General features: G+C 36.4%; 77 protein-coding genes and 1 pseudogene (1 of these 78 running past the window's edge). 39 read left to right on the plus strand and 39 right to left on the minus strand.

The features are described 5' to 3' along the window. The 6 genes and pseudogenes from ACHRV5_RS16655 to ACHRV5_RS16680 form a co-directional block, all read right to left on the minus strand. Positions 1–1,006 (minus strand): annotated as a pseudogene (locus tag ACHRV5_RS16655) (hypothetical protein); the annotation flags it as partial. Between the two features lie 126 nt (positions 1,007–1,132). Beyond that, a complete protein-coding gene (locus tag ACHRV5_RS16660; RefSeq protein ID WP_395427486.1) occupies positions 1,133–2,314 on the minus strand; it encodes a hypothetical protein in 1,182 nt (393 codons plus the stop codon). Positions 2,315–3,419: 1,105 nt separating this feature from the next. Continuing rightward, entirely contained in the window at positions 3,420–4,124 is a 705-nt protein-coding gene (locus ACHRV5_RS16665) for a LytTR family DNA-binding domain-containing protein (protein ID WP_230002238.1), read from the minus strand. Further along, positions 4,117–5,973, minus strand: a complete 1,857-nt coding sequence (locus ACHRV5_RS16670; protein WP_395427487.1) for a histidine kinase — start codon at positions 5,971–5,973, stop codon at positions 4,117–4,119. Before ACHRV5_RS16670 ends, ACHRV5_RS16665 begins: the two co-directional genes overlap by 8 nt. Positions 5,974–6,272: 299 nt before the next feature. Beyond that, on the minus strand, positions 6,273–7,196 hold the full coding sequence (locus tag ACHRV5_RS16675) for a type IX secretion system membrane protein PorP/SprF (RefSeq protein ID WP_395427609.1): 924 nt from the start codon (positions 7,194–7,196) through the stop codon (positions 6,273–6,275). Positions 7,197–8,702: 1,506 nt separating this feature from the next. Beyond that, positions 8,703–10,010, minus strand: a complete 1,308-nt coding sequence (locus ACHRV5_RS16680; protein WP_395427488.1) for a gliding motility-associated C-terminal domain-containing protein — start codon at positions 10,008–10,010, stop codon at positions 8,703–8,705. A gap of 762 nt (positions 10,011–10,772) precedes the next feature. On the opposite strand from ACHRV5_RS16680, the gene ACHRV5_RS16685 reads away from it, so the two are divergent. Together ACHRV5_RS16685 and ACHRV5_RS16690 are read left to right on the plus strand one after the other, a co-directional pair. Beyond that, the gene (locus ACHRV5_RS16685; RefSeq protein ID WP_395427489.1) at positions 10,773–11,369 is read left to right on the plus strand and encodes a hypothetical protein; all 597 of its coding nucleotides are present in this window, start codon (positions 10,773–10,775) and stop codon (positions 11,367–11,369) included. A gap of 172 nt (positions 11,370–11,541) precedes the next feature. Continuing rightward, positions 11,542–12,528, plus strand: coding sequence for a hypothetical protein (locus tag ACHRV5_RS16690; RefSeq protein WP_395427490.1), 987 nt, complete (start codon positions 11,542–11,544; stop codon positions 12,526–12,528). A 187-nt stretch (positions 12,529–12,715) separates the two neighbouring features. Here the strand turns inward: ACHRV5_RS16690 and ACHRV5_RS16695 are convergent, their stop codons facing one another. The 7 genes from ACHRV5_RS16695 to ACHRV5_RS16725 form a co-directional block, all read right to left on the minus strand. Continuing rightward, positions 12,716–13,150: an META domain-containing protein gene (locus ACHRV5_RS16695; RefSeq protein WP_395427491.1), complete on the minus strand. Its 435-nt coding sequence runs from the start codon at positions 13,148–13,150 to the stop codon at positions 12,716–12,718. 1,233 nt (positions 13,151–14,383) lie between these two features. Beyond that, positions 14,384–16,357, minus strand: a complete 1,974-nt coding sequence (locus ACHRV5_RS16700; RefSeq protein ID WP_395427492.1) for a protein-disulfide reductase DsbD family protein — start codon at positions 16,355–16,357, stop codon at positions 14,384–14,386. Between the two features lie 175 nt (positions 16,358–16,532). Then, complete coding sequence (locus ACHRV5_RS16705) at positions 16,533–17,339, minus strand: hypothetical protein (RefSeq protein ID WP_047777331.1); 807 nt, start codon at positions 17,337–17,339, stop codon at positions 16,533–16,535. A gap of 2 nt (positions 17,340–17,341) precedes the next feature. After that, entirely contained in the window at positions 17,342–17,866 is a 525-nt protein-coding gene (locus ACHRV5_RS16710; RefSeq protein WP_395427493.1) for a heavy-metal-associated domain-containing protein, read from the minus strand. A 1-nt stretch (position 17,867) separates the two neighbouring features. Continuing rightward, on the minus strand, positions 17,868–18,353 hold the full coding sequence (locus ACHRV5_RS16715; RefSeq protein ID WP_395427494.1) for a TlpA family protein disulfide reductase: 486 nt from the start codon (positions 18,351–18,353) through the stop codon (positions 17,868–17,870). Positions 18,354–18,382: 29 nt separating this feature from the next. Further along, complete coding sequence (locus tag ACHRV5_RS16720; protein WP_395427495.1) at positions 18,383–18,751, minus strand: heavy-metal-associated domain-containing protein; 369 nt, start codon at positions 18,749–18,751, stop codon at positions 18,383–18,385. 153 nt (positions 18,752–18,904) lie between these two features. Further along, complete coding sequence (locus tag ACHRV5_RS16725) at positions 18,905–19,279, minus strand: hypothetical protein (protein ID WP_395427496.1); 375 nt, start codon at positions 19,277–19,279, stop codon at positions 18,905–18,907. Positions 19,280–19,803: 524 nt separating this feature from the next. On the opposite strand from ACHRV5_RS16725, the gene ACHRV5_RS16730 reads away from it, so the two are divergent. After that, on the plus strand, positions 19,804–20,358 hold the full coding sequence (locus tag ACHRV5_RS16730; RefSeq protein WP_395427497.1) for a phage tail protein: 555 nt from the start codon (positions 19,804–19,806) through the stop codon (positions 20,356–20,358). Positions 20,359–20,367: 9 nt separating this feature from the next. Here the strand turns inward: ACHRV5_RS16730 and ACHRV5_RS16735 are convergent, their stop codons facing one another. Next, on the minus strand, positions 20,368–21,378 hold the full coding sequence (locus tag ACHRV5_RS16735) for a hypothetical protein (protein ID WP_395427498.1): 1,011 nt from the start codon (positions 21,376–21,378) through the stop codon (positions 20,368–20,370). A 97-nt stretch (positions 21,379–21,475) separates the two neighbouring features. On the opposite strand from ACHRV5_RS16735, the gene ACHRV5_RS16740 reads away from it, so the two are divergent. Together ACHRV5_RS16740 and ACHRV5_RS16745 are read left to right on the plus strand one after the other, a co-directional pair. After that, positions 21,476–30,814 carry a T9SS type A sorting domain-containing protein gene (locus tag ACHRV5_RS16740; RefSeq protein WP_395427499.1) on the plus strand — a complete coding sequence of 3,113 codons (9,339 nt, stop codon included), beginning with the start codon at positions 21,476–21,478 and terminating at the stop codon, positions 30,812–30,814. Between the two features lie 50 nt (positions 30,815–30,864). Beyond that, entirely contained in the window at positions 30,865–31,716 is an 852-nt protein-coding gene (locus ACHRV5_RS16745; RefSeq protein ID WP_047777320.1) for an outer membrane beta-barrel protein, read from the plus strand. An 890-nt stretch (positions 31,717–32,606) separates the two neighbouring features. Here ACHRV5_RS16745 and ACHRV5_RS16750 read toward each other — a convergent pair. Next, positions 32,607–34,181: a Na+/H+ antiporter gene (locus ACHRV5_RS16750; protein WP_395427500.1), complete on the minus strand. Its 1,575-nt coding sequence runs from the start codon at positions 34,179–34,181 to the stop codon at positions 32,607–32,609. A gap of 80 nt (positions 34,182–34,261) precedes the next feature. Beyond that, positions 34,262–35,230, minus strand: a complete 969-nt coding sequence (locus tag ACHRV5_RS16755; RefSeq protein WP_395427501.1) for a LysR substrate-binding domain-containing protein — start codon at positions 35,228–35,230, stop codon at positions 34,262–34,264. A 137-nt stretch (positions 35,231–35,367) separates the two neighbouring features. On the opposite strand from ACHRV5_RS16755, the gene ACHRV5_RS16760 reads away from it, so the two are divergent. The 13 genes from ACHRV5_RS16760 to ACHRV5_RS16820 all read left to right on the plus strand — a co-directional run bounded on the left by ACHRV5_RS16760 (position 35,368) and on the right by ACHRV5_RS16820 (position 49,148). Further along, a complete protein-coding gene (locus tag ACHRV5_RS16760) occupies positions 35,368–35,787 on the plus strand; it encodes an OsmC family protein (RefSeq protein ID WP_047777315.1) in 420 nt (139 codons plus the stop codon). 40 nt (positions 35,788–35,827) lie between these two features. Next, on the plus strand, positions 35,828–36,625 hold the full coding sequence (locus ACHRV5_RS16765) for an alpha/beta hydrolase (RefSeq protein ID WP_395427502.1): 798 nt from the start codon (positions 35,828–35,830) through the stop codon (positions 36,623–36,625). Between the two features lie 167 nt (positions 36,626–36,792). Next, positions 36,793–36,942, plus strand: coding sequence for a hypothetical protein (locus tag ACHRV5_RS16770; RefSeq protein WP_395427503.1), 150 nt, complete (start codon positions 36,793–36,795; stop codon positions 36,940–36,942). Then, positions 36,926–37,420, plus strand: a complete 495-nt coding sequence (locus ACHRV5_RS16775) for a DUF6169 family protein (protein WP_395427504.1) — start codon at positions 36,926–36,928, stop codon at positions 37,418–37,420. Before ACHRV5_RS16770 ends, ACHRV5_RS16775 begins: the two co-directional genes overlap by 17 nt. A gap of 38 nt (positions 37,421–37,458) precedes the next feature. Beyond that, positions 37,459–38,106, plus strand: a complete 648-nt coding sequence (locus ACHRV5_RS16780) for an NAD-dependent epimerase/dehydratase family protein (RefSeq protein WP_395427505.1) — start codon at positions 37,459–37,461, stop codon at positions 38,104–38,106. Positions 38,107–38,209: 103 nt separating this feature from the next. Continuing rightward, complete coding sequence (locus ACHRV5_RS16785; protein WP_395427610.1) at positions 38,210–39,226, plus strand: LLM class flavin-dependent oxidoreductase; 1,017 nt, start codon at positions 38,210–38,212, stop codon at positions 39,224–39,226. Between the two features lie 228 nt (positions 39,227–39,454). Beyond that, complete coding sequence (locus ACHRV5_RS16790) at positions 39,455–40,867, plus strand: PLP-dependent aminotransferase family protein (RefSeq protein ID WP_395427506.1); 1,413 nt, start codon at positions 39,455–39,457, stop codon at positions 40,865–40,867. Between the two features lie 696 nt (positions 40,868–41,563). Beyond that, entirely contained in the window at positions 41,564–41,914 is a 351-nt protein-coding gene (locus ACHRV5_RS16795; RefSeq protein ID WP_082210637.1) for a hypothetical protein, read from the plus strand. Between the two features lie 286 nt (positions 41,915–42,200). Next, positions 42,201–42,896, plus strand: a complete 696-nt coding sequence (locus tag ACHRV5_RS16800) for an ABC transporter ATP-binding protein (protein WP_395427507.1) — start codon at positions 42,201–42,203, stop codon at positions 42,894–42,896. A gap of 29 nt (positions 42,897–42,925) precedes the next feature. Beyond that, complete coding sequence (locus tag ACHRV5_RS16805) at positions 42,926–45,379, plus strand: TonB-dependent receptor domain-containing protein (protein WP_395427508.1); 2,454 nt, start codon at positions 42,926–42,928, stop codon at positions 45,377–45,379. A 5-nt stretch (positions 45,380–45,384) separates the two neighbouring features. Beyond that, on the plus strand, positions 45,385–46,836 hold the full coding sequence (locus tag ACHRV5_RS16810; RefSeq protein ID WP_395427509.1) for an ABC transporter permease: 1,452 nt from the start codon (positions 45,385–45,387) through the stop codon (positions 46,834–46,836). 1 nt (position 46,837) lies between these two features. Continuing rightward, positions 46,838–48,193 carry a DUF3526 domain-containing protein gene (locus ACHRV5_RS16815; protein ID WP_395427510.1) on the plus strand — a complete coding sequence of 452 codons (1,356 nt, stop codon included), beginning with the start codon at positions 46,838–46,840 and terminating at the stop codon, positions 48,191–48,193. Between the two features lie 304 nt (positions 48,194–48,497). After that, on the plus strand, positions 48,498–49,148 hold the full coding sequence (locus ACHRV5_RS16820; protein ID WP_395427511.1) for a VOC family protein: 651 nt from the start codon (positions 48,498–48,500) through the stop codon (positions 49,146–49,148). A gap of 54 nt (positions 49,149–49,202) precedes the next feature. On the opposite strand, the gene ACHRV5_RS16825 is transcribed toward ACHRV5_RS16820, so the two are convergent. The 4 genes from ACHRV5_RS16825 to ACHRV5_RS16840 all read right to left on the minus strand — a co-directional run bounded on the left by ACHRV5_RS16825 (position 49,203) and on the right by ACHRV5_RS16840 (position 61,201). After that, the gene (locus ACHRV5_RS16825) at positions 49,203–50,825 is read right to left on the minus strand and encodes a glycosyl hydrolase family 18 protein (protein ID WP_395427512.1); all 1,623 of its coding nucleotides are present in this window, start codon (positions 50,823–50,825) and stop codon (positions 49,203–49,205) included. Between the two features lie 442 nt (positions 50,826–51,267). After that, the gene (locus ACHRV5_RS16830; protein ID WP_395427513.1) at positions 51,268–53,934 is read right to left on the minus strand and encodes a beta-1,3-glucanase family protein; all 2,667 of its coding nucleotides are present in this window, start codon (positions 53,932–53,934) and stop codon (positions 51,268–51,270) included. Between the two features lie 169 nt (positions 53,935–54,103). Then, positions 54,104–57,997 carry a family 16 glycosylhydrolase gene (locus ACHRV5_RS16835; protein WP_395427514.1) on the minus strand — a complete coding sequence of 1,298 codons (3,894 nt, stop codon included), beginning with the start codon at positions 57,995–57,997 and terminating at the stop codon, positions 54,104–54,106. Between the two features lie 279 nt (positions 57,998–58,276). Beyond that, positions 58,277–61,201, minus strand: a complete 2,925-nt coding sequence (locus ACHRV5_RS16840) for a triple tyrosine motif-containing protein (RefSeq protein WP_395427515.1) — start codon at positions 61,199–61,201, stop codon at positions 58,277–58,279. A gap of 537 nt (positions 61,202–61,738) precedes the next feature. Here ACHRV5_RS16840 and ACHRV5_RS16845 point away from each other — a divergent pair. Next, a complete protein-coding gene (locus tag ACHRV5_RS16845; RefSeq protein ID WP_395427516.1) occupies positions 61,739–62,908 on the plus strand; it encodes a DUF4861 family protein in 1,170 nt (389 codons plus the stop codon). A 49-nt stretch (positions 62,909–62,957) separates the two neighbouring features. Here ACHRV5_RS16845 and ACHRV5_RS16850 read toward each other — a convergent pair whose 3' ends face one another. Next, the gene (locus tag ACHRV5_RS16850; protein WP_395427517.1) at positions 62,958–64,043 is read right to left on the minus strand and encodes a LacI family DNA-binding transcriptional regulator; all 1,086 of its coding nucleotides are present in this window, start codon (positions 64,041–64,043) and stop codon (positions 62,958–62,960) included. Positions 64,044–64,204: 161 nt separating this feature from the next. Here ACHRV5_RS16850 and ACHRV5_RS16855 point away from each other — a divergent pair, with 161 nt between their 5' ends. The 14 genes from ACHRV5_RS16855 (at position 64,205) to ACHRV5_RS16920 (ending at position 87,182) form a co-directional block, all read left to right on the plus strand. After that, positions 64,205–64,654, plus strand: coding sequence for a YhcH/YjgK/YiaL family protein (locus ACHRV5_RS16855; RefSeq protein ID WP_395427518.1), 450 nt, complete (start codon positions 64,205–64,207; stop codon positions 64,652–64,654). Between the two features lie 3 nt (positions 64,655–64,657). Then, on the plus strand, positions 64,658–65,323 hold the full coding sequence (locus ACHRV5_RS16860) for a bifunctional 4-hydroxy-2-oxoglutarate aldolase/2-dehydro-3-deoxy-phosphogluconate aldolase (protein WP_395427519.1): 666 nt from the start codon (positions 64,658–64,660) through the stop codon (positions 65,321–65,323). A gap of 12 nt (positions 65,324–65,335) precedes the next feature. After that, positions 65,336–66,148 carry an SDR family oxidoreductase gene (locus tag ACHRV5_RS16865; protein WP_230002274.1) on the plus strand — a complete coding sequence of 271 codons (813 nt, stop codon included), beginning with the start codon at positions 65,336–65,338 and terminating at the stop codon, positions 66,146–66,148. Positions 66,149–66,173: 25 nt separating this feature from the next. Continuing rightward, positions 66,174–67,361: a mannonate dehydratase gene (uxuA, locus tag ACHRV5_RS16870; protein WP_395427520.1), complete on the plus strand. Its 1,188-nt coding sequence runs from the start codon at positions 66,174–66,176 to the stop codon at positions 67,359–67,361. 812 nt (positions 67,362–68,173) lie between these two features. Then, complete coding sequence (locus tag ACHRV5_RS16875; RefSeq protein ID WP_395427521.1) at positions 68,174–69,853, plus strand: hypothetical protein; 1,680 nt, start codon at positions 68,174–68,176, stop codon at positions 69,851–69,853. A gap of 165 nt (positions 69,854–70,018) precedes the next feature. Beyond that, positions 70,019–74,113: a two-component regulator propeller domain-containing protein gene (locus ACHRV5_RS16880; protein ID WP_395427522.1), complete on the plus strand. Its 4,095-nt coding sequence runs from the start codon at positions 70,019–70,021 to the stop codon at positions 74,111–74,113. Positions 74,114–74,327: 214 nt separating this feature from the next. Further along, entirely contained in the window at positions 74,328–77,330 is a 3,003-nt protein-coding gene (locus tag ACHRV5_RS16885) for a TonB-dependent receptor (protein ID WP_047777287.1), read from the plus strand. Between the two features lie 18 nt (positions 77,331–77,348). Next, positions 77,349–78,866, plus strand: coding sequence for a RagB/SusD family nutrient uptake outer membrane protein (locus ACHRV5_RS16890; protein WP_395427523.1), 1,518 nt, complete (start codon positions 77,349–77,351; stop codon positions 78,864–78,866). A gap of 21 nt (positions 78,867–78,887) precedes the next feature. Next, a complete protein-coding gene (locus ACHRV5_RS16895; RefSeq protein WP_395427524.1) occupies positions 78,888–80,069 on the plus strand; it encodes a glycoside hydrolase family 88 protein in 1,182 nt (393 codons plus the stop codon). A gap of 3 nt (positions 80,070–80,072) precedes the next feature. Next, the gene (locus tag ACHRV5_RS16900; protein ID WP_395427525.1) at positions 80,073–82,499 is read left to right on the plus strand and encodes a glycoside hydrolase family 2 TIM barrel-domain containing protein; all 2,427 of its coding nucleotides are present in this window, start codon (positions 80,073–80,075) and stop codon (positions 82,497–82,499) included. 308 nt (positions 82,500–82,807) lie between these two features. Then, positions 82,808–84,616, plus strand: coding sequence for a glycoside hydrolase family 2 protein (locus tag ACHRV5_RS16905; RefSeq protein ID WP_395427526.1), 1,809 nt, complete (start codon positions 82,808–82,810; stop codon positions 84,614–84,616). Between the two features lie 64 nt (positions 84,617–84,680). Then, positions 84,681–85,241 (plus strand): DUF2911 domain-containing protein, encoded by a 561-nt coding sequence (locus ACHRV5_RS16910; protein WP_395427527.1) that lies wholly within the window; start codon positions 84,681–84,683, stop codon positions 85,239–85,241. Positions 85,242–85,353: 112 nt separating this feature from the next. Beyond that, positions 85,354–86,748: a serine hydrolase domain-containing protein gene (locus ACHRV5_RS16915; RefSeq protein ID WP_395427528.1), complete on the plus strand. Its 1,395-nt coding sequence runs from the start codon at positions 85,354–85,356 to the stop codon at positions 86,746–86,748. 101 nt (positions 86,749–86,849) lie between these two features. Continuing rightward, entirely contained in the window at positions 86,850–87,182 is a 333-nt protein-coding gene (locus ACHRV5_RS16920; protein ID WP_047777358.1) for a YegP family protein, read from the plus strand. Between the two features lie 121 nt (positions 87,183–87,303). On the opposite strand, the gene ACHRV5_RS16925 is transcribed toward ACHRV5_RS16920, so the two are convergent. From ACHRV5_RS16925 to ACHRV5_RS16955, 7 genes are all read right to left on the minus strand, one after another. Then, positions 87,304–87,519, minus strand: coding sequence for a hypothetical protein (locus ACHRV5_RS16925; protein ID WP_395427529.1), 216 nt, complete (start codon positions 87,517–87,519; stop codon positions 87,304–87,306). A gap of 103 nt (positions 87,520–87,622) precedes the next feature. Beyond that, positions 87,623–87,940 carry a DUF3817 domain-containing protein gene (locus ACHRV5_RS16930; protein ID WP_395427530.1) on the minus strand — a complete coding sequence of 106 codons (318 nt, stop codon included), beginning with the start codon at positions 87,938–87,940 and terminating at the stop codon, positions 87,623–87,625. A 2-nt stretch (positions 87,941–87,942) separates the two neighbouring features. Next, entirely contained in the window at positions 87,943–88,401 is a 459-nt protein-coding gene (locus ACHRV5_RS16935; protein ID WP_395427531.1) for a hypothetical protein, read from the minus strand. A 67-nt stretch (positions 88,402–88,468) separates the two neighbouring features. Further along, on the minus strand, positions 88,469–89,065 hold the full coding sequence (locus ACHRV5_RS16940; RefSeq protein WP_395427532.1) for a TetR/AcrR family transcriptional regulator: 597 nt from the start codon (positions 89,063–89,065) through the stop codon (positions 88,469–88,471). A 297-nt stretch (positions 89,066–89,362) separates the two neighbouring features. Then, complete coding sequence (locus ACHRV5_RS16945; protein WP_047777269.1) at positions 89,363–89,539, minus strand: histone H1; 177 nt, start codon at positions 89,537–89,539, stop codon at positions 89,363–89,365. A gap of 705 nt (positions 89,540–90,244) precedes the next feature. Beyond that, positions 90,245–90,697: a hypothetical protein gene (locus tag ACHRV5_RS16950; RefSeq protein ID WP_230002286.1), complete on the minus strand. Its 453-nt coding sequence runs from the start codon at positions 90,695–90,697 to the stop codon at positions 90,245–90,247. Positions 90,698–90,801: 104 nt separating this feature from the next. Further along, positions 90,802–91,344, minus strand: coding sequence for a YcxB family protein (locus tag ACHRV5_RS16955; RefSeq protein WP_395427533.1), 543 nt, complete (start codon positions 91,342–91,344; stop codon positions 90,802–90,804). A 444-nt stretch (positions 91,345–91,788) separates the two neighbouring features. Here ACHRV5_RS16955 and ACHRV5_RS16960 point away from each other — a divergent pair, with 444 nt between their 5' ends. Next, positions 91,789–92,769: a helix-turn-helix transcriptional regulator gene (locus ACHRV5_RS16960; RefSeq protein ID WP_053004259.1), complete on the plus strand. Its 981-nt coding sequence runs from the start codon at positions 91,789–91,791 to the stop codon at positions 92,767–92,769. Positions 92,770–92,787: 18 nt separating this feature from the next. After that, a complete protein-coding gene (locus ACHRV5_RS16965; protein WP_395427534.1) occupies positions 92,788–93,807 on the plus strand; it encodes a helix-turn-helix domain-containing protein in 1,020 nt (339 codons plus the stop codon). A gap of 36 nt (positions 93,808–93,843) precedes the next feature. Here the strand turns inward: ACHRV5_RS16965 and ACHRV5_RS16970 are convergent, their stop codons facing one another. The 10 genes from ACHRV5_RS16970 to ACHRV5_RS17015 all read right to left on the minus strand — a co-directional run bounded on the left by ACHRV5_RS16970 (position 93,844) and on the right by ACHRV5_RS17015 (position 109,471). After that, the gene (locus tag ACHRV5_RS16970) at positions 93,844–94,587 is read right to left on the minus strand and encodes a rhamnogalacturonan acetylesterase (RefSeq protein ID WP_395427535.1); all 744 of its coding nucleotides are present in this window, start codon (positions 94,585–94,587) and stop codon (positions 93,844–93,846) included. Between the two features lie 161 nt (positions 94,588–94,748). Continuing rightward, complete coding sequence (locus ACHRV5_RS16975; protein ID WP_395427536.1) at positions 94,749–96,098, minus strand: glycoside hydrolase family 28 protein; 1,350 nt, start codon at positions 96,096–96,098, stop codon at positions 94,749–94,751. A gap of 27 nt (positions 96,099–96,125) precedes the next feature. Further along, the gene (gene pelA / locus ACHRV5_RS16980; protein ID WP_395427537.1) at positions 96,126–98,135 is read right to left on the minus strand and encodes a pectate lyase; all 2,010 of its coding nucleotides are present in this window, start codon (positions 98,133–98,135) and stop codon (positions 96,126–96,128) included. Positions 98,136–98,204: 69 nt separating this feature from the next. Continuing rightward, positions 98,205–99,422: a glycoside hydrolase family 105 protein gene (locus tag ACHRV5_RS16985; protein WP_395427538.1), complete on the minus strand. Its 1,218-nt coding sequence runs from the start codon at positions 99,420–99,422 to the stop codon at positions 98,205–98,207. A 22-nt stretch (positions 99,423–99,444) separates the two neighbouring features. Next, positions 99,445–100,668, minus strand: a complete 1,224-nt coding sequence (locus ACHRV5_RS16990) for a glycoside hydrolase family 105 protein (protein ID WP_395427539.1) — start codon at positions 100,666–100,668, stop codon at positions 99,445–99,447. Between the two features lie 4 nt (positions 100,669–100,672). Continuing rightward, positions 100,673–101,638 (minus strand): DUF4861 family protein, encoded by a 966-nt coding sequence (locus ACHRV5_RS16995; RefSeq protein ID WP_395427541.1) that lies wholly within the window; start codon positions 101,636–101,638, stop codon positions 100,673–100,675. 12 nt (positions 101,639–101,650) lie between these two features. After that, positions 101,651–102,592, minus strand: a complete 942-nt coding sequence (locus ACHRV5_RS17000; RefSeq protein WP_395427542.1) for an alpha/beta hydrolase fold domain-containing protein — start codon at positions 102,590–102,592, stop codon at positions 101,651–101,653. A gap of 666 nt (positions 102,593–103,258) precedes the next feature. Further along, positions 103,259–104,878: a RagB/SusD family nutrient uptake outer membrane protein gene (locus ACHRV5_RS17005; RefSeq protein WP_395427543.1), complete on the minus strand. Its 1,620-nt coding sequence runs from the start codon at positions 104,876–104,878 to the stop codon at positions 103,259–103,261. 11 nt (positions 104,879–104,889) lie between these two features. Beyond that, complete coding sequence (locus tag ACHRV5_RS17010) at positions 104,890–107,991, minus strand: SusC/RagA family TonB-linked outer membrane protein (protein WP_395427544.1); 3,102 nt, start codon at positions 107,989–107,991, stop codon at positions 104,890–104,892. 40 nt (positions 107,992–108,031) lie between these two features. Then, the gene (locus ACHRV5_RS17015) at positions 108,032–109,471 is read right to left on the minus strand and encodes a glycoside hydrolase family 28 protein (protein ID WP_395427546.1); all 1,440 of its coding nucleotides are present in this window, start codon (positions 109,469–109,471) and stop codon (positions 108,032–108,034) included. 285 nt (positions 109,472–109,756) lie between these two features. On the opposite strand from ACHRV5_RS17015, the gene ACHRV5_RS17020 reads away from it, so the two are divergent. The 4 genes from ACHRV5_RS17020 to ACHRV5_RS17035 all read left to right on the plus strand — a co-directional run bounded on the left by ACHRV5_RS17020 (position 109,757) and on the right by ACHRV5_RS17035 (position 114,361). After that, positions 109,757–110,785: a LacI family DNA-binding transcriptional regulator gene (locus ACHRV5_RS17020; protein WP_395427547.1), complete on the plus strand. Its 1,029-nt coding sequence runs from the start codon at positions 109,757–109,759 to the stop codon at positions 110,783–110,785. Positions 110,786–111,227: 442 nt separating this feature from the next. Continuing rightward, complete coding sequence (locus tag ACHRV5_RS17025; RefSeq protein ID WP_395427548.1) at positions 111,228–112,322, plus strand: helix-turn-helix domain-containing protein; 1,095 nt, start codon at positions 111,228–111,230, stop codon at positions 112,320–112,322. Between the two features lie 297 nt (positions 112,323–112,619). Next, positions 112,620–113,399, plus strand: coding sequence for an SDR family NAD(P)-dependent oxidoreductase (locus ACHRV5_RS17030; RefSeq protein WP_395427549.1), 780 nt, complete (start codon positions 112,620–112,622; stop codon positions 113,397–113,399). After that, positions 113,396–114,361, plus strand: coding sequence for an NAD-dependent epimerase/dehydratase family protein (locus ACHRV5_RS17035; RefSeq protein ID WP_395427550.1), 966 nt, complete (start codon positions 113,396–113,398; stop codon positions 114,359–114,361). The genes ACHRV5_RS17030 and ACHRV5_RS17035 overlap by 4 nt, the downstream gene beginning before the upstream one ends. 432 nt (positions 114,362–114,793) lie before the next feature. On the opposite strand, the gene ACHRV5_RS17040 is transcribed toward ACHRV5_RS17035, so the two are convergent. Then, on the minus strand, positions 114,794–115,343 hold the end of the coding sequence (locus ACHRV5_RS17040; protein WP_395427551.1) for a UxaA family hydrolase. It continues 1,073 nt past the right edge of the window; the window shows 550 of its 1,623 coding nt (coding positions 1,074–1,623); the start codon falls outside the window, past its right edge; its stop codon occupies positions 114,794–114,796.

Consider the following 115,343-nt stretch of genomic DNA (forward strand, 5'->3'; position numbering starts at 1 on the left):
TTGGATGAACTGCTTTTGTTTCTAATGTTCCAGCTTTAGTTTCTGCAGCATTAGCCAACTGAACTTTACCCGCTTTCGATTCTGTTGAAGCAACAACACTAGGAGAATCCGCTGAACCTAATAAATCACCTGCTAATTGAATCTTTCCTTTTACTAAAGTTGTTGCATCGGGTGTCGCATTACTCACTGCTGTACTTACAAAAGCTGTTGTGGCTATAGAAGTGTCATTATCAGCTGCTGCTGCTGTCTCTGCTTTTGCGTCTCCTGTAAATTTTGGATCCGCTATAGGTGCTTTTAGATCTAATGCTTCTTTCAAACCTTTTGGATGAACTGCTTTTGTATCTAATGTTCCAGCTTTAGTTTCTGCAGCATTAGCCAACTGAACTTTACCCGCTTTCGATTCTGTTGAAGCAACAACACTAGGAGAATCCGCTGAACCTAATAAATCACCCGCTAATTGAATCTTTCCTTTTACTAAAGTTGTTGCGTCGGGTGTCGCATTACTCACTGCTGTACTTACAAAAGCTGTTGTGGCTATAGAAGTGTCATTATCAGCTGCTGCTGCTGTCTCTGCTTTTGCATCTCCTGTAAATGTTGGGTCTGCTATAGGTGCTTTCGTATCGACATATTGTTTAGTAGCTGCACCTAAATTCGCAGTCGGATCTGCTGATAAGGTCAACAATCCTGTCATGGTAGCTCCGGAAAGCGGTATATATTGACCACTGGCCGAAGTACTGTACCAAGCTGTTCCATTCCATACTTCCAACGTATTTGTTGTAGTATTATAAATAATCAAACCAACGGCACGCGAAACAATAGCATCTCGCTGAATCGTTGTCATTCGTGGAGCTAAAAAACCCTTTGATGTTGATTCTAATTCCAAAACAGCGCTTGGACTCAATGTAAAAGGATTATCTCCAATCTTTTGGACTATCTGACTGCTAACAGACTCCGTAGCCAAGGCAAGTAATACTACACTTCCTATTTTTAATAAATTTTTATTCATAATAAAATATTTTTTAATTTTTTTTTCTAAAATGATTTAGGATTCTGATCGGTTTACACCTAAAAAATCAAATCATTTTTTATTTATTTTGTCAATTCAATTTGAGTCATTTAAATTATGTGAGTACTACCACTCTCCCACATTCCAAACCCCATTATTAGCCCATACAATTACTGATTTAGGATAGTTTATGGTTGTGAAAAATTGGTTAGAAGTATATTTAATTGGGGTACTAAAAGTTAAAGTTGTACCTTGATCTACTTTGTAAATCACCATTCTTTTGCCATTATTGCTCACGGGATCAGGTAATGTTATGGTTACATCTCCGACACATGATAAAAATTCATCTGTACTCATAGCTGTATAATTGGCCGTTACATCTTTCAATACGGGAAGGCCCGCTTTTTTATCTAATTCTACTTTCAAACCTGCGGGATGAACTGCTCTTGTGTCTACTATTCCTGCTGTAGTTTCAGCAACCGTAGCCAACTGAACTTTACCCGCTCTCGATTCTGTTGAAGCAACAACACTAGGTGAATCTGCTGTACCCGATAAGTCACCTGCAAGTTGTATTTTCCCCATAATCAAGTTCGTAGCTTCTGGGAGTAATGTTCCATCAGCCCCAGCAGGTCCCTGGTCTCCTTGAATTCCTTGTATACCCTGTAAACCAGTATCTCCTTTTTCTCCTTGAATTCCTTGTATACCCTGTAAGCCAGTATCTCCTTTTTCTCCCTGAATTCCTTGTATACCCTGTAAACCAGTATCTCCTTTTTCTCCCTGAATTCCTTGTATACCCTGTATTCCAGTATCTCCTTTTTCTCCCTTTAACCCATTTTGTAATGGAATCCAGTTTTTAGGATTTGATCCCGGTTCTAAAACATAAAAAATTTTGGTTGTAGTATCCAAATAGAAGTTTGTTCCTGCAGGGATACTCACTCCCGGAGTACCCGGAGCTCCAGCAGCACCTGCAAGGTCATTTGAGCGTGATAAACTATTTAGTTCATCAGAAATTACGATCCTATTCCATTTATTATTAAACCAGTAATAGTATCCTGGCATAACATCTAAAATACTTGAAGTATTAAAAACTAAAAGGCTTTCAACATTCCCATTATCAATAGTTTTAATATCTGTTGTACCAGTAAGGGAAATTCTAGGAATTAACATCCCTTTATTTACACCCTTAGCAGTTGTAACATCTAATTGAGCTGATGGATTTGGGACAAGAGTTCCAATTCCCACCTGAGCATAACTAACATAACCCCCTATTAGAAACAATGAGAAGAAACTAAGTACATCTTTTTTCATATTTAAATCAATTTATTTCTATGCAAATAAAAAAAAGTACAACTATTATTAGCCAATATGTTTTATTAGTGCGTAAATCGAATTGATATTTGATATATCTAGTTTTACTTTCAAAACATTATTGCGGGATATCCGTAATAGTAATTTTATCTACTAATGTTTTATTATTTGCATTTTGCAGTCATACAAAATATATTTAAACAGAAAAAAGAGCTAATTGCATCTGTACAGAACGTGGAGAAACATTTATTTTCCTAAAAAAAACAGCTTCCTTATTCTTTTACTACCTACAAACCAGCAACTTGAATAAATCACAAAAGTGTTGGGTATTATTTAGAGAAGTAGGAAACAACAAATAGTATGTTATCTTAAATAATAAAAAAATCCAACTTTACAGTTAAATCTTTATTTCTATAAAACAATCCTATTTCAATAAAAAGAAGTCCATTAGGGTGAGAGGATATGGAGAAGTATAAAAACAAAAAGAGTGAAAATTTTAAAATTTTCACTCTTTTTGTTCTTCTGTAATAACTTTAGAACGCATTTACGTCAAACTATTACAGACAAAAAACTAAAAACCGAACCTCATTATTGATCAATTAATTTATAGCTTCTTCTAAATTTAGGCTACGATTTTTTATCTCTGCAGACTAGTGATGACCCAAACATTCGTGCAAGATAAAAAAGCGTTTAAGAGAATACAATTAATTCAAGCTGCTGGTTCATTATTCTTTTTCAATCTGTTACTATTTGAATAGTCTCCTGCTTTTGCTCAATAGCATGAAGTTAAGTTATTTTTCACGCAGATGCTGCGGATTTTTTTTATTTCAATCCACTAAAATCTGTGTGAGACTTTTTTTAAAAATCCTATAACTTGTTTCATTTCACAGATAAGAGAAATAGCAACTTGAATTAATTATTTTAGCACAACAACAGTTTGGAATCAAATTAAAATAAAGAAATGCTTTTTTACAGAAGTTCCCATCTCTATGAACCGGTTTTTGATTACTCGCATCAAAACCGACTTCTTTAATGGCTCTTGAATATTTCAATTTTGCATCAACTAAATCAAAAGATGTTCTTTAGATTGCAGCAATTAAACACTTCATTTCTTAAACAAAGATCTCTTTCTTACAGATACCGGTACTTCATCGCCATTACTCATCACTACATGGGCTAATTTCTTCGATATTATTTTATTTTTGGCCACTAAGTGTGAATTGTGAACTCTTATAAAGTCATATTCACTCAATAGATCTTCATAATACTTCATGTTTTTTGACACCAAAATTATTTTATTTTTCAAAATAAACTTGGTATAAGCTGTATCTGCTTCCAACCTGATAATATCTTCAATATCAACATAAAAAGTTTCAGACAAAACATTAAGAGTCAAACGAGGGACTTCCTTTTTTCTGTTGCTTAAAAAATACTCAATCTGAGCCCGATTGTTAATTCTCTCTTTTGCTTTTACTATTGCTTTTGCAAGATCATCAGGATCAACCGGTTTAAGAATATAATCAATCGCACTAAACTTAAAAGCTTTTACTGCATGATTATTATAAGCGGTAATAAAAATGATTGAAAAATTTATTTGCGGGATTTTTGATAACAATTCAAAACAATCTCCATCAGCCAACTGAATATCCAGAAAAACAATATCTACACTCGTATCTTTCAAGAAAACAAGACTTTCGAATATACTGGAAATCTTAGCGCAAATCTTAAACTCTGGCTCTAAAATAAATAACATCTTTTCAAGGGCTGAAGCCGCAGCTACCTCATCTTCAATAATTAATACTTTATACATACTTTATTGTGTATTTAAATTCAATTTTAGTTCCTTCAAAATCCGGTCTGGACACAACCGTAAAACTTTTCAAATCTTGGCTATTGTGCAGAAAGAGCCTGGCTCTAAAAACTTCTGTGGAATGTAACTTATCGTCTTCAACCACCTTATAGCCAACCCCGTTATCCGAAATACAAAAACCAATTCTTTTCTCTGAAATGTTAAATATCTTTATCTTTAGAATCCCTAATTCTTCAATTCCTTTAAAACCAATTTCTATAGCATTTTCTACAAAAGGTTGCAACATTAAAGGCGGAACTAAAATAGTCTCAATCTCGACATCTTCATATTCTATAAAACAATCAAAACTTTCCCCAAACCTCATTTTTTGGACTGATATATAATTTTTTAACGCCCCCAAATCTTCCTCTAACGTAATATACTCTTTTTGCGTAAAATCAAAGTTCTGTCTTATAAGCTTCGCAAATTTTGCTACGTGGGAAGCTGATACTAATATATCGGAATCCATCATTGAGTTCTGAATCGCAACAAGGGCATTAAATATAAAGTGAGGATTCATCTGTGATCTCAATACTTTCTGCTCCAACTGCAGCGCAGTTTGTTGTTGTCTTACAATATTTTTACGATAAAAGCCGTACAAAATAAGCCCTATCAGCAACATGATTACAAATACTATAATACGTTCACTCTGGAATACCTCTTGTTCTAGCTGGTTCTTGTCATTCAATAACTTAATATCCTCACTCTGATGTTTAATCCTCGCTTGCTCCGTAGTCCTGTCCACAAGATCTTTTTTTTCTAAAAATCGCACACTCTTAAACTCTTTTAATTCTAGTTTTTGATAATATAAGGCACTATCCAGCATCATTTTCTTTTCGTAACATTCAGAGAGAATTCTATACAAGCTTTCTTGATCGTTTAAAAAATAACTATTACTTGAATAGTAACCTAAAGATTTTTTACCATAATAGAGAGCACTGTCTATCATTATTTTTCTTTCAAAAACTAATGCCATTTTTTTATTTATACTGGCCTCGAGACTCTTCAAATCGATATACGGGACATACCCCTTTGAGACATACTTTAATGACGTCTTTAAGCAAAAATAAGCACTATCATAATTTTTCAAATCAATATATACAGAAGCCATGTTATTATAAGTTGAACTGTGCAGACTAAAATTTTTATTCAACTTATCGTTTTTAATAGATAATCTAAAATATTTCAGCGCTTCTTTAGGAATTTTCTGTTTTCTTAATATAATTCCATATTGATTGAAGATTCTTGATAAATTGATTTTATAGTTGATTTTTTTAGAATGCTCAATAGTTTTCTTTAAAAACACTTTTGCTTTTTCAAAAGATTCTAAACTGTTATAGTATCTTACTGTCTGAAAATAACTATCAGACAGTACTGTCGAATAGGGGGCGTGCTCTTCAAGTTGCAGATTATTTTGAAGGATAATTTCCAATGCTTTTACAATTTTATCGCGATCAAAATAATATTCAGCATTAATACTATTAACAATACCCTTTTCCGGATAACACTTATCATTGTTACAAATGACAAGCGCTTTTCTCATTTCCATTTCGGCCAAAACATCTAAGTTTCTTGATGCCATAAACTCAGCCGATTTTGCGTAAATAACTTGCGATATCTTTGGGAAATCTATGTTTTTATCTTTAAGTATATCTAACTGATTTTTACACCATGAATATCGGTTGGTTTGGTATCCATAAATTACACTATCTATTGCATCAAAATCCAAATCTGACTGACTATATGCTTTAGGTGCTAAAAATAGAGTTATAAAAAAAAGAAGAAAAACTAATCTATTTCCAATCATCATTTAAAATATTATAATTTTGATAAAAAATACCTCTTAAAGATATTACTTTATTTACTAGTAAGTTGCTTGTAACTAGAATTTTATTAAACAGACCGTACTACAATTTCAATTCTCTTCTTCAACTTATACTTCTTCTCACTACAAAAAACCTCATGTCTACAATTTGCAACATTATAAATACTTGAGTTGCTAAATTCTTATATATCTTGAAATATCCTCTATCAACAAGTTTTTATACATCTCAACAGTATCAATAAACCCATCTGCTTTTTATACAATTTAAGCTTAACCTACAAAAATTAAAAGAAACGGGGTTCAAGGTTTTTGGAGCTTCCACTCTTGAAAATTTTAAATCCAACAAATAACTCATGTGATCCTGAATTATAATTAGTCAACTTAGTTACTTCAGTATCATAAGAATATCCAATAAAAAGATTGTTTGTTACCTGAAATCCGCAGAGTGCACTAAAAGAAGATCCGACTCGGTATGAAATCCCGGCATTAAATTTCTCTGCATAAAGAAAATTAGCTGAAATGTCTGCTTGCAAGGGAGCTCCTTCAATGTTTTTAATCATAAAAGTAGGTTTAAATTTCAGATTATAGTCCAGATCAAAAACATACCCACCAATAAGATAGGTTTGAAACTTTCTATGAACAACGGAATAATTTTCTTCATTATATCGTTTCGTCATAATCATCTGCGGCACTGAGAGCCCTACATAAAATCTGCTTGAATAGGCATAAACACCGGCACCCACATTAGGTGAAAGTTGATTTTCTACATTACTGGCAAAAACCGGATCTAAGTCGTTATAAATTTTCAGCTTTGTAAAATCAACATTTAATACATTTAAAGAAGTTTTAATACCAAAAGCAAGTTTAAAATTATCAATATCCAAACCATACGATAAATCTAATGCCAGGTTATTTTCCTGCATTGGTCCAATATTATCATTGAATAAGGAAACCCCTACTCCCATTTTTTTGTACATGGGTGCATTCATCGATATCGACGCTGTTTTCGGCGCTCCGTCCAAACCTATCCATTGTGAACGATAGCTTCCTGTAATATTTGTACAATTATCACTTCCTGCATACGCTGGATTGAAATATGTGGTAGTGTACATATATTGCGAATACTGGGGATCCATCTGCCCTAACATACTAAAATTAATACTTAGTAAAAAAAGTAGTAGAAAAAAGACATTTTTTCCTATTGTAATTTTTTTCATAAATTCTCTGTGCGATACTATTAATATCTTACGAAGAAAATTCAAAAAAACACACTCGATCACTACAAGTTAATAATCGATATGTTCTAACTTATAATTGTGCTAATAATCAAACGGAGTGTAATTAAAATACCCTAATTTGCTCTTTAATTGACAAAGGAAATTGCAAAATGAAAATTATAAATTAATGATCCAATCTTTTAATTCTATCTAACTCTTTTTAAGTTACTGGCAAAGAGGGGCTTTTTTTTTGCCACGAATTACACTAATTTTCGCTAATTATTTTTTGCCACAGATTAAGAGGATTTGCACAGATTATTTAATTCTTTTTAAAATTACTGACAAAGAGGAGCCTTTTTTTGCCACGAATTACACTAATTTCCGCGAATTGTTTCTATGCTGTTGGGGATTAAACCATCCTAAGCCTTCAATCTTCAGCAATGTTTCTCCGTCAATAATTTTAAAACTTGATTCGTGTAATTCGTGACAAAATGATGAAAAACAAGAAATACAAACGACTTACTCATCACTAACTCTTTTTTAAAAATTACGGATAAACATTAAATTTATATTTCCGGCTTTTTGGATTATTTTCCTTTTTTGCTTTCACGTAGATTCAGTAGATTTTCTCCTTGCTTCCTTCTAGAATCTTTCACCCGAAGGATAGCGAACATGTGAAGCAAATCTACGTGCTGTTCTCTTTGATATTTTACTGTTTTAACATTGCGCACAACTTAGCAACTCTTTGTAGGGTTCAAAATGAACTTTCCTGCAATCTGTGCTAGAATAAAAAATAGCCACGGATTTTTAAGATTAAAAAGGGTTTTCTTTTTCTTTTTAAACTAAAGCTATTTGTTATTATTTTTACTGCTCCACAACTTTTAGATTTGATCTTTTAACTAATAAAACTAAATCTTAAAAGTGATGCCAAATTAATTCAGTACTAAACGCTAAAATCGTGGATCAAGACATATTGTTGTGGAGGAACAAATATCTTGTAGTTCTGTAATTTCGAATCAAGTTAAAAAGTTGTGAAATAATTTTTAGAAATTTCTTTGTTAGAAGTAGCAGATCATATACTTTTTGGCCAGAGCTTTTTAAGTACCTAACTTTCTAACTTCTCGCTTTGACGATCTCGCAAAGACGCCAAGTCGCTAAGTTTTTTCCTGTTTTTAAGTTCCACCTTTCTGTTTCCTACTTTCTCGCTTTGGATTTCTACAAATAGTATAGAGTCTCAAAATTTTTTTCTGTTTTTTCATTAAAACTTTGCGATTTTGCGACTCTGCGAGATTTTTACTTCCCCACAACTTTAGGACTTGATCCAAAATCTTATGCTAACAAGCTTTTAGTACTGAATAAGATACTATTAGAAAAAACAAAAGACCAAATCCAAAAGTTGTTGGGAAGCAACTTTTAGACTTGATCTGTTTTTTCATTTACTATATCATCATATGTAAATGAAATTCAATGATTTTATATGTATAAAAAATAATACACTTACTCACTAAGATACAAATACCCTGATTTTGTATTTAATCTTTTATCAGCTCCGGTTCCGTATTCAATGGTATAGAAATAAGTGCCCGCCGGAAGCTTACCTGTTCCGACTTTTATTCCTTTACCAGCCATGAATCCATCGAAAACATTTCCTGTAGAATCATAATTGTTTGTTTTAAAAACTCTGGCTCCCCATCTATTATAAATCTCAACGGTATTATTAGGATAGTTTTCAATATTTTCAATTTTGAAATAATCATTTACTCCATCATTATTAGGTGAAACGGCATTATATGTCTTTAAATCTGATCCTGCCCCTGCCGTATCCTCCCTTTTTATCTTTGCCAAAGTAAAGATTCCTTTAGCATCGTTTTTAGTGACAGCTGTCACGACCTTACTCTGCAGATCGGAAACACTGTTAATGACTATCCATTTTTTGCTTTGCGGATTCCATTTTACAATTCCAATTTTTTTAGGATCTGAAATTATTTCGGACTGCGACATATCTTCAGACCAACTTAGTGAAATAAAAATATCAGCCTTATCGTTCTTATCTTTATCAATAACCCAATATTCATTATCAGCAATTAATTCTACCAAATCCTCTTTTGCGGAATGTGGGTACAATGCATCTGAATTCAAATTATAATATATTACATTTAAAATATTTACATCATCCAGACCTGATATAATATAACGCCTGTAACTTTTATTAGTTCCAATTGGAAATGTAAAATCCGATTTACCCATCTTATATACATCTCCATCAACAAAACTTAAATCTGAAGCCAAGCTATTTACTGCATCAAAACCAAAAGTTATAGCCCCTCCAAAATCTCTATTGTTCAAAATCCCTTTTTCAAACAGAGCCATTCCATCTATAGAAATATTACCACTTAGATTAAAACTGGCATTTGAACGATTAGTATTCAAAAATTGAACATTTTTAAATTGAGATTCCACAGTCCCTTCGATGTTTTGTATTTCTGAACCCGTAAATCTGGTGTAACCGTTTTGTTTGTCATTGAAAGACACTACGCCATTATTACGAAAATTTTGTTTAAAAGAAACATCGCCATCATTCTGAAAACGCCCATTTACAGAATTTATAAAATCTCCATATACAGAAACTATAGTATTCTCTTTTATTGAGACAATCCCATTATTTAAGACCTCATTATTTTGGCCAAAACAAATCACAACTTGTAAAAAGAAAGCGGTTAGATATAATTTCATATTATTACTAAATTTATTTATTTCAATTCCCCATAAATGGTCTTTTTGCAATCTTAAATCCTCTTTTTTCATATTAAATATCTAATTTCAAAACAAATAAACCACCAAACGGACAATCAAACAAAAGGGATTAATAATCAAAACGATTCGTTTTATAATCGTGAAAATTTTAAGTAAGCAGAATTAATTCGAATGAAAACAAAATTAGCTTTAAATCAAAAAACAAGATGGAACAAGTACTATTCATAAGACCCGCTACCTAGTTATTGGTCAGGAATCTGCCCGCAAATGACATCCCCAAACGTCATAAAACAGACAGATAACCTGAAACAATATTTAAAAGAATAAAAATTGAAATTCACCATCTTATTCTAATGAAACAAAAAACATCGTTTAATTACCTTAACAAGTTTAATCCATCCAAAACAGAAACTTTTCATCGGCTTCATTATGGCAATCCGGTCTAATTCCAGTATTCCATAAAAGATATTTATCTTACCTTTTAACGAAATCCGTGCAAACCTACAATAGCATAAACTAAAACCTTTTAATTAATCAACATCTGATCGATTACAATTTATATTTGAAACAAAACCTTTCTAAATACTACATTTTATTCGAGCAAAATTGCATACGACATACTACTATCTCTTTAAATTACAGAAACAATTTTTCAGAAAATTTTGCCTCTAAATTCGTTGGACATCCTTATTTTTTTTTGATTTTTGATCTTCAGTAAATACAATAAATCCCTTAATTAAGTGTTTATACAAATAGGTATTAAAGTGTTTCACTTTATGCTTATTATGTTTTATTTGTTAATATTTACAAGAGATGAAAAGTATATTGTTTTTAATTATATTGGTTGGTGTATCCTTACAGGGATATGCGCAGGATGAAATGAATAATAAATTCAAACCAATCCCTGCAAAAGAATCGGAAAAAAAAGAAGTTATTCCTCCGAAAGAAATTTCAACAAAGATTGCGCCGCCTGCTATTGTGGAAAAACCGGATCCATTGAAAATTGATCCTACAGAACTTTTTAAAGATCCCAATTTATACAAAAAAGAAGCTAATATTGAAGGGATTTTTTACAGAAGAAATCAATATTTAGGAGGTTTTAAGACCAAATCCTTTACTTCTACAATTCGTTACCGAGATGCTGCTTATGTGGATGGTGATAAGATAAAAATATATCTGAATGATAAGATCGTTGAACCGGAAGTTAGTCTTGATGGAACGTTTAAAGAATTTAAAATAAAACTCACAGCAGGCATTAATAAAATCGATTTTGAAGCTCTAAATGAGGGCTTTGCTTCTCCGAATACTGCTCAATTTGAGGTATATGATGACAAAGGTACCGTTATTAATGCAAGTGAATGGAATGTGGGTACGGGTTATAAAGCCACTATTATTTTATTTAAAGAGTAAAAGATTGTTACCGAAATAACCACCAGTAAAAAAGACACCAATGAACGAAACTGTCTGATTTTGATTATTTTATGACTTTGTATTTGGCAAATGCATAAAAACGGGTAGTTCTACGCTCTTGTAGGATTATACATTGCATTAAGTTTGTTACTTAATCCTAAATAACAATACCATGCAAGACAATCAAAATTCACCCATTCCAGCAGGATGGGTTGGCGGGTTCCCACCGGCAGGTTCACCAATGTTATATCCAACCCGAGATCTTTCCTCTTTACCTATGTTGGGTAATATGGACAATATTAACTTTCTTCAGCGTCAGCTTGGCGTAAGATGGCCCGAGTTTAGTTGGGAGACAGAGAAAGACAGTCCTATTAATACGAAACGATGCTATCAGCAATTTGCTCCCTATATCTCGAGAGCCGGTTATACCGATGAAGGAAGGGTATATTCCGTTATCTGTCCACAACAAGGAGTTTGGATCAAAGATGAGATTTGTATCAATGTCGAAGTTACTGTTACCGGACAAAGAGGCTGGGTTAATGAAGTAACAAAAGAGATCGCAATAGACATGACAGTGGAAGGCAAAATTTGGTTAACACGAGATAAAAAAAAGGGAGGCATATTTAATGACATTTGGGCCTTTATGGAATATGGTCCTTTTAAATTTCCGTTAGATAAAGAGCACGCGATCCGAGTTACAACTCACAAACAAAATGATCCCACTCAACCCATTTTTGAGGTGATACACGGATTAAATCCTGAATTTGAAAATCCACCGTTTGCACTACACGAAGCTGAGGCATTTGCAACGGCCTTTCTTGCAGTAGAAATTGGTGCTATCAAAGAGACAAAAAGCTCCCTTGTGGATGGCTTTAATCATTTAATAATGAATATTTTTAATCTGGGTTCAGGAAATATGCTTCAGCCCGGAAACACCTTATCATGGAATCTGTGGTTTACAGAACCTGCTCTGGTAAATAAGGAAGAGTGGAAAAATCATGCTAATTTCTGGAGAGATTCTATTGATATTCACCATCGTTCTCCTACCGGAAATGGCACTGATGCCCGGTATTTTGATGGCAGCACATTCAACCCTGAACAAAATGCGATAGATGAAATAGTTCAGGATATTATTGATTATGTTAAAAAACATATTTAGATACTTATTCTGATGGAAAGTTAAATTCCAATCTTTTAAATTCCAAATTCCAATTTTTGGAACTTGAAATTCCAGAGACAAAACGTACTTGATTTTAAATACGTACAAATATTAAACCCCAATGTACTAAATGTATATTGGGGTTTATTTATATTTGCGCTTCTGCTTTTAGAATCTGTTGTAGTGCTTATTTGGCTACTTTTTTAAATCGCATCATCGGGACATCACCTTCATTTAAATTTAATTTTCCCTCTTTATCAATCGTATAACTTGTGATTTTATTTATTTGTTGCAGGAACTGTTGCTCTCCTCCACCATCACAAAACATCATTGTTGTTGGTCCGGCCTCTCCAAAAGAAAGTTTTTTTCCGTCTAAAGTATAGGAAGCACTGTAGCCGTTACAACCATTATTTCCATACACTCTGGTTTCTTTCTGATCAAAAGTAAGTTGTGGTTTTTTGTTTGGAAATAATCCGTCAAAAGCGATTCTTGGACCTGAAATATACTCTAACTCCCAAGTTGTATCATAAATGTTGGCGGTGCTTTTTGTTTCTTTTGAGGCTTTGCAGGAACTAAAGAATACCGTTGAAATTGCAACGATCGCGATTACATAATTTTTCATAAATGTGATTGTTTTTTAATTAATGATTTTAATTTTTAATGATTGGAATTACTTTAGCAATATTCGTGCCTGATTGCGTTTACAAATGTTTTTTTGTTTCAGGTTTCAAGTTTCAGGTTTTACTTCAGCACGAATAGTGAAAACTGAGATTATTAAACCATATAAGTCATATGAGAAAATATAAGTTGGGCTTAAATGACTTACATCACTTATATGGTTTTTGTTTCAGGTTTCAGGTTAATGGTTACTGTTTTCAGGGTTATCACAATTCTGTTATTTCGGGCGAAGTCGAGAAATCACATAAAGTGTTAAGTTTCTATTTTTCATGATTTTGTCATACTGAGGAACGAAGTATCTTCGCAAGTAATTCCGTAAAGTGAAGTTCAACAGTATCGATTCAGCAAACGTAGATCCTTCGTTCCTGAGGATGACAAACTGTACGGAGTTTCTAGTGTGATTTCTCGACTTCGCTCGAAATGACAGACCACAACGCATAATTTACTGGTTTCAGGTTTCAAGTTTCAGGTTTTATTTCAACACGAATAGTGAAAACTGAGATTATTAAACCATATAAGTCATATGAGAAAATATAAGTTGGGCTTAAATGACTTACATCGCTTATATGGTTTTTGTTTCAGGGTTCAAGTTACTGGTTACTGGTTTCAGGGTTATCACAATTCTGTCATTTCGAGCGAAGTCGAGAAATCACACTAGGTGCTCCGTTTCTATTTTCCACAATTTTGTCATACTGAGGAACGAAGTATCTTCGCAAGTAATTCCGTAAAGTGAAGTTCAACAGTATCAATTCAGCAAACGTAGATCCTTCGTTCCTCAGGATGACAAACTGTACGGAGTTTCTATTTTCCATGATTTTGTCTTACTGAGGAACGAAGTATCTTCGCAAGTAATTCCGTAAAGTGAAGTTCAACAGTATCGATTCAGCAAACGTAGATCCTTCGTTCCTCAGGATGACAAACTGTACGGAGTTTCTTGTGTGATTTCTCGACTTCGCTCGAAATGACAAACTACAACGTATATTTTACTGGTTTCATGTTTCATGTTTCATGTTTCAAGTTTCAAGTTTCAAGTTCTGCATCAACAAGAATAGCGAAAACTGAGATTATTAAACCATATAAGTCATATGAGAAAATATAAGTTGGGCTTAAATGACTTACATTACTTATATGGTTTAAAAACTTTGCCCCTTTGTACCTGAGAACCTCTATACCTTACCTACTTTTTAAACTGCTGAATACCGGATTGCAACCATTCTTCATATTCAGTGACGTCTGGCATATATCCGACAGCTTTGTTCAAACTGTTCTCCTTCGTATCTAAAATAAGATAATACGGTTGTGCATTGGCTTTGTATCTTGTAATCTGGAAGTCACTCCATTTATTACCGATTGATTTTATCGTTTTTCCTGTTTCTTTGGAGACGTATTGCTCACTTTCGGGTAGTTCTCTTTTATCATCAACATAGAGTGATATTAATACAACTTCATTGTTTAAAATCGACAATATTTTGGGATCGGACCAAACGTAATCTTCCATTTTTCGGCAGTTTACACAAGCAAATCCTGTAAAGTCTAAAAGAATAGGTTTGTTAACCGATTTCGCATAGGCTAATCCTTTTTCATAATCTGTAAAAGCCATAATATCATGCGGGCCTTTGTGTGCGCCATCGGGCAATACTGTCGTAGAAATAGTGTTTCCCCCTTTGGCACCTCCCACTCCATATGGGGATTCACTGTAAGTCATTGGTGGCGGGAAACCGCTGATTAATTTTAATGGTGCTCCCCATAAACCCGGAATCAGATAAATCGTAAAACTCAGTACAATTAACCCTACAGACAAACGTCCTACAGAAATAGAAGAAGTCGGTGAATCGTGAGGCAGTGTAATTTTCCCGAACAGATACAAGGCCAATGTACCAAATATGGCAATCCAGACTGCTAAGAATATTTCACGCTCAAACCAATGCAATTGCAAAACCAAATCGGCATTGGATAAAAATTTAAATGCCAGCGCCAATTCTAAAAAGCCTAAAAATACTTTCACGGTGTTCAACCAGCCTCCCGATTTGGGTAATGTGTTTAACCAGCCCGGAAATAAAGCAAATAGCATAAAAGGCAATGCCAATGCGGAAGAAAAACCCAACATTCCAACAATTGGAGCAATACCGCCTTTAGATGCTGCTTCTACCAACAAAGTTCCGATAATGGGGCCTGTACAGGAAAACGACACTATAGCCAAAGCGAGTGCCATAAAAAGTATGCCTATAATACCGCCTCTGTCTGCCTGCTGATCGACTTTATTGGCCCAGGAATTGGGCAACATTATTTCGAAAGCACCTAGAAAAGAACTGGCAAACACCACTAACAGTACAAAGAAAACAACATTAAACCATACGTTGGTAGACAAAGCATTTAAAGCATCAGCACCGAAAATAAGTGTAATCACTGAGCCTAAGAAAACATAAATCAGGATAATGGACAATCCATATATAACGGCATTTTTAATCCCTTTGGCTCTGTTTTTACTTTGTTTGGTAAAGAAACTCACCGTCATTGGAATCATAGGAAATACGCAGGGTGTCAACAGTGCCGCGAATCCGGATAAAAAGGCAATAAAGAAAATAGTCCCTAAACCTGTTTCTGAATCTGAATTGTCCTTTTCTGTTACAAGAGGAACTTTCGAATCTGTTTTTATCGTTTTTTGAGTGTTAATTGCCGAGGCTTCGATTTCTTTCGCTTCTAATGTTTTTAAGTTAAACTCAAAGTATTTGGTCTCGCTTATGCAGTTTTCCTTACACACCTGATGGGCTAACTCGAGCTGAATAATTTCATTCTCTGGATTCGTATTTTTAATCAATTGTGTGAAAGCAACTTTGTTTGAAAAGAAAATTTCATCAACTCCAAAAATGTCGTTAAATTTTCTTTCTGTTTCACTTTCGGTCGCTTTTCCAATTACCTCATAGTTTCCATCTTTTTTATGAAAGATCAGTTCTGCCGGCAGAGGTCCACCATCTGGGGTAAACTGTGAATAAACATGCCAACCGGTTTCAATGGTTCCGTTGACGGTAATCAAAAAATCAGCATCGGATTTCTTTTCTATTTTTGGCGTCCATTTTACGGGATTTAAAATTTGCGCCTGCCCATTTACAAAAGCAAACAGCAGGAGCACTACATATAGTATTTTTTTCATGGTTTCAATTTAAGCAGAACGAGTTGTTCCGGTTATCGTTTTGTTTTCGATCCTTTCTTTAATCTGCATAACAACTCTTTCGATGGCAACGGTGCTGCCATCGAAAAATAGTTGTCTGCTCCTTTTTATTGGTTTAAAAAAAACTTTTAAGGATTACATTTTATAAAGAAATTGTTTACTTGGTAACATTAAAAAAGGTGTACTCTAATTTCAAAAAGAAACCATCGGATGTGATACGGTTCATCGAGCTGTACAGTTCTTTCCTGTAAGCCAAATCAATTCTCGCCTGACTATTGATGATAAACTGAATTGAAGGCACTACATCCATAAACGACTTACCATCGGCAGTGATCGTCTGGCCAACAAACTCTAACATCGTGTTAATGTTCGTTTGTTTATAGCTGGTGTATTTTTTGGGATGCATTAATCGTCCAACTGAAAAAGTGTAATTTATAGCACTCTTGCCTTGACTGTCCGGAAAGTTGTAGTTATTGTTATCAAAAGCCTGTCCGTAACTTACTGTTGAACTTAGCGCTACTTTTTTAATTAATTGAGTGGCAACCAAACCGGCTTCATAACCCGTATTCATCCCCATCAAATCAATAGCTTCACTGCTAACTGGAGCATTGTTCCAGCTGTATCGTCCAAAAGCAGCCATTCTAAAATGACTTTGAAGATCATCTACAGAGAAAAAACGGTATTTGGCATAAACCCCTCCCCCTTTGTACTCCAATCCACTGTTCATATTATTTAAATAAGCAGAGGCTCGTACCATTAAATTTTTGTTAACTCCCCAGGTAACTTCAGGCGATAAAGCATAAATGTTACCGCCGTCGAATTGGTTCTTCATCAAGGACTGTCCTACGCGGGCTGAAATAGAACCCGCCGGAGCATTACTCGCGGGTTCAGTTACAACAAATAATTCCTGTGCCTTACTATTAAATGAAACAAGCAACAAAAATAGGATTGATAATTGTCTCATTATTATATGGTTTTTAAATGATAATCGTTTTCATTTTCAACAGCATAACTTGGTTGATTTGAATACGTTTTACTTAATTTTTTGTATGCTTTCTGTGTTACAAAACCTTTGTCAATGACCTGATAGGCAGTTTCATTACCTGAAACCGGGTTTTTAGAATCAATAAACACAAAAGTGCCATCGGCTATTTTAAGCGTATTGTTTTCCAGTTTTTGCGGATCCACTTTCATCGTCAACACCATAGAGCCAACAAAAAAGCCTGCTTTCTCGACTGCATTTTTAAGTACTTTAGGTTGTAATGCTACGTCTTTTTTAAAATAGACCGTAAACGTATTGGTGTTTAAATCGGTGCTGATACTGTCTACTTCCGTCATTGCTTTTAATTGCTTATTTATGGCGTTAGAACACATTGAACAAGTTAATCCTGTTGCAATTATTTCAGCTTTAGAAATTTGAGCGTATGATTGTATGCTGCCAAGCATTACTAAAAGTGCAATGGCAAGAGATTTTATAGATAAGGTTTTCATATTATTTGTTTTTTTTGATTTGTGCAATAATCTGAGCTTCTGTAGGATCGATCGCGATCAATTTTCCGGATGCATCAAAAAGATAAGTCGATGGTAGCGCCTCTACTCCAAAAAGTACTGCGGTTTTCGCATCAAAACCTTTTGGGTCAATTAACTGCTGATGTTTCATTTTGTCTTTTGCTATGGCTTTCAACCATTTGTCTTTATCAGTATCAATTGAGATTCCAACGATTTCAAAATTTTGACCTTTATACTTATCGTACATTTTGACCAAATTTTTATTCGCTAATCGACAAGGTGCACACCAGGAGGCCCAGAAGTCAACCAAAACTGTTTTTCCTTTAAAAGAATTTAGTTTTACAGCTGTATTTTTATCATTTTGAAGTTGAATATTAGGAAGGTTATCCCCAACTTTTATCTGTGCATTTGCTAATGAAAAACTTAAAATCATTAGGAACGCTATGGTTATATTTTTTATTTTAAACATAAAAATTTAATTTAGAGTGAATGGTATTACTACTGTTTATGACATTGAGCTTTCTTCGGAGTTTCTCTGTCGTATTGGCAACATCCGTGAAGGTTGTCATAAGCGGTAGTTGTAGCCGTGAATTTTTCGTTATCATATCCTGCATCGGCTACGCGTTTTAGGATCTCCTCTAAATTGGTTTTCTTAGGGTCGTAAGTAACTACAGCAGTCTTTGTGTCTTTATTCCAGTTTAATACTGCTGATTTGGTATTTGCTGCGTTTTCGATGGTCTTTTTGCACATGGCACAGTTTCCATTAATTTTTACAGTTTCAGTTACTTTATTTTTACTTTGTGCGTTGACAGTTGCCACTGATAACAATAGTATTATTGCTACCAATACTTTATATATTGATTTCATGTTTTTTTAATTTTTGAATGAATTTATCCGACGGGTACAACAGAAACTATAGCAGATACAGCTATGTTCTGAAACTAATACGGATTTAATAAATGATTTTGTTGCCTGAACAGGCTTAAATTTGACGCACTTACGGCTGTCAAAGAAGAAAATCTAGCTTATTTTAGGAGGAAGCCAGATAGAACGGAAATCAGAAGAAATAAACACTTCTGAATAAAAATAAGTTTGTCTGCGATCTGAAAAATCAAAAAGAGCGTCGTTCGCTTCCTGAAAAACAACCATTGGGCTAAAACCACAATACATTACAGGACAACCACAAGAAACTCCAGAACAACTGCTATCACAATCGTGTTTGGTTTCTTTAGACTTCTTTTCTTTACAACAAGATTTTTCTGAAGATTCTTTTTTACAGCATGACATTTCTTTCTTACTACTATTATGTGCAAAAGATTGCATTGGACCTAAAAAGAGTCCAAGAATAAGTAGAAGTAATATGTAGCTGTTTTTCGGCATTTCGGATACAAACATACAATTATATTGAGTATCGAGTTGTTAAGTTTTTTGTAAAAAAAATCAAGAAGACTATAGTTAGCCTCAGAAAAACAGCAGCCTTTTTCCTAAACAACTGAATGTTAAGACCACATGAAGAAATTGCCTTTTCATAAAAGAGTATTTTTTTCGCAGTTTAACACTTTGTACAGCTAAAGAATAAGTTTACAGCTATGAATTTGAAATCAAAACTAAACAATTAAATATCAATGAGTTAAAAATCATTGCCAATACCTTCAAATTTAGCACTGTATTCACTCCTATTTTCATTCAAAAAAAGCTAATAAATTTTACTTAATGGGCTCCCGAAAGCCATTCAAAAGCGTTAACAAAAAAATAACAAAGTCAGATTAAACTCATTATTAAGCGATTAACTTCAACACAAAGCTATTTAAGGGCAAAATCTACTACAAAAACAGGTATTTCTACCTGCCCTTGTGAGTAGGCAATAAAGTAGCTTTGTTGTATCAAAACTATTATAAATTAACTTAATCTATTTTATTATGGAAGAATACATTGGAATTGTAAAGCTTTTTGCGGGAAATTTTGCGCCAAGAGGATGGGCCTTATGTAATGGACAAATAATGTCAATTGCTCAGAATTCGGCATTATTTTCAATTTTAGGTACTACTTACGGAGGTAATGGTCAAACTACATTCGCCTTGCCTAACCTGCAAGGTAACGTAGCTATTGGTGCTGGAAACAGCCCGAGCGGAAGTTATGTTCAAGGACAAACAGCAGGTACTACAACAACGAGCATTCTAACAAGTAACCTTCCAACACACGTTCACTCAGGTGTAGGAACTATTTCTGTAAGTAGTGCTAACGCTACCGATTCTACACCGGTAGCCGGTGCTTCTATTGCTGTACCGGGATCGATTCTATCACGCGTATTTACACCAACGTTAGGATTTGCAACATCAACACCAACTGTTAATTTGGCAAGTTCTATCACTACCGGTGCAACTGGAAGTAACATTCCAATCTCAATAATGCAGCCTTATTTGGCATTGACGTACATCATTTGTCTTGAAGGTATTTTCCCTTCCAGAAATTAAAAGATAAGATTATTTTTTTAAGCTATATGACCATTGTGGTATTTCACTAAAATCATATACCAATTGAATTTTTGAATAATCTCTGAGATTATACATCGATACTAAACAATAAGGATTTGTAATAAAAGACTCTGCCGTTCTTAACGTAATGTCTTCAAATATCTTTAATTCAGTAAAAATGGCAATATCAGGATGATTACTAAAATTTTCAGGCAGATCATAAAAAGAACTTTCCAATTTTGAATTGTGATTTTCTCTGCCGCAATGTTCTTTGTTTATTGTAAATAATCTATCAACAAATACATTATCAGGATAGGGCTGCATTTCTTTGTAGCCCTTTATTCCATCTATAGTGTATTTAAGGTAAGGCTCATAATCAAAAAAGGTATAGGCCAGATCAATACTTATTTCTTCGGGAATTAATATAGCATCAGAAGCTAATTGTCTGGTAATATTTCTCATGATCGCGACCTGCGGTTCACGCGTAAGCGCATAATGCATGGTTTCGGATATGGCAAGATCTATAGTAAAATCAACTGGTTTTGTATACGTAATAGCATTAGTTTCAACTAAATGAATATTATACTCTTCAAGACCAATGAAAGAAACAAGTTGCTGTACAGACGCTATTGACTCTATATTAATATCGAGTAAAAGAGCATTAATTTTCTCTTTATTGAATAACGGAAGTAACGGTAAAATTAGTGTCGCATACGGACCACATCCGGCATATAGTACATTAATACTTCTTTCGGGAAAATCTATACTTAATTTAGTTAAAGCCTTATAAATACCTTTTATAAAAAAAACTGTACGCAAACTGTCATCAACGCAATCTGCAGCTTCAGAACTAGATAAAGCAATACCGCCTTTTACGAAGGTCTCATTGCTCTCAGAAATAGAAAGCAGGGTCACTTTTTTATAAAAACCTGAAAGCTCTCCGGCACATCGTATATGCTCATCAATAGTATTTGATGCAATGATAGATTCCGCAATAAATGTAAGTTCCTGTTTGTACATATTTTACAACCTTAATATATTATTCTGATTCAAATTAGAAATATAAGTTAAAATATCATACAGTAATGCTAACAGATCAATTTAATATTAATAAATTATGAAAAAACTCTACTTATTATTAATCCTTCTCTTTTTTGCGGTGCATCATATTGCCGCGCAAACTACAGAAACGTTTGAAACTGCCACTGTAGGTGCTTCCAGTTTTACAAACGGAGCGAAAACGTTCAACCTAAGCAGTAACTACCTTAGCTTCACTGCTGCATCCTTTGCGGGTACTGGTTATAACGGCTCGAACCAATACATTCAGGTTCAAAATGCAGCTGCAGGAGGTGGTCTCGGACAAACCGGTACGATCTCTGATGGTACAGGCAGTTTTAAACTAAGTAATTTATGGATTTTCCTGACCGGTAACGCTGGCTTCACTGCAGGTGTTACAAGTGATGGAGCGGCCGGCTCAGTCACTTTCAGAGGTAAACTTGCCGGTGTTACCCAATTTACAGTAGTAAAAAATACGACCGGCGCTAGTTTAGGCATGGCGCTACCAGGTAATGGTTTCTTATTTCTCAACTTTGCTACCGAAGGAGGTACAGATAATACAGCTGTCGTTATCGATCAGCTTGAAATTCAATTAAGCAGCAACTATAGTTATTTTGCTGTGGATAATTTTACATTTTCAAATGGTGCAGTAGCACCAACAGTAAGTACTACAACAGCAACAGGTACCGGATCTGTAAAAGCCACCATGGGTGGTAATGTAACAGCCGATGGTGGTGATGCTACTATAGAAAGAGGAATCGTTTGGGGCACAGCAGTCAACCCGACTACTGCCAACAATAAATTCCAAATCGGAACAGGAACGGGAATCTACTCAGGTATCGTTTCTTCCTTTCCCCCATCAACCCTTATTCATTATAGAGCTTATGCTAAGAATAGCGGAGGTACCGCTTATGGGAATGATTTAACATTTACAACAACAGCAGCTTTAAACACTTCTTCAACACCATCTAGTAATGTTTCCTGTAATGGAGGTAATAATGGTGTAGGAGCAGCAACTGTAACGGGAGGCTCCGGAGGTTATACCTATTCTTGGGCACCTTCAGGAGGTAACGGATCAATAGCTACCGGTTTAGCTGCGAATACTTATACCCTTACTATTACTGATAGTGAAGGCACAATCATAACACGAACATATAATATTACACAACCCACAGCTATTAGTTTAGTTACCGGATCAAGTAGTAACGTATCCTGTAATGGCGGTAATAATGGTGTAGCCAGTGTGACACCTACCGGTGGAACACCCGGATATTCCTATTCATGGGCACCATCTGGAGGAACAGGTTCTACTGCTTCCGGTTTAGCAGCAGGTACCTATACGGTAACAGTTACAGATGCCAATACTTGTCAGGCAACCAGAACATTTAATATTGGACAACCGGCTGCAGCACTTAGTCTCGCAACAGGCTCCAGCAGCGATGTGTCTTGTAACGGAGGTTCAAATGGTGTAGCAAGTGTAACGCCTACCGGTGGAACACCCGGATATACCTATTCATGGGCACCATCAGGAGGAACGGGTTCAACTGCTGCAGGTTTAGCAGCAGGGACTTATACGGTAACAGTTACTGATAATAATACCTGTCAGGCAACCAGAACATTTATAATAGGTCAACCAGTTGCACCTCTTAGTCTGGCAGCAGGATCTAGCAGCGATATATCTTGTAACGGAGGTGCCAACGGTGTGGCTAGCGTTAGCCCTACCGGAGGAACATTTCCTTACACTTACTCCTGGGCACCCTCAGGTGGAACCGGATCAACGGCCGCAGGTTTAACAGCAGGAACTTATACGGTAACAGTTACCGATAATAATACCTGTCAGTCAACCAGAACATATGTTATAAATGAACCAGCAGCACCAATTAGTCTGGCAACAGGATCTAGTAGTGATGTATCCTGTAACGGAGGTGCTAACGGTGTAGCGAGTGTTTCTCCTACTGGTGGAACATTTCCTTATACCTATTCATGGGCACCGTCCGGCGGAACCGGATCAACGGCTGCAGGTTTAACAGCAGGAACGTATACGGTAACAGTTACCGATAATAATACCTGTCAGTCAACCAGAACGTTTGTCATAGGTGAACCAGCAGCGCCACTTAGTCTGGCTACAGGATCCAGCAGTGATGTATCTTGTAACGGAGGTGCTAATGGTATAGCAAGTGTTACTCCAACCGGTGGAACATTTCCTTATGCTTTCTCTTGGGCACCATCCGGTGGAACCGGTTCAACGGCTACTGGTTTAGCAGCAGGTACTTATACCGTAACTGTTACGGATAATAATACGTGTCAGACAACCAGAACATTTGTTATAGGAGAACCAGCAACTGCACTTGTAGCTTCAGATGGAGGGCAAACCAATGTTTCCTGTAATTTGGGAGCTAACGGATCTGCTACTGTTAATGCAACAGGAGGAACTCCAACTTATACCTATTCTTGGGCACCCGCAGGCGGAACTGCTGCAACAGCAACAGGATTGACTGCAGGAACATACACTGCGACTGTTACAGACGCCAACGGATGTACAGCAACACAAAGTTTTACTATTACAGAGCCAACGGCTATTATTGCAAGTGCAGCAGCACAAACTAATGTAAATTGTAATGGAGGCTCCAACGGATCTGCCGCTGTAACTGCAACCGGAGGAACTGGAACTTATACTTACTCTTGGGCACCAGCTGGTGGAACTGCAGCAACAGCAGCAGGACTTACAGCCGGAACATACACTGCAACTGTTACAGATGCTAACGGATGTACTGGAACGCAAAGTTTTACTATTACCGAGCCAACTGCTATTATTGCAAGCGCAGCAGCTCAAAATAATGTGAGTTGTAATGGAGGTGCCAACGGTACAGCTACTGTAAGTGCAACCGGAGGAACTGGAGCATATACGTATTCATGGGCACCAACTGGTGGAACAGCCGATACAGCAGCAGGATTAACTGCAGGTACTTATACTGCAACTGTTACAGATGCTAACGGATGTACTGGAACGCAAAGTTTTACTATTACTGAACCTGCAGCACTTGTAGCTTCAGATGGAGGACAAACAAATGTATCTTGTAATTCAGGAGCTAATGGAACGGCTACTGTTAGTGTAACAGGAGGAACAGGTTCTTATACTTATTCATGGGCACCAGCTGGCGGAACTGCTGCTACGGCTTCAGGATTAACTGCCGGTAGCTACACTGTAACGGTGACAGATGCCAATACTTGTTCTACTACGCAAAGTTTTACGATCACAGAACCAGCTTCACTTGTAGCTTCAGATGGAGGTCAAACGAATGTTTCCTGTAATTCAGGAGCTAACGGATCTGCTACTGTAAGTGCAACCGGAGGAACTGGAACCTATACCTATTCATGGGCACCAACTGGAGGAACTGCTGCTACGGCTACAGGACTTACAGCAGGTACCTACACTGTAACGGTAACAGATGCCAATACTTGTTCTACTACGCAAAGTTTTACCATTACTGAACCAACTGTTATTGTTGCGGCTCCTGTCGCACAAACCAACATCGCTTGTAATGGAGGTGCTACCGGATCTGCTACCGTAACTGCAACCGGAGGAACTGGAACTTATACCTATTCATGGACACCTTCTGGCGGAACTGCTGCAACAGCATCAGGATTGACAGCCGGAACATATACAGCAACTGTTACAGATGCAAACGGATGTTCAGCAACTCAGAGTTTTACTCTTACAGAGCCAACTGCTATTGTTGCAACTTTAGCAGCGCAAACCAATGTATCTTGTAACGGAGGTGCTAACGGTTCAGCTACTGTAAGTGCTACTGGAGGAACAGGTAGCTATACCTATTCCTGGTCGCCATCTGGAGGAACTGCTGCAACAGCAGCAGGATTAACTGCAGGTACTTATACCGCAACTGTTACAGATGCAAACGGTTGTACCGCAACTCAAAGTTTTACTCTTACTCAACCTGCTCCACTTGTTGCTTCAGATGGAGGACAAACCAATGTTTCCTGTAATTCAGGATCTAATGGATCAGCAACAGTTAGTGTAACTGGAGGAACGGGTTCTTATACGTACACATGGGCACCAACTGGCGGAACTGCTGCAACAGCGACAGGATTGACAGCTGGAACTTATACAGTAACCGTAGAAGATGGTAATGGATGTACTACAACACAAAGTTTTACTATTACTGAACCAACTTTACTAGTAGCTTCAGATGGAGGACAAACCAATGTATCTTGTAATTCAGGAGCTAACGGATCTGCTACTGTAAGTGCAACCGGAGGAACTGGAACTTATACCTATTCATGGACACCAACTGGCGGAACTGCTGCAACAGCAACAGGATTGACAGCTGGAACATATACAGCAATTGTTACAGATGCTAACGGATGTACGGCTACTCAAAGTTTTACGATCACAGAACCAACTGCTATTGTTGCGGCTCCTGTCGCGCAAACCAACATCGCTTGTAATGGGGGTGCTACTGGATCTGCTACTGTAACTGCAACCGGAGGAACTGGAACTTATACTTACTCTTGGGCACCAGCTGGCGGAACTGCTGCTACAGCAACAGGGCTTACAGCCGGAACCTATACTGCAACTGTTACAGATGCTAACGGATGTTCAGCAACTCAAAGTTTTACTCTTACAGAGCCAACTGCTATTATTGCAAGTGCAGCAGCGCAAAACAATGTGAGTTGTAATGGAGGAGCCAACGGTACAGCTACTGTAAGTGCAACCGGAGGAACTGGAGCATATACCTATTCATGGGCACCAACTGGTGGAACAGCCGATACAGCAGCAGGATTAACTGCAGGTACTTATACTGCAACTGTTACAGATGCTAACGGATGTACTGGAACGCAAAGTTTTACTATTACTGAACCTGCAGCACTTGTAGCTTCACAGGGAGGACAAACCAATGTATCTTGTAATTCAGGATCTAATGGATCAGCTACTGTTAGTGTAACTGGTGGAACAGGTAGTTATACCTACACATGGGCACCAACTGGTGGAACTGCCGATACTGCTTCGGGATTAACTGCAGGAACTTATACAGTAACTGTAACGGACGCTAATGGTTGTACTACAACACAAAGTTTTACTATTACTGAACCGGCAATTCTTGTTGCTTCAGATGGAGGACAAACCAATGTATCTTGTAATTCAGGAACTGACGGATCTGCTACAGTTAATGTAACCGGAGGAACTACAACCTATACCTATTCATGGGCACCTTCTGGTGGAACTGCTGCAACAGCAACAGGATTGACAGTAGGAACTTATACAGTAACTGTTACAGACGCCAACGGATGTGCAGCAACTCAAAGTTTTACGATTACAGAACCATCCGCTCTTGTAGCTTCAGATGGCGGACAAACCAATATAACCTGTAATTCAGGATCAAATGGATCTGCTACTGTAACTGCAACCGGAGGAACTGGAACTTATACTTATTCATGGGCACCAGCTGGTGGAACTGCTGCAACAGCATCAGGTCTTACAGCCGGAACATACACGGCAACTGTTACAGATGCTAACGGATGTTCAGCAACTCAAAGTTTTACGATTACTGAGCCAGCAGCTCTTGTAGCTTCAGATGGAGGGCAAACCAATGTTTCCTGTAATTCAGGATCTAATGGATCTGCTACTGTAAATGTAGTTGGAGGAACTGGTACTTATACGTACTCATGGGCGCCTTCTGGTGGAACTGCAGCTACGGCTTCAGGATTAGCAGCAGGAACTTATACTGTGACTGTTACAGATGCTAATGCATGTACTGCTACTCAAAGTTTTACTATTACTGAACCGGCAGCCCTTGTGGCTTCGGCAGGAGCTCAGGACAATGTATCTTGCAATTCAGGATCTAATGGATCGGCTACAGTTAGTGTAACCGGAGGAACTGGAACTTATACGTACTCATGGGCACCTTCAGGAGGAACTGCTGCAACCGCTTCAGGATTGACTGCAGGAACTTATACAGTGACTGTAGAGGATGCTAATGGATGTACGACCACACAAAGTTTTACTATTACTGAACCGACAGTACTTGTTGCTTCAGATGGAGGACAAACCAATGTATCTTGTAATTCAGGAGCTGACGGATCTGCTACTGTTAATGTAACCGGAGGAACTACAACCTATACCTATTCATGGGCACCTTCTGGTGGAACTGCTGCAACAGCAACAGGATTAACAGCAGGAACTTATACAGTAACTGTTACAGATGCAAACGGATGTTCAGCAACACAAAGTTTTACTATTACTGAACCAACTGCTCTTGTAGCTTCAGATGGCGGACAGGCCAATGTAACCTGTAATTCAGGATCTAATGGATCTGCTACTGTAACTGCAACCGGAGGAACTGGAACATATACCTATTCATGGGCGCCAGCTGGTGGAACTGCTGCAACAGCATCAGGTCTTACAGCCGGAACATACACAGCAACTGTTACAGATGCTAACGGATGTTCAGCTACTCAAAGTTTTACGATTACTGAACCAGCCGCTCTTGTAGCTTCAGATGGAGGCCAAACCAATGTATCTTGTAATTCAGGATCTAATGGATCTGCTACTGTGAATGTAGTTGGAGGAACTGGTACTTATACGTACTCATGGGCACCAACTGGTGGAACTGCTGCAACAGCATCAGGTCTTACAGCCGGAACATACACAGCAACTGTTACAGATGCTAACGGATGTGCTACAACTCAAAGTTTTACGATCACAGAACCGGCAGTCCTTGTGGCTTCGGCAGCAGCTCAAGACAATGTCTCTTGTAATTCAGGTTCTAATGGATCTGCTACTGTTAGTGTAACCGGAGGAACTGGAACTTATACGTACTCATGGGCACCTTCAGGAGGAACTGCTGCAACCGCTTCAGGATTGACTGCAGGAACTTATACAGTAACTGTAGAGGATGCTAATGGATGTACGACAACACAAAGTTTTACTATTACTGAACCGACTGTACTTGTTGCTTCAGATGGAGGACAAACAAATGTGGCCTGTAACTCAGGAACTGACGGATCTGCTACTGTAACTGCAACCGGAGGAACTGGAGCTTATACATATTCATGGTCACCAGCTGGTGGAACTGCTGCTACAGCTTCAGGATTAACAGCAGGAACTTATACAGCAACGGTTACAGATGCTAACGGATGTTCAGCAACACAAAGTTTTACTATTACTGAACCGACAGCACTTGTGGCTTCAATTGGTTCTCAAACAAATGTTGCTTGTAACTCAGGATCTGACGGATCTGCTACTGTAACTGCAACTGGAGGAACTGGAACTTATACCTATTCATGGTCACCATCCGGTGGAACTGCGGCTACGGCTTCAGGTTTAATTGCAGGAATCTATACAGCAACTGTAACAGATGCTAACGGATGTACCGCAACACAAAGCTTTACTATTACACAACCAACCGCTATTGTTGCGACTGCAGCTGGACAAACAGATGTTACTTGTAACGGAGCTGCTACAGGTTCAGCAACAGTAAGTGCAACCGGAGGAACTGGAGCTTATACGTATTCTTGGGCACCAACCGGCGGAACTGCCGACACTGCTTCTGGATTAACTGCAGGAACTTATACAGTAACTGTAACGGACGCTAATGGTTGTACAGGTACACAAAGCTTTACGATCACTCAACCAGTAGCTTTAGATGCTACAGTTGCACAAACAAATGTAACTTGTATTGGAGGTGCTGATGGATCAGCAACAGTTAGCGCAGCTGGTGGTACATCTCCATACACTTATATCTGGTCACCAACTGGAGGAACAGCTGATACAGCAACGGGATTAACTGCCGGAACCTATACAGTAGTAATTACAGATGCAAATGGATGTACTTTAACAAAAACAGCTGTTATATCAACTAACCCTGATACTACAGCTCCGGTACCGAATGTAACAAACTTACCGGATATCACTAACTATTGTGCTATTACATCGTCTGAAATTGCAATTCCAACAGCAACTGATACTTGTGCAGGAACAATAAATGCCACAACAACAGACCCATTAAATTATACCGCAGTAGGAACTTATGTAATTACTTGGACTTATGATGATGGTCATGGCAATAGTTCAACACAAAATCAAACACTAAATGTCCTTGCTTCACCTATTGAAGGTGTAACTTTAAGTGATGTTACTGCTACTTTTGACGGAAGTTTACATACTATTGAGGTTGCAGGACTTCCAGCTGGAGCTAGTGTCCTATACACTATATCGCCGATAACAGGAAGTGCAAATGGTGCTATTGACGCAGGAACTTATTTGGTTACTGCATTTGTATCACCAGCACCAGGAACTAATTGCTCGCTAATTACGCTAAACGCAAATCTTACCATTAATAAAGCTCCACAACAAATTACTTTTGGTGCTTTACCGGTTAAAACTCTTGGAGCAATCAACGATTTTACTTTAGGAGCTTTCTCTGACTCAGGTTTGCCAATACGTTATTCTGCAACATTTACTTCTCCTCTACCACCGGCTACTGTTACTGCCGCAGGTTTAGTAAGCATGATTAGATCAGGTCAGATACTTATTACAGCTCATCAGGATGGTGACAGTAATTATTTACCGGCAACATCTATTTCACAGAATTTAGTAATAATGAACAACAATGCCGATCTTACAAAACTGACAATTGGTACTACTGTTTATGATAATCCGGCACAACAGATTAATTATTTGATGACGTGCGACGAAGGAAACAGTCTTACTATTTCAGCTTTAAACGGATCAAATGCAACTATCAGTCCGGCTGCTACTTTTACTATTCCGTTACCTAAACCGGGAATTTACAATCAAGTTCTTACGGTAACTTCAGAAGATGCAAGCGTTGTTAAAAATTACACTATTACAGTATCAAAACCTTTTAATTTCTTTGATATTGCTCGTCAGAAATTTAATAACGTGCTTCTTGTAAACAACAATCCACAAACAAATGGTGGTTACGAATTTGTTGCTTACCAATGGTTTAAAAACGGTCAATTAGTTGGAACAGGTCAATACTATTCAGCTGGAGATAACATCAACAACACGTTAGATCCTACTGCTGATTATATGGTAAAAATGACAACTAAAGATGGAAAAGTACTGCAAACATGTCCTACTAAGATTCCAGTAGTGAACTCGCTAACAGCTAAAGTTTATCCAAACCCAATTCAAGTAGGGAAAGTGGTAACTGTTGAAGCTGACTATCCTGAGGAGGAATTGCAGAACATGCAGATAAGCTTATATACTGTTACTGGTCAACTGGTAAAAACAATGAAATCATCGACAGTAAAAACAGAAATACAATTACCTCTGGCAACAGAGAGCAATATGTATATTGTAGTTATTGAAACTGCAAATGTTAGAAAAACACTGAAAGTAATTGTAAATAAATAAAATCTGCCGGTGCCGCTTCAACAACGGCACCGGCATAAAATAACTTTAAGATGAAAAAATATATAATAAACTATATAACATCGTTATCGATGATTACAGCACTTTTAGGCTCCGTCTTAAATAGTTTTGGTCAGGATAAAAAACATGAGTTTTCAATTGCAGTCGGTGGTCCCTCCTCTTTTTTAGATTATAAGACTTCCGGTCAATTGGTAGAAGGAAACGGATTTAGTGCCGGTTTACGTTATGCCTATTATTTAAGTGAAAATTTAAGTATCGGAATTGGTGCTGAATACCAGTCCTATAATACCGATGCTAAATTTCAAACGATCTCCGGGCGCTATGCGGCTACTGACTCTGAAAAGGAATCATTCCAATTTAGATTCAGAGCAACCAATTTAAGAGAAGAGCAAAAGCTAGGCTATATCAATGTTCCGCTTCATATTCAATTTGAAACTCCCGGAACAACTAAATTGTATGTTGCAGCCGGAGCCAAAATAGGTTTTGCCATAAACGGAAGCTATGAATCCACAATACAAAATCTAACGACAAGTGGTTATTATCCACAATATAATGTCGAATTATTTGGTCCAGCCTTCGCAGGATTCGGAAGTACAAATAATGTAAAAGTAGGTAAACAGGATCTTAATGCCGAAGTGTCTTACTCTGTCACTTTTGAAACCGGAGTAAAACAAATAATTGGAGACAAAAGTTCGATCTATCTGGGCGCATATCTAGACTATGGATTGAATAATGTATATGACAGAAATACCAGTAAACATCTGGTTCAATACAATCCCGGGACAACTGCTCAATTAGAGCACAATACGGTATTGGATTCACCATTTACAAATGATGTGAGATTGGTTTCTTTGGGATTAAAACTAAGATTTGCAATTCGATAAACCCTTACAATTTAGATAATTTCCCTTGAATTCATTAAGACCAGTAAAGTTAGCTTTACTGGTTTTTTTTATGGAACAAATCAAAAAATTGCCAAATACTAAAAATTGAGTGCAAATAGTAATCTTTCTACTGTGAAAAAAAGTCCTTTTAATTCGTTTGATTCTATCCAACTCTTTTTATGATACTGGTAATGAGGTTATTTCAATTTGTGTGCTTCGATCTTTCTTTTATTCTTTTTTTACGCAGATTTAGCAGATTTGGCAGATTTATTTTATTTTTTTTTGCTTCTTGCAAAAATCCGCCAAATCTGCTAAATCTGCGTGCTATTTAATTCTGAAATTATCTGTTTTAATACTATTCTGCAAAAGTCAACAATTCCTATTCGAAGTTCTAAACGTGCTTTCTTAAAATTCTATCTAACTCTTTTTTAAGTTACTGATAAGCACGTTGTTTGTATTTCTTGTTTTAGAGTATTTTGCCATGAATTTCACCAATTACCACATTTTTTTTTGCCCCTAATTAAAAGGATTTAGACAGATTATCTAATTATTTTAATCCTTTTGTTTTTTACGCAGATTTGCTTAGCCTGTTTGCTATACCCAGGCTGCTTTTTTTTATTGTCTTCCGCGAAAATCCGCAAAATCCGCAAAATCTGCGTGCTATTCTATTTTACTAACATCCTGCAAAATAATCGAGTTCAGATTAAAAAGGATTTGCTCTTAGCTTTCTATTATCAACTTCAAAATATTTTTCTCCAGATCACAGAATACTATTTATAAAAACACTACAACATTTGGGTTTGGCCTATTTCGATCTCTAGTACGAACAAACTTTTTTATTCAATTTGAAAAAAATCAAAACAACTCCAATACCTGCAGTTCAACCGAATTCATATATACCTCAATCTTTCCTCTTCAAGATCCAGATATCGCAATTGGTTTCGAATGATTTCTTCATTCAGAGTCGCCTCCTCTTTATTTCTGTTAATCAGCCAGGCTCTTTGTTCGCTTAATATTTCTATATAAACCACTTTACATTCCTCGGCCATTGTTACATCAGTGGTCATTTGTTTGTTATCCTCCCATTTCCGCGCCAATTGTTGTAAGGCCGGTTGTTCCTTAAGTACTTCACTATACTTTGTATATAATTGCTCCAAAGCTTTTTCTGCCAGTTGTCTTCGAATTAAAATTACCGTTTCCTCTTCGGGAACTACCTGATCAGGATCGTTTAAATGTATTTTTCGTATTAAAAAAGGCAAAGTCAACCCCTGAATGAGCAAAGTCAACAGAATAACAACAAATGTGATAAAGAGAATTAAATTTCGCTGTGGAAAAATTTCTCCATTATCCAAATGCAATGGAATCGATAAGGCAGCAGCAAGTGAAACCACCCCACGCATTCCCGACCATCCAAGTACTATCGGGACTCTGTAACCCGGATGTCTCGAATCAGCTACTGTAATAAAATTACGGGCAATAAGCGTAATAATTACAGCGCCGTAAGCAGATATAATTCGCGCTATAATTATCACGGCAGTAATCAAAACACCATAACCAATCGCAGCTGAAATACTAACGCCTTCAAGACCTTCTGTAATTTCAGGCAAATCCAATCCGATTAATAAAAATACGATGCCATTCAAAACAAAACACAAACTTTCCCACACACTTGAGCCTCTTATACGAGAGCGACTGCTAAGAAAATGATGCCGGTAATACGATAAAAATAAGCCTCCACTTACAACCGCTAATACACCGGAACTGTGTACTTCTTCGGCCGCCATATACATGATATAAGGTGCAAGAAGAGTTAAAACAATATCAATATTAGAGTCGGTTGGTAAGTATTTATGGGCTTTCATAAAAATGAATGCAATTAGTAAACCAATACCAACACCACCAATTAACATCCAACCAAAATTTAGCACTGCTTCGTACCAAATAAATTGACCCGTTGCCACCGCTATCATCGCAAAACGAAAAATAATCAGTGAAGAAGCATCGTTCAACAGACTTTCTCCTTCTAAAATAGAAGAAAATCTTTTCGGCACTTTTACAAATTTTAAAATGGCTCCTGCACTTACGGCATCAGGAGGCGAAATAATTCCGCCCAATAAAAAACCTAATGCCAGTGAAAATCCCGGAATAAAATAATTCGCCACAAAAGCAACTGACATTGCAGTAAGAAATACCACGACGAAAGCAAAACTGGCAATAATACGTCGCCATCGCCAAAGTTCTTTCCATGAAATTGCCCATGCAGCTTCATACAATAAAGGAGGTAAAAATATAATAAAAAGCAACTCCGGTTGTATATGCAGAATCGGAACTCCGGGAATAAAACTAATTCCCAATCCAGCCAAAACCAATACTACCGGGTACGCAACTTTTATCTTGTTGGCCAACATTATTAAAAATAAAATGACCACAATAAGACTTAAATAAAATGGAAAGTTTTCAATCATTTGATTCCTTATTTAATTGATTTATAAAGATATAAAATTGATAAATCCGGGGTTGTTTTTTTACATAGAGTTCAAAAAATCTAAAACTTACTCACCGCATCAACAAAATAAGGAGAGTCGTTCCATCTAATTTTTTTATAGCTAAAATTAGCTTTAAGTGCCTCCGGCAAACAACTCCAAATCGCTTCATTCATCTTTTCTAATAGTAACTTTTTAGAAAAAGTATCCGATACCACAAAACTGATTTCACGTACCGGTTTAGGGTCTTTAAAAGGTTTGAAAAGCGTATTTTCCTTTTCGTTTAAAATAGAAAGCTGCGGAATAATAGCAAAACCTAACTCCGCACGAACCAAATTTTTGAGCGTTTCAATAGAACTTATATCGTAACTAAACTGCTCTTTTATTTTTCCCGGTGTTTTCAAACCACAGATATCCAATAATTGCGCATTGTAACAATACTCATTCTGAAGCAATAATAAAAAGGGTTTGTCTCCCGGTTGAATTTCATAAAAATCCTCACTTGCCATCGGGTGTTCTTTATTCAGATACGCCACAAATGGCTCCTTAAAAATCGGATGTTCCATCAGATTTTTATTTCCGGTAGGTGTCGCCATAATCGCTACATCAAGAGCACCGGTCTCTACATCATGCATCAATTGTCCCGTATTGGCTTCCTTGATGATAAAATGAACTTTTGGTGTAACCTCTTTCATCGTTTTAATAAACAACGGAATTAAATAAGGAGATAAGGTAGAAATCACGCCAATTTTCAACTCCCCTTCCAGCATATTCTTTTCGTTTACCACAAAATCGCGGATTTCATTCGTCTCACGCAAAATTTTCCTAGCCCTGTTTATAATCTCTTTTCCAAGTTCCGTTGGTGTCAGTGGTACTTTATTTCGATCAAAAATTTTAATTCCGATTTCTTCTTCGAGATTTTTTAGCTGAATGGTCAATCCGGGTTGCGAAACCATACAAACGTCTGCAGCCCTTGCAAAATGGCGCTCCTCGTCTAAAGCTACTATATATTTTAACTGTTGAATTGTCATGATTATAAATTTATCTTATAAAGATACAAAATTATCAATTTGATTTATAAAACTACTCGCTCTAAATTTGTCCCATCAAATCAGAACAATGATTTGAAAAACTCAAAAAATTTAAAATAACATAAAAAAGTAAGATCATGAAATTTACAAGAACAGCAAACGCAAATTGGAAAGGTACAGGAATGGAAGGAAAAGGGACCATCAGTACACAAAGCACTACCTTAAACAATGCACAATTATCCTTTAAAACCCGCTTTGCAGAAGGTGTAGGAACAAATCCAGAAGAATTAATTGCAGCCGCACACTCAGGATGTTTTACCATGCAACTGAGCTTTTTGTTAACCGAAGCCGGTTTTATCCCCGAAGATTTGAATACAAAAGCAAAAGTAACCTTAGAAGACGGAACCATTACTTTAATTCAATTAGAACTCGAAGGAAAAGTTCCGGGAATCTCAGAAGAACAATTTCAGGAATTAGCTCAGAAAGCAAAAGCAATTTGTCCAATTTCAAAACTACTGAATACAGAAATCACGCTATCAATTACACTAACAGCTTAATTATAAGTAAATAACAAATTAATTTCTTTAAATTTATACTATGAAAACAACAACAGCAAAAGAACAAATGAAGTCCTATTTCATGTTCGCAGTATTATTTTTCTCCTTGCTATTTTCAACTACTATTGCAACAGCACAAACCACTCCACCGGTAAAAAATGTAGTTTTAGTGCACGGTGCTTTTGCAGATGGTTCAGGATGGAGAGCTTTGTATGATATTTTAAGCAAAAAAGGATATCATGTAACCATTGTGCAGAACCCACTGTCTTCTCTTGAGGATGATGTAAACGCAACAAAAGTAGTTTTAGACAACCAAGACGGACCAACTGTTTTAGTCGGACATTCCTGGGGTGGATCTGTAATTACAGAAGCCGGAAACCACCCAAATGTAGTCGCTTTGGTATACGTTGCAGCTTTCCAGCCCGATAATGGAGAAACTACCGTACAATGGCTAAAAACTGCTCCTCCAGCTCCGGAAAATGGAATCTTAAATCCCGACGATAAAGGAATTGTATATTATGACAAAGCCAAATTCCACGCCGGTTTTGCTGCCGATATTCCAAAAGACCAAGCCGACTTCATGTATGCTTCTCAAGGCGCTTTTTATGCCAAAGGCTTTGGAACTCCAATTACAAAAGCGGCCTGGAGAGACAAACCAACTTACGGAATTGTAGCCACCGAAGATAAAAGTATTAATCCGGAAATAGAACGTGCCATGTACAAACGTTCTAAAACAAAAATAACGGAAATAAAAGGTAGTCATGTAGTGTTTATGTCGCAACCAAAAGCAGTTGCTGACGTAATTATTAAAGCATCAAAAGAGAGTGCTAAAAAATAACAATAGCTTCTAAAAGGCTTATAAAAGATGCTGTCTTACTTTATTGGGAGACAGCATCTTCTGTTAATTTACTTATTTTCTCCAAAGGCGTAAAGTTACTTTGCTAAAAAAAGCATAAACTATTAAATTACATTTTGTTGTATCAAAACATTCCTTACTTTTGTAAGATGAATAAGATAGTTCTAAATAAAAAAACTGTTATTGAATCTGTAGCTAAAATGGCTGCAGACAAAACTATCGTTCGTTCCTACTTAAAAGGAAAAGTTTCTTTAGAGATATTGAAAGAAAAAGGAATTACTCTTGCCAAGCCCTTATAATTATTCTTTCGACGAAATTACGCAATCCTATCATTTTAAAACAAAAAATGCTATTACATATCGCATAGCGTTTATTGTTGACCAAACCTTTAGTGCAGTTTCCGGTTTTGAAATGAACAATATTTATCAAATAGTTATTGAAAAAGTCGAAGATACTATTGAACGATTAGACAATCAGGTCGCTGCAACCATTCAAGCAGTAGTCTTATCCTTTTTTGAGAATTCTCAAAATGCAATGATCTATATTTGTGATGATAAAGATCGTAAAGGAGAAAAAAGATTTAATACATTTGAAAGATGGTATAAAGCTGTTGCAACCGGTAACCCGATAACAAAGATTAATAATATAATTGTCTTTAAAATCGAAAATCAGGAGTGGCCATTATATACCTCATTATTGTACCATCAAGATAATGTCAATAAAGATACAATTGTAGAGGTCTATCATACACTTCAGGAAATATTAAATGATAAGTAAAAGGCGGAACTTTACAACTATAAAATTAAAACAAAAACATGAGAGTAATTATTACAGGTGCCACAGGAATGGTTGGCGAAGGTGTTTTATTAGAATGTCTTGACAACTACGCGGTCAAAAAAGTATTAATGATCAACCGTAAAGCTTCCGCAATTAAACATCCAAAACTGGAAGAATTAATTGTATTGGATTTTATGCAACTAAGCCGCTACACTGATGTTCTGAAAAATTATGATGCCTGTTTCTATTGTGCCGGCGTAAGTTCTGTTGGAATGGACGAAGTAAAATATACCTATGTAACGTACGATACGACTTTGGCTTTCGCGCGAGCATTATCCGAAATTAACCCCAACATGGTTTTCAATTTTGTTACCGGAAGTCATACCGATACTTCCGAAAACGGAAAAGTAATGTGGGCACGTGTAAAAGGAAAAACAGAGAATGATTTAATGAAATTACCCTTCAGAGGGCAATATAATTTCCGTCCGGGTTTTATGAAACCTTTCAAAGAACAGAAAAATGTAAAAACCATATTTAAAATGATTATTCCGTTTTTCCCGCTTTTGTTTCCTAAAAAATCTTTGACTTTGAAAGATGTTGGACAGGCGATGATTAATACGGTTAAAGACGGTTATCCGAAGCAAATTTTGGAGATAGAGGATATTAAGGTGTTGGCGGAATTGTAATTTAATTTCTGCCCTTTTTCTGCATTTAAAAGTAAACTAGCCCCCTTGATTATCCGCTTTTCCAAACCCAAACCATTTCAAAATTTAATACCTTTACTACATGATCGAAATCGGAATAGACAGTTTTGCGTCGGCGATGTACGGCGATAACAACAGACTTAGCCCTGTAGAGGCAATGGAGCAATTACTTCAGCGAATTGAATTTGCGGATCAGGTTGGTCTGGATGTATTTGGAATTGGCGAACATCATAAAAAAGAATTTTTAGATTCTGCTACCACTGTAATCCTAAGCGCAGCCGCAGCACGCACCAAACAAATTCGTCTGACTAGTGCCGTGAGCGTTTTAAGCGCCGCTGATCCTGTACGGTTGTATCAAAGTTTTACAACACTGGATTTAATTTCTAAAGGAAGAGCAGAAATTGTAGTTGGTCGTGGTTCCTCTATTGAAGCTTATCCCCTTTTTGGATTTAATCTGAACGATTACGATGCTCTTTTTAAAGAAAAACTGGAACTTCTACTACAAGTTCGCGATACTGAATTTGTGACCTGGTCGGGGAAATTCCGTCCGGCATTGAATAATTTACCTGTCTATCCGAGAGCGTTACAGGACAAACTACCCGTTTGGCTTGGTGTTGGCGGAAGTCCCGAATCCTTTGTCAGAGCCGGAAGTCTCGGCTTGCCTTTGATGGTAGCCGTCATTGGAGGGCAAACACACCGATTTCGCCCGTTGATTGATTTGTACCGGGAAGCGGGGAAAGCAGCAGGCTATCAACCCGAAGATTTAAGAGTTGGCTTACATTCCCCGGGTTATGTATCAGCCACTACCGAAAGTGCCATCACAGAATACTATCCCGGTTATGCCGAACTTTGGACTAAATTAGGAAAAGAACGAGGTTGGCCACCGGTTACCAAAACATCATTTGATTATCTTATCGACGAAAAAGGCGTTTTGGTTCTTGGAAGTCCGGAGCAAGCCGCAGAGAAAATTTTACGTCACAGTGAAGCCCTTGGAGGCATTTCAAGATTTACGTTCCAGATGGATAATGCAGGACTTACGCATACACAATTGATGAACGCAATAGAATTAATCGGAACAAAAGTAAAACCACTGCTACAATAAGCAGCGGTTTTACTTTTTATTTTTCATTTTTTGCTCTTTATAATCCATTCTCTATAATCTTTTCTCTTTTCTATTCTCTATTCTCTATTTTCTATTCTCTATTTTCTATTTTCTATACTTCACGTCTCACTTCCAACTTCTAACAAACAATTCCTTTCAATCTATAAGAAATTGAAGTAAATTTGGACTATCAACTCATTCTATTTCTTAACGCTTTAAATAGTCCAGATGTTACGACCTTGGTCACTTGAAATTCAATTAGACAAAAAATCAGACAAAGCCCTGTATCTGCAAATTGCTGATGCTATTATCAATGCTGTTAAATCGGGAAAATTAACCAAAGGCAATGCATTACCCGGAAGCAGGCAGCTTGGCGCTTTATTAAATGTAAATCGCAATACCGTTATTGAAGCTTTAGAGGTACTAATTGTTGAAGGCTGGCTTATTACCATAGACCGAAAAGGAACTTTTATTGCAGATGTCATACCTGAAATTGTTCTTACCCCAAAAAACGAAACAAAAGCAAACGCCACTTCCGAAGAAACCAAACCCTATCTTACTTTTGATGATGGTCATCCCGACAGTAGTCTTGCCCCTACCAATGATCTTGCCCGCGCTTACCGCGAAATATTTAGTAGAAAATCCCGCTGGCAAATCATGGGATACAGCAACGAATTTGGCGATATTGAATTCAGAAAAGCAATAGTGCAAATGTTGAATTTCAAAAGAGGAATGAATATCACATTAGATCAGATTTGCATTACGCGAGGCAGCCAAATGGCAATGTATCTGGCTTCCCACTGTTTACTCTCAAAAGGAGATTTTATTATGATCGAAAATCCGGGATATCAACCTGCCTGGGAAGCCTTTGAGAATGCCAATGCACAGCTTTTGCCTGTAGCGGTCACTTCTGATGGTTTAGACATCGATCAGGTGGAAGCCTATCTAAAAAAATACCCTACTATAAAAGCGATTTACGTTACACCGCACCACCAATTTCCTACTACGGTAACGCTTAGTTTGAAAAAAAGATTGAGGCTTATTGAATTATCCAATCAATACAACTTTACCATAATTGAAGACGATTATGACAATGAATTCCATTTTGGTCAACGTCCTGTTCTGCCAATTTCCAGTTATGACAATGCTAAAAACTTTGTCTATATCGGTACCTTAAGCAAAATCGTTGCACCGGCACTCCGCATTGGTTATTTGGTAAGTGCAGCTGAGAATATTCAAAAAGCAGGCAAACACAGGAAAATAATTGACGTACAGGGAGATAATATTATGGAAGAAGCCGTTTTACAACTTATTAATGACGGTAAAATCAAAAGGCATCTTAAAAAAACCAATCTCATTTATAAGTCCAAAAGAGATTATTTTGAAAAACTGCTTACCGAGCATCTCAAAGATAAAATTACATTCAGCAGACCCGAAGGAGGATTGGCTTTTTGGATCGTCCCAAATTCCGAAATTGATGTACTGGCAACCTTTGAAAAATTACAACGCAGCGGCATCAAGATAATGAGCCCCCAGAAGTTTAGCTTTGGTCCGGCCATTTCAGGGTTTAGATTGGGATACGCTTCACTCACTGAAAAACAAATGGAAGAAGGAATTAGGGCTCTCGCTAAGATTTTATAATTTTAAAAACAAGAAAAACGGTTCTGTATCTTTGAGCTTCGAGGTTTGACTCAATGTCGTTAAATTAATGCTATTTTTTCACGCAGATTTTTCGGATTCTGCGGATTTTTTTATTTCATTCCGCTTAAATCTTCGTGAGCCTTTTTTGACGATTCTCGACATAATGACATTGGGGTTTGGCCGAAACCTATGGATCCGTTGGTTGAAATCAACGGCTATTAAACAATTTAAAAAAATGCGATATTGCCTAAATGCATTGTGCGTGAGAAATACTAATTGTAATTTTTACTACTCTTGAAATCTGTAATTTAGTAAGAATCTCAACTCAATTAATATTCTAAATTTAAATTATGTTAGTCGGTATTTAATTTGCTTTTCTGTTTTCTGCAAGGTCTTTTTTGACCTTGTAGGTATAATTTGAGTTATTAAAAACCTGCAAGGTCAAAAAAAACTTGCTGAAAAATCATAATACTTAAAAATCAAAGACTAAATAATTGGACAGCGGTTAAGAAACTATAAATCATGCCCTATAAATCTCTTATTGCGCTTAACAGAACAACACAGTTAATAATTTTTAGTCTTCAGGAATAAAAAAAAGACAGCATTTTTAATTTAGATTTCTATATTTGCAACAAAGTTGCGATAGACCTAGCCTTAAAAGAGGCTTACATACTCCCAACTTCATGTAAATCAAGAATGAAGAAAAAAGTAATTTTAATTAATCTTTTGTTGTCTTATACGGTGTTGTTTGCAATGCTGTTTCAGACGATACATTCTTATGAACATGTTTACAGGCAATTGACCGAAAAACATTGCGATCACCATTATGCTTCCAACCAAAAGCAAATAACGCACAGTCATACGGTAGAAAACAACTGTTCGATTTGTCATTTTGCGTTTAGTACGTTTATTCCAAACTCTTTTCAGGCCTTATCTTTCCATAAGACAAACTTTGAAAGCAGCTTTGTATTCTTTTATACCAAGGCCGTTTCAACCTTCTTTAAAGGTAGTCTTTTTGCCCTTAGAGCTCCCCCTATTTTAGTTTAGTTTACTGTATTCTTGTTTCAATTCTGAAAATTTTTTTTCCTATTTGCTAAAAATCAGGAAAAAGACATTGTTTCGTTGTGTTTTTATTGCAACCGTCCCAGTTCAAAACAACTTAAAACACACGCTTCTTTTTAGTTTAAAACAGAAATCCAACGACAGAATTCTCAGTAAACCCCTCTTATTTATAGTTCCAATACAATAGAAATCTGGCTTGTTACCTTGTGTAGCGGCAAAGATTTTCTATACCTACAATAGTAAAATCAAACAAATCCAAACTCATACAATTATGCTTACAGCAGAAAATCTGACCAAAAAATATGGCGACCAGATCGCTTTAAATGCTTTAAATCTAACCATCAAAAAAGGAGAAATTTTCGCCCTTTTGGGACAAAATGGCGCAGGAAAAACAACTACGATTAATCTGTTTTTGGGTTTTATACAACCCACAGGTGGAACTTTAAAAATAAACGATATTTCGGTTACGGAAAATGCGCAGGAAACCAAAAAACACGTGGCATATATTCCGGAAACTGTAATGTTATACCCTAATCTTACCGGGATAGAAAACCTGAAATTCTTTTCGTCTCTGGCCGGGTTCAACTATTCAATCGGAGAATTAACTTATTTTCTGACCAAAGCGGGTTTACAAATTACTGCGCACGGTCAAAATCTTGTGGGCTATTCTAAGGGAATGCGACAAAAAGTTGGGATTGCAATTGCGATTGCTAAAAAGGCTAAAGTGCTCCTGTTAGATGAACCTACAAGCGGCCTTGATCCCAAAGCTTCAAATGAGTTTTCACAAATCTTAAAAGAACTCTCTGCAGACGGAACCGCAATACTTATGGCAACACACGATATTTTCAGAGCTAGAGAAGTTGCTACACATATCGGAATCATGAAACAAGGAAATCTAATGACCATTATCGAGGCCAACAAAATTTCGGCCAACGAATTAGAAAACTTGTATTTACAAACCGTATAAAAGAAAACACCGTTTTCACCATCAAAAAAATGAAACATTTACTCTCCCTATTCTTTTTAATAATTGGTATAAACTACGGGCAATCCCAAGTTATTAAGGGGAAAATCATAGCTTTTGACACCAAAGAACCGATTGCAAAAGTTAACATAAAAGTACTCCAATCCGGCAAAGAGACCATAACAGATCAATATGGGAATTTTAGTCTGGAAGGAGAAGGAATACTTGAGATTACTTCTACGGGTTACAAAACGCAGCGCATTGCTTCCAGTTCAGAATTTTTTACTATTGAATTGGAAACAACCCTTAATGAATTACAAACCGTCGAAATTGTTGGTCGAGCTACAAAAAAATACAATAGCGATTATTCTTTTGCAGCAACAAAAACAGCTGTATTAAACAAAGATATTCCACAATCTATTGCTACTGTAACCAAAGAATTAATTGCTGATAAAGGTGCTTTTTATCTCGCTGATGCTGTAAAAATGGCCAGCGGCGTAATTCCGGCCAGTTATTACAACCAATACACCATTCGCGGAATCAGTCAGAATGAAGAAGGTCAAATCATCAATGGAATGCGTACAAGACAATATTATTTTCTTCAGCCTCTAACGAATAATATCGAGCGTGTTGAAGTCATTAAAGGTCCGTCAAGTGCTACTTTCTCCTCTGCCGACCCTGGCGGAAGTATCAATCTGGTTACCAAAAAACCCTTGGCAACTGATCGCAAAGAAGTTAGTTTAAGCGTTGGAAGTTTCAGTACGTTACGCGGAACTTTAGATTTCACCGGCCCTTTAAACGACTCCAAAACACTTTTATATCGTGTTAATGCAGCCTATCAGGAAGCCAAATCGTATCGGGATTTAGTATCCAACAAATCCTTTCTAATTTCTCCTTCGTTCAGTTATATTCCGAATGAAAAAACGGCCATTAATACCGAATTAATTATTAGTGATATGACGGGAACCCTTGACAGAGGTCAGCCTATCTTTGGGGCTGTTGCCGGTGTAACCAATTTAAAACAAACTCCGATTAGTCTAAATCTGGGAGCTTCCGGGGATTACTTTAAATCAAAGGAAATGATTTTAACGACAAACTTTGTCCATAAATTCAATTCGAAAATTGGTTTTAATGCTACCTATATGAAACAAACCTGGACCGAAGATCTTCAGGAACACAGGACTACAAATGCCTTTGCGGTAGACATCAATAATAAACCCGTAACAAGTCTTGCTATGATGCAGTTTGTACAACGCCAGCAATATTGGGACATTGACAATCTAAGTGCTTTTTTTAATTTTGATTATAAAACCGGAAAATTAAATCATAAACTATTAGTCGGTTATGATCTGAGCAGTTGGAATAAAAACAAAGGCGGTGGACAAAATGCGGCAAGAGGTTATGTATTGAAAGACGGAACGGTAGCGGGCTCTTTTGTATTGGCAAATGCTTCTAATTATCAGACCACAACCGTAAATGGGGTAGTTTTACCAAAACCCAATGTTTCCTTTTTTGACTTAAACAACGCTTCTTATGCTATGAGGAGTCCGGAAGATTATGTATTGAATGTTAGAACAGCCTTACCATCCGCTTTGACTACGACCAATGCTCTTTATATTCAGGATCTTATTCAATGGGAGAAATTCACTTTTTTACTTGGACTTCGAAAGGAATGGTTTGAAGACATTACCAACTATGAATCAAATAACGAACTGACGGTAAAAAAATCAGCTTTGTTGCCACGTATTGGAGTTACTTACGCTGTTAACCAAGCCGTAAATGTTTATACCACTTATTTGGAAGGTTATCAACCACAATCGAATACTACAACATTAATGCCTCAAACAGGCTCTTTACCTGTCGGCAGTTTGTTTGATCCGCTCGAAAGCAATTTAAAAGAATTAGGTCTTAAGGCCACTTTCTTTGCTAGTAAGATGAGTTTTAACGCCGCAATTTACGAGATCAATCAACGCAATATTTTAATGAATGCCAATGATCCTGTTCATCCGGATTTATTGGTAACAAGAGGTGCTGAGCGTAGTCGTGGTTTTGAATGTGATCTGGCGGGATACATTACTCCCGATTGGCAAATAAATGTTTCGTACAGTTATATTGATGCTAAAATTACCAATGACCGCAATACCTCTTTAATTGGCGCCAGAAAACAAAATACACCAAAAAACAGTGCCAACTTATGGACACGTTACAACTTTGCTTCTGATTCGGCTTTGAAAGATTTGGGAATTGGTTTCGGACTGCAATATCAAAGTAGTAAAATACCGTGGTTTACCAGGGATTTTACACTTCCTGATTTTACTGTTTTTGACGCTGCTTTGTACTATAAACCCAATAAAAGCAATATGCAAATTGCTTTAAACGCCGGTAATTTATTCAATAAAACCTACTGGTTGGGCGCTCAGAATTATTTGCGTTTGTTTCCCGGAGCACCAAGAAATTGTAGCCTTACCGTAACCTATAAATTTTAATCTGCATGAAAACACTACATCTAGAGTTTTTAATCGCGAATCATTTAAAAAATGCTATTCTTAAAAACAAAGCTTTTTATTTCATTACACTTTTTATTGGTGCTTTATTGTTATATGCCGCTTTCTCGGGTTGGGAAAATTATACCAGCCAAAATGAAACCAGCGAAAAATACCAACACGAATCGAGAGAAGACTGGTTGAGTAATCCCGATAAAAACCCACACCGAATGGCGCATTACGGAAATTTCGCCTTTAGAAAAAGTAGCTCCTTAAGTGTTTTTGAATTTGGAATGGAACCGTTTTTCGGAAATGCCATATTCCTTGAAGCACACAAACAAAACACAGCCAACTTTTCTGAGGCCGGATTTTCAAACAGCATGCTGCGTTTTGGAGAAATCAGCATTGCTATGGTTTTACAAATATTACTGCCTTTATTAATCTTTTTTATAGGTTTTAATTCGGTCGCAGCCGAAAGAGAAAACGGGACCTTAAAATTGCTTTTCAGTCAGGGTATTAATTGGAAACAATTACTGATCGGGAAAATACTGGGTGTGGTCTCCGTCATCATGCTTCTTTTTATTCCGACTCTGCTGGTATTGGTTTTGCTATGGTTATTCCTTCAAAATTTCACTATTTCTGTTGATGAAATGCTAAAAATGCTTTTATTCATTGCGTTTCATTTTATCTACCTGATTTTTTTCTGTGCCATAGCAGTTTTGGTTTCCGCGGCAAGTAAAACTTCAAAAAAAGCATTAATCAGTCTTATTGGAATCTGGTTAGTATTTACAATCATTCTGCCCAGAACTACTCAGGCTATCGGTGCGTATTTATATGAAGCCCCATCAAAAATCCGGTTCAATAGCGATATCGAGAAAGACATTCTGAAACAAGGAGACAGTCATAATCCTAATGATTTGCATTACAAAGCAATAAAAGATTCCTTGTTAACTCTTTACAAGGTTGATTCTGTACAACAACTGCCCTTCAATTATTCCGGTTTTATTATGACGGAAGGCGAAAAAATCAGTTCAAAAATATACAATCAACATCTGGAAATTTTACTTAAGGTCTACGAAAAACAAAACCGTTTCTCTAAAACTGTTTCTTTTTTTAATCCCTATATCGCGATAAAAAATTTGTCAATGGGGTTGTCTACGACGGACTATGATTCATATATCGATTTTCAGAAACAAGCGGAGGACTATCGTTACACTATGGCCCAAAAAATGAATGCTTTACAAATTAAGTACATCAGCAATAAAAAGCCCGCAGCAACAGACAAACCACTCGCCATCAGCAAAGAACATTGGGCAGATCTCGAAGAATTTCATTATGAACCAAAGGACATTCGGGACGTTTTAAAAAGCGAAATCATTTCAATTATTTCAATTATTCTCTGGATTAGCCTGCTGTTTGTACTTCTTCGCATTGCAGCTAAAAACCTTAAAGCCATCTAATATGTTAGTATTACTATTTAAAAATTTCATACGATCTAAAGGAACCAAAATTGGCCTGCTTTTCTTGTTACTCATCGGAATTATAAGTCTTATAATTGGGCAGCAATTTCAAAGCAAACAGCAAAATTCGATAACAGAAGCAGCCCTTTATCAGAAAGAGCATATTGCCAGAAATGCCGCTTTTCATAAAGAGGAGATCGGACTTCTGCTTTATTATATTAAATTTTCTCTTGTCAATAAAACTTTTCCGATCAGTAGTCTCGCGATCGGACAACGCGATGTAAATCCGTCGATTCAGAGTGTTACCATTCGTGGTTTGGAAGCGCAGAAATACGATGCTGAACTTAATAATCCTGCTAATTTATTATCCGGAAACATTGATTTCAGTTTTGTTTTGATTTATCTTTTTCCGCTATTGATTATCTCATTTTCATACAATCTGATTTCTGAAGAAAAAGAAAGCGGTACCTGGAAAATTGTAGCAACGCAGAGTCAAAACACTTTTTTATACATTTTAAAATTGTTTCAAATCAGAATCTTAAGTCTGTTGGGGCTTCTTACAATTGTCCTTTTTATAGCTGTTTTATTGCTGAATATTCCCCTTGACAAATCCTTTTTTGTTTTCTATGGTCTTGCTATTTTATACCTACTTTTTTGGTTTTCGATTTGTTTTTATATCGTTTCTCTTCAAAAGAATTCCAACTTTAATGCGGTTATTTTATTGACCGTCTGGCTGTTTCTTATTATTATTTTGCCAGCCGTAATCAATACTTATATTGTCAATAAATATCCGGTACCAGAGGCTCTGGAATTGACCTTAAAACAAAGAAATGCTTATCACGAAAAATGGGATATGGACAAAAAAATAACCTTGGACAAGTTCTATGCGCATTATCCTCAATTTAAAAATTATTCTTTACCCGATTCCGAATTTAACTGGCTTTGGTATTATGCAATGCAACAGGCGGGTGATGATGATTCGGCACAACAATCTAGAGAACTGGAAACAAAATTGGAACAACGAAATAAAGCCAGTCAGACAATTGCATTATTCGTTCCGACTTTGCATACCCAAATTCAATTGAATGAAATTGCGAAATCAGATTTAGGCAATCAACTTTTGTTTTTAAAAGAAACCAAACAATTTCATGAAAAACTGCGTCTGCATTTTTATCCAAAAATATTTGATAATGCTCCTGTAAATCAGCAAAAATGGGATCAATTTAAAGTGGAGACTTTTACAGACCCATCAGAAATTAAATTCTCAAAAGCCTTTTTGCCTTTGTTGCTTTTCAATTTAGTGTTGCTGTTTTTTGGGTGGATGAATTTTAGGAACAACAGATTACATAACTTTTAAAAACAGATTTAAATTCTGCAAGTAATATCAGTTTATACTAAGCCGTTGGGTTCGATTGGTACAGATGATTTCATTAAAAATCAACTGAACAAAGAAAAATTTATTTTCCAAATTAATTGGACTCAACGACATAGTAGGATTATTCAATTTAAATAAATAAAAGAATAACAACAGTACTTTTTTCATAACAATTCGTTATTGCCTTATCAAAGTATAAGATGATCCGTTCATCAGAATACCATTGTCCTTTTTTAAATTTGTTTTAAACGAAAAGAAGTTTTCTTCTTATTTAAAAATTGCGATTATGAAATTAGAACACCTTCAGATTATAACAAATAATGTTGCTGCAACTGCTGCATTTTATCAGGACATCTTAGAACTTTCGATTATTGAAAAAAGCACTGAATCTGTTACTGTTCAGGCAGGAAATTCTGTTCTTAAATTCATTGAAGATCCCCAATTTAACTCTATCTATCATTTTGCATTTAATATACCTGAAAACAAACTTAACGAAGCCATTGAATGGTGTAAAAACAAAGTGGACATTATTCCAATTGAAGATGAAAAAGTAATTACAAACTTTGAAAATTGGAATGCCAACGCCATTTACTTTTACGATAATAATGGCAATTTATTGGAGTTTATCGCCAGACATGACCTCAACAATAGTCAGAGCGCGGCATTCAATTCTAAATCCATTTTGAATATCAGTGAGATTGGGATCGTCCATAACAATCCGCTCGAATTAGGTACTGAATTAGAAACAAAATATGGCTTGGGTTTCTTTACAAAAAATTCTAATAGTGCCATTTTTTCTGCCATTGGTGATGATGAAGGTTTATTGATTATTGTAAAACCAAATCGGAACTGGTACCCCACTCAAACCCCATCAGAAAGTAATACAACTAAGGTAAAAGTAGAAAACAACGGAGTACTAATTAACCTCCAATTTTAGTTTAAATAAAAAAATGCTGCCGTAAGATGGCAGCATTTTTTTATACAACAGAGCTTATTTTTTAACAAAACGTCTTACTGTTTTGATTCCGTCTTTTTCTACTAAAATCAAATAGATTCCGCTTTTTAGACCCGCAACATCAATGCTGTTGTTGGTGGCTTTTTGTTGTGAAACTGTAGCACCATCCTGAGCATTTATCACACTTACGTTGGCTTCTGAAACCTCTGCCGTAAAGAAAAGCACTTCTTCAGTTGGATTTGGATAAACAGTCAGGCTTTCGATTTTTTCCTGAGAAGCCGTTTTTGCCGTTAAAGCAGCACCCGATTTTGTGATTCGGAACCAATTTAAATTCACACCGGAATTTTGAATGTAGATTCCGAAATTATAAGTTCCGGCATTTACGTTAACCGTCTGCGTGATGGTTTGCCAGTTTTGCCATCCTCCTGTATTAGGTACATTCACAGCTCCAAGTTGAATCGCACCTGCACTCAAATCTGACGATAATCTTGCTCCTGAAACGGCACTTGCCACTCTGTACTCAATCACATAAGAACCTGATGTCGGAAAATTGATGTTGTAATAGGCCATCCAATCTCCTGTGTCAGCATAACCAACATTTAAACCTCCGCCCGTATCTGTAGTAGCTTCGGTTTGAACGCCACTCATAGCAGAATAATTTTCTGCCTGAATCAAAGTTCCCGTTCCCGGAGGCTGACTACCAGCAATTACCTGATTTACGGCTGTCAATAATGATTTTGAACCAACCGCATCCTGTGATAATTCCCAAATCATAACTCCACCGGCATTTTGAACGGCAAAAGTTGTTTTTTGTTTGATCGTTGGAATTCCGTTGTAGTAAATCGTATTTCCAACCTGATCGACATTTTCGGCTCCCGGATATTGATTTACAATATTTGCATAAGAGATTCCCTGATTGGCTGAAGCTCCAAAACCATATCCATAAAAAGGCAGCCCGATTATAGCTTTACTTGCCGGTAATCCTCTTCCTGTCCAATAATTAAACTGGTTAACCGCCATGCTGTAAGGAGAATGCTGCCCCGGGCTGTTGGGCGCCCATGGACCCGTCGCATCATAAGCCATGATATTTATCCAGTCAAAAGCGGCAAAAGTAGCAGTAGGCACATTGGCACCACCATACCCTTCTGAAAGCGCTGCTGAAATGAGTTTACCATTAGCATGTAGTTTAGCTGCCAGCGCAATTACAAAACCTCCATAATCCCCGTTAATTGCCGGACCTTCTAAATCCATGTCGACTCCATCAAAATTATGAGCCACCACATAATCGTAGATTTTCTGAATAAAGGCCGTTCTATTGCCGGGTGTGATGAGATTAAAATAATTATCACGGATAGCACCTCCTTCAGAAACAGCACCTCCTCCAAGGGAAACAAAAACCTTTACATTTTGCGAATGTGCAGCATTTATAATCGTATTACTTCCGGAATTGAAAGTCAGATAACCATTAGCATCCGGATTTTCGAATGCGATATTAATGTGTGTTAATTTCCCGTACTGCACGCTACTCGAAAAGGCGTTCAGGTCTATCCAGTTGGGGATGTAAGCAATTACTTTTTTCTGAGCAATTGAAAGATTGAAAACTCCAAGTACCAAAATGATGGTCCATTTCAGTGGCATTCTTCTGTAGTTGTTTTTCATAATGTTCTTTTTTTAATAGTTACTTAATAAAGATAACCTGGCGCATCTATAAGAAAAAAAATGCCACAGATTAAAGGATTAAAATGATTAATAAACTGTTATGTAAAAAAATTAGACACGAATTGCACGAATTACACTAATTGACTCGGGGTAACTGTAAAACTTACTGCAAAATGCTTTGATAATCTGTAACGCAAAAAAATTAAACACGAATTACACAAATTATCACAAATTAATTCGGGGTAACTTTGAAGTGACAATCTGTGTAAATCTTTTTAATCTGTGGCAAAAAAATAATTCGCGCCAATTTGTGAAATTCGCGGCACAAAAATAATTCGTGCCAATTCGTGCAATTCGTGTTAATTTTTTTTTAAAAACTGCACCCCGATAAAGCCCTAAACATTTCTAATTCGAAGTGTTCAAGGCTCTTACTCCTCTAAAATTATTTTTTGATAAAACGTTTTACTGTTTTCTTACCGTCTTTTTCCAAGACCACGAAATAAATTCCGGTTTTTAAGCGGGAAACATCCATGCTGTTGTTGCTGATTTTCTGATGAGAAACTACAGCTCCCGTTTGCGAATCTACAATGCTAACTTGCTGTCCGTTTACTGCAGTGGTAACAAAAAGAGTATTTTCTGCCGGACTTGGATAAACACTTAGTTCCGTTACAATCGGTTCTTCTTCCGTTGTTTTTACTACTGCTGTTTTTGCTACAGCACCAACTTTTGTGATTTTAATCCAATTGATATTCATTCCAGTATTTTGAATGTAAATCCCAAAGTTATAAGTACCCGCATTTACATTTACGGTCTGAGATACCGTTTGCCAGTTTTGCCATCCTCCTGTATTTGGAATATCAACACTCCCTAACACTATTGTTCCGCCATTCAAATCCGAAGATAATTTGCCTCCTGTCACGGCACTTGCCACTCTGTATTCGATTAAATAAGAACCTGTAGTTGGAAAATTAATACTGTTGTAAGCGATCCAGTCACCTGTTTCCGTATAACCAACATTAGAACCTCCACCAGTATCGGTTGTAGCTTCTACCTGAATTCCGTTCATAGCCGAATAATCTTCAGCCTGAATTAAAACGGACGTTTGCGAGGTCGTCGCCGGAATTAGTTTCCACTGTCCACAAGTCTGGTTGTTGTTGTCCCATTGCTGTACATTGGCTCCATTTGTTGTACTGGCACCCGCTACCTCAACAATTCTGCCACTGTGACGCGCCACAATTTTATAAAACCCGTCACCAGTTGAAACTAAAACAAACTGTTGATTGGTCGTTGCATTGTATGGATATTGTTCTACATTGGCACCATTTGCTTTATTAAAACCATTTACATCCAATGACAAACCACTGTGATTTACTATAATTTTATACATTCCATCCCCTAAGTGTGTGAAGGTGAATTTTTGATTGTTTCCATTGTTAGCAGCTCCTTGCGCAACATTAGCACCATTGGCCGTACTGGCATTCCAAACGTCCATATTAAGTCCGCTGTTTCTGTTTTGCAAATAATAGGTCGCGTTTCCTAAAGTTGTAGTTCCGTTTGCTATAATTCTAACCGAAGTCACTTTATCATTCCAGGTTGCATTCAGACAAGAGTTATCCGAATTAATAACTGTTGAAGTTCCTGTAAAATTATCATCCTGATACAAAATAGCCTGAAAACCTTGTGTGATTTTTAGTGATGAAATATCATCATTTAAAACTCCAAGTGTATTTAAACGTGCTAAGTTGTAATCACCAATGGTCAATCCGCCTGAAAATCCGGTATAGTTACAATCTTTATAAACCGTAATCACATCTGTCGTTGCGGGTACTGAAGGAACTGTTCCCGCATAACCTCCAAAAGTTGCAATTACCTTAGTTGGTTGAGGCGAATGAAGGGATGGCGACTGATCTGCTACATCATCATAAGCAAATCCGTAAGCCAAATTGTCTACACTAATGCCCGGCAAATGCCAAAATTTAGAATAATGATTCGTTGGATTCACCTGATAAAATTGTGATGCATTGTACCAGTTTTGCTGTCCCGGATTTGTTGTGGTAACATTCACAACGTGTCTGTTTATAGCAGCCGTTAACTGTGCCTGAACTACAAGGTCTAAATCTCCGTCAACCAATCTTCTGTCTAATACCCCTTTCCCTTCAAGAGCTTCCTGCGTTGTAGGTCTGCTTTGTACACGGCCCGTACGGCCTACAAAACCTCCTGATTGTCCGACAACCTCAAGTTGTTCTCCTATAACTCTGCCTTTAAAAACCCCGGCATCTCCGGCATAAAAGATCAAATCTTCGTTTTTGTATTTATTCCAGATCGCATCGATATACGATTTTAGATAATTCGCCTGAGGTCCAACTGTAGTTCCTCCGGTTCCATCAGCGAAGGCAGGTGTTTTTGAGGGTGCTGTAATTTCACCAGTAGCATCATTGACACAACCTTGAAATTCTGACGGCACATTGGCTTTAAAAGCAGCCACAATATCAGCATGTTTCTTTAATTCCCCCACACGTTTTTGATAGCCGTTTGCGCCAAACAACTCCAATCCCATTGGATATTTATACGAATCTACTCTCGACGGATTTCCAAAGAAACCATATTGGTTATTGGTAAGTTCGATGATTTCGTATAAAATTCCCTGATTGGGATCTGTTGCATTCAACGGATTTGGTGAAGTATATCCTGATGGAGCGCCACTCGCCCCAAAGAAATAAAAGTACAATTGTTGTCCTTTCGAAATAAAAACACGGCAACCTGCAATTTGTGGCAAAGTGAAGGTTTTGTTTGGAATTTCACTCAGTTTTGTAAAACAGTTGGCATATTTTGAGTTTTGTCCAGGCCCGGTATTTCCGCCAATTGTTGGCCCTGTAACCGTATTGTACGACGAATTCATTGGTAAAACCTGACTTGTTTTGGCATTTACCCAAACGTGATTTCCAGTTGTGTAATCAATTCCGACTATGGCTACGTACAACTCGTTATCATTAAAAGTAGAAGTATTGCTTATGGTAAAGGGAATCGGGCCCTGACCGTACATTAAATTGGAGAACACCAAAAGCAGCGTTATCAGCAAAGAAATTCGGTAAAGTTTAATTCTTTTCATATCTAAAGTTTTTGGGATTATTACTTATTCTTTAAAACTCTGAAAATCATTTTTGAAGAAATGATTTTTGGTAATCCGTCAGGTGTCATTTGGTGGTATTTTTCTCTTTAAACTTCGGCGTTGAACCGTTAGCTTTTCTTAAATCAAAATACACCTGACGGATTGCAATTTATTTTTTAATTACTTTTTTAGTAACGCTTTTCTGATCGGAACTAAAATTTAAAATGTAGATACCTTTTGGAAGTCGGCTAATATCGATAACCTTTTCTTCAACCGCAGTATCCATGCGGCTTTTTGCTACCAGATTACCTGCCAGGTCATGAATCGTAACTTCTTTATTGGTTAATTTCGCAGGAACTGAAAGTTCGATATAGTCATTTGCGGGATTTGGATAAATGGATACCTCAGTTACTTCCCTATCAGGAGAAATGTCTTTAGTAACTGCAACTTTTTTAGCCGCTGCCGCAGCTCCGTAAGCTTCGATTTCGTACAAGGAATATCCGTAAGGAGCCAACGCTTTTGCAGTACATAAAACTCTAATGTATCTTCCTGATCCGCTTACTGTTAAATCATCGGTTCCTCCGTCGCTTGCTGTTTGTGTCGTAACGGTTTCATTTTCTGTGAAAGTAGCATCTGTAGAAATCTGTACTTTGTATTGGGTAGCAAAAGCAGCTTCCCATTTTAATACCACTCGATTGATGTTGTAAGTACTTCCTAAATCGACATAAATCCATTCGGTAGCATTTGCAAAAGAACTCGCCCATCTTGTTGCTGTAGCGTCTCCATCTGTTGTTTTGACAGCTGAAAGTGTAGCATTTTCTTCTGTTGAAGCTACTGCTGTTTTCCCTAAAGCCAGATTGGTATTGGTAGTTGGAACAATATTTCGAACAAGTACATCACTAAATATTCCAGTTCCTAATGTACCATTTGCATGCGATGTTACCGCCATACCCACATAGATTGTATTGGCCATTGCAATCGTTCTTGCCGTACCAATCTGAGTCCATGTAGTTCCGTTATCTGAAGTATATGAGGTAAATACATTACCCAATCTTACCAAACGAACCCATTTTGGTGCTGCTCCTCCAACACCCTCAAAAATCGTAGTCCCGGAAGTAGTATCTCTTGACAAAAACTCTATTCCTGCTCCAGCACTGGCATCAGTCATAGCGTGTTTAGAAGTTGGTGTAAGCGTTTCACGGAACATTACACCCGCTTTGGCATATGTACTGGTATTGGTCAATGAATTTACTTTCGCGATAATTTCGGCATCACCTGTTATGGATTGGTTTACATATTGAAGTTGATCACTTGATTCCCAAATGTCGGTTCCGGATCCTTTTACGGTAAACGTTCCGCTTGAATAAGTGGCTTCGCCAGCCGGAGTTACAGCCCCTAAATCAGTACTAATCCACGGAGCAGGTAAAGTAGCCGTTGGATTCTCGGTGCTCACTAAATTGACACTTCTGATGTTATCAAAATAATAGGTGCTTCCGGAATTCGTTCCCGGTTCTACTAAGAAAACGAAACGATTTACTTCGCTGTTTAAAGTAGAGGCATCGGGTGCGCTAGCATAAGAAAACACCAAAGTATGCCAGGTATTAGTTTGTTTTACTACGGCCTGATAAATACTATGTCTTCCTACAGGATAATTAGACGGAATCGAAGCACTGCTTTCTGCCTGCCAAGAGATTACAGATCCAACCGGAGCCGAAGTATAGACATCCATTGCAAATTTTTTGGTACCACTTTTGAAATCTCCAATATTGGTCAAAGTTGAATTAAACGAAAAATTATCATACAACTCTGTTGCTTTCCTTACGTATTTCCCAACATTAGACGATGTATTGATTCCGCTAGCATTCGGATTTGCAGTATTGGCCGTATAGGTTCCAATTGCGTCTCTAAAAGTAATATTGTGTATGGTTTGGTAGTCCTCATAAACGACTCCGGCAGTATACGTATCCGGTAATTTTGTAGAACCAATTCTGATATTGTCAAAGTAATACGTATCGCTCGTGTAAGATCCTGAGTTAAACAACAACACCATTTGGTTAATTGCCAGATTAGAAGTTCCTTCATCAGGGCTCGAATTGTAATAAAATGTCAAGGTTTCCCATTGATTTTGTTTGGATGTTATGGCCACATAATTACTGTTTCTTCCTATTGGAAAATTCGCAGGAAGTGAGGTTGCACTATTCTCTAAATTTAAACTCACCACCGTCCCAACCGGCGCCGAAGTATACACATCAATCATGATTTTATTGGTCTGATTTTTTAATAAACCGGCATCTTCGATTGTATTTTGCGTATTAAAAAACAACACATCGTATTGCTCTGTTACATTTCTAACGTACTTCGCCACATTCGCGGAAGCGTTAACCGAATTAGACCCCGGATTGGCTACCACCGAATACGTTCCGGTCGTTGTTCCTTTTATAATTGTATTAATGCCATCATAATTCTGCAGCATCGTTGTGGCAATAATTGGTTTTTCGGGAGCTGCTTTCGTCAGTAAATTATCAATATAATAGGTCGCTCCCGAATTAGAGTTGGACTCAAAAAGAAGCACTACCGTATTGATCGCCAAAGCACTTGTGTTGGCATCAATTACTTTTTCGAATTCAAATTCTATGGTTTCCCATTTGTTTTGTACGGTTGTAGTTACTTTGTAACCGCTATGTCTTCCGTACGGAAAATTAGTCGCCGTTGTTACCAAACTGTTTTCGAGTTGCATGGAAATTTTAGTTCCCACCGGAGCGGAGGTATAAATGTCAAAAGAGAGTTTTTTTCTTCCGTAAACATAATCATTGGCATTGGTAATGGTTAAATTTTTAATGTTTACCACATCATACAATTCAGAAGCGTTACGAACGTATTTTCCAACCAAAGCAGAGGTATTTACACCCGTAGCGGACGGATTTGCAACCGCTTCTGTTAAAACACCCGTTTTAAGCGGATAAAGTACATTTCTATTGCTTTGAAAATCTTCGTGGATTTTCTCAACCGGTAAAGGCACTTCTGTAGTTACGGCCAGTTTATAGGTAGTGGCATTACAACCGGAAACAGTTGCCACAGCGGCAATGTCTCCTCCTGTAGTTCCCCAATTAACTGTAATCGTATTGGTTCCCTGCCCAGAAGTAATCGTCGCACCGGAGGGTACGGTCCAATTGTAAGTTGCTCCGGCAATCGCATTCAGCGTATAGGTTTTTCCTGTTTCGTTATGATATACTTTTGCATCACCGGTTACTCCATGCGTAAAACTTCCATCGTACACACGAACATAATCAACTTGCAATTTTGATGGAAAATCAGCCGGAATTGGCTCCACTCCTGCTCCGTTGACGCTTGTATATGGCGTTCCTAAACTACCGACAGCCAAATTCAAAATAATATAAAAATTGTTATCATTAAAAGGCCAGCCACCATTTACAGTGGTGTTTGGAGTTGCTGTATGAAATAAGTTTCCATCAATAAACCATTTAATACTATTAGGTCCCCATTCTACAGCATATACGTGAAATTCTGTAGACAAATCTGTTGGAGAAGTGTAACTCCTACCGGTGTAATGGTAGCCCCCACCGTCATAATGTATGGTTCCGTCAACAGACTTTGGATTCCTGTGTTTCGCTTCCATAATATCAATTTCACCGGTATAAGGCCAATTGGATACACCGGCAGGCAACATCCAGAATGCCGGCCATGCGCCCATACCGGAAGATAATTTCATACGGGCTTCCACTCTTCCGTATTTCAAAGAATATTTGCCCTCAGTAGTTAGTTTTGCTGATGAATAAGGCTGTTGCGGGAATGCTGCACTGGGCTCATATTTCGCCTCAATATTAAGGTAACTGTTTGTTCCTTCTTTAACAATAGTCGCCTGATTTGGATCGTAACGTTGTGCTTCAGCGTTCCCAAAGCCGCAAAGTGTGGGACAGCCGTTTCCGGAAATGCTTTGCCATTTTGTGGCATCTACTGTGGTTCCGTTAAACTCGTCTGCCCAAACGAGTGTATTACATTGTGCCTGTAGTTTTAGAAAAGGGGACAAGGCTAGCAGAGCCATAATAAAACACCTTTTCAGATAATTGCAATTGCTTCTCGGTGGTCGGCCGAAAAAAGAGTTTTTTTGATTCATTTTTTTAGTTTTTTGTTAGTAAAGAATACCATCAAATCAAAAAGTCAATTTGCAAAAAACGGACTGATTTTTCTGATAATAATTCACAATATTAACAAATAAACTACCCTGAAGACCAATTCGGGGCTACGGTTTGACTACGGTGGTTGATAAAAAAATGTCCTAAACGGCTCAATCAGACCTAAGATTTTACTTCACAATACCAAATCAAAAGTTAAGAATAAACTCCGTAATATTGGCATCAGAAGAAAGTTGTAGTTTTTTTCGAATGCGATATCGAGTGTCTTCCACACCTCTTACCGAAATTCCCAAAAGCGGAGCAATTTCTTTTGTATTGAAGTTCATTCGCAGATACGCACACAATCGCATGTCCCGCGGAGTCAATTCAGGAAAACTGTTTTTGAGTCGTTGCATGAAATTATCATGCAGCTGATTGAAGATTTCTTCGAATTCATTCCAATGCTGATCTCCTTGAAGTTCATGATCAATAATTCGGTTTATCTTAGTGAGCAGACTAAAGCTGATAGCAGCCTCTTTTTCTTTCTTAATCTCAGAGATAAGCTCTTTAATTGATAATAATATTTCATTTAAATGAATCAAATTCACCGTATTCGAAGCCACTTTGACATTTTTAAGCGTAATGGTGGCTTCCAGATTTTCACGCATGATTATCGTGTTTTGTTGTTCCAGTGCCAATTTTTGCTCATTTAATTCTGCCCGGTTTCGCAACAATTCTTTCTCCTGATTTAAGATTAATTGCACTTTTTCACGCTCGGCAAGATTCTTCTGGTACCTGACAATTGCATAAAGCAAACCGCAAAAAAGCAATACGTACAAAAGATAAGCCCAACTGGTACGGTACCAAGGAGGCGAAATTTCGAACCTGAAAACAGCCTCTTCACTTACCACATCGTAGATATTCTTTGCCCTTACATGAAAAACATAACTGTTTTCAGGAAGATTGGTATACTCTTTTTCGGTTTGAAGGCTCCAATCTGACCATTTGGGTTCAAAACCTTCCAGCCAATACTCGTATTTGGTAGCATCAGCCTCGTCATAATAAAGAGAAGCAAATGAAAAATGTAAAGCATTATTCGAGTAGGCCAAAACCGGAAAAAGAGTGTCATCACCTTCAGAATTCGTTGGAAGCACATCATAACGGCTTGAAAACAGCAAACTGTCTTTTGGAAAAATACACTTTACCTCCGCTATAATCGATTTGTATTTGGTTTGATAGCTTTTTCCCTTCGTGTTATTGTAATGAATTAACCCCTCTTGAGTCCCAAAAAACACATCACCGGTTGCAGTGGTCTGAATGTTTTCAAAACCCGGAATGTATAAATACCTTAATTTTCTGAAAGGCAACTCTTCTACATCAAAATGGCCTGTCTTTTTACGACTTATTTTTCCGGTATTCTCCCCTGAAACATACCAAATATTGTTTTGATTGTCTTCTTTAAGCAAACGGATGTGGCTGTCCATTCCCAGATATTTCGCAAAAACAGCATCAGGAATCATTTTATTGCTCTTCTTGTCCAGTTTATAGACTCCTTTTGTCGTTCCAAAAAGGATCTGATCGTCAATTTGAAAAGTATTCAAAAACAAACTCGACGGAAAACCATTCTCCCGATTATAAAATTCAGTACTCCAAACAGCATCAAAATTTTTATTGAGTTTGATTTTAAAAATTCCTTTATAACCATGCGCAATCCAGACAGCATCATTGTCGGTCACCATTACCCTGCTGCTTTCTTCGAAACCCTTTATTTTATTCTGATAGACCCACGAACCGTTTATTTTTTTCAGTAAATACAATCCGGTATAACCGCCTACAAGTAATAAATCAGGGCGATTGGGAACGATTACACCTTGCCAGGCACCGTCTATTTTGGCGAGCAATTTAGTTGAAGTTCCTTTTATTTCGAATATTCCGTTTTTTTCAAAAGCTAAAAGAGAACCTCCAAAAATGCCAATATTCCACACATTTTCAGACATTCCTGAAATATGTTGAAAGTGTACATTTTCACGTTTTCCGTTCTTATACGCATTCCAATCCAGCCAAAATAAACCATTATCAGTTGCAATGTAAAGTTTGTTTTCATAAATCTGACTGCAATATATTTTGGTTTCAGAATTGGAGGCATCCAATATTTTAGACAAAGGCGACGAAATCTGAATTAACGAAATCCCTTCTTTAAGGGTTACCCACAAATTTCCTTCTTTATCTGTTTTGAGATTCGTCACATAATCATGCTGTAATCCCATTTGTTTGTTGATGTGCTGAATCAATTTTCCCTCACTATCCAGAACTACCAACCCCGATTGACGTGTTCCGATTCCAAAATAACCGTCAGAAAGTAGAGCTCCTGTCGAAATTTGATTCTGTTTCAGTAAGTAATCTGCTTCGGTTACAAAGTTTTTTAACTGATTGTTTTTATAAACAAAAAGACCGTCTTTTTGCGTGAGAACTACCAATCCATTCTTCGTCTCAAAGATTTTTTTAATCTTCAATCCTATAAATTGCTTACTATTTGGAAGAGATTCTAAAACATTGCCATTGAACTTCAAAAGCCCTTTCACATTATCCGAAACATAAATCACTTTATTGACTTCGAAAAATTCATCAAAAGTTAAAGCAGGTCGTATGACTTTGATTTTATTATCCTTATAAACAAACAATCCTTCCTTAGAAAAAAAAACAACTTCCTTGTTGCTAATAACGGTATGCAGCACATCGCCAAAATTCCTGTTAGCCACCGGAAGCAATTTTACCAAAGACGTATATTTATATTGTCCGTTGGGCAACTGAACGGCGTAACCAAAATCACCCTGAGCCCCCACATATATTTTATCTTTCGCATCAATCGCGAGCGAGCGAACCATACTCTTGTTTTCGGGTTGTGTGACAATGTTCCATCGGACACCGTCAAACTGCAAAATCCCGAAATGATTGGCAAAAAACATCATGCCTTTGGAATCCTGCAAAACATCCCAATTTTCGGAAGCTGCTTTATAGCTCTTCGGACTGTAATTCGTTATAAACGGAACTCCGGTTTTTTTAATCTGTGCGTTACCGGCATGGAGTAGGGAAAATAGTAGTACAACTAAAAATCTAATTTTAAATTTCGTCATTTTGTTTCCGTCTGTAGGTTACTTTATAGGGCTTGCAAAAACCATCCTCTTAAAAACAATCCGTTTGGGCTTAGATTGTTTTTGAAAAAAAAGCTGTTTCTTATTTCTTGTAAATAGTGAAAATCAACATTTTGAAGTCATAAAAAAACGAATAGCTATCTTCAAATATATAAAATTTCATTTATAGCTAACAATTAATTTTAACAGATAAACACATAGAAGTGCAATTTAAAAAAACGTTTCACTATAAATAAATCACCTAAGTCTATGTGAAAAATTGCAATTTTCTTAAAACAACTTAAATTCTAAAATCTATGTGTCTATCTGTTAAAAAAGCATTTAGCTAAATTACACCTAACAAACATAAAATTCTACTTTATGGCACTATAAAACCTATGTTAACACAGAACAAAAAACCTCTCATTATCAAACAACTGTACTTTATTACACCTATTCTGTATTCGCAATGACCATTTGATTAGTACATTTATTCCTTGCTATAAAATTATTTCTGAATCAAAATTAAAACTTTCAATTTTGAAAAAACATTTATTATTAACCGTACTATTGGCTGGCACTTTTGTTGTCTCTTCACAAAGCAAAATCATAACCGTTACTAATTCGCTTCCTGTTGACCGGGAATTTGAAACGGTCGAACTAACTAAAAAGTTGCTTGGACTATCCGCTTCATCTAAACTTGAAAATTACGGCGTAAAAGAAAAAAATTCCAGTTTGTTTTTAGAAAGTCAAACTGTTGACAATGATGGTGACGGCATTAGAGATGTTCTCTTATTTCAACCCAAAATGAGTGCTTCCTCTCAAAAAGAATTTGAAATCATTGTGGTCACGATTCCCTCCGAATCAAAAAACAACAACTGTTATTCCAGATTTGTTCCCGAACGAACTGATGATTATGCTTGGGAAAACGACAAAGTTGCCTTCAGAACTTACGGTCCGGTCGCTCAAAAAATGGTAGAAGATCATATTCCCGGCGGAACGCTCACCAGCGGAATTGATGCCTGGCTAAAAAGAGTTGATTATCCTATTATTAACAAATGGTACGAAAAAGCAACCAACGGAACCGGGACGTATCACAAAGATACAGGAGAAGGTTTAGACAATTTTCATGTTGGAGACAGTCGAGGCATTGGCGGAATTGCCGTAAATGTTGACGGCAAATATTATTTTTCTAAAAATTTTATTGAATGGAAAACCATCACCACAGGCCCAATAAGAACCAGCTTTATCCTGACTTATGCAGATTGGGACGCCAAAGGTTCAAAAATCAAAGAGTCTAAATTGATTAGTCTTGATTATGGAAGTTATTTGTCCCGTTTTGAAATCTCTATCACAGGCACCAAAAAAATTGCCGCAGGAATTACACTTCATGACAAAAAAGGCACTATTGGAACTAATATAAAAGAAGGCTGGTTAAGTCATTGGGAAACTCTTGATGATTCTGAAATCGGAACGGGTTTAGTAGCACCCAAAAAGACCTTAACCAATTTTGACAATCATATTACCGCTGAAAAAGACTTGAGTAATCTCTATGGAAATTTAAACGTAAAAGACAACAAAGTGATTTATTATGTGGGCTTCGGGTGGAAAAAAGGAAGCCCTTTTCAAACCAAACAAGAATGGGAAACTTATTTGAGTTCGTTTGCCCGTAAAATAAATAATCCACTTATAGTAAAAATGAAGCGATAAAAAATTATAAACCAAACCTGACAGGTTTTAAAAACCTGTCAGGTTTAAATTACTTTTTAACCGGAAAATAATTCTCTTTTAAGATAATTTCCAACGGAATATAATGCGTGTCTTCTACTGTCTCCTGCAAGACCATTTTTTTGTACAGATGACTGATCCCCATATAGCCCTGCTCCTCGGGTCTTTGGTTAATTAAAAAGTCAATTATTCCCTTATTTAGGTATTCTATATTTTCTTCCAATAAATCATAACCAATGATACGAACGCCTTTAATATTGTTTTTCTCTAAAAATCGAGCCACAATATACGCTCTGGAATTAGGCACAAAAACACTGTGAACTCCCAAAAACATATCCATATTTAACTGATCGATTCCGGAGTCTTTAATGGTAACTTCCGAAAACTTAAAATTGGTAAGTTCACCATGATCCTTAAAGAAAGAATAAAATCCATCGATGCGTTGCAGATAAACCGAAGTGCTTTCGATTTCTCTTGTGATCTTAAAGATCAATATCTGCCTTTCGTTTTTCACAGCAAAACTAATTAACCTTCCTGCCAGATAACCACTCTGAAAAGCATCCTGCCCTACATAAGCATGTTGCTGATTGGTGTTGATATCAGAGTCAATTAATACAACAGAAATGTTCTTTTTTTTGTACTTATCTAAAAACCGAATGGATTCTTCGTAAAATATTGGGGCAAACAACAGGCCATCACATTCAAAGTTGAGTACTTTTTTCACCGCTTCTTTAAAAGATGCTGTATTAAAATCGTAGAAAAAATAATCCAGCACGACTCCGAATTTTCCAAATTCAACCGCTGCTTTTTCAATACCGATAATCTGACTCTTCCAATATTCTAAATCTTCGTATTTAGGCAAAAAAACTGCGAAATGAAACTTCTTATTCAATGCCAAATTACTCGCCAGGATATTTCGCTTGTAACCGTATTCTTCTATTATAGCGTTTACTCTATCAACATTATCCTGAGTCACCTGTCCGCGGTTATGGATAATTCGATCAACAGTTCCCGGTGAAACATTGGCTAGTTCTGCTATTTTTTTAATTGTTATAATAGTGATTGCTTTTAAGTTAAAATAATACAGTAAGTGTGTAAAATTAATTTTTTTTATCAAAGATAAATTGTTTTTGTTAAGTTTTTATATACATTTGTAAAAATACGTGTGCGTACACGGAATTTTCAAACAACACAGAATGAAGCATGAACAGTACTAAAAAATTGTTCCGCTTTTTCAGGTCAGCAACTAACTATTTCATAAAATATAAAACCGAAACGATGATAATAGATTCATTACAAAATGCAACAAAATATTACGCTTTACACCCCAATTTCAAGAAAGCATTTGACTATGTAAATCAAAATGACCTGTCAAAATTAGAAGCAGGAACTTTCGATATTGCGGCGGGTTTAAAATTAATTGTAATTATCGGTGAAGGAAGTAGCCGCGAAGAAAGTATCAAAGGTTTTGAATGCCACGATCAAAATATTGACATTCAGATTTCGATAAAAGGTCCTGAGACTTTTGCTTGGAAACCCAGAGAAAAATGTCTCAATCCAAATGGAGGTTATAATGACGAGCGAGATGTTCGTTTTTTTCATGATGCTCCGGATATGTTTTTTGAATTGCAGGAAAAACAGTTTGCGATCTTATTTCCCGAAGACGTACACGCTGCAATGATTGGTGAGGGAGTAATAAAAAAAGTTGTTTTTAAAGTAAAAATATAAGCTATGAGTACCATTCAAAATTCAATTGATGTTATTGTAAAACAAGGAATTCTGCCTTTGTATTTCAATACCGATGAAAATAAAAGTATTGAGATACTAAGAGTCCTTTATAAATCCGGAATCAAAGCCGTTGAGTATACCAACAGAGGTCCGGAAGCAGCATCCAATTTCAAAAAAATGATTGAAGTCCGAAATGCTGAGATGCCCGAAATGTTATTGGGAATCGGTACCATAAAGAATATACAGCAGGCAGAAGAATTTTATACGATTGGAGCTGACTTTTTTGTAAGCCCGGGTTTCGTTGCCGAAGTTTCTGATTTCTTAAAAAGTAAAAACATTCTATACGCTCCGGGTTGTATGACGCCAACCGAAATTATTACAGCCGAAAATGCCGGAGTCAAATTTATTAAACTCTTTCCGGGGAACATTTTAGGCCCTGACTTTTTAAGTGGTATAAAAGACATTTTCCCTTCTTTAATTTTTATGCCAACAGGAGGCGTAGAAACCACTTTGCAAAGTATACAAAGCTGGTTCACTGCAGGAGTTTCCGCTGTTGGAATGGGAAGCAAACTAATCAGTAAAAAAGTAATGGAACACGAAGCTTATGACACCATCGAAAAGGAAACCGTAAGAGTTTTGTCTTTGATTGAAACCGTAAGAAACAAATAGCACTAACTCAATATGGATTCAATATTTAATCTAAAAGGCAAAATTGCACTTATTACAGGTGGTGCGGGCGTACTTGGAAGCAATATGGCAAAAGTACTCGCCAAACAAGGCGTTATCACAGGAATCGTATCACAATCTATTGAAAAAGCAACTAAAACTGCCGCAGCAATTACGGACAATGGCGGAACGGCTTTTGCCATTCAGGCCAATGTTTTAAACAAAGAAGAACTCGAAAAAGCAAAAGATTTTATTGTTGAAAAATACGGTCGCTTGGATATTCTCATCAATGCAGCCGGAGGAAATATGCCTGGAGCCACCATCAGCCCCGATCAAGCAATTTATGATCTGAAAACCGAAGATTTGCAAAAAGTTATTGATCTGAATATTATCGGAACAATGCTTCCTTCGCAAGTGTTCTCAACCCTTTTTGCTAAACAAAAAGAGGGAATCATTATCAACATCTCATCGGCATCGGCACAAAGACCTTTGACAAGAGTTGTGGGATACTCCGCTTCAAAAGCAGCAATAGACAATTTCACACAATGGATGTCGGTTGAATTGGCTTCAAAATATGGAGAAGGCATTCGGGTTAATGCTATTTCACCGGGCTTTTTTATCGGGGAACAAAATCGCGCGCTATTGTTGACACCGGATGGAAAGTTAACTCCAAGAGGTGAAAAAATTATTGACCACACTCCCATGGGAAGATTTGGAACACCGGATGATATTGACGGAGCACTACTGTTTTTATGCAGCGACATGTCAAAATTTGTAACAGGAACAATCTTAAAAGTCGACGGAGGTTTTGCCGCTTCCAGCATTTAAAAACAACTACCAAATACTATATTAAATGGAACAAACGTTACGATGGTTCGGACCACAAGACCCGGTTTCTTTACAAGATATTTTACAAACCGGAGCAACTGGAATTGTAACCGCATTACACCATATTCCCAATGGAGAGATATGGCCAATCAACGAAATACTCAAACGAAAAGTCGAAATTGAACATAAAAATGGGGATCCAAAAAAGGAAGCCTCCGGTTTGATTTGGTCAGTTGTAGAAAGTATTCCGGTCCATGAAGACATTAAAAAACAAACCGGAAAATACTTAGAGTATATTGAAAATTATAAAGAAAGCATTCGCAATTTGGCTTTATGCGGAATAAAATGTGTTTGCTACAATTTCATGCCGGTTTTAGACTGGTCAAGAACGGACTTGTCTTATGAAATGCCGGATGGTTCAAAAGCCTTGCTTTTTGATGGTATTACATTTGCGGCTTTTGAATTGTTTATTTTGAAAAGACCCGGAGCAGAAGCCACCTATACGGAGGCACAAATTAAAAAAGCGACCAAATACTTCGAATTATTGACGGAGGTCGATAAACTAAAACTGCAACAAAACATTCTTGCCGGACTTCCAGGGGCGGAAGAAGCCTATACGGTTGAGGATTTCCTACTGACTTTAAAAGGCTATAATCATATTGACAGACAAAAATTAAAGGAAAATCTCTTTTTCTTTTTGAGAGAAATCATTCCCGTAGCTGAAAAAGCAGGTGTTTTAATGGCCATTCATCCGGATGATCCACCCTTCCCGATTTTAGGCTTACCACGAATTGTAAGCACCGAAGAGGATTTAATTGAATTAATGGGTGCCATTGATTCCAAATCAAATGGTTTTACGATGTGTACCGGTTCATATGGCGTAAGAGCTGACAATGATTTGCCCGGAATGGTGCAACGTCATGGTGATAAGATGAATTTTATACACCTAAGAAGTACAAAAAGAGAGGAAGAAGACCGTTTTTTTGAAGCCAATCATTTAGAGGGTGATGTCGATATGTATGAAGTAGTAAAAGCGATTCTGGAAGTCGAGAAACGAAACGGAAGTACTTTACCAATGCGTCCAGATCACGGTCATCAAATGCTCGATGATTTAAATAAAAAAACAAATCCCGGATATTCCGCGATCGGTCGTTTAAGAGGTTTAGCCGAATTAAGAGGGCTTGAAATGGGGATTAAAAAATCAATTGTTTAAAAAAGAATGTCTATAAAACCGGAAATAGTAAGATAGCACGCAGATCTGGCAGATTTGGCGGATTCTCGCGAAAGCAATCAAAAAAATCTGCTTTAACTTTTGTTGAATGTCTTTAAAACAGGAAATATTAAAATAGCACGCAGATTTGGCGGATTCTCGCAAAAGCAATCAAAAAAATCTGCTTTAACTTTTGTTGAATGTCTTTAAAACAGGAAATAATAAAATAGCACGCAGATCTGGCAGATTTGGCGGATTCTCGCAAAAGCAATAAAAAAATCTGCTTTAACTTTTGTAGAATGTCTTTAAAACAGGGAATAATAAAATAGCACGCAGATTTAGCAGATTCGGCGGATTCTCGCGAAAGCAATCAAAAAAATCTGCTTTAACTTTTGTAGAATGTTTTTAAAACAGGAAATAATAAAATAGCACGCAGATCTGGCGGATTTGGCGGATTCTCGCGAAAGCAATCAAAAAAATCTGCTTTAACTTTTGTAGAATGTCTTTAAAACAGGAAATAATAAAATAGCACGCAGATCTGGCAGATTTGGCGGATTCTCGTAAAAGCGATAAAAAAATCTGCTTTAAATTTTGTAGAATGTGTTTAAAACAGGAAATAATAAAATAGCACGTAGATTCAGCAGATTCTAGCAAAGAAATGAAAAAAAAATCTGCCAAATCTGCCAAATCTGCGTGAAAAAAACCACCTCTCTTCAAATCATTTGAATCACTTGAATCTGTGGCATTATAAAAAAAGTTTGAGAACTAACCACCCCAAACTCATCACAAAAAAACATTGCAAACTACTAACTATCATGACTTTCAAAAACCAATTAACCAAAAAAAACCGCTGGAACTATTATGGTATTTTTATAAGTACGCTACTTATACCCCTAAACGCAATTAGCCAGCAGTTACCCAAAATCCTAAACACACAACAAAAATCAGTAACCACTTACCTACCCGATTTTAGTTATGCAGGCTATCATTTTGGAGAAACAAACTTACCTGAAGTTCAAGGAAAAATAATCAATGCGGTCGATTTTGGTGTAAAAGCAAATGATGAATTAGACGATTCGAAAGCTTTATTAAAAGCAATAAAAGCCGCCAATGCAATAGAAGGAAATGTCATTTTGCAATTACCCGCAGGAAGAATCATTTTAAGCACCATTTTATACCTCGAAAGAAGCAATTTTGTACTTCGCGGCACAGGATCGGGCAAAAACGGAACAGAGTTTTATTGTCCGAGACCAATGATGTACTTAAAAGACCCTGAATCATTAGCCGAATTAAGGGAATACCTGACTACTTTTGACAAAAGACAGCGGGAGAACGAAAACAATATCGACTTGGCTTTTTCGCAATACGCCTGGTCCGGAGGTTTTATCTGGACACAAATTCCAAATGAACGCGTAAAATCCTATCTTGATAAATACGAACCCACTCCAATTGTTCTGGCTAAAGTCAGCAGTGGTACTATGGGCGAGCATACCATAACCGTTTCGGACTTAAACGGGTTGAAAGTTGGCGCTGTCGTAGAATTACAATTATTTAATAAGGACGGCGAAAATGGCGAAATTATTAAAGATTTATACCAAGGTGCTCCTGTAAAACCGGGTTCACACCATTGGAAATTTCCAAAATTACCCATCGTAAGACAACAAGTAGAAATTACTAAAATTTCAGGTTCTAAAATTACTCTAAAAACACCTTTGACTATTGGCATCAAACCCAGTTATCAGGCACAATTGGTAGAATGGAAACATTTAAACGAAGTCGGGATTGAACATCTTCGTTTTACATTTCCGGATATTCCGAGAGTAGCACATCATGTTGAACCGGGAAATAATGGTGTTTTTCTAACCCGTGTTTTTAACAGTTGGGTCAAAGATGTGACCATAACCAATGCAGACAGCGGAATTTTGGCAGAAGAAATCGCCAATGTCACCATACAAGATATCGTAACCGACGGAAATCATATGGCACATTATACCGTTACTTTAGGAGGTGTACATAATGTTTTAGTAAAGAATCTAAAGGTGTACAATAAAGCCGTTCATCCTTTAAGTTTCAACACATTTGCTACTAAAAATGTGTATCAGAATTGCGAGGTTTTTGCAGATCCGCTTTTGGATCAGCACTCGGGTGCCAATCATCAGAATTTATTCGATCATATAACGGTTCATTTAACTCCGGATAACACCAACAGTTATGCCTTATTTGGCGGTGGCGGTGCCGACTATTGGAAACCTTCACACGGTCCCTACAGTACTTTTTGGAATCTGAATGTACAGGTTTCAAATCCCGAAGAACATACCAAACCGGTTTTACTTTACGGCATGAAAGACGGCCCTTTCGCCAGAATTATAGGAGTAAACGGAAATACAAAATTCGAAGTAAAATACGAACCCGAGCCCTACATTGAATTTCTAAACGAATCTATGGAGAAAGTACCTTCCTTATATGATTATCAATTGAAAAAACGATTAAAATAAGTTTAGGTAAAGCTGTATCATTTACAATCACGTTAAATCACAAAGAGTAAAGAGTAAAAAGCAAAGAGCAAAGAATATAAAATAATTCGATCAAACAAAAACTTTGCGCCTTAGCGCCTTTGTGGCTCCCCCCCCCCTCTATTTTCACAATATAATTCGAATGCTATGAAAAAAAAAATAGCTCTTCTAGTTTTAGTCCTCATCACGGGAAATGTGTTTTCTCAAAATAAATACCGTCTTAAAAATATCTCGACAACCGATGGTCTTTCGCAAAGTTCTGTCATTGCCATACATCAGGATAAATTAGGGCAAATGTGGTTTGGTACGCGGGACGGACTCAATAAATACGACGGAAGCAAGTTTACCATTTTTAGAAATGACATTTCTGACAAAGCAACGATCAGCAACAATGATATTCTGGCGATTGATGAAGACAATTCGGGAAAAATATGGGTCGGAACTTACAACGGACTCAACTGTTACGATCCTGTTTCTAATACTTTCAAGAGGTATTTGCACTCCAATACCAACCACACCATTAGTAGTAATGCTGTCTGGTGTATCAAAGAAATTGGCAATGAGCTTTGGTTTGGAACCTCAAAAGGCTTGAGTATTTTCAATAAAAAAAACAAGCTGTTTACTTCTGTTTTCCATTCAGATACCGATACCTCAACTTTGCCAAGCAATAATATTCTGACTATTATAAAAACCAAAAAGCAAGAAATCTGGATTGGCACAACAAAAGGTTTATGCCGACTTACAAGCAGAAATAACGGAAAACTAACCTTTAAGAATTATCCACTAAACACTACTGATTTACTTAATGTTCAAACCATTGCAGAAGACGCGCAAGGTGATTTATGGATCGGTACCAAAAACAAAGCGCTTTTAAAACTCGATATAAAAACGCGTCAATTTGTTTCTTTTTTGCCGAATGAAAAATACAAAGAAATAAACGCAGACATTCGTTCATTAGCCATTGACAATCAAGGTTCGTTATGGATTGGCGCTTATGACGGAATCTACATTTACGGCAAAGATAAAAGTCTCCAAAAAATCAATAACAGTAATAATAGCAACGGGATTGACAAAGTAAAATCAGTTTTTATCGATAAAAAAGGTTCTGTTTGGATCGGCTGTTATTACAAAGGCGTAAACATCTGGGATGTATCTAATGTCAATTTTTCGAATTACAATCAGAATTCAAAAAAAATCCCAATGAGTTTTGATGTCATCAGTTCGATCATCACCGATAAAAACAAAAATATCTACTTTGGCACGGAAGGCGGTGGAATAACCATTTACAACCCAAATACATCGGCAACAAGTTATATCAATAGCAGTACTGGACAAAGCAATAAAAATGATATCAAATCGATGTCGCTTTCTCCCGATAATATCTTGTGGATTGGTACATTTTCTAAAGGTTTATCGGCTTACAATACCCTTTCAAAAAGAATTGAAGACAACCGCATCAGTTCGGAATTAAGCGCATTAGTAAAAGAAACCGGTGTCTATTCTATTAAAACGGAAGCCAACGGAATCGTTTGGATCGGAACTTTTGGGAAGGGCTTGATTCGATACAATTCTATTGACAAAACCTTTGTCCTTGTAGGAAACGATAATACAAAAGCCAATTTTCTAACAAACAACATTATCCGAACTCTTCTAATTGATCAAAAAAAGAGACTTTGGGTCGGAACTCAAAATGGACTTAATTGCATCTCCTTGAACAATTTCAAACCCAATCATTATTCTATACAACATTACTTTTTTGATAAACCTTCTTTGTCGGGAGATGATATACTCACACTATATCAGGACAGTCAGAACAAAATATGGGTAGGCACAAAAGCAAAAGGACTGCATTATTTTGATGGAAAAAGATTTCAGAAAATCAATCTAAAAGTCGGAAACACTGTAATTACTTCGATACATTCGATCTTAGAAGATGGTGACAAAAACCTATGGGTCAGCACGAATCAGGGAATTTTAAAATACAGTACCACTCAAAAAACGGTTGCTTTATATGATCAAAAAGATGGTTTGGCAAGTAATGAATTCAATGATAATTCGGCCTTAAAACTGGACGCCACTCAATTTTATTTTGGAAGCCCATCCGGTGCTACGTTTTTTGATGCCAAAAAAATTGTCCTGAACCGATATTCGCCACAGGTTTTAATTACAAGTCTGAAAATTAAAAATAAAACGATAAATCCAAATGACACACCGGAAATTTTAGAGAAAGGCATCAGTTACACCAAAAACATAACGCTCGACTATGACAAGGCTAATTTTTCTATCAGTTATGCCATTCCAAATTACATCCGATCAAAAAACAATCAGTACAGTTACCGCTTAATTGGTCTGGAAAACAACTGGACGACAACCAAAAATACCGAGGCCATATTTGCCATTCAAAACCCGGGAACTTATGTTTTTGAAGTAAGAGGTGCCAACAATGACGGGGTCTGGAACAGCACTCCCACTACACTTACCGTCACTGTAAATCCTGCACCATGGCGAAGTATTTGGGCTTTTTTATTGTATGGAATAACAATTGGTCTGGGATTATATGGATTGATGTGGATCATTAAATCAAAAGCCACATTAAAACAAAAACTGGAATCAGAATATCTGGAAACCAAACGCATTGAAGAAAACAATCGCATCAAACTGGATTTCTTTACGAACATTTCGCACGAATTCAGAACACCGCTGACCTTGATTCTTGGTCCCTTGCAACAAATATTGGCGGACTATAACGGAACCAACGAAATGTACAAAAAACTGTTGGTTATAGAAGGAAGTGCCAATCATCTTTTGAGTCTGATTAACCGATTAATGGATTTCAGAAAACTAGAAAGCCATCAGGTCACCTTAGAATCTGCCAATGGAAATATTGTGAAATTTACTAAAGAGATCTTTCTGTCTTTTATAGAATATGCCAAAGATGGCGGCTACCAGTACACTTTCGAATCTTCACACGAGGAAATTCAGGTGTATTTTGATTGCTACAAATTAGAGCGTGTTTTTTATAATTTGATTTCAAATGCCTTTAGATATACGCCAAAAGGAGGTGTTATTGCAATCAAAATAAGTCAGAACGCAGAAAACTTATTCATTGCGGTAGAAGATTCGGGAGTTGGAATTGCCCAAGAGCATATTGACAAAATTTTTGATTTATTTTTTGAAATTCCGACCCACAACAACGTTCAAAAAAATTACAATAAAGGCACCGGAATTGGATTGTCGATTGTAAAAAACATTGTAAAACTTCATAAAGGAACCATAAATGTGGTCAACAAAAAAACGGAAGGTGTCATTTTTACGGTCACACTTCCATTAGGGAAAGAACATCTTCGACCAGAAGAAATCATTAAGGATTTTAGAATCAGTGATGCTATTGAACAGTATACAGCACAACTAGTTCCTAATGAAACAACAGAACCGGAAGACATTGACGATTATGTAGTGAATGCCGAAAAACAAACGATACTACTTGTGGAAGACCATAAAGTGCTGAGAGACTTCATGAAAAACCTGCTTAAAAAAGAGTATAACATTCTGGTTGCCGACAACGGAAAAACGGCCTTAGAAAAAGCCATTCAATATGTACCCAATTTAATTATCAGTGATGTTATTATGCCCGAAATGGTTGGTACCGAGCTTTGTTCCAAAATAAAAGAAAACCTGAAAACCAGTCATATTCCTGTAATATTACTGACTTCACGATCTTCTTTGGTTTACAAATTTGAAGGATTGGAAAGTGGCGCTGATGATTATATCAGTAAACCTTTTAATTTAATTGAATTTAAACTCCGTATTAAAAATCTGCTCCATTCAACGGAACGATTAAAAGCAAAATTCTCAAGCGAAGACAATTTTGTTCCGGCAGAAATAACGGTATCTTCCATAGACGAAGCATTATTAAAAAAAGCCTTCCGTATTGTAGAAGACAATATCTCCAACGAGCAATTTGACATTCCTTTTTTCTGCTCCGAACTAGGGGTAAGTCGCACGATGTTATTTCTAAAAGTAAAAGCTTGGACGAACTTCACGCCAAATGAATTCATTCATGAAATAAGATTAAAACGAGCCGCCCAATTGTTGGAACAAAACAAACTAAACGTTTCTGAAGTCAGTTATAAGGTAGGTTTTAACAACCCCAAATACTTTAGCAAATGTTTTCAAAAAAGATATGGAAAAACTCCGTCACAATTTGCTGACAAATTTTCTAAACCGTTGTCCGTATTTTAAAAAGTCCTTTATTTTCAGGGCTTAAAAAAGGGTGTCTGTATTTTTAGATACCCTTTTTTGTACTTCTATATCGCTTGTGCCTAATACATTTGTGGTATGAAAGTCAAAAAAACAAAATTCATATTACTCCAAATTCTCTTCATGATGCTGATAATAGGAATGAGTTTATTGCTTTTTTATTTTAGCTAACATTAACCTTTAAACCAAAAAATGAATGTTTACAAACCAAAAAATTAAGTCGTTTAAATGGTGTTTCCTGGTACTCTTTTTACTGGGAATTACTATTGTGAATGCACAGGAGAGAAAAGTCACCGGAAAAGTTACTTCCAGTGAAGACTTACTCGGGCTTCCTGGTGCTAATGTATATATCAAGGGATCTTCTGTAGGAGCCACTGCCGATATGGATGGGAATTATGCTGTTTTTGTTTCAGAAAAAAATGCTGTACTTGTTTTCAACTTTATAGGATATCAGTCGGTCGAAATTCCGGTCGGCAATAAAACCGTTGTCAATATTAGTCTAAAACCCGATACCAAAAATCTGGATGAAGTAATTGTGATCGGTTACGGAACCCGCAAAAAGAGCGACATTACAGGTTCTGTATCTTCTGTAACGGCAAAAGAATTAACTGCCTATCCCTTATTAAATGCCGAACAAGCTTTACAAGGGCGTGCAGCGGGGGTTTCTGTACAATCCAATAATGGTGGTGAACCGGGCGCTCCGATAAAAATCAGAGTTCGTGGAGGTACTTCGATTAATGCCAGTGGAGACGCGCTTGTTGTGGTGGATGGTTTTGCAGGGGTTTCTATGCCTGCACCTCAGGACATCGCCTCTATTGAAGTATTAAAAGATGCCTCAGCAACTGCTATTTACGGATCAAGGGGATCTAACGGGGTTATTATTGTTACCACCAAAAAAGGAAAACCGGGAAAACCGGTTATTGAATTCAGTAATTCAACTTCCGTACAATCTGTCAATAACAAATTGGATTTATTAAATGCCGATCAGTTTGTGGCGTACCGAAAAAGTTTTACTACACATACAGCAGGACCAGCAAACACAGACTGGCAGGATGTCATTTATCGTGACGGGATGATTTCGAATAACCAATTGTCTTTTTCCGGAGGATCGGAAAAAGTAAGGTATTATGTTTCAGGAAATTATTTCAATCAAAATGGCGTTGTAATTAATTCCGGAATTGATAAGTATTCGATTGTAAGCAATTTAGAAGCCGATTTAAGCGACCGATTTAAAGTAGGTTTGAATACCTTTCAAAGCAAACAAAATAAAGAAGGAATTATTTCTCAAACCGGTGCAGGCGGAACCGGAGCTGCCGGTGTAATTGCTGCCGCTTACCGTTTTATGCCGGATCAAGGCATCTACAAGCCCGACGGAAGCTATACTTCTACTGCTCCTATTGGGGATGATATTGACAATCCGTATGCAACAGCAATGGAAAATGTTTTAGAAACCGTTTCTGTAGTAAGCAGAAATAATTTCTTCGCCACTTATAAAATCACACCTGACCTCGAATTTAAAACCACTTTAGGTTTATCGGATTCCAACTCTCAAACCGGAAGATTTATTCCGTCCACTTTAATTGCAGGGAAAAATATCAAAGGAGAAGCTTCTGTAAGCAACAACCGAAATTCCTCTTTCCTGACCGAAAATTATCTGACATACAAAAAAGAGATTATCACAAAAGGAATCCTGACTGTTCTTGGAGGGTACTCCTATCAGAAAAATAAAAACGAAACTTCTTTTGCAGCCTCAAGAGGATTTTTGACCAATACCAATTCCTATCATAATTTAGGCGCCGGAACGGTCTTCTTAAAACCGGATTCTTCTTTATCAGAAACCGAGTTGATCTCGGCTTTCGGAAGGCTAAACTTTGATTACGACGATAAATACTTACTAACGTTTACGGCCAGACGTGACGGTTCATCGAGTTTCAGTAAAAACTATAAATATGGAACTTTCCCATCGGGAGCCATTGGCTGGAACATCGCTAAAGAACAGTTCTTAAAAGACAATAAAACGATTTCTAATCTTAAGCTAAGAGCCAGTTATGGTGCTACAGGAAATCCTTCCATTGGTGCTTATTCTACGCTGTCCAGATTCTCTGAGATATATGATGTGAGTGGTGACGTAATTGTAAATGCAGTTCAATTAACATCATTGGACAATCCAAACTTAAAATGGGAAACCTCCTATCAACAAGATTACGGGATCGATTTAGGTTTGTTTGATAATCGTATAAGTTTAACCGCCGATTATTATAAAACGATTACCAAAGACTTGCTGTTCAACAGACCTTTACCGGGAGTTTCAGGAATTGCCTCGCAACTTCAGAATGTTGGAGAACTAGAGAATAAAGGTTGGGAATTGGGAATTAACTCTAAAAACTTTATCGGAGCCGATTTTACCTGGTCGACCAGTTTTAATATTTCATCCAACAAAAATAAAGTATTGAAATTAGCCGATAACAAAGACCTTCTTATCAACTCGACACCAGGGCATTTCCTTGCAACGGAATCTCAGATTTTGAGAGTTGGACAGCCGGTTGGTTCCTTCTTCGGATTTGTTTATGATGGTGTGATTCAACAGGGAGAAACCGTACTTCCGGGGAATTTTGAAACGGCTCCGGGTGGAGAAAAATTCAAAGATGTAAACGGTGACGGAAAATTAGATTCGAATGACAAGACCATTATCGGAAATCCAAATCCGAACTTCATCTTCGGTTTAAACAATGATTTCACCTATAAAAATTTAGACTTAAATATTTTCTTCCAGGGTTCAGAAGGGAATCAAATTCTGAATTATACTTTAATGGAACTGGCTTCAGGAAACAATAATGCAACAACAGAAGTTTTAGATGCCTGGACTCCGACGCACACCGACACCAATGTTCCGGCCAATGCAGCGAGAACCAAAAGAGTAACGTCTAGATTTGTATACGATGCAAGTTATATCCGTTTGAAAAACATCTCACTTGGATACAGCTTAAATGAAAAAATTGTTTCGAAAATGGGGCTGAGTAAAGTCCGTTTTTTCATCAGTGCGCAAAATATCTGGACCATTACCGACTATCCGGGTTCTGATCCGGAGGGTAATTATCTGAATGATACCAATGCCAGAAGTAATACCAACTTGGGTCTGGAATATGGAAGTTACCCAAATGTGAGAACATTTACGTTCGGATTTAATTTAAAATTTTAGTCAAATACCATCACTATCATGAAAAAATATATCGCTTTTATTTTCCTGGGAATATTCGCCTTCGGATGCTCTGATTTAGAAGAACATCCCGTAGGAATCATTCGTCCGGATAACTTTTTTAATAATACAGACGATTTGCAAGCCGCTGTAAATGGAAGTTTTGCCAATATCGCTCACAACAACTACTGGGGAAGAGAGTTTACCATTGCCCTGATGCTTAGAGATGATATGTCCGATATTGGAGACCGAACCACTCAGGCAGCAAGGATTGATGTAAACGATTTTAGAATGAACGACACCAATGCACTGGTTGCCAACTTCTGGCCACAATCGTTTATCATCATTGCCGCAGCCAATCAGGCGATCGAAGGCGCTAAAAAAACGCCCGGTGATCCTGCAAAAGTAAACGCTATTGTTGCTCAGGCTTATTTCGCAAGAGCTTTTACTTACTATCATTTGGTTCGCATCTTTGGAGATGTTCCGTATATCGATTTTGCCGTAAACGAAGTTTCACAGGTCGATAAATTAAGCCGAACCAAAGAAGCAGTGGTATATGCCAAAATCATTGAGGATTTGGAATTTGCAAAAAAATGGCTGGATGACAAACCAAAAGTAAAAGCCGTTCCCGGAAAAGGAACTGCAGCAGGTTATTTGGCTTCGGTGTATTTAACTTTAGGAAATTATCAAAAAGCCTATGATGAAGCCAAATACGTTATTACCAATGAGGCAAAATTCGGTTTAGGCCTGGATGCTGATTTTCAGGATTTATTTAATGCTACAAAAGCAGCATCACTAAAAGAGCCATTATTTACAATTGATTTTAACAACTTAACCTCCGGAAATTACGGTCAGGACTATACCGCCTTTTTTACAGGTTCCTTAAAAGATGATAGTTATAGTTATGGACAGGGGTTTTCTGTGGCTGTACCTTCTTTAAAAGTTTTTAACGACTGGGATCAGAGAGATTACAGAAGAGCGGTAAGTTTTGACACTATCATCAGAAAAAAAACAGGCCCGGGTGGTGCTTTGCAAATTTATCCTTCAAGCGATAACGAAAAAGCGCCACGCCCTCATATTGCCAAATACTATCGTTTTCCGGGTAAAGCAGGTGCTAACGGAAGAACTTCCCAACACAACTACATCACCATGCGTTATGCCGAAGTATTGCTGACGGCTGCTGAGGCTTTAAACGAAATTAGTCCGGGAACTTCAGAAGCGGATGGTTATGTAAACAGAGTGCGTGCCAGAGCCAGAAACAAAGCAGGCAGACAAGTTTCTTTTCCTGCAAATGTAACACCTGGATTATCTAAGACCGATTTCAGGAAAATGGTGGTTGATGAAAGAAGATTAGAACTGGCGTTTGAATACATTAGATGGTACGATATTAAAAGACTTAAAAATGGCCCTGAAGTATTTGGTCCAAATGGTTTTGAGCCTCACGCCAATTTTGATTCCAACAGAGATTATTTGTTCGCATTGCCGGGAACTGAGTTAGCGATAAATCCAAACTTAGCTCCAAACAACCCTGGCTATTAAAACATTATATTAAATTTACTTATGACTAAAGTTAATCACATACTTTTTGTTCTTGGGTTTGCATGGCTGCTTACAGCGTGCAAATCCGGGAATAATTCTCAGACTAATGCAACCGCATCTTCCGGTAATCTGCTTGAAACCCGTTATAAAATGATGTTGGAATATCCCGTAGATTCGATGGCAATGCCACGCAGCATGACCCCGGAATCCAATCTCATAAAGAAAGTACCTTCGCGAGATTGGACCAGTGGTTTTTTTGCCGGAAACTTATGGCAATTGTATCGACTAACAGGCAATTCCGAATACAAAAAACAAGCAGAAAAGTGGACACCATTCAGCAAAAAAGAAAGTGTAAATCGTGGTTCTCATGATGTGGGATTTAAGGTGTATTGTGCCTTTGGAGAAGGTTTAAAAGTAACCAATAATCCGGAATACAAAAAAACGATTATCAAAGGAGCTGAAACCTTATGTACCCGTTTTAATGAAAAAGTAGGTGCGATCCGTTCCTGGGATTTCAATAAAGACATTTGGGAATATCCGGTCATCATTGATAATATGATGAATTTGGAATTACTTTTTGAGGCTACTAAATTATCCGGTAACAAAAAGTATCAGGATATCGCCATCAAACATGCCAATACCACACTCAAAAATCAATTTAGAAAAGACAACAGCTGTTACCATGTGGTGGTTTACGACACCATTACGGGAGCTGTAAAAAAGAAAACGACTTTACAGGGATACAATGACGATTCGGCTTGGGCACGAGGTCAGGCCTGGGCGGTTTACGGATTTACCATGTCGTATCGTTATACAAAAGACAAGGCCTACATCGATCAGGCGGAAGCAACCGCAAAGTTTTTTATGACGAATAAAAACCTGCCCGAAGATGGGATTCCGTATTGGGATTTTAACGATCCTGGTATTCCAAATGCGGCACGTGATGTTTCTGCAGCCACCATTATGGCCTCAGCTTTATACGAACTTTATGGCTACACCAAAAACAAAACATATTTGACTTATGCCAACAAAGTAATCCAAACTTTAAGTTCTGATCAATATATTTTAGACTCTAAAATCAACGCACCCTTTATCTTCGGTCATAGCACAGGAAACTGGCCCAAACACGACGAAATTGACGAGCCAATCGTTTATGCCGATTATTACTTTCTGGAAGCAGTATTAAGAAAAAAAGACTTATAACGTATGAGAAAATTATCTTACCGCTACAAGTTTGTTTTTACATTCCTTTTTGTTTTTTATTTTGGTTGTAACATTCTTTCTGCTCAGACCAATACCGATCGTACCAAAACAAATCTCAACGACAATTGGCTTTATTTAGAAAACGGTACTGCAAACCTCAAAGAGGCACAAAAAGCAATCAATTGGGCTCCAATAAGTTTACCGCATAGTTGGAACAGCGAAGATGCAACCGATTTAATTCCGGGTTACAGACGGGATGTGAGCTGGTATCAAAAAATGCTCAACATCACAAAAATAGATCAAAACCGACGTTATTTTTTATATTTCGAAGGCTCCAATGTCACTACCAAAGTATATGTAAACGGCAAAGAAGCAGGCGGTCATATTGGTGGTTATATTGGTTTTACAATCGATATTACAGATTATATCAAAGAAGGAAATAATGAACTTTTTGTACGTGTAGACAACAGTTATGATATTGAAATTATTCCATCGCAAAAAAGTGATTTTTTTATCTACGGAGGAATTACGCGGGATGTTTGGCTGGTTTCTAAATACAAAAACAACATTGCCAATCTGAAAATTACAACTCCCGAAGTATCGGACAAAAAAGCGTCCTTAAATGTTAGTGCGTCAATAGAAAATCCGCAAGAACTAAAGGGACTTTCATTAAGTGTTATCCTTAAAAATCCAAAAGGAAAAAAAGTCGCAGGCAAAACCATTTCCGTTACCGATAAAACAGTAAACATAAGCTTTGAGAATCTTAAAAATCCGGAATTGTGGGATACTCAAAAACCTAATTTATATACGATCACCGCTGTGCTCTCAGAAAAAAATACCGTCAGAGACAGCACTAGCGAAAAAGTTGGTTTCAGATGGTTTGAGTTTAAGGATCACGGTGCTTTTTACCTTAACGGAAAAAGACTTCTGATTCGTGGCACACACCGACATGAGGAACAAGCCGGTGTTGGCGCTGCCATGAGTAATGCACAACATCGCGCCGACATGGAATCCATAAAAAAAATGGGCGCCAATTTTGTTCGTCTCGCCCATTACCCGCAAGATCCTGAAATCTACAAAGCCTGTGATGAACTTGGTCTTTTGGTTTGGGATGAATTGCCTTGGTGTCGTGGCGGAATTGGAGATGAACTCTGGAAAACAAATACCAAAAACATGCTGGTTGAAATCATCGAACAGAATTACAACCATCCGAGTATTATCATTTGGTCTTTAGGGAACGAAATGAACTGGCTTCCTGACTTTCCGGATGGAGACAATACCGAGAAAACGAATGCTTTTTTAACCCAACTAAATGATATTGCGCATCAACTTGATCCAAAAAGAAAAACCGCGATCAGAAAGTATTATGAAGGCTCACAAATTGTAGACGTCTTCTCCCCTTCTATCTGGTCGGGCTGGTACTCCGGCAGCTACAAAAGTTACCAAAAAGCGATTGATGTTTACAAAAAAGAATACAAGCATTTTATTCATGCTGAATATGGTGGTGACAGTCATGTTGGGCGTCACAGCGAAAACCCGATCACCGGCGAAAACATCATAAAAGCGGAAGGATGGGAAGAAGCCATCGTGCAAACCAAAGTAGCCAATATTGCTCAAATTGGCGATTGGAGCGAAAATTACATTGTAGATTTATTCGACTGGCATTTGCATATCTCTGAAAATGATCCAACGTTTGTGGGAAATGTGCAATGGGCATTTAAGGACTTTGCAACACCATTACGCCCCGAAGACGATATCCCATACATGAACCAAAAAGGACTGGTAGACCGAAACGGAATTCCAAAAGATGCCTATTATGTCTTTAAAAGCTACTGGAGCGACGAGCCTTTCACGTACATCGAATCACACACCTGGACCGAACGCCAAGGGCCTGAGAATACGCCAAGAGTTTTAAGTGTTTTTAGCAATTGCGAAAAAGTGACTTTATTTCACGACGGAAAATCACTGGGTGAAAAACAAAGAAATACCACGGTTTATCCGGCATGTGGTTTAACCTGGGACGTTACTTTCAAAAAGGGAGAAAATACGTTAATTGCCATTGGAAAAAACAAAAGTGGAAAAACGGTCTCGGATACTATAAAAGTAAACTATCGATTTATTAAAAATGAAGCAGCCGTTTCTTTACAATTGTCTTCGGAAAAGTTAAAAAATGGAAATTATCTGGTAACCGCTATTGCGATAGACCACAACAATTTGCGTTGTTTAGATTATGAAGAGAGTGTCTATTTTCAATGTTTGAAAGGTGGAAAAACAATCAAAAATCAAGGAACACCTACCGGAAGTGAATCGATTCGAATGGCTAATGGAAAAGCGGCAATAGAAGTGATTCCAAATGGCACCGGAGCTCCGATTGAAATGACCGTATTAAATCAGAATTTTAAGGGCGAATATTTAAAAATACAACCATGATAAAAGTGGGAGTGAATAATTTTAACCGCAAAGTGCGATAAGAAAAAGGGCTAAGGCCACTAAGGTTAAACTTGTGGCCTACTTTTACTTTGCAAAACTTAATGCTCTTTGCCGTTATTTTAAAGCCTGAACTCAATTAATATTTAAATTATAAATCATTGTTTATCAGTATTTAAAATGCTTTTTTTTTATCTCCTACAAGGTTACAAAAAGACCTTGCAGGAAAACCGTACTATTTAAAAATTAGCAACTTAATACCATAACTTCGATTTAAAGCATTTTAACAAACCCATCTAATGATACTAAAAATGAAAAAATTACTAACCCTATTATTTCTTACCACGTCTGTTTTTGGGTTCGCACAAAATTTAATTTCCAACGTCTCCAACAGAAATACCACTTCGTTAAACGGGGTTTGGAATTACATTGTTGATCCTTACGAGACGGGTTATTACAGTTTTCACCACGATGTTTATGACAAACAAGCCAAACCTTCAAATGCGGCTTATTTTAATAATTATCATGCCGTAAACAAACAGGAATTAGTAGAATATAATTTTGATACTTCTCCCAAAATAAACATCCCGGGAGATTGGAATTCGCAGGTTCCGGAACTAAAATATTACGAAGGAAATGTATGGTTCAAAAAATCTTTTGATTACAATCTAAAAGAAAAAAAACGTCTCTTTGTCTACATTGGCGCCATTAACTACAAAGCAGATGTGTATTTAAACGGCAAAAAACTAGGCACACATGAAGGAGGTTTTACACCCTTTAATTATGAAGTTACCTCAATTGTAAAACCAAAGGACAATTATCTAGTAATTAAAGTAGACAACACCCGCCACAAAGAAGATGTCCCGACACTAAATACAGATTGGTGGAACTACGGCGGAATTACGCGCGACGTTACCTTAATCGAAGAATCAGCATCTTTTGTAGAAGATTATACGATTCAATTGGACAAAAAGAATCAAAACAAAATTTCCGGTTTTGTCAAAATCAATAACTTAAATCCGGAACAGAATACGGTCACCATCACCATTCCGGAATTGAAAATTAAATACAAAGCTAAAGTAAGCCCGGATGGCATTTTGAAATTTGAAATTCCGGTCAAAAACGTTTCTTACTGGTCTCCCGAAAATCCAAAATTATATCAGGTGACCGTTGATTTTAACGGTGAAAAACTAGAGGATACCATTGGCTTTAGAACGATCGAAACACAAGGCGACAAAATTCTGTTAAACGGAAAACAGCTCTTCTTGCGAGGGATCTCCATTCATGAAGAAAATGCCAAAGGCGGACGCGCCAATTCTGAAGAAGATGCCTTGCGTTTGCTTAATTGGGCCAAGGAATTAGGTTGCAATTATGTACGTCTTGCGCATTATCCGCATAACGAAAACATCATCAGAATGGCCGATAAACTAGGCTTGATGGTTTGGGAAGAAATCCCCGTGTACTGGACCGTAGAATTCACCAGAAAAGAAACCTACAACAATGCACAAGAGCAACTAACGGCTGCCATAACAAGAGATAAAAACAGAGCTTGTATTATCATTTGGTCTATGGCTAATGAAACACCAATTTCTGATGCCAGAAATACCTTTATCCAAAATCTGGTTGCCCATACCAAATCATTAGACAATACGAGGTTAATCAGTGCGGCCTTATTGACACAAACAAGTGAAGGATTTGGAACTATAAATGATGCCATTGGCGAATCTCTGGATATCATTTCCTTTAACCAATATTTAGGCTGGTACGGTGGTAATCTGGAAGATGCGGAAAAAGTGCTTTGGAAAACCAAATACAACAAACCCGTTATAGTTTCTGAGTTCGGAGGAGATGCCAAAGCTGGCTTACATGGCGACAAAAAAGAACGCTGGACCGAAGAATATCAAGAATACTTGTACATTCAGAATCTTAAAATGATCGAAAAAATACCTCATCTGAGCGGATTAAGTCCTTGGATTTTAGTTGATTTCAGATCTCCAAGAAGGCTGTTACCGGGAATTCAGGACGAATACAACCGTAAAGGCCTGATCTCAAACGAGGGTCAGAAGAAGAAAGCTTTTTACATTATGCGTGATTGGTACGAAAAAAAGAAAAAGGAATAAGGTTTTAGTTTTTCTATACATAATTCTCTTATTTTTGTATAAACTACATTAAAAATACTACATTATGAAAAACTTTAGTTTACTTACCCTTCTCTTATTATTTGTCTTTTCTGTTAACGCTCAAGAGGTTAAATTCCCTGCTTTAGATGCCAGTCCGGCAGATATTGCTTATTTCCCGAATAAAGCGGTAAAGTTTAAAAAAACCGACACTACACTTCCGTCGATAAAAGTGATTTATTCAAGACCTTCAGCTAAAGGTCGCTCTATTTTTGGTGAATTAATTCCTTTTGGTGAAGTATGGCGTGTAGGGGCAAATGAAAATACAGAGATTAAATTTTACAAGCCGGCTACAATCAATGGTATTGCAGTTCCTGCAGGTACTTACAGTCTTTTTGCCATTCCTGAAAAAGACAAATGGACCGTTATCATCAACAAAGAAATTGACTTATGGGGTGGATATGCTTACGATCAAAGCAAAGACCTGGTAAGAATTGTGATTCCGGTTAAAGCCATAACAACTCCGGTAGAGGCGTTATCGATTGCTTTTACAACTCAGGGTGCAGTTACCAATTTGGTTATTGGCTGGGATAAAACAACGGTTGAAGTTCCGATTACGCTTAAGTAAGTTGAACTAAACTTCTAAAATAAAAAAGAGACACTAAATTTATTAATTAAGTGTCTCTTTTTTTTATAACTTTCGTTAATTAACTAACAAGCAATATTTTAAAACCAAAATAATGAAAAAATACTATTTGCAGCTGTTATTTTTATTGACGATTTATTCCGGTTATTCACAACAAAAATTCAAAATTACATACGAACAATTAAAAGAATATGAAGGTATTTATGAATATGTAAATAAAGGAACTCTTAAAATAGCGGCTTCACCTAAAGACACCGTTTTATATGCCATTATTAACGAAAGCAAATACAAATTAAAAGCAATTGACAAAGATATTTTTCAAAACATGTCCAACGAAAAAGTGACTTTTTTGAGAAAAGATGGAGCTGTCACCGGTTATGCTTCAGAAGGAACTACTTTTAATTTAATTACAAAAAAAGTCGTTTTCCCCAAAGAAATGTGGTACGCAAGACCAAATGCAAAAGACTTTAAATACGTCTATGTACAGCCCAAACAAGATACAGACGGACTACCGACAGGAAATCTTGATTATACCGGATTAGACAAGTCTTTATTGAATGAAATGATGCAAAAAATTGTAGACGGTAGCTTTCCAAACGTCCACAGTGTTTTGATTATAAAAGATGGAAAATTGGTATTTGAAGAATATTTTTATGAATACAATAAAGCCAAACTACACGAGTTAAGATCTGCCACCAAAAGTTTTGTTTCTGCCCTTACCGGAATCGCCATTGACAAAGGGTATATAGAAAACAAAGAGGTCACTGTACTTTCCTATTTTCCCGAATATACTTTTAAAAATCTTACCGAAGACAAAAGACTAATTTCGATTAAAAACCTTTTGACCAATCAAAGTGGTTTAGATTGTGATGTAAGTAATGCAAAATCAGAAGGAAATGAAACGGTAATGAATTCTTCTCCCGACTGGATTCAATATACCTTAGATTTACCAATGGTTGATGTGCCTGGAGGAAAAGGAATGTATTGTTCCGGAAATCCAATAACACTGGGTAGAATTATCGAAAAAGCGACCAAAATGACGTTGCCTGATTTCGCCAAACAAACCCTTTTTAAAGATATAGGGATTAAAAATTTTACCTGGAATTTTAAACCCGACGCCTCAAGTGCCGAAACCTTTTGCCAACTCTATTTAAACTCAAGAGATATGGGAAAACTAGGTTTACTTTACCTTAATCGAGGTATTTGGAATGGCAAACAGGTTATTTCTACCGCTTGGGTAAAAGAATCCTTAACCAAACAATCTGTTGTTCAAGGCGTAAATTATGGTTATTTATGGTGGCTTAAATATATAGATGTAAACGGCGTACGCTACAATGGGAAAGCAGCACAAGGAAACGGCGGTCAAAAAATTTACATTTGGGAAGAGCAAAATATGGTGACCATTATTACCGGAGGCAATTACAATTCACAATCCCCAAGCGACGAAATCATCCAAAAATATATATTACCTTCTTTCAATAAAAAATAAAATTAAGAATCAATTATTTTTATTGGTTACAATTGGTACAATTAAGTTTTGTACTTTTATGAATAGCATACTATTAAATGCCTAACTTAAACAAAAATTATATGGGAAAATTTGTAATTACTACAAGAGCGAACGGTGAATTTCAATTTAATTTAAAAGCCGGAAACGGTCAGACTATTTTAACCAGCGAAGGTTATACTACAAAGGCTGCCTGTACAAACGGAATCGAATCTGTAAAAACGAACTCTCAGGATGATGCCAGATATGACAGAAAAGAATCCAGCAACGGAAAACCTTATTTCAATCTAAAATCAGGTAATGGCCAAATTATCGGGGCAAGTGAGATGTATGAAAGTACTGACGCCAGAGAAAATGGAATTGCTTCAGTAAAAACAAATGCTCAGGATGCTGCAACAGACGATCAAACGGCATAAATAACAACTATCAAACAAAAAAAAGGCTTGAAAATCTAGTGTTTTCAAGCCCTTTCTCTTTGTATTTAAATACTATCAGAACGTATTTACAAAAACGTACCAATGGTATAAATTAAAAGAATTAATCCTCCAATATTTCACAGGCAAAACCCAAATTTATGATTTCGTTTTTGATAACTGGAATCTGTACCGTTTCAATATAATCGACGCGCAAAATTTTATCACAATCTTCCAAATCAAAAATAAATGAAGCGTTTGGAAATATTCTTTTAAGTATTTTTAAAATTCTGTTGGACTGTCTTTTTGAATTCACATTTGTTTTGAAAATCTCAATCATGATTTTTCTAATTAATGGCTATTGGTGCAATTAATCTTAGCTCAATTACACCTAAGAGGTTAAGTGGTCAGTTTTATTTATTCTAAAATTCAATGAAGCTGTTCTAATTTTGATCCATTTTGATTTTGCTTAAAATTTTATGATCAATATAGAATGTCCCAAACGGAACTATACAAGCCAAAAGAACTTTCCATGTTGTGGTTTTAAACTTCCAATTCTGCTCAACACCAACACTTAAGGTATTGAATATAAAAAGCAGAAATAACGCCCCATGAATAGGCCCTATCGCTTTTGTCCCTGCAGGATTATCAAAAAAGTACTTTAGCGGAACTGCTATAAAAACTAAAATTAATAAAGATACGCCTTCAAGAAATCCCAGAATTCTTAATCGGCCAATGTTTGTTTTGAAAAAATTTATCATAATTATCTAAAAAAAGGTCTGTTTGCTAATGGAGAAAATGGCCACGGAATGGCTATGAAGATGATACTTACTGCAAGGGAAAACCAAAAAAGTATCGTTTTGAATTTGTCTTTGTCGGTTTGTTTGCGTTTTGCCACTGCCGATCCAATTGTAATCATAGCGATGGCAACAAGCATTAAAACCATATGGATTACACCGAAAAAAAAGGTGCTTAAATCTTTTGATCCCTCCGTAAAATTGTTCCAGTAATATTTAATTATGGGACTTTGAGAGTACAAGACAATTCCGATCATTAATTGTACGTGTGCAATGGTTGCGGTCCAATGTCGTACCAGATTATCCTTTTTAGAAAAGGGTGAATTATTCGTAAAGCCTTGGTAGGCTTTGATAATGGAGTAAAATAAACTTAAAAGCACCAACCATCTTACGACGGAATGCAGCAATAGTAGTGTTGGGTACATTGTTATCTTTTTTAAAATAATAATGCAAATATAAATCAAAAACATACTAGTTAGTATGTTTTTGAAACTAGTTTTTTTCCAAACTTTTTAAGTAGCGCTTAAGTTCCTTTAAATAAACTACATAACAATCATTACTATCAAAAAGTTTTCCCAAATTTCGAATTCCCCAATAGCCAGACAAAACAAAAAGAGTCACTTGTTCCTCATTAACTTCGGGTTTAATAGCACCCGAATCTTTACCTTTTTTTAAAGCAATTTGCATCGCCTCTTTGACCTCAGCCGAAAGCTTAAAAAGGGCTTCACCAAACTGCTGGTTTATTTGCGGCATTTCCTGAGTCAAATTTCCCGCCGGACAACCGTATTTTCGAAGTAGAAAAGAATTCTCTAACAATAAATACTGCATCATTTTATAAATGTCGCTGACTGCATCCTTAGAATTCAACAATGGTTTTACAAAATCTTCCTGCATCAACGGATACATAATCTCGTTAATAACGGCCAATCCCATTTCGTCTTTATTTTTAAAATGATAAAAAAAAGCGCCTTTGGTTACATTAGTGGTTGCAATTATGGTATCAATACTGGTCGCCTGATATCCCTGAGTATAAATTAACTCAAATGATTTTTGGAGAATCGAAAGTCGTGTAGAAAGTGCTTTTTTCATAAAAGATACCAATTAGTATTCTTTACAAAGAAATATAAAATAGAGGAGCTTTACAAATATTAAAAATTCTACACCGGATTCCTGTCGATTTGCTTCTCGCAAAGTCGCAGAGTCGCGAAGTTAAAAAAATCAGAACAAAACTTGGCGCCTCTGCGACTTTGCGAGATTTTTGCTACCCCACAACTTTTGAACTTTATCTGAAAAATAGTCTCTGCTCGGTCAACTTCTTTCGCATTATAAAACAAAAAACCCGACAGCTTTATAAAAACTGTCGGGTCTTATTTTTGAATACAAATATTATTTTTTTGATTCTTCGATAGAAACTTTTCTAAACTCTTTTAAAAGTTTTTCAATTTCTAAAGTTGATTTACGTGCTCTTGGTCCAGCAGCTTTAACACCTTTCTCAGTTAGTGCTTCTGCTTCTGCTTTGAATGTGTCGATTTCGGCGTTGATTTTTACTAATAGATCGTTCATGCTTATACTTATTAAATTAAGGCGCAAAAATAAAAGTTTGCTAGATAGATAACGCAAGTTTAATGTTAAAATTATGCCAGTTTTTACTGGACCGCTTAATATTAAATTAACCTGCAATACTTGCTCTTAATTATCAATCAATTACATAAAAAATAAGCTCCGAATTTGTTGCAGTTTTTTTTTAAATTTTCTCTCTCACGCCATCTATTTCGGTTAATTCTTACCATTTTCCACCGATTTCAGGATAGTCTTATTAGTTCCTATCTTCAAAAATTGCAGAAAAGCGATATAGAAATACCTCCTCTTACAATGATTAACCTGGAGTCTAGTCTATTTAATGGGTTATTACTTTTTTTTAAACGTTTGGCAATTTGATAAAGTGTCGCAAAACCTCGTAAAACTGCGAGCGAAAAAAAGCCACTGATTAAAGGATTAAAAGAATTAGATAATCTGCGCTACTTTTTTTAATCTCAAGCAAAAAAACAATTCGCGCAAATTGGTGTAATTCGTGGCGCAAAAAGTTAGCCACGAATTACACTAATTAACTCATTCTAATTGACTTTTTAGCTTGGGATTTGGAATTTGGAATTTGGAATTTGAAATTTGAAATTTAAAGTAGCTGTAAATTTCCAAGAAAAAAATAAACCAAGAATACTATCACATATCTTGGTTTTTAAAATGCCTTCGTATTCTTAAACAAACCAATTACGAGCCAGAAAAAGCAATCCAATTTTTAAAAAAAATGTACAATTGGTTTTCTACTACAGCTGAATCCAAAAAAGATTCTATAAGTCGTTGTTTAAAATTTAAAGCCTTTTTAAAGTTGTATCTTAAATCTGCCATCAGATCAATACCCGTTTTTGAACCATCCAAAAGCACTACACCACTGAATTCTTCAAGAAAGGCTGTTCTTGCAAATAATTGCTCATTAAAAACGCAGACTAAAACATTTGTTTCTCTTTTATATACTTTTAATAAATTGACCAGTTCAATTTTGTTATACACTACGAATATTAAACCATCAAAATTCTCATCTTTGATTGCATCTTCTGTCAAAAGAGAATGGTCAACAAACTCAAATTCCTGACGCAATTTCTTTTTAAACATTTTCACAAATACTTTATTGGTATCACAGACCAAAACAGTTCTCTTTTCCATTGATTTCCTTGTATTAACTTTAGCCCGGAGACTAAATATTTTTATTCAATTATTATCACTAACTACATCTCGTTTTAAAGCATAAAACGCTCCTATTCAAAATTTTAAATTTTCATAATTTCAGTCACATTATTCTCAACAAAGGCAATTAAATCACTCAGATTTCTACCATTCTTGCATCTATTTGAAATAGATATAATGTGCTGATCAGTATCTTTCACATATAAAAAAAAGAAATCTTTGGTCAAGACTGCTTTTTCAATTTGGCTCCATTTATGGACAAAAGCACCTATCGGAGAATTTACGCGGATGTTTGAATTAGTAAAATTGAGTCGGTACTTCCCTATGAAATTAGTATACCCCTCTAATTTTCTCATTACCTTAAAAATGACTTTGCAGATGGTATTTACAAATGCATAATGAAATACAAAAAACGACACCATCAGCACTGCGCTTCTTAAATACCATTTTAAAACATCATCATCACTTTTCAAATTAAAAAAATCAAGAAAGATGAAACCTACTAAAGCGATGGTAAAAAGAACCGTAACCCTTTCTTTGTATAAACGTTTAAAATACATCTTATTCAGTTTTTGTATTTCAGTAACATTTAGTTCAAACTCTATAGAAATTTTAGACGTATTCATATTCTTGACATTACTAATTAGTACATTTTATATTTTATATTTTCTGATTTAAGTATTTCATTAAAACAGTATGCAAAATTAGAGGCGAGAACAAGTTTCAAATTACCCCCTTACGACATATAAATATCAGAATAAGACTTTAATTATTTAAACGTAAAACACTGTAAATCAGCACTAAAAACCACAAATAAAACACTTATCAATTAAAATGCAACACTAATAAATACATCAAAACATCTTAACTTTTTATTAAAGAACTTTGCGTATGATAAAATATAAATACATACCATAATTATATTTTAAATAATAGAATGTTTTGTGACAGACAATTATATTAGAAATGGCGAAGGTGTCGGAGAAGAAAAGATTTTAAATAAATAATGAATTCTTTTGCTTACGAGTTAGGAGTAAAAAATATTTTTTGTAAAACAATAGAAATACCACATGAAAACAATTGAACACTCTTATAGTGCTGACTTAAGTTGGGTACAACATTTAACAGAACAATTTGGAGGAAAAGTAGAGGGTAACTTTATAAATGTTCCTGAGGATATCCACACTGGAATCCGTTATTTCCTTGAATGTGAAGAAGGAATTGTAGCCTATTATGTCAATGTAAAATACCATCAAGACGTACTCTTTACTCAAAAAAACTCAAGAAATGATTTTATTGCATTGTACTATGATCTTACTGAAGGTGACGCCAGTTTAGAAACCAATAATACAATCTTCGATATAGGACGATGGAAATATAATTTGGCTGTAATTGACGGCTCACTTCTAACTGATTTTCACGTCAAGTCAGGAAGTAATACCTATGCCCTTTGCATATTTATAAAAAAGAACGTCCTTAATACATTTGTTAAAAACAATACTCTTTTTTTTCCCGATTTACAAAAGCTTATCGATCCCGAAAAAAATACAATTATCAGAATTGACCGGATTGCTGATGAAAGTTATCATATATTAAATGACTTGCGCAAACTAAATGCCGGTGGGCCAGTTTTTGATCTAAATCTTAGAGCTACCGTACATCTTTTAATGTCTAGTTATATAAAAAAAATAGCACTTGATAAGTTTGTTATTCAAACTGTTAAAGAAACAGATCTTAAAAAAATAATAGCCATTCAAATGTTTCTAACTGAAAATATTGAAGGTGCTTTTCCTACTATTGCGGTGATGGCAAAAAATGCAAAAATGTCTGAATCAAAATTCAAAAATTTATTTAAAAAAGTAACCGGCTTAACACCAAACTCCTTCTTTCTGAATAATAAGCTCCTTCTGGCAAAAGAACTTCTTGAAAGCAGACAATTGTCAATCTCTCAAGTTTCAGATAAACTTCATTTTAGTAATAACTCCTATTTCTCTTCAAAATTTAAGGAGCATTTTGGAGTTTCTCCAAAGAATTATATTAAACAATTATAATCTTAAATGTCGCCACTAATGAAAAAAATAGCTCTTTCATATAACCTGACACCCGAATGGCATCAAGCGTTAGCTCAAGAAATAAGCGCTGAACTTATTGATGGAAAAATAATTGTTATACCAGAAGCACTTGGTGAGGGGCATTCCTACTTCACCCAGATAACTCCGGGGATTTCTGCATTGTTTATTGATTTTGTTTTAACCGAACCAATTGAAGTAAATCGGTTAAAATCAGAAAATGATTTATATATTTTTCACTTCGATTTAAGTGATTCTCCCAATTCAATAGAAATTGATGCTGTAGAGTATCAAATCGATTCTTTTGAAAATCCGAGTTTTACTATTTCAAACAACAAGATAGAAAGTACTTTCAGACCTTTAATCAATAAACGAACAGTAGTATTACAACTACTAGTTGACAAAAAAGTATTAAATGAATACTTAAGAGCAGATACGATTGAAGAATATATCAAACGAAAAAATGAAGCTATAGGAAACTCCCATCACTTTTTTGATACTATTGACAGCAATAGCAATTTATTACTGAAATCAATTAAGGATAAATCAATTTCTGATCTTTCATTTGACTCTTTTTTAAAAGGTATTTCATTAAAACTACTGGGTAATTTTATAATTCGATGCGAAAATTCATCAGCGGTACAAAGTGAAGCAACCAGAATTGAACTGGAAGCGGTTGCAAAAACAAAAAACTATTTTTTGGATAATCTGACCAATTCGTTTCCTACCGTAAGTTTTTTATCCAAAATGGCTGGTATGTCTCCCTCCAAATATAAAATACTATTCAAAAAACAATTCAATAATTCCCCTAAAAATCTCTTTCTTAAAAAAAAAATGATACTGGCGAATGATCTTTTAAAAAGTGGGAATTATAACACATTGACAGAGATTGTGTATGAATTAAACTACACCAGACTCAATCATTTCCGATCCAAATATTATACTTTTCATCACAGAAAGCCTTCAGAAGATTTTGTAAGAAAGACTTACCAAACAAATAACAGAAGATATGCCAGTTAAACTCTAAAACGAGTACTACGATAAAAATACAACTTGTTATCTAATACTTTTTTGGAGTTTAACCAGAGAAGGATCATCCAAAAGTTTTATTTGATCGATCACAATTTTAGCAATTTCCGTTGCTCCCAATAAGGAAAGATGAGTATCATCGTTTTTCTCTACTTTATAATAAGGTACTTCTCCGGCTTTAAAATGCAAATGAAGTAATTTTGATTTTTCTACTCCGTAAGATTGTTCTAATAATTCGGTGTAATACTCTAAATCTATAAAGGGTACTTTATATTCCTGTGCAACCAGCCGTGTTTCTAATGGATAATCGCCATGAGTCGGAATCAATACACCTTTCTCGTTAAAATTTCGCCTGGCAATTGAACTTAGCAGTATAGGCACGGCTCCTTTTTCTCTGCTTTCCTTTACAAATCGGATTAAATTATAACGGTATGCGGTATGTGGATTGGTGTATCGGGCAGAATCTCCTGTTTTCTCATCATTATGTCCAAATTCTATAAAAACATAGTCTCCTGTTTTAAGATTTTTATAGATGGAATCCCAACGTTTTTCGGCGATAAAACTCTTTGTACTTCGGCCATTTACTGCTTTGTTTTCTACAAGAATATTGTCTTTAAAAAAAGGTTGCAAAACCTGCGCCCAACCGTGTTCGGGATTTTTTTCGGGATCTTTTTTATTGGCCATGGTAGAATCGCCAATACAATAAACTGTTGTTTTTTGTGCCAGGCAACTCATGGAAATTAAGAATATGAGGGATAGATAATAGTTCATTTTATTTAAAAATTAGAATTTAAACGCAAAGGCAAGGTGCGTTAAGGGTATACAAAAGTGGCGTTATTTTTTTCTCGCAAAGACGCAGAGTCGCAAAGTCTTTTCTAAGTTTTACTACTTTGAACCTCTGTAACTTTGAACCTTTGAACCTCTCAAAAAACTCATTTCGCTGCGGAGGGAACCGTCGCTCTTTTACCAATAAAAACATCACTCATGATCACATTTTCTGCATTTTCGTTAGATAGGGCATTTTTTGCTTCTTTTATTTCGATATTGTTTAGAAACACATTTCGAATCTTCTTCTCGGGAAAGCCCTGAATGACTATTCCCGATTCTGTTGCTTTATTACAGGTGATCGCAGAAAAATGTATATTTGATATATCCGACTGGAAACCTTTTCCTTCTCCATGGTAATTTGCTGTTATATACAAACAATCTTCTACCTCATCCAGTTGGATATTTCTGACATGGATATTCTTAATGAAACCACCCCGATCTGCATTGGTTTTTATGTAAATTCCTCTTTTTAAATAACCAACTGCTTTGCAATTCTCTACATAAACATTCTGGATTCCGGCTGACATTTCGCTTCCCAGAACAACTCCGTGAAGTCCTTTAAAATTGCAATTTCTGATTACTATGTTCTCACTTGGAGTAGCCGAATTGGCTCTTCCTTCATGATCTCTTCCTGCTTTAATGGCGATGTTATCATCTCCGTTATCAAAAGTTACATTTTCAATTAGAACATCTTTTGCGTACTCCGGATCGATTCCGTCATTATTGTAATTCAACGATTTATAATGGACTCCACGAACGGTAATACTTTCTGATTTTAGCAGATGCAAACACCAAAATGGTGCATTTTCGATATGAATGTTTTCTACCAAAATATTTTTGCAATTAAAAAACTGAATCATTTGTGGCCTCAGGAAAAAACCTTCTCCAAACTTTCTGTCTTTTAATGCAACCGCATTGTGATTCATTTCACGGCTTCTGTTTTTCCCTTCCGTTTCTTTGGCTTTAAAACTTTTCCAGATCTTTCCCCCTTCTCCGTCTATCGTTCCTTCGCCCGTTATCGCAATATTAGTACATTCATAAGCATAGATTAACGGACTGTAATTGTAAAGCATTGTTCCTTCCCAACTTGTCAAAACCATTGGCAAATAGTCTTTCGGGGTATCACTAAATTTAATCTTTGCCCCTTTTTCAAGTCTAAGATTGACATTACTGACAAAGTGAATCGGTCCGTTTAGTTTATAGATGCCTTTAGGTACAATTATGGTTCCTCCTTTGTTCTTTTTACACAATGCCATGGCTTTATCAAAGGCCAATTTTGCATTGGTTACAGAATCTCCTTTTGCTCCCAGTTCCTGAATATTTATTTGGTAGGAAGGAAAAATCGGCAATTGAATTCGGTTTACAATAGCATCTACTTCTGCAGTTGGAAATTCCGCTTTCTGAGCGAAAGAACTGCAAGAAATTAATAAAATAAGGAGGTATTTAAAATTCATTTGTGTTTACTTTTATGAAAACCGGATTTAGTTTGAAAACCAGTTTGGTACTGTGTCCTGAAGTATATTTTCTATTGTATATTTTTCTGCTTCTTTTTTGGAAAGCTGATGCGACCAAGGCACTCTTTTATCGGGTTGATATCCTTCTCCCTTACAATTGTACTCGGCATAAAAGGCTTTTTTTTCTGCTTCGGGTTTAGACCAGTTTTGCCAGCCTTCGGGTCTTATATGGTTCCCTATATCACAATTTATAAATACTGTTTTTGCATAAATTCTCCATGGTCTTCCCAGATAAACTGCTGTTGCCACAGGATCAGCGGTTAGTCTGCAGTTTTTGAAAACAAAACCAAAGGCTGTCCCTTCTGGAGTTGAAGCGGCGGTAATAAAAGAATCTTTCATACTATGGATCGTGCAATTTTCGAATAAAGTTGTTGCATTTCCAAAAATAAAATCGGTTGTTCCTTCGATATAACAATCCTTAAAATACTGTTTGACATTTTCCCCCGACAGGTATAAAGTATCCTGATTTCCAAGTATCAAACAATTCGAAATCTGAACGCGATTGGCCACAACAGACAACGCAATCGCCTGACCATTGTCTCCCGAAGTATTTTTAATGGTTAAATTGGATGCTGAAAAATCATCCCCTTCAACCAAAACAGTGTAGGTGTAAAAAGTACTGTTTCGTCCTGAATTTATCTTTGCGAAATTATCGTCAAATGCGATGATTGTATTTTCTTTACTTTCGCCTATTAAAGTTAAGTGGGTGTTCCATTCCGGGATTCTCACTTTTTCGGTATAAATTCCGTTTTTTATAAAGAGAGTTACTTTTTCATACGGGAAGGACGGACAGGCATTTACTGCATCCTGAATTTTAATAAAATCTCCCGTTCCGTCCTGAGCCACCGTAAAATAATGTTCTTTTTTCTTTGAAGGAGTTTCAACTGTTGCCAGTTTTACTCCGTTTTTTGCTGCCCATCCCGTATATTTTTTAAGAACTTCTTTGGGCTCATCTGTATACCAGGCATAACCGTTTCGACGCTCGGAGCCGATTTGATCTAAAGATTTCTTTTTAATTCCGTCACGATCACAGAAGAAAGGTTCATTTGTATCCAATTCCATAAATCTTGCCCAAATTGGTGCTCCGTTTGAGGTAACTATCATTTTCTTTTCTATGATTTTTCCGCCGTCATTTAGTACTCGTTTTTCTTCGAGATTGGTAATTTTAGTTTTTTCAAACCACGCCTGGGCACTTTTTACAGCAGTACTAATTTCCGCAGAAGGATTCTCTATTGACATTAATAACAAGGTAATTTTAGCTGATTCTTTTCCGCTTAAAGACGCAAGTTCATAGGCTCTTGCTTTTGCCGGAGTCAACGTTATTTCATCATACTGTGCGCACCAGGCTGTTAATGATCCGTTTTGTCTGTATTGTGTTTTCAGGATACAATCTATACCTTTATTGAATGCTTTTTTAGTTTTTTCAACTATTTCATTTGATGGTTTAATGCTGTAGAAATCGGTTCTTTCACTAATTTGTTTTAGAACATTCAGAATATTAACCATCGAATCATCATTGTAGGTAATATGGGTGTAATATCCTTTTTTTAACGGATAAAATTGCGGCCATCCTCCATTTACGTATTGTGCTTCAAGTAAATAATTGATTCCTTTTAAAAAAGATTCCTTGTATCTTTCGTCTTTGACCTCAGCATACATTCTAGACATAAAAAGCATCTCCTGACAAGTCGCTCCGTTATCTGTTGTAGTTTCTAATGCTGTTTTTTTAAGCGCAATTAAATCTATTTTTTGCTGAGAAGTCAATTCCTCCTGCATTTGTAAGTTCTTTGGCCATCCCCCAATATCTCTTTGATACAACAACACATTTTCTGCTATTTTTTGGGCTTCAGCAGAGGCAAACCAGACAGCATCATTTTTACGAATAATATCTGACCAGTTTTTATAAGTGTTTTGGGCATTTGCGACAAAACCTATGACTAATAAAACCAGTAGTACTATTTTTTTTTTGAGTATCATTTTTAATTTGTTACGTACTTAAACCCGACAGGTTTGAAAAACCTGTCGGGTTTAGAAAAATTTAATATTTTATCTGTTTAATTCCAGGGCTGCCAGAATAAAGGGGCCGGTTGCTTTTGGGTCATTATCCTTTTTTTTCTCGTTTACATAATACTCATATGAGCCGTCACGATAGGGTTTTCCCCCTAGACCGGCTACCTGACAAGCTTGAGTAAGTGTAATTCCGCCATCGGCATCTGTTTTAATTAATTGTTGAGTCAGACCATCAAAGGCTTTGTTGGCTAGTTTTTTATATTTTGCGGGTAGGTATCCTTTGTTCACGCCTTTGGCAAAAGCATAAGCAAACATAGAAGATCCTGAGGCTTCTAAATAATTGCCTTCCTTTCCACCTTTGTCGGTTACCTGATACCATAAACCGGATTGATCCTGATATTTCGCTAAACTTGCAGAAACGGCATTTAAATATTTTACCAATTCTTTTTGTTTTGGATGTTCTTTTGGGAAATAGTCCAACACATCAACAAGTGCCATGGCATACCATCCCAATGCTCTGGACCAGAAATTTGGGGAATTACCCGTTTCTTTATTGGCCCATGGCATTTCTTTGCTTTCATCCCAACCATGATACAACAAACCTGTTTTTGGATCTGTTGCATGCAGTTGAATTTGTTCAAATTGTTTGGCCACATCATCGAGATTTTTTCCATCTTCGAATGTTACCATGTATTGCGCATAAAATGGTTCTCCCATATACAAACCGTCTAGCCACATTTGGTTTGGATATATTTGCTTGTGCCAGAAACCACCGCTTTTGGTGCGCGGTTGCTCGCTTAGCTGCTTGCGTAAGAGCTGTAATGCTTTTAAATACTTTTCTTCTTTTGTAGTGGCATAAACATCAAAAAGCAAACGACCCGGTACAACCAAATCAATGTTGTATTTATCTAATTCATAAGTGTTAATAGTACCGTCTTCCTGAACCAATGCGTCCACATAACCTCTTACGTAAGCCTTGTATCTTGGGTCCGGATTTTTTTTATACAATTCTTCGATTCCATGTAAAACCAATCCGTGAACATAATCCCATTTTGGTGTTTTTGAATCGTCGATCCTATAAGCCTCAGGATGTCGTTTCATTAAGGTCAAGGTCATTTTGTCTGACCATTTTAAATCTTTAGCAATAACGATATCCTTGTTTACCTGTTCCTGCGCGATCAGTTTGCTGTTTGTAAAAACCATCAAGCAAATTAATAGTACTGATACAAGTATATTCTTTTTGTTATTTATCATTTTAAAAATTGTTTTAATTCTACTATTTATCTAATTCAATGGCACTTAATAAAAAGGCTCCGATACCTATTGCCCCATTTTCTTTTGTCTTTGCAGTAAGGTAATACTCGTTTGTACCATCGCGGAAAGGTTTTCCTCCCAAACCAACATTTGAAGAAACATTGAGAATGTTTACTTCACCCGCTTTATTCACTTTTACAAACTCTTTTACAAAACTGTCAAATGATTTTTGAGCCGTTCGCTTGTAACTTGAAGCTAAATATCCTCTGTTTGCTCCTTTTGCAAAAGCATAAATAACCATTGCAGAAGCAGATGGTTCTACATAATTTCCAAATAATTGCGGTTTATCTGCTACCTGATACCACAAACCTTCGGGACTTTTATACTCGTTTGCATTTTTGGCTATCTGATTGAGATAAGCAACCAAAACTTTATACTTTGGATGTGATTTTGGAAAATAATCCAGTGTTTCTGTCAAAGCCAGCATATACCAGCCAATACCACGTCCCCAGATTGTTGGCGATGTTCCGGTTAGCTTATTGGCCCAACCGATCTCTTTACTTTCGTCCCAAGCCTGATATACTAAACCTGTTTGTTTGTCTACTATGTGATTTTGTACCAACTCAAATTGTTTCGCAATATCATCCAGACTTTTCCCTTTTTCATACTTCATGGTAAATTGTGCGTAGAAGGGTTCGGCCATATACAAACCATCAATCCACATTTGGTTGGGGTAAATTTGTTTGTGCCAAAATCCTCCGCTGGCTGTTCTGGGCTGACTTTCTAATTGATTACGAAATTGCCCCAGCAGTTTTAAATAACGGGAATCTTTTGTAAAATCATATAAATTAAACAATAGTTTTGCCGGACTTAAATAATCGATGTTGTATTCTTTGACATCGTACTTTTTAATAGTTCCGCTACTGTCAATCCTTTCATCAACATAGTCTTTTATGTAGTTCAGATATTTTTTGTCGTTTGTCTTTTGAAATAATTTTTCAAAACCGGACAATACAAAACCCATTTTATAATCCCACTTTGGTTTGTCATTGCCATCAAGCTGCCAGGCATTTGGATAGTTTCTTAAAACTGTAAGAGCTGTTCTTTCCGACCATTTTAACTGATCAGAGATAATCGTTTTATCGGAATCATTCTGACCTTGTGCTTTTATTTTACTGCCAAAAATCAACAGGAAAACAATAACAACTTTTATAAAATTGATCTTTTTAAAAACAGCTTTTATCATACTATTACATTTTACCTTTTTTGTTCAGTACTTCTAATCTTTCGTCCAGATATTTTACAAACTCTTCTTGTGTTTTAATACCGTTTACTTCTTGTTCCCAAGCACCTAACAGATAGAATGAAGTCCATTTGGTAGTGGGTTTGAATACTAACAAATAATCTAAATCGGTATCAACGGTATTTTCGATAGTGCTAACTTCGTAGAAAAGAGCCATTCCCAATTTATCCGGAACCAAAGATTGCTGACCATAAGTTGCTAAATAGGCCCACTTTTTATTCTTGCTTTCTTTTTTAAGCAATTCGGTGTTTTTTTGTTTCACGATTCCGGTACAAATTCCCTGAATTGCTGATGAAGCTTTAAAAGCATGTTGTGTGTACAGTTGATCCGGTTTTATGGTTAATTCCGATATAAAGTTAATTTTATCTGAAGCGGTTTTCCATCCAAAATAATCAATTTTTACTACCGATTCGTTGGCTTTATTTGTTACATAGGCGATTGTTGAATCGACTTCATGGAAGTGTAATTTTTCTTTGTTTAAATAACGATCTATGGATCCAATTCCGATTCCTTTTCCGGCTTTGAGGATATCTGCTCCCCAATCACTCATTTCGTGATAGGAATCAAAATTGTCCTGTCCTACTTTTGGTAATATATTCTCAGTTGTTTTTTTTCCGAAAATATCAATGGCATTTCTCCAGTCTAAATACAAGCGGTATCCAATTCTGTTGTTCTCCCATCCCGGACCTTCGTAGCGAATATCAAAGGAATGATCGGTATGTTCCGGAGCCAGTTTTAGTCGGTCAACATTGTTAAAAGTGGTTCCTCCAATGTATTTGCGTGCTTCCCATTTCCCATCTGTTTTTGCAGATATTTCGGCGTACGTTTTGTTCTTTTTTATATCATATTGCTGCGCATTGGCTGCTGTAAAACCTAATAAAAATAAAGTCGCTATTTGAATTCTTGCTTTCATTTTATTCCTGAATTATTTAAAAATTTTATCTAAAAATTGTGTTGTATAACCAACTGTTTCCTGCAACCACGGCTCAAAAAACCAAAAAGAATGCGGTGTGTTTGCTATTGTTTTAACCTCACTGTAAATGCTATTCTGATTTAAAATGGTAATCATATCGTCTCTTCCGGCATGAAATCTTTCGAAACTACTGTTTATAAAAAGTATTGGTGGTGTATTTTTGTTGGCGTGATTCAAAGCTGAAGCCTTGTTCCAGTTCTCCGGATTTTCTTCATAAGTCCCATTCAACCAAAAGGCGGCCATGTCTCCCTCATTTGATTCCGGATGTTTAAAAGCCAAAATTCCGTCTATATCAATAATCGCATTTACTTTTGAGGATGTTTTAATTGTATTGTTTGTATCTTCAAAAGCCAAATCTTCATTTGTTGTACCAATCAAAGCTGCCATTTGTCCGCCCGAAGAGCAACCCAAAACCGCAATTTTGTTTGGATCTGCATGAAATCTTTTTGCATTATCTTTTATAAACTTTATGGCGTTTTTCACATCATATATCGCTTGTGGATATTTCGCTTCAGGTGATAATCGGTACTCAACGGTAAAACAAGTATATCCTTTTGAGGCTATTTCCTGTGCGAGAACCCACATCTGATTTTTATTGCCTGACTTCCATCCTCCACCATGAATTAAAATTACAACCGGATTTCTCTTTTCCTCCTTCGAATTTACAAAAGAATCTAAATGTAATGCTCTCTCTTTTTGCTTATTATAAACTATATCGTAAATCTGGTCCACATTTTCATCCTTCTTTGCTTCGGCGATCTTTATAAAAGGGTATTTTTTGATCAGCTTGGCGTAGGTGCTTTTTATTGTATAGGTTGTATCGATACTGTAAGCCGTTTGCGATTGACTATGGTTTACGGATAAAGCAAAAACTAGTAACAGTATTTTTTTCATTGCTTTTGATTTAAAACAGCATTAGAAGCTCGCTGTTTATCAAGCTCCTAATACCATTCAAAAAAAACAAGAAATAGGCATCAACCAAATGTTTATCTCTTGTTTTATTTAAAATTAACTCGTTGGTTACAATTATTTTTTAACACATAGAAACATAGAACTTACCATTCGAAAAAGAATATTTGAATCCTGTTATTCCTCACATAATTTACTTGTTTAAAATTAACTCGTTGAATGTCATTCTTTTTTAACACATAGAAACATAGACTTTGCTGTTCGAAAAAGAATATTTGAGTCATGTTATTCCTCACATAGTATACTTTTTGAAATGTATCGTTGTTTCTTTACTTGTTTAAAATTAACTCGTTGAATGTCATTCTTTTTTAATATATAGAAACATAGACTTTACTGTTCGAAAAAGAATATTTGAGTCCTGTTATTCCTTACATAGTATACTTTTGAAATGTATCGTTGTTTGTTTACTTATTTAAAATTAACTCGTTGAATCTCATTCTTTTTTAATACATAGAAACATAGACTTTACTGTTCGAAAAAGAATATTTGAGTCCTGTTATTCTTCCTATCGTAGGCTTTATGAAAGGTATGGTGTTTACTTTACTTTCATTTTCATCAGCGCAAAACTATGTTTCTATGTATTTAATTGTATTAATTATAGGCCGGGTTTTGTGGGAAATTTTTACTTTGATTTAAATCCAAGGCCTCTTGTGGAATTGGTCTCAAAATTTTCTTTTCTCCATTTGCTCCGTCAAAATTTGCTGCTTTAATATTGAAATTATGTAAAGAGGCTCTTTCGATTAATTTTCCGGTACGTTTCAAATCGAACCAGCGGTTGTATTCTCCGATCATTTCTCTTGCTCTTTCGTCCAAAATATAATCGATGTTAAACTCTCCGGCAGTTGCATTGGCCACACCGGCTCTTTTGCGTACTTCATTTAATCTGATTAATCCTGTGGCAGGATTGGTGTGTAAATAAGCTTCTGCTGCAATTAAATAGGTATCTGCCAATCTCGAAATCACAAAATCACGAGTACTTGTTCTTGGTGTAGTTGAACTGGTAGCGAAAGGTGCTTTTGGATCATCAAACTTGCGAACCGGAATAGTTTGGTAATCACTATTCAAACCTTTTCCTGCACCATAAGTTCCGTATAGATGAATATTAGTTTTTGGATTTGCCAGTTTGTACGCATCTAATTCTGCCGGAGTCATCCATTTAGGTACATAAAAATGAGTAACCGCTAAACCTGTTTTATTGGCTACATCATAATAATCATAATATCTTGTATAGGTTTGTGTCATAAAAGTTCCATCCCAACGGGTATCTCCTTTTTCAAAAAGTCCAATCGCGAAATCAGTTGGCAATAAGTTGTATGATCTGTAAGGCGCTTTACCTGCCACTTCTGATCCTCCTAAATAAGAACTAAAATAACTTGCTTGCCCGTTTCCGGTAGTCTGCGGGTTGGAACTGTTGGAACCGGCGCTAAACTGAGCTGAGAAAATCACTTCTGCATTTATATCATTTGCCGGCAACCATAAATCACTATACTTAATAGTCAAAGCCTGACCGGCTATAGCATCGTCTGCATATTTTGCAGCAGTTGCAAAATCGGTTGCGGCACCAAAAGTTTCATAGGCTCTGGTTAAATATACTTTTGCCAATAAATCCTGAACGGCTCTTTTGGTCACTCTTCCTGTAAAAGCACCGGCGGGTACCAAATTGAGAGATTCTTCTAATTCTTTAACTATAAAAGTATAGATTTCTTCTGCTGAATTTCTATCAAAAGACAATATCGGTGAATCGTGATACTGGGTGTCTAAACTAACACCTCCGTAGGTTTGTACTAATAAAAAGTAGGCATTTGCTCTTAGATACTTTACCTCTCCGATTCGGGCACTTAATGTTGCCGTTTTCTCTGTTAATTCTCCAAAATGCAAAGCTGTATTGGCTCTTTGAATGGCTTTGTAACATTCTTTATACAGATAATCTACATTGGGAGAGGAAGAAGTCAGTTGTGTATATTGGCTTATTCCGATTGGTTCTGTACTTCTGCCTTCGGCATATAAATCTGTTCCGGAAACAAACAACCAAGGTTCGCCACCGTAAATATCTTTTAGTTCTGCATAATTTGCATTTATTAAAGATTCATATCCTGATGACTTTAAATATTCCGAAGTCTCAGCGCTGGATCTGTTGTCCTCTTCGATAAAATCACTGCAAGAACTAAGTGTTAATAATGCTATTGATAGGGTTATTATTGTTTTTTTCATTTTGACTCTTTTTAAAATTTAACACTCATTCCCATTTGATACGTAATCGATGCTACACGACCTACACCAAATCCTGCTGCAGCCCATTCCGGATCGTAACCATCATACTTGGTGAATACAAATGGATTTAAAACATTTACATAAAAACGCAGGTATTTCATTTTAAATTTCTCAATAACGCTTGGTTTAAAAGTATATCCTAAAGCAATATTTTTAATTTTCACAAAAGAGTTGTCTCTGTAATAACCTACACCATTAGAATTCCAATAAGTACCTTCGTTAAATGCCATTGGATATTGGTTAGAAGCATTTGCCGGTAATCCTGCATCATTTGCCGGAATATACCAGTCAATATCAGCTTTCTGACGACCTCTGTCGAATACATTCGTAAAGTTGGCGTGGTAAGGGCTAAATACATACGATCCTTCGCTGATAATTGCTGAAGCTGATAAATCAAAATTACCTACATTCAATTTTGTTGAAATACTACCTGTCCAATCCGGATTGGCGTGACCCAAAATTTGTCTGTCGTCTGTTGTGATTTTTCCGTCGCCATTTACATCTTCTACTCTTGCCTGACCCTCACTTTGTCCGTAAGATGCGGCTTCGGCAGCTTGATTGGCTTGCCAGATTCCTGTAAATTTATAATTGTAAATAGCGTCTATTGATTCACCAATAAACAAATTGTTCCCTACATCATCATTTTCTTTGTCGTAAACCGATACGATTTTATTGTTGTTTTTTGAAAAAACGAAAGTTGTTTCCCATTTCACAAAATCAGTATTGATGTTTTTTGTGGTTAGCAATACTTCTATCCCTTTGTTACTTACTGAACCAATGTTGTTGGTGTAATTCGTGTATCCGTTTTCAACCACTAATTTTTGATCTAATAATAAATCAGTAGAAAGTCTGTCGTACACATCTACACTACCTGTAATTCTATTGTTTAAAAATCCGAAATCCAATCCAACGTTAAACTCTCTCATTTTCTCCCAACCTAATTCTTTGTTGGCCGGTTTCCCTTGCAACCATCCGTTTGCCGTTGTATTATTGTAATCGTAATACGTTTGCTGATCTATTTTGTTAATGGTAGAATAAGCCGCTACCTTGTTGTTTCCGGTGTATCCGTAACTTGTTCTAAGTTTTAAATCGGAAACAACTTGTTGGGTTTTCATAAAACTCTCATCCACTACTCTCCATGCGAATGCCGCTGAAGGAAATGAACCCCATTTGTTATTGTCTGCAAATCGGGAAGAACCATCCCATCTGTCTGACAAAGTCAATAAGTAACGTCCTTTATAACTGTAATTTAAACGTAACGCATAAGAAAGTAAAGTACTTTTAAGATAACTTGAACCTACTAAAAAAGTCGATTGTTTCCCTGAACCTAAATTGTCAAATCCCAAATCAAATGGCTGATCTGTAGAACTTGCCGAAGTGGTTTCTGTTTTATCATAATACATACTTTGAAGTCCCAATAAGGTAAAAGAATGATCCTTATTTAAATCATAGTTAATCGTAAACTGATTGTCCCAGGTTGAATTGAAATTTCCTTTTTCATTAACTGAAGCCGAAGGTAAATTTCTGTTAGCAACACCTGTATTGGTTAAAGCACCCCACGCCTGTCCTTGTCTGGCGTGATCATAACCAACTGCATAAGTCGATTTAAAAGTAAGCCATGATATTGGTTTATATTCTACAAATACATTTCCTACACCATTCCATCTTGTAATTTCATTGGTTGAATTGGCAATTTCCAATAACGGATTATAAGTACTTGTTTTATTGATTAAGAAAGCACCTGAATCGTCTGTCAATTTCCCCGGTAATGGAAATAAGTTTCCATGCAAATCATAAGGCGTGTAAAACGGACTTAATCTGAAAGCTTCCTGCATAGCCAAAGCACTTCCTAATTCCTGATTTGTTTTGGTCAGTGTTAAATTGGTTCCAACTGTAAATTTATCGTTTAGTTTGTGTGTTAAACCCACTTTAAAACTGTATTTATCTAGAGATTCATTCTCAACATTTCCAGTTTCATTTTGCAAACCAATACCTAAATTATACGCTAATCCGCTATCACCGCGACCAGAAATTGACACGTAATTATTTTGTTGAATACCGTCTTTAAGTACGGCATCGTACCAGTCAAAAGTATCATTGTTAGCTACTCTTTCGGCAAGTAATGAGTTTTGTGTACCTATAACGGTAGCATTTAAAGTGGCCGGTGTAACGGTTCCGGTAATCGGATCTTTTTTAGCTGTCGTTAAATAAGCCGACTGATGATACAACCACCATTTTTGTCCACTCATCATTTTAGGCAATCTCGCAACTTGTTTTCCTCCAATGTAAGAATCAATAGAAACCGTCATTCCGGCTTTAGCTGTTGATCCACTTTTAGTAGTTACGATAACAACTCCATTGGTACCACGTGAACCATAAATCGCTGTAGAAGAAGCATCTTTTAAGATATCAATTCTCGCAATGTCTTGTGGGTTTAGAAAGTCAATTCCGTCCGTTGGAACTCCATCTACCACAAATAATGGCGTCGCTCCTCCCGAGAAAGAACTTTTTCCTCTAATTGCAATTGTGAAAGGATCTCCCAAACGTCCCGTTGAAGCATTGATCTGAACTCCGGCTACATTTCCTTGTATTCCTTCCAGTACATTGGTCGTATTTTTTTCAGTGATTGCCTTTGCATCTAATGTTCCTACTGAACCTGTCAGGTCGGTCTTTTTTACGGTACCGTACCCAACTACAACAACTTCTTTTAAGGCATTTGTATCTTCAACAAGGCTTACGTTAATAGTCGTTTTTCCTCCTACTGTGATTTCCTGTGTTTGAAATCCTATAAAACTAATATTCAATATCGCTTTACTGCTACTGACTTTTATTTTATAAGTTCCTTCAAAATCTGTTGACACTCCATTTTTAGTCCCTTTTTCGAGAATATTTACTCCCGGTAAAGAAAGACCTGCTGCATCTGTAATTTTCCCTTCCAATGTGATTTCCTGACTATTCTGGGCATACAGCTGAGTCCCTAATATTAAATTCAGGAAAAATAAAAATACAATGCTGTATTTTCTCTTTCTCTTTAATAGTTTTTTTATGCTCATTTTTTTTTTAATGGTTTGGTTAATTGATAGTTATTAGCTTTTAATTTTTAATCGATTCTACTTTTTTTCCATTGATATAAGTATTTAAAAAGTTTACGTTTTTGACATTTTTAAGGGAATAGAGGGAATCTACTTTTTCTATTACCACATTTTTCAGCGTGATATTTTCTATTGGTGATTCTTTGTAACCGTCAGCCAGAATCCCATATTTACCTCCGTTTTTTACTTTGATATTTTCCAGACTGATATTTCTGATGGACGGTATAAATTTTCCTTCCTGACCACCATACACATTGTACGTCATCGTTGCTCTCAACACGCATTCGCGTACCGTTCCAACTTCAATATTTCTGACATAGATATCTTCTGTTGTACCGCCGCGTTTCGAGTTGGTTTTGATTCGGATGGCGCGATCCAAATTTGGACTGTCCATACTGCAATTTTCAACAAAGACATTGTTGACCCCGGCCGAGATTTCGCTTCCCATTACTACCCCGCCATGACCGTCTATCATTTTGCAATTTTGAACGATAATATTTTTACTCGGAATTGCGACCCTTCTTCCGTCAGCATCTCTGCCGGATTTTATGGCAATGCAATCGTCACCCGTGTTGAACGTGCAATTTCTTATGATTATATTTTGAGAGTATTCCGGATCACAACCATCATTATTAGGACCGTGACTGTTTATCGTCAGACCGTCGATAATCATGTTATTCGATTTTATCGGATGTACAATCCAAAAAGGTGCGTTTATAATTTTAATATCTTTTAGAAGCACGGTGTTACATTCGAAGAATTCAATAAAACTGGGGCGTAAATAACGTCCTTCACCAAAGACTCTTTCGGAGACCGGAACTCCTCTTTCGGCCATATCTATCAATACTTCTCGATTCTGCGGGTCATTTTGCGACGGAATTCCTTTTTTCCATCCATACTCCTTACCTCCAGACCAAACCCACCAGTTACTATTATTCGCCTGACCGTTAAGAGTTCCTTTTCCGGTAATTGCGACATTGGTTTTGTTCTTCGCATAAATAAGAGGAGAATAATTCATTAATTCTGTCCCTTCCCATGAGGTATGAACCAGTGGATATTCTTTTGGATCTGTACTAAAAAGAATTTCGGCCTGATCTTCTAAATGCAGATTTACATTACTTTCTAAATGTATCGGTCCGGTTAGGTATTTTCCGTTTGGAACGAGTACTCTTCCTCCTCCGTTTTTAGCACACTCTTTAATTGCTTTTTCGAAAGCCAACGTGTTAGATGTTTTTCCATCTCCCACAGCGCCAAAATCATTTACCGAATAGCTTTTATTTGAAAAATGTGTTTCAGGAATACTCTTTACTATTAATTCCATTTTTTTCCATGGATCAACTTCAGATGAATTCAGAGGCTGTTTTCCACAGGATAAAAACAATACGGAAATCAAACCAAGAACGGTTGTTAATTGTAACACTATAGATTTATTTGCAATCATTTATGGCGTATTTTTTTATTTTTCAGCAACAATTGTAAGTTTTATGTAATCGATTACACGAAAGTAAAAAAATACTTTGATTGCACCAAATTTATTTAGAAAAAATTTATATATTTAATTTTTATTATCAATTATATTTACACTTAATGTAAAAAAACGCATAATTTATTATCATTGTAGTACTACAAATCGTTAAGATATAAATATTGGTAATCGATAACATTAAATAATTGTTATACAAAAAAAATGTACTTTTGTCCAGTAACTAACTTGAAAACCTATTGAATGAGCGAAAAAATAACCATTTACGATATTGCCAAGAAATTGAATATCACCGCTGCAACCGTTTCCAGAGCGTTAAACAACAATCCGAAAATAAAAGAAAGCACACGTGAGTTAGTACTCAAAACGGCAGCTTCGATGAATTACAAGCAAAACAAACTTGCTTTAGCCTTAAAAAGTGGCCGTAGTAATAATATAGGAGTAATTGTTCCGCGCATTGACAGCAACTTTTTTGCTTCGGTAATCAGAGGTATTGAAGAAGAATTACATCCGCATGGTTATCAGGTCATCATTTGCCAGACACATGAAGATCCTAAAAGAGAAAGTGAAAACTTATATACGTTAATAGATGCTCAGGTAGATGGTATTTTAATGTCTGTTACCGATGTGGCAAACGAAAATACGGCTGCTTTTCAGTATGTATTAAATAAAAATGTACCCTTAGTATTTTTTGACAGAAGTAAACATATAGATGGTGTCAGTTCTGTTACTATTAATGACTTTAAAGGTGGATACATGACCACCAAACATCTGATTGATGAAGGTTGCAAAGCTATTGCTCATTTTTCAGGGGATTTGTCTCTGGAAATCTTTAAAAACAGGTTTTTGGGCTACAAGCAGGCTTTATCAGATCATGGAATGCCTTTTAATGAAGCGTATGTCATTCGTACAAAAAGTGCTTTAGATTCCGGTAAGGAAGCTGTAAATGTCTTATTACAATTAGAAAATCCGCCTGACGCTATCTTTTCATCGAGTGATTTTGCGGCTTTAGGGGCTATTCAGGTATTAAAAGAAAAAAATATTAGCATTCCGGAAGAATTTTGTGTGGCTGGTTTTAGTAATGAGCCTTTTACTAAGTTCATGGAATTGTCAATTACTTCTGTCGATCAGTCTCCTCTTGAAATGGGAAAAATGTCTGCTCGCGTTTTCTTAGAACAGGTAGATAAAACGGATACGATCAAAATTGAGAAAAAGGTTGTTTTGGCTCCGGAGTTACATATTCGGAAATCGTCTTCCCGAACTGTCTCTTAGTGAAATACTCCTTCGAATAATAAACCCAATAACTTCAATGTTTATTGGGTTCTTTTTTTTAAAACATATAAGTGATGTAAGTTCATTGTAGTTATGAGGTGTAAGTGCTTTGCGTTATTGGGGGCTTTAGTTGGGCGTAATTCATTTTAACACATAGAGACATAGTTTGCATAGCTAATAAAAAGACGTTTCACTTCAAATAAAACATATAAGATTATTTGAGAAGATCTTGATTCTCTTGAAACACCTTAAATGTTCATTCTAAATCTATGTGTCTATGTGTTAAACAACTCTCAATAGAACTACACAAGGTCAGTTAAAAATAAATGAGTTCTATTATGAATTTTTAAGCAACCATTTGAGGATAAATTTCATAAATAAATTTCTCAACCAACGGCATAAAAAATTACTTTTGTTACGTCAACGATAAGTGTCACTGCAAATGAATATTAATCTATTAACGACTATTTTTATTGTGGGAGGATTGACTTTGTTGTCGTTTCTCAAATTGAGCAATGTTGATGCTTCAAATCGGAAGGCGAATATCTCTTTTGGAATTTTCCTGTTGCTTTGGTCGAGTTTCTGGTTAGATGAACTGCTCTTTGCGAGTCATTTAGAGAAAGGAGATTTTATCTTTTACATTATACGCTTTGTTCAATTATTTACTCCTATTCCTTTCTATTTCAGCATTGTATTTTATACCAGCCCGAATTACAAAATAACATTTCGTGACTTGCGGTTTCTTGTTGTACCGCTGCTTTTTTTAATACTTATCCTGTTCCGATCCTTGTTAGATAAAACACTTATCAATTTATGGATTAGTTGTGTTTCTCCCCTACACGCTTTATATTATCTGCAATTATCATTTAGAAGAATACTTAAACATCAGAAGGACATTGAGATTTTTTCATCTAACAAGGAATTAATTAGCCTCAATTGGATCAAGTACATTATCTACTGTTTGGTTCTGTCTGCTTTGGCAACCATTCTTTATACCATTTTAGTTCCCAATGGACCATTAAACACCTACATCAATTTATTCTTTTTGGGCACGGTTTATTTTGTGGCTTATCATTCAATCAAACAAAAGGAGTTATTTCCGGTGGGGTATGTTCCCGAAAAAGAAACCGAAATTTTTACAGCGCAATACGAAGGTAGTACTCCGAAAAACAAGCTGTTTGATGATAAAGAATTAGTGCTTTACAAGAATAAGTTACTACAATTGATGTCCGAAGAAAAACCTTATTTAGATACCGAACTTAATCTAATCAAATTATCAGATATGCTTGGGCTTTCCGGACATCAACTCTCTTATATCATCAATAACGGATTTGATGAGAATTTTTTCTACTTCGTCAACAAATTCAGGGTTCAAAAAGCAAAAGAACTACTCGAAAAACAGGATAATGATAAATTTACGATCTTAGCTGTTGGTTATGATGCGGGATTCAATTCTAAGACCTCTTTTAATACTACATTCAAAAAAATGACCGGTGAAACGCCTTCCGATTACCGAAAAAAGCATTCAAAACCATAAACTACTGCTAGTAACATTAGGGCCAATTCGGGTCAATACTATTTAACACATAGACACATAGATTTGGGATTTACAATTTATGCTGTTTAAATAAAAACATAGTTTTTACACATAGTCTTATGTGTTTTATTTGAAGTGAAACACCCTTTTTATTAGCCATGCAAACTATGACTCTATGTGGTAAAATTAATTACGCCCAAAGAGTTTACTATTAAACATTAAAATAGGTTCCGATAGATAAATCCGAACCTTTTACCCAATTATCGAATCTACTTTTACACCTTAAATCACAAACAAATGAAAGAGTTGTATACAGTAGTAACGGGAGCAAGTCAGGGTTTAGGAAAATCGTTTGCCTTTGAACTTGCGCAAAGAAATGAGAACTTAATTTTAGTGAGTTTGCCCAATCAAAACTTGCGGGAATTGTGTATGGAATTACAAAGTCGTTTTAAGATCAAAATCCACAGTTTTGAGATTGATCTGACCCGAAAAAGTAATGTATTAAAACTAGCCAGTTGGATCAACGACAATTTCAACCTGAAAATGTTGATTAATAATGCCGGAATAGGCGGTACAAAAGAATTTGAGAAGGCTGGTGTACACTATCTCGACAATATTATTCAGCTTAATGTCATGGCCACTTCTCTGTTGACGCACCAGGTATTGCCCAATTTACAGCGTCACGATAAAGCCTATATTCTAAACATTTCCAGCCTTGCCGCCTTTTCTCCTATTGCCTACAAAACAGTGTATCCGGCCTCAAAGGCTTTTGTATACTCCTTTTCACGAGGTTTATACGAAGAACTAAAAGATACAAATGTTTTTGTGAGTGTTGTAAATCCTGGTCCGATGAAAACAAATGACGAGGTAACAAAGAGAATTGAAAGTCAGGGATTCTTTGCCAAAATGACCTCCTTAGATCCTGATCAGGTCGCCGTTTTTTGCCTTAACCGATTAGAGAAAAGAGATACTGTAATTATGGTCAATCAATTTAGCTGGCTTTTTCTGAAAATTTTGCCAGTTTGGCTAAAACTGCCAATGCTCTCCAATAAAATTAAAAAGGAGTTAGCCTTATGAAAAGAGTTTTTATGACCGGAATAACCGGATTACTTGGAACTAATCTGGCCAACGAATTGTTACTTCAAAACTACCAAATCACCGCAATCGCAAGAGATCCTGATAAATATATTGGCAACCGAAATTCCAATCTAAAATTAATAAAATCTAATCTGCACGCTGATCTTACTAAATACCTTGAAAACATTGAAATCGTGATTCATATCGCTGCCGAAACAGCTACAAATCTTATTCGCTATTCCGATTATGAAAAGATAAATTATGATGCCACAGTGTTATTATTTAAAAGCGCCCGAAAACAACAGGTGAAACAATTTATTTTCATTAGTACCGCCAACACTATTGGTTATGGCTCTCTTGCAAGCTTAGGAAATGAATCCCGAAAAATCAAAAGTCCCTTCTCGCAATTAGATTATGCAAAAACCAAACTTAAAGCAGAAGAATATGTATTGAAGAATGCAAAAAACATGGCGGTAAAAATTTTAAATCCAACTTTTATGATTGGACCTTATGACAGCAAGCCGAGTTCAGGAAAAATTATTCTGATGAGTTTAGGTAAAAAGGTTGTCTTTTATCCGCCCGGAGGCAAAAATTTTGTGGCTGTAAAAGATGTTGTCAGTGCTATCATTAATAGTTTTGAAAGTGGAAACACAGGTGATAAATATCTGATTGCAGGAGAAAATCTCTCTTATAAACATTTTTTTGAGCAACTTAGAACACAGCAAAATCGAAAGCAATTTTTAATTCCTGTACCAAAATTTATATTGATTGCCTTAGGGTTTATGGGAAGTACAGTCCGCTTTTTTTCAATACAAACAAGTCTAAGTCTCGTCAATACCCGAATCCTGTGTATAAACAATTATTACAGCAACAAAAAATCCAAAGAGCAACTCAAAATGCAATACAGGCCTATTGAAAATGCACTATTTGAAGCAGTAGACTATTTTAATTCAAAAAAGTAGTTTTTTTAAAACCATATATTTTTAAACCATATAAGTGATGTAAGAAAATATAAGTTTTGCCGAAATGCGCTTAGAAAAACAGTCAATAAAAATTCTACAAATTATGATAAATCATAAAATTGAAATTTACGCCTAACAGTTGCATCCAGAATATTTTCCTTTTTATTGCAAATAATTAATATGGATTTGAATTGCCGTTGGTTTTAACCAACGGTTGTGTAGACTCGAGTCAATAGGCTTTAGCCAAAAAACTTAAGAGTCAAATTTTGGCTAAAGCCTCTATCAATGTCTTTTAAATCCGTTGGTTAAAACCAACGGCAATTCAAAAAGTATTTATTAATATTAAATAAAACCAGTATTTAAATATACCCATAGTAAGGTTTACTATAGCGCAAACTTCAATGAACTTGCATCACTTATATGGTTTAAACTCTACAAAGAAACTCCTCTTTTCCAAGGAATAAAATCGTTTTGGTTTAGAATTGCCGCTTTGGTTTTGATGGTACCGCTGGCTACGTCAATGATAAATTCTAACATTTCGTCGGCCATTTCATCAATTGTTTTTTCACCTGTAATAATTCCTCCGGTGTCGATATCGATGATGTCAGACATTTTTTTCGCCAATTCTGTGTTGGATGAAATTTTTACGACGGGTGCGATTGGGTTTCCTGTTGGTGTTCCTAAACCGGTGGTAAACAAAACCATATTAGCTCCCGATCCTACCATTGCAGTCGTACATTCCACATCATTTCCGGGAGTGCAAAGTAAATTTAATCCCGGTTTTGTAATGTATTCTCCGTAGTCCGAAACTCCAACTATTGGTGAGGTTCCTCCTTTTTTGGCAGCTCCTGCAGATTTCATGGCATCTGTAATCAAACCGTCTTTTATATTACCGGGAGACGGATTCATATCAAATCCGGAACCTGCATCCACAACCGTTTTTTCATACCATTGCATCAAATCCAAGAAACGTTTTCCTCCC

Source organism: Flavobacterium sp. FlaQc-52 (assembly GCF_044007495.1).
Classification (GTDB): Bacteria; Bacteroidota; Bacteroidia; order Flavobacteriales; family Flavobacteriaceae; genus Flavobacterium; species Flavobacterium cupriresistens.

Bases quoted from the DNA above. Each gene is read 5' to 3' on its own strand.
- ACHRV5_RS16660 (WP_395427486.1), bottom strand. From the start codon at position 2,314: ATGAAAAAAGATGTACTTAGTTTCTTCTCATTGTTTCTAATAGGGGGT.
- ACHRV5_RS16665 (WP_230002238.1), bottom strand. From the start codon at position 4,124: ATGTATAAAGTATTAATTATTGAAGATGAGGTAGCTGCGGCTTCAGCC.
- ACHRV5_RS16670 (WP_395427487.1), bottom strand. From the start codon at position 5,973: ATGATGATTGGAAATAGATTAGTTTTTCTTCTTTTTTTTATAACTCTA.
- ACHRV5_RS16680 (WP_395427488.1), bottom strand. From the start codon at position 10,010: ATGAAAAAAGAGGATTTAAGATTGCAAAAAGACCATTTATGGGGAATT.
- ACHRV5_RS16685 (WP_395427489.1), top strand. From the start codon at position 10,773: ATGAAAAGTATATTGTTTTTAATTATATTGGTTGGTGTATCCTTACAG.
- ACHRV5_RS16690 (WP_395427490.1), top strand. From the start codon at position 11,542: ATGCAAGACAATCAAAATTCACCCATTCCAGCAGGATGGGTTGGCGGG.
- ACHRV5_RS16695 (WP_395427491.1), bottom strand. From the start codon at position 13,150: ATGAAAAATTATGTAATCGCGATCGTTGCAATTTCAACGGTATTCTTT.
- ACHRV5_RS16700 (WP_395427492.1), bottom strand. From the start codon at position 16,357: ATGAAAAAAATACTATATGTAGTGCTCCTGCTGTTTGCTTTTGTAAAT.
- ACHRV5_RS16705 (WP_047777331.1), bottom strand. From the start codon at position 17,339: ATGAGACAATTATCAATCCTATTTTTGTTGCTTGTTTCATTTAATAGT.
- ACHRV5_RS16710 (WP_395427493.1), bottom strand. From the start codon at position 17,866: ATGAAAACCTTATCTATAAAATCTCTTGCCATTGCACTTTTAGTAATG.
- ACHRV5_RS16715 (WP_395427494.1), bottom strand. From the start codon at position 18,353: ATGTTTAAAATAAAAAATATAACCATAGCGTTCCTAATGATTTTAAGT.
- ACHRV5_RS16720 (WP_395427495.1), bottom strand. From the start codon at position 18,751: ATGAAATCAATATATAAAGTATTGGTAGCAATAATACTATTGTTATCA.
- ACHRV5_RS16725 (WP_395427496.1), bottom strand. From the start codon at position 19,279: ATGTTTGTATCCGAAATGCCGAAAAACAGCTACATATTACTTCTACTT.
- ACHRV5_RS16730 (WP_395427497.1), top strand. From the start codon at position 19,804: ATGGAAGAATACATTGGAATTGTAAAGCTTTTTGCGGGAAATTTTGCG.
- ACHRV5_RS16735 (WP_395427498.1), bottom strand. From the start codon at position 21,378: ATGTACAAACAGGAACTTACATTTATTGCGGAATCTATCATTGCATCA.
- ACHRV5_RS16740 (WP_395427499.1), top strand. From the start codon at position 21,476: ATGAAAAAACTCTACTTATTATTAATCCTTCTCTTTTTTGCGGTGCAT.
- ACHRV5_RS16745 (WP_047777320.1), top strand. From the start codon at position 30,865: ATGAAAAAATATATAATAAACTATATAACATCGTTATCGATGATTACA.
- ACHRV5_RS16750 (WP_395427500.1), bottom strand. From the start codon at position 34,181: ATGATTGAAAACTTTCCATTTTATTTAAGTCTTATTGTGGTCATTTTA.
- ACHRV5_RS16755 (WP_395427501.1), bottom strand. From the start codon at position 35,230: ATGACAATTCAACAGTTAAAATATATAGTAGCTTTAGACGAGGAGCGC.
- ACHRV5_RS16760 (WP_047777315.1), top strand. From the start codon at position 35,368: ATGAAATTTACAAGAACAGCAAACGCAAATTGGAAAGGTACAGGAATG.
- ACHRV5_RS16765 (WP_395427502.1), top strand. From the start codon at position 35,828: ATGAAAACAACAACAGCAAAAGAACAAATGAAGTCCTATTTCATGTTC.
- ACHRV5_RS16770 (WP_395427503.1), top strand. From the start codon at position 36,793: ATGAATAAGATAGTTCTAAATAAAAAAACTGTTATTGAATCTGTAGCT.
- ACHRV5_RS16780 (WP_395427505.1), top strand. From the start codon at position 37,459: ATGAGAGTAATTATTACAGGTGCCACAGGAATGGTTGGCGAAGGTGTT.
- ACHRV5_RS16790 (WP_395427506.1), top strand. From the start codon at position 39,455: ATGTTACGACCTTGGTCACTTGAAATTCAATTAGACAAAAAATCAGAC.
- ACHRV5_RS16795 (WP_082210637.1), top strand. From the start codon at position 41,564: ATGAAGAAAAAAGTAATTTTAATTAATCTTTTGTTGTCTTATACGGTG.
- ACHRV5_RS16800 (WP_395427507.1), top strand. From the start codon at position 42,201: ATGCTTACAGCAGAAAATCTGACCAAAAAATATGGCGACCAGATCGCT.
- ACHRV5_RS16805 (WP_395427508.1), top strand. From the start codon at position 42,926: ATGAAACATTTACTCTCCCTATTCTTTTTAATAATTGGTATAAACTAC.
- ACHRV5_RS16810 (WP_395427509.1), top strand. From the start codon at position 45,385: ATGAAAACACTACATCTAGAGTTTTTAATCGCGAATCATTTAAAAAAT.
- ACHRV5_RS16815 (WP_395427510.1), top strand. From the start codon at position 46,838: ATGTTAGTATTACTATTTAAAAATTTCATACGATCTAAAGGAACCAAA.
- ACHRV5_RS16820 (WP_395427511.1), top strand. From the start codon at position 48,498: ATGAAATTAGAACACCTTCAGATTATAACAAATAATGTTGCTGCAACT.
- ACHRV5_RS16825 (WP_395427512.1), bottom strand. From the start codon at position 50,825: ATGAAAAACAACTACAGAAGAATGCCACTGAAATGGACCATCATTTTG.
- ACHRV5_RS16830 (WP_395427513.1), bottom strand. From the start codon at position 53,934: ATGAAAAGAATTAAACTTTACCGAATTTCTTTGCTGATAACGCTGCTT.
- ACHRV5_RS16835 (WP_395427514.1), bottom strand. From the start codon at position 57,997: ATGGCTCTGCTAGCCTTGTCCCCTTTTCTAAAACTACAGGCACAATGT.
- ACHRV5_RS16840 (WP_395427515.1), bottom strand. From the start codon at position 61,201: ATGACGAAATTTAAAATTAGATTTTTAGTTGTACTACTATTTTCCCTA.
- ACHRV5_RS16855 (WP_395427518.1), top strand. From the start codon at position 64,205: ATGATAATAGATTCATTACAAAATGCAACAAAATATTACGCTTTACAC.
- ACHRV5_RS16860 (WP_395427519.1), top strand. From the start codon at position 64,658: ATGAGTACCATTCAAAATTCAATTGATGTTATTGTAAAACAAGGAATT.
- ACHRV5_RS16865 (WP_230002274.1), top strand. From the start codon at position 65,336: ATGGATTCAATATTTAATCTAAAAGGCAAAATTGCACTTATTACAGGT.
- uxuA (WP_395427520.1), top strand. From the start codon at position 66,174: ATGGAACAAACGTTACGATGGTTCGGACCACAAGACCCGGTTTCTTTA.
- ACHRV5_RS16875 (WP_395427521.1), top strand. From the start codon at position 68,174: ATGACTTTCAAAAACCAATTAACCAAAAAAAACCGCTGGAACTATTAT.
- ACHRV5_RS16880 (WP_395427522.1), top strand. From the start codon at position 70,019: ATGAAAAAAAAAATAGCTCTTCTAGTTTTAGTCCTCATCACGGGAAAT.
- ACHRV5_RS16885 (WP_047777287.1), top strand. From the start codon at position 74,328: ATGTTTACAAACCAAAAAATTAAGTCGTTTAAATGGTGTTTCCTGGTA.
- ACHRV5_RS16890 (WP_395427523.1), top strand. From the start codon at position 77,349: ATGAAAAAATATATCGCTTTTATTTTCCTGGGAATATTCGCCTTCGGA.
- ACHRV5_RS16895 (WP_395427524.1), top strand. From the start codon at position 78,888: ATGACTAAAGTTAATCACATACTTTTTGTTCTTGGGTTTGCATGGCTG.
- ACHRV5_RS16900 (WP_395427525.1), top strand. From the start codon at position 80,073: ATGAGAAAATTATCTTACCGCTACAAGTTTGTTTTTACATTCCTTTTT.
- ACHRV5_RS16905 (WP_395427526.1), top strand. From the start codon at position 82,808: ATGAAAAAATTACTAACCCTATTATTTCTTACCACGTCTGTTTTTGGG.
- ACHRV5_RS16910 (WP_395427527.1), top strand. From the start codon at position 84,681: ATGAAAAACTTTAGTTTACTTACCCTTCTCTTATTATTTGTCTTTTCT.
- ACHRV5_RS16915 (WP_395427528.1), top strand. From the start codon at position 85,354: ATGAAAAAATACTATTTGCAGCTGTTATTTTTATTGACGATTTATTCC.
- ACHRV5_RS16920 (WP_047777358.1), top strand. From the start codon at position 86,850: ATGGGAAAATTTGTAATTACTACAAGAGCGAACGGTGAATTTCAATTT.
- ACHRV5_RS16925 (WP_395427529.1), bottom strand. From the start codon at position 87,519: ATGATTGAGATTTTCAAAACAAATGTGAATTCAAAAAGACAGTCCAAC.
- ACHRV5_RS16930 (WP_395427530.1), bottom strand. From the start codon at position 87,940: ATGATAAATTTTTTCAAAACAAACATTGGCCGATTAAGAATTCTGGGA.
- ACHRV5_RS16935 (WP_395427531.1), bottom strand. From the start codon at position 88,401: ATGTACCCAACACTACTATTGCTGCATTCCGTCGTAAGATGGTTGGTG.
- ACHRV5_RS16940 (WP_395427532.1), bottom strand. From the start codon at position 89,065: ATGAAAAAAGCACTTTCTACACGACTTTCGATTCTCCAAAAATCATTT.
- ACHRV5_RS16945 (WP_047777269.1), bottom strand. From the start codon at position 89,539: ATGAACGATCTATTAGTAAAAATCAACGCCGAAATCGACACATTCAAA.
- ACHRV5_RS16950 (WP_230002286.1), bottom strand. From the start codon at position 90,697: ATGGAAAAGAGAACTGTTTTGGTCTGTGATACCAATAAAGTATTTGTG.
- ACHRV5_RS16955 (WP_395427533.1), bottom strand. From the start codon at position 91,344: ATGAATACGTCTAAAATTTCTATAGAGTTTGAACTAAATGTTACTGAA.
- ACHRV5_RS16960 (WP_053004259.1), top strand. From the start codon at position 91,789: ATGAAAACAATTGAACACTCTTATAGTGCTGACTTAAGTTGGGTACAA.
- ACHRV5_RS16965 (WP_395427534.1), top strand. From the start codon at position 92,788: ATGAAAAAAATAGCTCTTTCATATAACCTGACACCCGAATGGCATCAA.
- ACHRV5_RS16970 (WP_395427535.1), bottom strand. From the start codon at position 94,587: ATGAACTATTATCTATCCCTCATATTCTTAATTTCCATGAGTTGCCTG.
- ACHRV5_RS16975 (WP_395427536.1), bottom strand. From the start codon at position 96,098: ATGAATTTTAAATACCTCCTTATTTTATTAATTTCTTGCAGTTCTTTC.
- pelA (WP_395427537.1), bottom strand. From the start codon at position 98,135: ATGATACTCAAAAAAAAAATAGTACTACTGGTTTTATTAGTCATAGGT.
- ACHRV5_RS16985 (WP_395427538.1), bottom strand. From the start codon at position 99,422: ATGATAAATAACAAAAAGAATATACTTGTATCAGTACTATTAATTTGC.
- ACHRV5_RS16990 (WP_395427539.1), bottom strand. From the start codon at position 100,668: ATGATAAAAGCTGTTTTTAAAAAGATCAATTTTATAAAAGTTGTTATT.
- ACHRV5_RS16995 (WP_395427541.1), bottom strand. From the start codon at position 101,638: ATGAAAGCAAGAATTCAAATAGCGACTTTATTTTTATTAGGTTTTACA.
- ACHRV5_RS17000 (WP_395427542.1), bottom strand. From the start codon at position 102,592: ATGAAAAAAATACTGTTACTAGTTTTTGCTTTATCCGTAAACCATAGT.
- ACHRV5_RS17005 (WP_395427543.1), bottom strand. From the start codon at position 104,878: ATGAAAAAAACAATAATAACCCTATCAATAGCATTATTAACACTTAGT.
- ACHRV5_RS17010 (WP_395427544.1), bottom strand. From the start codon at position 107,991: ATGAGCATAAAAAAACTATTAAAGAGAAAGAGAAAATACAGCATTGTA.
- ACHRV5_RS17015 (WP_395427546.1), bottom strand. From the start codon at position 109,471: ATGATTGCAAATAAATCTATAGTGTTACAATTAACAACCGTTCTTGGT.
- ACHRV5_RS17020 (WP_395427547.1), top strand. From the start codon at position 109,757: ATGAGCGAAAAAATAACCATTTACGATATTGCCAAGAAATTGAATATC.
- ACHRV5_RS17025 (WP_395427548.1), top strand. From the start codon at position 111,228: ATGAATATTAATCTATTAACGACTATTTTTATTGTGGGAGGATTGACT.
- ACHRV5_RS17030 (WP_395427549.1), top strand. From the start codon at position 112,620: ATGAAAGAGTTGTATACAGTAGTAACGGGAGCAAGTCAGGGTTTAGGA.
- ACHRV5_RS17035 (WP_395427550.1), top strand. From the start codon at position 113,396: ATGAAAAGAGTTTTTATGACCGGAATAACCGGATTACTTGGAACTAAT.